The 114,126-nt window shown below is 61.2% G+C and carries 99 protein-coding genes, 1 pseudogene and 1 riboswitch (1 of these 101 cut by a window edge); of the genes and pseudogenes, 52 read left to right on the top strand and 48 right to left on the bottom strand.

Translation table 11 applies throughout. The annotated features are described in order from the left end of the window. The 13 genes from ACGSLL_RS06155 to madM all read left to right on the top strand — a co-directional run. On the top strand, positions 1–1,119 hold the 3' portion of the coding sequence (locus tag ACGSLL_RS06155) for a methyl-accepting chemotaxis protein (protein ID WP_394504122.1). 930 nt of this gene lie to the left of the window's left edge; the window shows 1,119 of its 2,049 coding nt (coding positions 931–2,049); its start codon lies beyond the left edge, outside the window; it ends in the stop codon at positions 1,117–1,119. 11 nt (positions 1,120–1,130) lie between these two features. Beyond that, positions 1,131–7,052, top strand: a complete 5,922-nt coding sequence (locus ACGSLL_RS06150) for an Hpt domain-containing protein (protein WP_394504120.1) — start codon at positions 1,131–1,133, stop codon at positions 7,050–7,052. Continuing rightward, entirely contained in the window at positions 7,045–7,515 is a 471-nt protein-coding gene (locus tag ACGSLL_RS06145) for a chemotaxis protein CheW (protein ID WP_203419839.1), read from the top strand. The genes ACGSLL_RS06150 and ACGSLL_RS06145 overlap by 8 nt, the downstream gene beginning before the upstream one ends. Before the next feature lie 534 nt (positions 7,516–8,049). Further along, the gene (locus ACGSLL_RS06140) at positions 8,050–8,415 is read left to right on the top strand and encodes a DUF6124 family protein (RefSeq protein WP_394504118.1); all 366 of its coding nucleotides are present in this window, start codon (positions 8,050–8,052) and stop codon (positions 8,413–8,415) included. Between the two features lie 296 nt (positions 8,416–8,711). Beyond that, positions 8,712–10,382 (top strand): malonate decarboxylase subunit alpha, encoded by a 1,671-nt coding sequence (gene mdcA, locus ACGSLL_RS06135; protein WP_394504116.1) that lies wholly within the window; start codon positions 8,712–8,714, stop codon positions 10,380–10,382. Beyond that, positions 10,382–11,239, top strand: coding sequence for a triphosphoribosyl-dephospho-CoA synthase (locus ACGSLL_RS06130; protein WP_394504114.1), 858 nt, complete (start codon positions 10,382–10,384; stop codon positions 11,237–11,239). Before mdcA ends, ACGSLL_RS06130 begins: the two co-directional genes overlap by 1 nt. Beyond that, complete coding sequence (locus tag ACGSLL_RS06125) at positions 11,239–11,538, top strand: malonate decarboxylase subunit delta (protein WP_056786420.1); 300 nt, start codon at positions 11,239–11,241, stop codon at positions 11,536–11,538. Before ACGSLL_RS06130 ends, ACGSLL_RS06125 begins: the two co-directional genes overlap by 1 nt. Then, positions 11,531–12,382: a biotin-independent malonate decarboxylase subunit beta gene (locus ACGSLL_RS06120; protein ID WP_394504111.1), complete on the top strand. Its 852-nt coding sequence runs from the start codon at positions 11,531–11,533 to the stop codon at positions 12,380–12,382. The genes ACGSLL_RS06125 and ACGSLL_RS06120 overlap by 8 nt, the downstream gene beginning before the upstream one ends. Next, entirely contained in the window at positions 12,379–13,164 is a 786-nt protein-coding gene (gene mdcE, locus ACGSLL_RS06115; protein ID WP_394504109.1) for a biotin-independent malonate decarboxylase subunit gamma, read from the top strand. Before ACGSLL_RS06120 ends, mdcE begins: the two co-directional genes overlap by 4 nt. After that, entirely contained in the window at positions 13,158–13,778 is a 621-nt protein-coding gene (locus tag ACGSLL_RS06110; protein WP_394504107.1) for a malonate decarboxylase holo-ACP synthase, read from the top strand. Before mdcE ends, ACGSLL_RS06110 begins: the two co-directional genes overlap by 7 nt. Further along, positions 13,775–14,695 carry a malonate decarboxylase subunit epsilon gene (gene mdcH / locus ACGSLL_RS06105; protein ID WP_394504105.1) on the top strand — a complete coding sequence of 307 codons (921 nt, stop codon included), beginning with the start codon at positions 13,775–13,777 and terminating at the stop codon, positions 14,693–14,695. The genes ACGSLL_RS06110 and mdcH overlap by 4 nt, the downstream gene beginning before the upstream one ends. Before the next feature lie 67 nt (positions 14,696–14,762). Further along, complete coding sequence (gene madL, locus ACGSLL_RS06100) at positions 14,763–15,155, top strand: malonate transporter subunit MadL (protein ID WP_093097491.1); 393 nt, start codon at positions 14,763–14,765, stop codon at positions 15,153–15,155. Positions 15,156–15,160: 5 nt separating this feature from the next. Beyond that, positions 15,161–15,925 carry a malonate transporter subunit MadM gene (gene madM / locus ACGSLL_RS06095; protein ID WP_336356888.1) on the top strand — a complete coding sequence of 255 codons (765 nt, stop codon included), beginning with the start codon at positions 15,161–15,163 and terminating at the stop codon, positions 15,923–15,925. Positions 15,926–16,039: 114 nt separating this feature from the next. Here madM and ACGSLL_RS06090 read toward each other — a convergent pair whose 3' ends face one another. Further along, complete coding sequence (locus tag ACGSLL_RS06090; RefSeq protein ID WP_394504102.1) at positions 16,040–16,960, bottom strand: LysR family transcriptional regulator; 921 nt, start codon at positions 16,958–16,960, stop codon at positions 16,040–16,042. Positions 16,961–17,100: 140 nt separating this feature from the next. Between ACGSLL_RS06090 and trhA the strand changes: the two genes are divergently transcribed. Continuing rightward, a complete protein-coding gene (trhA, locus tag ACGSLL_RS06085) occupies positions 17,101–17,718 on the top strand; it encodes a PAQR family membrane homeostasis protein TrhA (protein ID WP_007964065.1) in 618 nt (205 codons plus the stop codon). 134 nt (positions 17,719–17,852) lie between these two features. On the opposite strand, the gene ACGSLL_RS06080 is transcribed toward trhA, so the two are convergent. Both ACGSLL_RS06080 and ACGSLL_RS06075 read right to left on the bottom strand, forming a co-directional pair. Beyond that, the gene (locus tag ACGSLL_RS06080; RefSeq protein WP_394504100.1) at positions 17,853–18,572 is read right to left on the bottom strand and encodes a 16S rRNA (uracil(1498)-N(3))-methyltransferase; all 720 of its coding nucleotides are present in this window, start codon (positions 18,570–18,572) and stop codon (positions 17,853–17,855) included. A 137-nt stretch (positions 18,573–18,709) separates the two neighbouring features. Continuing rightward, complete coding sequence (locus ACGSLL_RS06075; RefSeq protein WP_394504098.1) at positions 18,710–20,116, bottom strand: adenosylmethionine--8-amino-7-oxononanoate transaminase; 1,407 nt, start codon at positions 20,114–20,116, stop codon at positions 18,710–18,712. Between the two features lie 223 nt (positions 20,117–20,339). Here ACGSLL_RS06075 and ACGSLL_RS06070 point away from each other — a divergent pair, with 223 nt between their 5' ends. The 4 genes from ACGSLL_RS06070 to ACGSLL_RS06055 all read left to right on the top strand — a co-directional run bounded on the left by ACGSLL_RS06070 (position 20,340) and on the right by ACGSLL_RS06055 (position 23,800). Beyond that, on the top strand, positions 20,340–22,109 hold the full coding sequence (locus ACGSLL_RS06070) for a flavin monoamine oxidase family protein (protein ID WP_394504096.1): 1,770 nt from the start codon (positions 20,340–20,342) through the stop codon (positions 22,107–22,109). A gap of 179 nt (positions 22,110–22,288) precedes the next feature. Then, positions 22,289–22,447 carry a hypothetical protein gene (locus tag ACGSLL_RS06065; protein WP_394504094.1) on the top strand — a complete coding sequence of 53 codons (159 nt, stop codon included), beginning with the start codon at positions 22,289–22,291 and terminating at the stop codon, positions 22,445–22,447. A gap of 191 nt (positions 22,448–22,638) precedes the next feature. Next, positions 22,639–23,190, top strand: coding sequence for a cytochrome b (locus ACGSLL_RS06060; RefSeq protein ID WP_394504092.1), 552 nt, complete (start codon positions 22,639–22,641; stop codon positions 23,188–23,190). A 31-nt stretch (positions 23,191–23,221) separates the two neighbouring features. Further along, positions 23,222–23,800: a YceI family protein gene (locus tag ACGSLL_RS06055; RefSeq protein WP_042606592.1), complete on the top strand. Its 579-nt coding sequence runs from the start codon at positions 23,222–23,224 to the stop codon at positions 23,798–23,800. 256 nt (positions 23,801–24,056) lie between these two features. Here the strand turns inward: ACGSLL_RS06055 and ACGSLL_RS06050 are convergent, their stop codons facing one another. The 4 genes from ACGSLL_RS06050 to ahcY all read right to left on the bottom strand — a co-directional run bounded on the left by ACGSLL_RS06050 (position 24,057) and on the right by ahcY (position 29,548). Beyond that, complete coding sequence (locus tag ACGSLL_RS06050) at positions 24,057–25,931, bottom strand: DEAD/DEAH box helicase (RefSeq protein ID WP_394504089.1); 1,875 nt, start codon at positions 25,929–25,931, stop codon at positions 24,057–24,059. A gap of 222 nt (positions 25,932–26,153) precedes the next feature. Then, complete coding sequence (locus ACGSLL_RS06045) at positions 26,154–26,966, bottom strand: substrate-binding periplasmic protein (RefSeq protein ID WP_394504087.1); 813 nt, start codon at positions 26,964–26,966, stop codon at positions 26,154–26,156. 170 nt (positions 26,967–27,136) lie between these two features. Then, positions 27,137–27,982 (bottom strand): methylenetetrahydrofolate reductase [NAD(P)H], encoded by an 846-nt coding sequence (gene metF / locus ACGSLL_RS06040; protein ID WP_203419823.1) that lies wholly within the window; start codon positions 27,980–27,982, stop codon positions 27,137–27,139. Positions 27,983–28,138: 156 nt separating this feature from the next. Next, complete coding sequence (gene ahcY / locus ACGSLL_RS06035; RefSeq protein ID WP_203419822.1) at positions 28,139–29,548, bottom strand: adenosylhomocysteinase; 1,410 nt, start codon at positions 29,546–29,548, stop codon at positions 28,139–28,141. A 23-nt stretch (positions 29,549–29,571) separates the two neighbouring features. Next, a riboswitch (S-adenosyl-L-homocysteine riboswitch) is annotated at positions 29,572–29,671 on the bottom strand. 198 nt (positions 29,672–29,869) lie between these two features. On the opposite strand from ahcY, the gene ACGSLL_RS06030 reads away from it, so the two are divergent. Both ACGSLL_RS06030 and ACGSLL_RS06025 read left to right on the top strand, forming a co-directional pair. Further along, positions 29,870–30,274: an acyl-CoA thioesterase gene (locus ACGSLL_RS06030; protein WP_042561508.1), complete on the top strand. Its 405-nt coding sequence runs from the start codon at positions 29,870–29,872 to the stop codon at positions 30,272–30,274. A gap of 175 nt (positions 30,275–30,449) precedes the next feature. After that, positions 30,450–31,337 (top strand): formate/nitrite transporter family protein, encoded by an 888-nt coding sequence (locus ACGSLL_RS06025; protein WP_394504084.1) that lies wholly within the window; start codon positions 30,450–30,452, stop codon positions 31,335–31,337. Here the strand turns inward: ACGSLL_RS06025 and ACGSLL_RS06020 are convergent, their stop codons facing one another. Both ACGSLL_RS06020 and ACGSLL_RS06015 read right to left on the bottom strand, forming a co-directional pair. Further along, complete coding sequence (locus ACGSLL_RS06020) at positions 31,338–32,603, bottom strand: cation:proton antiporter (RefSeq protein WP_394504082.1); 1,266 nt, start codon at positions 32,601–32,603, stop codon at positions 31,338–31,340. Positions 32,604–32,913: 310 nt separating this feature from the next. Continuing rightward, positions 32,914–34,083 (bottom strand): MFS transporter, encoded by a 1,170-nt coding sequence (locus ACGSLL_RS06015; protein WP_394504080.1) that lies wholly within the window; start codon positions 34,081–34,083, stop codon positions 32,914–32,916. A gap of 428 nt (positions 34,084–34,511) precedes the next feature. Here ACGSLL_RS06015 and ACGSLL_RS06010 point away from each other — a divergent pair, with 428 nt between their 5' ends. Beyond that, positions 34,512–34,895 (top strand): MAPEG family protein, encoded by a 384-nt coding sequence (locus ACGSLL_RS06010; protein WP_332764599.1) that lies wholly within the window; start codon positions 34,512–34,514, stop codon positions 34,893–34,895. A 115-nt stretch (positions 34,896–35,010) separates the two neighbouring features. On the opposite strand, the gene mltA is transcribed toward ACGSLL_RS06010, so the two are convergent. Then, positions 35,011–36,195 carry a murein transglycosylase A gene (gene mltA, locus ACGSLL_RS06005; protein WP_394504077.1) on the bottom strand — a complete coding sequence of 395 codons (1,185 nt, stop codon included), beginning with the start codon at positions 36,193–36,195 and terminating at the stop codon, positions 35,011–35,013. Between the two features lie 127 nt (positions 36,196–36,322). On the opposite strand from mltA, the gene ACGSLL_RS06000 reads away from it, so the two are divergent. Further along, positions 36,323–36,772, top strand: a complete 450-nt coding sequence (locus ACGSLL_RS06000; protein ID WP_394504075.1) for a c-type cytochrome — start codon at positions 36,323–36,325, stop codon at positions 36,770–36,772. 72 nt (positions 36,773–36,844) lie between these two features. On the opposite strand, the gene ACGSLL_RS05995 is transcribed toward ACGSLL_RS06000, so the two are convergent. The 4 genes from ACGSLL_RS05995 to ACGSLL_RS05980 all read right to left on the bottom strand — a co-directional run bounded on the left by ACGSLL_RS05995 (position 36,845) and on the right by ACGSLL_RS05980 (position 41,503). Beyond that, positions 36,845–37,240 carry a DUF1090 domain-containing protein gene (locus ACGSLL_RS05995; RefSeq protein ID WP_208939439.1) on the bottom strand — a complete coding sequence of 132 codons (396 nt, stop codon included), beginning with the start codon at positions 37,238–37,240 and terminating at the stop codon, positions 36,845–36,847. Between the two features lie 96 nt (positions 37,241–37,336). Next, a complete protein-coding gene (gene ligB, locus ACGSLL_RS05990) occupies positions 37,337–39,013 on the bottom strand; it encodes an NAD-dependent DNA ligase LigB (RefSeq protein WP_394504072.1) in 1,677 nt (558 codons plus the stop codon). A 285-nt stretch (positions 39,014–39,298) separates the two neighbouring features. After that, positions 39,299–40,489, bottom strand: coding sequence for a methionine adenosyltransferase (gene metK / locus ACGSLL_RS05985; RefSeq protein WP_024014624.1), 1,191 nt, complete (start codon positions 40,487–40,489; stop codon positions 39,299–39,301). An 18-nt stretch (positions 40,490–40,507) separates the two neighbouring features. Beyond that, positions 40,508–41,503 (bottom strand): ArsR/SmtB family transcription factor, encoded by a 996-nt coding sequence (locus ACGSLL_RS05980; protein WP_203419812.1) that lies wholly within the window; start codon positions 41,501–41,503, stop codon positions 40,508–40,510. A 259-nt stretch (positions 41,504–41,762) separates the two neighbouring features. Here ACGSLL_RS05980 and tkt point away from each other — a divergent pair, with 259 nt between their 5' ends. The 6 genes from tkt (at position 41,763) to fba (ending at position 48,109) form a co-directional block, all read left to right on the top strand. Next, positions 41,763–43,760, top strand: a complete 1,998-nt coding sequence (tkt, locus tag ACGSLL_RS05975) for a transketolase (protein ID WP_203419811.1) — start codon at positions 41,763–41,765, stop codon at positions 43,758–43,760. A 150-nt stretch (positions 43,761–43,910) separates the two neighbouring features. After that, positions 43,911–44,978 carry an erythrose-4-phosphate dehydrogenase gene (epd, locus tag ACGSLL_RS05970; protein ID WP_394504068.1) on the top strand — a complete coding sequence of 356 codons (1,068 nt, stop codon included), beginning with the start codon at positions 43,911–43,913 and terminating at the stop codon, positions 44,976–44,978. Further along, the gene (locus ACGSLL_RS05965; protein WP_090287056.1) at positions 44,975–46,138 is read left to right on the top strand and encodes a phosphoglycerate kinase; all 1,164 of its coding nucleotides are present in this window, start codon (positions 44,975–44,977) and stop codon (positions 46,136–46,138) included. The genes epd and ACGSLL_RS05965 overlap by 4 nt, the downstream gene beginning before the upstream one ends. A gap of 34 nt (positions 46,139–46,172) precedes the next feature. After that, positions 46,173–46,394 carry a hypothetical protein gene (locus tag ACGSLL_RS05960; protein WP_394504066.1) on the top strand — a complete coding sequence of 74 codons (222 nt, stop codon included), beginning with the start codon at positions 46,173–46,175 and terminating at the stop codon, positions 46,392–46,394. A 56-nt stretch (positions 46,395–46,450) separates the two neighbouring features. After that, complete coding sequence (locus tag ACGSLL_RS05955; protein WP_093097536.1) at positions 46,451–46,783, top strand: MliC family protein; 333 nt, start codon at positions 46,451–46,453, stop codon at positions 46,781–46,783. Between the two features lie 261 nt (positions 46,784–47,044). Beyond that, on the top strand, positions 47,045–48,109 hold the full coding sequence (gene fba, locus ACGSLL_RS05950) for a class II fructose-bisphosphate aldolase (RefSeq protein ID WP_008081027.1): 1,065 nt from the start codon (positions 47,045–47,047) through the stop codon (positions 48,107–48,109). Between the two features lie 89 nt (positions 48,110–48,198). Here fba and ACGSLL_RS05945 read toward each other — a convergent pair whose 3' ends face one another. The 3 genes and pseudogenes from ACGSLL_RS05945 to ACGSLL_RS05935 form a co-directional block, all read right to left on the bottom strand. Continuing rightward, on the bottom strand, positions 48,199–48,450 hold the full coding sequence (locus ACGSLL_RS05945; RefSeq protein WP_394504063.1) for a helix-turn-helix transcriptional regulator: 252 nt from the start codon (positions 48,448–48,450) through the stop codon (positions 48,199–48,201). A 99-nt stretch (positions 48,451–48,549) separates the two neighbouring features. Further along, positions 48,550–48,911, bottom strand: a pseudogene (locus ACGSLL_RS05940) (DUF6124 family protein). A 364-nt stretch (positions 48,912–49,275) separates the two neighbouring features. Continuing rightward, positions 49,276–49,944 carry a polysaccharide lyase family 7 protein gene (locus tag ACGSLL_RS05935; protein WP_090287046.1) on the bottom strand — a complete coding sequence of 223 codons (669 nt, stop codon included), beginning with the start codon at positions 49,942–49,944 and terminating at the stop codon, positions 49,276–49,278. Positions 49,945–50,255: 311 nt separating this feature from the next. Here ACGSLL_RS05935 and ACGSLL_RS05930 point away from each other — a divergent pair, with 311 nt between their 5' ends. From ACGSLL_RS05930 to ACGSLL_RS05920, 3 genes are read left to right on the top strand one after another with little or no spacing between them, the layout of a single operon-like run. Then, positions 50,256–52,379, top strand: coding sequence for a putative bifunctional diguanylate cyclase/phosphodiesterase (locus ACGSLL_RS05930; RefSeq protein ID WP_394504060.1), 2,124 nt, complete (start codon positions 50,256–50,258; stop codon positions 52,377–52,379). A gap of 45 nt (positions 52,380–52,424) precedes the next feature. Further along, positions 52,425–52,919 (top strand): M48 metallopeptidase family protein, encoded by a 495-nt coding sequence (locus ACGSLL_RS05925; RefSeq protein WP_090287041.1) that lies wholly within the window; start codon positions 52,425–52,427, stop codon positions 52,917–52,919. Between the two features lie 21 nt (positions 52,920–52,940). Then, positions 52,941–53,237 carry a winged helix-turn-helix domain-containing protein gene (locus ACGSLL_RS05920; RefSeq protein ID WP_394504058.1) on the top strand — a complete coding sequence of 99 codons (297 nt, stop codon included), beginning with the start codon at positions 52,941–52,943 and terminating at the stop codon, positions 53,235–53,237. A 123-nt stretch (positions 53,238–53,360) separates the two neighbouring features. Here ACGSLL_RS05920 and ACGSLL_RS05915 read toward each other — a convergent pair whose 3' ends face one another. Continuing rightward, positions 53,361–53,813, bottom strand: coding sequence for a GNAT family N-acetyltransferase (locus ACGSLL_RS05915; protein WP_394504056.1), 453 nt, complete (start codon positions 53,811–53,813; stop codon positions 53,361–53,363). Between the two features lie 254 nt (positions 53,814–54,067). Between ACGSLL_RS05915 and ACGSLL_RS05910 the strand changes: the two genes are divergently transcribed. Then, the gene (locus ACGSLL_RS05910; protein WP_394504054.1) at positions 54,068–54,805 is read left to right on the top strand and encodes a substrate-binding periplasmic protein; all 738 of its coding nucleotides are present in this window, start codon (positions 54,068–54,070) and stop codon (positions 54,803–54,805) included. A 118-nt stretch (positions 54,806–54,923) separates the two neighbouring features. On the opposite strand, the gene yccS is transcribed toward ACGSLL_RS05910, so the two are convergent. The 9 genes from yccS to betI form a co-directional block, all read right to left on the bottom strand. Further along, complete coding sequence (yccS, locus tag ACGSLL_RS05905; RefSeq protein WP_394504052.1) at positions 54,924–57,116, bottom strand: YccS family putative transporter; 2,193 nt, start codon at positions 57,114–57,116, stop codon at positions 54,924–54,926. Positions 57,117–57,353: 237 nt separating this feature from the next. Continuing rightward, on the bottom strand, positions 57,354–58,532 hold the full coding sequence (locus ACGSLL_RS05900) for a BaiN/RdsA family NAD(P)/FAD-dependent oxidoreductase (RefSeq protein ID WP_394504050.1): 1,179 nt from the start codon (positions 58,530–58,532) through the stop codon (positions 57,354–57,356). Positions 58,533–58,721: 189 nt separating this feature from the next. Further along, on the bottom strand, positions 58,722–60,107 hold the full coding sequence (gene dbpA / locus ACGSLL_RS05895; RefSeq protein WP_090287027.1) for an ATP-dependent RNA helicase DbpA: 1,386 nt from the start codon (positions 60,105–60,107) through the stop codon (positions 58,722–58,724). Positions 60,108–60,187: 80 nt separating this feature from the next. Next, positions 60,188–61,615: a multidrug transporter subunit MdtD gene (gene mdtD / locus ACGSLL_RS05890; RefSeq protein ID WP_090287025.1), complete on the bottom strand. Its 1,428-nt coding sequence runs from the start codon at positions 61,613–61,615 to the stop codon at positions 60,188–60,190. Between the two features lie 163 nt (positions 61,616–61,778). After that, positions 61,779–63,116 carry a TldD/PmbA family protein gene (locus ACGSLL_RS05885; protein WP_394504047.1) on the bottom strand — a complete coding sequence of 446 codons (1,338 nt, stop codon included), beginning with the start codon at positions 63,114–63,116 and terminating at the stop codon, positions 61,779–61,781. Beyond that, complete coding sequence (locus tag ACGSLL_RS05880) at positions 63,116–64,558, bottom strand: TldD/PmbA family protein (RefSeq protein WP_394504045.1); 1,443 nt, start codon at positions 64,556–64,558, stop codon at positions 63,116–63,118. Before ACGSLL_RS05880 ends, ACGSLL_RS05885 begins: the two co-directional genes overlap by 1 nt. A gap of 261 nt (positions 64,559–64,819) precedes the next feature. After that, positions 64,820–66,523 carry a choline dehydrogenase gene (gene betA / locus ACGSLL_RS05875; protein WP_394504043.1) on the bottom strand — a complete coding sequence of 568 codons (1,704 nt, stop codon included), beginning with the start codon at positions 66,521–66,523 and terminating at the stop codon, positions 64,820–64,822. A 180-nt stretch (positions 66,524–66,703) separates the two neighbouring features. Next, the gene (betB, locus tag ACGSLL_RS05870; protein WP_093097563.1) at positions 66,704–68,176 is read right to left on the bottom strand and encodes a betaine-aldehyde dehydrogenase; all 1,473 of its coding nucleotides are present in this window, start codon (positions 68,174–68,176) and stop codon (positions 66,704–66,706) included. A gap of 61 nt (positions 68,177–68,237) precedes the next feature. Next, positions 68,238–68,858: a transcriptional regulator BetI gene (gene betI, locus ACGSLL_RS05865; RefSeq protein ID WP_394504040.1), complete on the bottom strand. Its 621-nt coding sequence runs from the start codon at positions 68,856–68,858 to the stop codon at positions 68,238–68,240. Between the two features lie 429 nt (positions 68,859–69,287). On the opposite strand from betI, the gene betT reads away from it, so the two are divergent. Next, the gene (betT, locus tag ACGSLL_RS05860) at positions 69,288–71,285 is read left to right on the top strand and encodes a choline BCCT transporter BetT (protein WP_394504038.1); all 1,998 of its coding nucleotides are present in this window, start codon (positions 69,288–69,290) and stop codon (positions 71,283–71,285) included. Between the two features lie 282 nt (positions 71,286–71,567). On the opposite strand, the gene choV is transcribed toward betT, so the two are convergent. The 3 genes from choV to ACGSLL_RS05845 form a co-directional block, all read right to left on the bottom strand. Next, positions 71,568–72,746: a choline ABC transporter ATP-binding protein gene (gene choV / locus ACGSLL_RS05855; RefSeq protein WP_034153601.1), complete on the bottom strand. Its 1,179-nt coding sequence runs from the start codon at positions 72,744–72,746 to the stop codon at positions 71,568–71,570. Further along, positions 72,743–73,588 carry a choline ABC transporter permease subunit gene (gene choW, locus ACGSLL_RS05850; protein ID WP_016772805.1) on the bottom strand — a complete coding sequence of 282 codons (846 nt, stop codon included), beginning with the start codon at positions 73,586–73,588 and terminating at the stop codon, positions 72,743–72,745. The genes choV and choW overlap by 4 nt, the downstream gene beginning before the upstream one ends. A gap of 77 nt (positions 73,589–73,665) precedes the next feature. Continuing rightward, positions 73,666–74,613, bottom strand: a complete 948-nt coding sequence (locus tag ACGSLL_RS05845) for a choline ABC transporter substrate-binding protein (protein WP_090287010.1) — start codon at positions 74,611–74,613, stop codon at positions 73,666–73,668. A 436-nt stretch (positions 74,614–75,049) separates the two neighbouring features. Between ACGSLL_RS05845 and ACGSLL_RS05840 the strand changes: the two genes are divergently transcribed. Both ACGSLL_RS05840 and gbdR read left to right on the top strand, forming a co-directional pair. Further along, on the top strand, positions 75,050–76,426 hold the full coding sequence (locus ACGSLL_RS05840) for an L-serine ammonia-lyase (RefSeq protein WP_394504034.1): 1,377 nt from the start codon (positions 75,050–75,052) through the stop codon (positions 76,424–76,426). Positions 76,427–76,974: 548 nt separating this feature from the next. After that, the gene (gbdR, locus tag ACGSLL_RS05835; protein WP_090287006.1) at positions 76,975–78,078 is read left to right on the top strand and encodes a choline metabolism transcriptional regulator GbdR; all 1,104 of its coding nucleotides are present in this window, start codon (positions 76,975–76,977) and stop codon (positions 78,076–78,078) included. A gap of 87 nt (positions 78,079–78,165) precedes the next feature. Here the strand turns inward: gbdR and ACGSLL_RS05830 are convergent, their stop codons facing one another. The 6 genes from ACGSLL_RS05830 to ACGSLL_RS05805 form a co-directional block, all read right to left on the bottom strand. After that, a complete protein-coding gene (locus ACGSLL_RS05830; protein WP_016772808.1) occupies positions 78,166–78,429 on the bottom strand; it encodes a hypothetical protein in 264 nt (87 codons plus the stop codon). A 363-nt stretch (positions 78,430–78,792) separates the two neighbouring features. After that, on the bottom strand, positions 78,793–79,956 hold the full coding sequence (locus ACGSLL_RS05825) for a gamma-butyrobetaine dioxygenase (protein ID WP_394504031.1): 1,164 nt from the start codon (positions 79,954–79,956) through the stop codon (positions 78,793–78,795). 24 nt (positions 79,957–79,980) lie between these two features. After that, entirely contained in the window at positions 79,981–80,457 is a 477-nt protein-coding gene (locus ACGSLL_RS05820) for a thioesterase family protein (protein ID WP_394504029.1), read from the bottom strand. Between the two features lie 134 nt (positions 80,458–80,591). Further along, positions 80,592–81,557 carry an L-carnitine dehydrogenase gene (locus ACGSLL_RS05815; RefSeq protein WP_394504027.1) on the bottom strand — a complete coding sequence of 322 codons (966 nt, stop codon included), beginning with the start codon at positions 81,555–81,557 and terminating at the stop codon, positions 80,592–80,594. A 141-nt stretch (positions 81,558–81,698) separates the two neighbouring features. Continuing rightward, a complete protein-coding gene (locus ACGSLL_RS05810; protein ID WP_093097582.1) occupies positions 81,699–82,586 on the bottom strand; it encodes a beta-keto acid cleavage family enzyme in 888 nt (295 codons plus the stop codon). 134 nt (positions 82,587–82,720) lie between these two features. Beyond that, the gene (locus ACGSLL_RS05805; protein ID WP_394504025.1) at positions 82,721–83,665 is read right to left on the bottom strand and encodes a choline ABC transporter substrate-binding protein; all 945 of its coding nucleotides are present in this window, start codon (positions 83,663–83,665) and stop codon (positions 82,721–82,723) included. A 190-nt stretch (positions 83,666–83,855) separates the two neighbouring features. Here ACGSLL_RS05805 and ACGSLL_RS05800 point away from each other — a divergent pair, with 190 nt between their 5' ends. Continuing rightward, positions 83,856–84,800 carry a GlxA family transcriptional regulator gene (locus ACGSLL_RS05800; RefSeq protein WP_208939467.1) on the top strand — a complete coding sequence of 315 codons (945 nt, stop codon included), beginning with the start codon at positions 83,856–83,858 and terminating at the stop codon, positions 84,798–84,800. A gap of 140 nt (positions 84,801–84,940) precedes the next feature. Here ACGSLL_RS05800 and ACGSLL_RS05795 read toward each other — a convergent pair whose 3' ends face one another. From ACGSLL_RS05795 to ACGSLL_RS05780, 4 genes are all read right to left on the bottom strand, one after another. Next, positions 84,941–85,357: a DUF3010 family protein gene (locus ACGSLL_RS05795; RefSeq protein WP_394504022.1), complete on the bottom strand. Its 417-nt coding sequence runs from the start codon at positions 85,355–85,357 to the stop codon at positions 84,941–84,943. A gap of 26 nt (positions 85,358–85,383) precedes the next feature. After that, on the bottom strand, positions 85,384–85,707 hold the full coding sequence (locus tag ACGSLL_RS05790) for a helix-turn-helix domain-containing protein (RefSeq protein WP_394504020.1): 324 nt from the start codon (positions 85,705–85,707) through the stop codon (positions 85,384–85,386). Beyond that, a complete protein-coding gene (locus ACGSLL_RS05785) occupies positions 85,691–85,945 on the bottom strand; it encodes a type II toxin-antitoxin system RelE family toxin (protein ID WP_122699694.1) in 255 nt (84 codons plus the stop codon). The genes ACGSLL_RS05790 and ACGSLL_RS05785 overlap by 17 nt, the downstream gene beginning before the upstream one ends. A 193-nt stretch (positions 85,946–86,138) precedes the next feature. Beyond that, a complete protein-coding gene (locus tag ACGSLL_RS05780; RefSeq protein ID WP_073476459.1) occupies positions 86,139–86,540 on the bottom strand; it encodes a lysozyme inhibitor LprI family protein in 402 nt (133 codons plus the stop codon). Between the two features lie 231 nt (positions 86,541–86,771). Here ACGSLL_RS05780 and ACGSLL_RS05775 point away from each other — a divergent pair, with 231 nt between their 5' ends. From ACGSLL_RS05775 to etfB, 6 genes are all read left to right on the top strand, one after another. Next, positions 86,772–87,749 carry a dipeptidase gene (locus ACGSLL_RS05775; protein WP_007962626.1) on the top strand — a complete coding sequence of 326 codons (978 nt, stop codon included), beginning with the start codon at positions 86,772–86,774 and terminating at the stop codon, positions 87,747–87,749. 214 nt (positions 87,750–87,963) lie between these two features. Continuing rightward, positions 87,964–88,494 carry a DUF5943 domain-containing protein gene (locus ACGSLL_RS05770; RefSeq protein ID WP_005792152.1) on the top strand — a complete coding sequence of 177 codons (531 nt, stop codon included), beginning with the start codon at positions 87,964–87,966 and terminating at the stop codon, positions 88,492–88,494. A gap of 15 nt (positions 88,495–88,509) precedes the next feature. Continuing rightward, positions 88,510–90,570 (top strand): dimethylglycine demethylation protein DgcA, encoded by a 2,061-nt coding sequence (dgcA, locus tag ACGSLL_RS05765; RefSeq protein ID WP_394504016.1) that lies wholly within the window; start codon positions 88,510–88,512, stop codon positions 90,568–90,570. 153 nt (positions 90,571–90,723) lie between these two features. Further along, entirely contained in the window at positions 90,724–92,673 is a 1,950-nt protein-coding gene (gene dgcB / locus ACGSLL_RS05760; protein WP_394504014.1) for a dimethylglycine demethylation protein DgcB, read from the top strand. Further along, the gene (gene etfA / locus ACGSLL_RS05755; protein ID WP_394504012.1) at positions 92,673–93,893 is read left to right on the top strand and encodes an electron transfer flavoprotein subunit alpha; all 1,221 of its coding nucleotides are present in this window, start codon (positions 92,673–92,675) and stop codon (positions 93,891–93,893) included. The genes dgcB and etfA overlap by 1 nt, the downstream gene beginning before the upstream one ends. Positions 93,894–93,902: 9 nt before the next feature. Beyond that, positions 93,903–94,673, top strand: coding sequence for an electron transfer flavoprotein subunit beta (gene etfB / locus ACGSLL_RS05750; protein ID WP_394504010.1), 771 nt, complete (start codon positions 93,903–93,905; stop codon positions 94,671–94,673). Between the two features lie 875 nt (positions 94,674–95,548). On the opposite strand, the gene gbcA is transcribed toward etfB, so the two are convergent. Further along, positions 95,549–96,844 carry a glycine-betaine demethylase subunit GbcA gene (gene gbcA / locus ACGSLL_RS05745; protein WP_016772823.1) on the bottom strand — a complete coding sequence of 432 codons (1,296 nt, stop codon included), beginning with the start codon at positions 96,842–96,844 and terminating at the stop codon, positions 95,549–95,551. Between the two features lie 296 nt (positions 96,845–97,140). Between gbcA and gbcB the strand changes: the two genes are divergently transcribed. Next, positions 97,141–98,241, top strand: a complete 1,101-nt coding sequence (gene gbcB, locus ACGSLL_RS05740; protein ID WP_208939476.1) for a glycine-betaine demethylase subunit GbcB — start codon at positions 97,141–97,143, stop codon at positions 98,239–98,241. A gap of 58 nt (positions 98,242–98,299) precedes the next feature. Here the strand turns inward: gbcB and ACGSLL_RS05735 are convergent, their stop codons facing one another. Both ACGSLL_RS05735 and ACGSLL_RS05730 read right to left on the bottom strand, forming a co-directional pair. Further along, the gene (locus tag ACGSLL_RS05735; protein WP_394504007.1) at positions 98,300–98,833 is read right to left on the bottom strand and encodes an REP-associated tyrosine transposase; all 534 of its coding nucleotides are present in this window, start codon (positions 98,831–98,833) and stop codon (positions 98,300–98,302) included. 314 nt (positions 98,834–99,147) lie between these two features. Next, positions 99,148–100,188 carry a threonine aldolase family protein gene (locus ACGSLL_RS05730; RefSeq protein WP_090286977.1) on the bottom strand — a complete coding sequence of 347 codons (1,041 nt, stop codon included), beginning with the start codon at positions 100,186–100,188 and terminating at the stop codon, positions 99,148–99,150. A gap of 126 nt (positions 100,189–100,314) precedes the next feature. Here ACGSLL_RS05730 and ACGSLL_RS05725 point away from each other — a divergent pair, with 126 nt between their 5' ends. From ACGSLL_RS05725 to fdhA, 8 genes are all read left to right on the top strand, one after another. Beyond that, positions 100,315–101,025 carry a TraX family protein gene (locus ACGSLL_RS05725; protein WP_394504005.1) on the top strand — a complete coding sequence of 237 codons (711 nt, stop codon included), beginning with the start codon at positions 100,315–100,317 and terminating at the stop codon, positions 101,023–101,025. 285 nt (positions 101,026–101,310) lie between these two features. Next, on the top strand, positions 101,311–102,564 hold the full coding sequence (glyA, locus tag ACGSLL_RS05720) for a serine hydroxymethyltransferase (RefSeq protein WP_024014589.1): 1,254 nt from the start codon (positions 101,311–101,313) through the stop codon (positions 102,562–102,564). A gap of 20 nt (positions 102,565–102,584) precedes the next feature. Then, positions 102,585–103,835 carry a sarcosine oxidase subunit beta gene (locus tag ACGSLL_RS05715; protein WP_003177603.1) on the top strand — a complete coding sequence of 417 codons (1,251 nt, stop codon included), beginning with the start codon at positions 102,585–102,587 and terminating at the stop codon, positions 103,833–103,835. Between the two features lie 14 nt (positions 103,836–103,849). Beyond that, positions 103,850–104,179 (top strand): sarcosine oxidase subunit delta, encoded by a 330-nt coding sequence (locus tag ACGSLL_RS05710; RefSeq protein WP_016772830.1) that lies wholly within the window; start codon positions 103,850–103,852, stop codon positions 104,177–104,179. Continuing rightward, complete coding sequence (locus tag ACGSLL_RS05705; RefSeq protein ID WP_394504002.1) at positions 104,176–107,193, top strand: sarcosine oxidase subunit alpha; 3,018 nt, start codon at positions 104,176–104,178, stop codon at positions 107,191–107,193. Before ACGSLL_RS05710 ends, ACGSLL_RS05705 begins: the two co-directional genes overlap by 4 nt. 142 nt (positions 107,194–107,335) lie before the next feature. After that, positions 107,336–107,968, top strand: a complete 633-nt coding sequence (locus tag ACGSLL_RS05700; RefSeq protein WP_332764704.1) for a sarcosine oxidase subunit gamma — start codon at positions 107,336–107,338, stop codon at positions 107,966–107,968. A 123-nt stretch (positions 107,969–108,091) separates the two neighbouring features. Next, on the top strand, positions 108,092–108,949 hold the full coding sequence (purU, locus tag ACGSLL_RS05695) for a formyltetrahydrofolate deformylase (protein WP_208939479.1): 858 nt from the start codon (positions 108,092–108,094) through the stop codon (positions 108,947–108,949). Between the two features lie 125 nt (positions 108,950–109,074). Beyond that, positions 109,075–110,274 carry a formaldehyde dehydrogenase, glutathione-independent gene (gene fdhA, locus ACGSLL_RS05690; RefSeq protein WP_090286964.1) on the top strand — a complete coding sequence of 400 codons (1,200 nt, stop codon included), beginning with the start codon at positions 109,075–109,077 and terminating at the stop codon, positions 110,272–110,274. 58 nt (positions 110,275–110,332) lie between these two features. Here fdhA and ACGSLL_RS05685 read toward each other — a convergent pair whose 3' ends face one another. The 4 genes from ACGSLL_RS05685 to ACGSLL_RS05670 all read right to left on the bottom strand — a co-directional run bounded on the left by ACGSLL_RS05685 (position 110,333) and on the right by ACGSLL_RS05670 (position 112,266). After that, positions 110,333–110,545 carry a cold-shock protein gene (locus ACGSLL_RS05685; protein WP_394503998.1) on the bottom strand — a complete coding sequence of 71 codons (213 nt, stop codon included), beginning with the start codon at positions 110,543–110,545 and terminating at the stop codon, positions 110,333–110,335. A gap of 50 nt (positions 110,546–110,595) precedes the next feature. Next, the gene (locus tag ACGSLL_RS05680) at positions 110,596–110,802 is read right to left on the bottom strand and encodes a hypothetical protein (RefSeq protein WP_394503996.1); all 207 of its coding nucleotides are present in this window, start codon (positions 110,800–110,802) and stop codon (positions 110,596–110,598) included. A gap of 157 nt (positions 110,803–110,959) precedes the next feature. Further along, the gene (locus tag ACGSLL_RS05675) at positions 110,960–111,634 is read right to left on the bottom strand and encodes an anti-sigma factor (RefSeq protein WP_394503994.1); all 675 of its coding nucleotides are present in this window, start codon (positions 111,632–111,634) and stop codon (positions 110,960–110,962) included. Continuing rightward, positions 111,631–112,266: a sigma-70 family RNA polymerase sigma factor gene (locus ACGSLL_RS05670; protein ID WP_394504994.1), complete on the bottom strand. Its 636-nt coding sequence runs from the start codon at positions 112,264–112,266 to the stop codon at positions 111,631–111,633. Before ACGSLL_RS05670 ends, ACGSLL_RS05675 begins: the two co-directional genes overlap by 4 nt. Before the next feature lie 149 nt (positions 112,267–112,415). Here ACGSLL_RS05670 and ACGSLL_RS05665 point away from each other — a divergent pair, with 149 nt between their 5' ends. Next, a complete protein-coding gene (locus ACGSLL_RS05665) occupies positions 112,416–112,973 on the top strand; it encodes a DUF2780 domain-containing protein (protein WP_208939483.1) in 558 nt (185 codons plus the stop codon). 1 nt (position 112,974) lies between these two features. On the opposite strand, the gene ACGSLL_RS05660 is transcribed toward ACGSLL_RS05665, so the two are convergent. Next, the gene (locus ACGSLL_RS05660; RefSeq protein WP_394503992.1) at positions 112,975–113,862 is read right to left on the bottom strand and encodes an acyltransferase; all 888 of its coding nucleotides are present in this window, start codon (positions 113,860–113,862) and stop codon (positions 112,975–112,977) included. Positions 113,863–114,126: the final 264 nt, after the last annotated feature.

Below are 114,126 nucleotides of genomic sequence, written 5' to 3'. Positions count from 1 at the left end.
ATCGGCGGTTACGTGCTCGGCTTGCTGGCGCTGGCCTCGATCATCCTCATCGGCCTGGTCATGGTCCGCGAAACCAACCGGCAGCTGCGCGAGACCGCCGAGAAGAACGAGCGTAATCAGAACGCGATCATGCGCCTGCTCGATGAAATCGAAGACCTCGCCGACGGCGACCTCACCGTCACTGCTTCGGTGACCGAAGACTTCACCGGGACCATCGCCGACTCGATCAATTATTCCGTCGACCAGTTGCGCGATCTGGTCGCGACCATCAACCTCACCGCCGGCCAGGTCGCCGCCGCCGTGCAGGAAACCCAGGCCACCGCCATGCACCTGGCCCAGGCCTCGGAGCAGCAGGCCCAGCAGATTTCCGAGGCCTCGACCGCGATCAGTGACATGGCGCAATCGATCGATCAGGTCTCGGCCAACGCCGCGGAGTCGTCGGCGGTTGCCGAGCGCTCGGTGGAAATCGCCAACAAGGGCAACGAGGTGGTGCACAACACCATCCACGGCATGGACAACATCCGCGAACAGATTCAGGACACCGCCAAACGCATCAAGCGGCTGGGCGAGTCGTCCCAGGAAATCGGCGACATCGTCAGCCTGATCGACGACATCGCCGACCAGACCAACATTCTCGCGCTCAACGCGGCGATTCAGGCGTCGATGGCCGGTGATGCCGGGCGCGGTTTTGCTGTGGTCGCCGATGAAGTGCAGCGCCTGGCCGAGCGCTCGTCCGCCGCAACCCGGCAGATCGAAACCCTGGTGCGGGCGATTCAGACTGACACCAACGAAGCCGTGATCTCGATGGAACAGACCACCACCGAAGTGGTGCGCGGCGCGCGACTGGCGCAGGATGCCGGGGTGGCCCTGGAAGAAATCGAGGGCGTGTCGAAAACCCTTGCAGCGCTGATCCAGAGCATTTCCAACGCGGCGCAACAGCAGACGTCTTCGGCCGGGCAGATCTCGCTGACGATGAACGTGATCCAGCAGATCACCTCGCAGACCTCGTCTGGTTCCACCGCCACCGCCGAGAGCATCGGCAACCTGACGAAAATGGCCAGCCAGCTGCGCCGCTCGGTGTCCGGATTCACCTTGCCGGCGGCGACAGACAAAGCGTGAGTGGAGTGGTTATGGGTGCCCGGCACGACTATGTGGCCCTCGAATGGGTCAAAGGCGCGATCGCCGATACGCTGAAGCAGGCGCATCAGGCGATTGAAGCGGTGCTGGATGATCCGCAGGCTTTTCCTGGACTGGACGAGTGCCTGGATTACGTCCATCAGGTGCACGGCAGTTTGCAGATCATCGAGTTCTACGGCGCTGCGCTGCTCGCCGAAGAAATGGAGCATTTGGTCGAAGCCCTGCAACACGACCGCGTCAATCATCGCGACGAAGCCCTGCATCTGTTGCTGCAAGCCCTCGGGCAGTTGCCGATCTACCTCGACCGCGTGCAGAACGCGCGGCGTGACCTGCCGTTGGTGGTGCTGCCGCTGATCAATGATCTGCGCAGTGCCCGTGGCGAGGGTCTGCTGTCGGAAACCAGCCTGTTCAGCCCGCAATTGCCCGAACTGGCGCCGCTCAGCGCGGCGGCGCTGGCGCAACTGCAACCGGCTGACCTGCCGAACGTGCTGCGCAAGCTGCTGCAAACGCTGCAAATGGCCCTGGTCGGCCTGCTGCGCGAGCAGGATGACCCGACTCACCTCGGTTATCTGGGCAAAGTCTTCGCCCGCCTCGAAGCGCTGAGCGGCGAGTCGCCGCTGAGCCCGTTGTGGCAGGTCGCTGCAGCGCTGGTCGAAGGCATGCGCGACGGCGTCATCGCCAACAGTCCGGCGCTGCGCAGTCTGTTCAAGGATGCCGACAAGGAGCTCAAGCGCTTGCTCGAACAAGGTATGGCCGGGCTCAACCAGCCCGCGCCACCGGAGCTGCTGAAAAGCCTGTTGTTCTATATTGCCAAAGCCGAACATCCCACCGGGCAGATGCTGACCATGAAAGATCACTACTCCCTGGACGACGCGCTGCCCGACAGCGCAATGGTCGATGAAGAACGCGCACGCCTGGCCGGGCCCGATCGCGACGCGATGCGCTCGGTGCTCACGGCGCTGTGCGAAGAACTGGTGCGGGTCAAGGAACGCCTCGACCTGTTCGTGCGCAGCGACCGTCAGCACGCAGCAGATCTGGACAGCCTGCTCGCGCCGCTGCGGCAGATTGCCGACACCCTCGCGGTGCTTGGTTTCGGCCAGCCGCGCAAGGTCATCATCGACCAACTGGCAGTGGTGCTCAGCCTCGCGCAGGGCCAGCGCGAACCGAACGATGCGATCCTGATGGACGTCGCCGGCGCCTTGCTCTACGTCGAAGCGACCCTGGCGGGAATGGTCGGCACTGTCGAAACAGAAAGCGCGGAAGACGCGCAACTGCCGACCACCGACCTGACGCAGATTCACCAGATCGTGATCAAGGAAGCACGCATCTGCCTGCAGCAGGCCAAGGACATGATCGTCGACTACATCGACGCTGATTGGGATCGCCAGCAACTGCAAGCATTGCCCGCGCTGCTGACGCAGGTACGCGGTGCGCTGGCGATGATTGCCTTGAGCCGGGCGGCAAGTCTGGTCGAGGCGTGCAGCGGTTTTATCCGTGAACATCTTCTGCTCGATCCGCACGAGCCGGGTTGGCAGCAACTTGACGCGCTCGCCGACGTGATCAGCAGCCTTGAATATTATCTGGAGCGCTGGGGCGACGACCCGCTGGCGCCGGGCGAGCAACTGCTGGACGTGGCGCAGAAGCGCCTCGCCAGCCTCGGTTTCTTTCCCGACGATCACGCCAACGAGGCGCTCGGCGAGAAACAGGTGCCGGTGCTCGACGAGGTGCTCAGCCCCGGCGAAGCGCTGGTGATGCAGGACTTGCAGACGCTGGACGACCCGGATGTTGTGCAATCGCTGGCCGACGTCCTCGCCAGTCCGGTTTCGGCGGTCAATCCGCCGGCGCGCAGCACCCCGGGTAGCCTGCTGCCGCCGCCCGCCGATGAAGAACCGGTCGATGACGAGCTGCGCGAGGTGTTTCTCGAAGAGACCGACGAAGTGCTCGCCGTCCTGCATGAATACCTGCCGCGCTGGAGCGCCGATGCGCAGGACCGCGAAGCGTTGAGCGAACTGCGCCGGGCCTTTCACACGCTCAAGGGCAGCGGGCGCATGGTCCGCGCGCTGATCCTCGGTGAACTGGCGTGGGCCGTGGAGAACCTGCTCAACCGCGTGCTCGAACAAAGCGTCGAGCCCGGTTCGGTAGTGCCGCGCTTGCTTACCGATACCGTTTTGCTGCTGCCCGAGCTGATCAGCGAATTCGCCACGCAGCGCCAGCGCCAGCGCAACGATGTCGATCAACTGGCCGCGCGCGCCCACGCCCTGGCCAAGGGCGATGAGCCGCTGGCCGCCGAAGACGTCGACGATGTCGCCGCGCTCGATCCGTTGCTGCTGGAGATTTTCCGTAAAGAAGCCGAAACCCACCTCGCCAGCCTCAACCGCTTCCTCGACCAGGCGGCCGAGCATGTGCCGCTGCCGGCCAGCGATGAATTGCAACGCGCCTTGCACACGCTCAAGGGCAGCGCGTCGATGGCCGGCGTGGTGCCGATTGCCGAACTCGCCGCGCCACTCGATCAACTGGCCCGCGAATTCAAGGCGCACCAGTTGCCGCTGGACCTCGACGAGGTCGAGTTGCTGCTGGAAGCCGAAGGCCTGTTGCGCGTTGGCCTGCGCCAGCTCAAGCACGATCCGCTAGCGCCGATTGTCGGTGCGCAGTCGCTGATCAAGCGTGCGCAAACGCTGCTCGCCGAGCGACTGGCGTCGATCCTCGATGCGCCGGACACCGGCCTGCGGGTCAAGCGCGATCCGCAGTTGATCAACAGCTTTCTCGCTCAGGGCATGGATATCCTGCTCGACGCCGAAAGCCTGTTGCAGCGCTGGCAGCAGCACCCCGGCGAACGCCAGGAACTGAGCGCCTTGCTCGACGAACTGACGACCCTCGGCGAAGGCGCGCATCTGGCCGATCTGCTGTCGGTCGACGTGCTCTGCGAGGCGTTGCTCGACCTTTACGGCGCCGTCGAAGAAAGCAGTCTGGCGGTCAGCGAGCGGTTTTTCCACGAAGCGCAGCAGGCCCACGAAGCGCTGATCAACATGCTCGACGAACTGGCCGCCGGCCAGGAAATCACCCCGCAACCGGAGCGGGTACGTGCCCTGCACGAACTGCTCGATGAAAGCCTCGATCCTTCGTCCATGGGCCTGATCCGCAGCGACGGCAGCCGTACCCTGAGCATCCGCGAGCTGGGCAGCGCTACCGCCGAATTGCAGCAATCGGCCGAGCCGCTGGCGGCGGACGACGAAATCGTCGAGATCTTTATCGAAGAGGCCGTCGACATTCTCGACAGCGCCGGCCAAGCCCTGCAGCGCTGGCTCAGCGAACCGGACAACGGTGCGCCGCTGTCGTCGTTGCAGCGCGACCTGCACACTCTCAAGGGCGGTGCGCGGATGGCCGAGGTCGAGGCGATCGGCGACCTCGCGCAAGAACTGGAAAACCTTTACGAAGGCCTGGCTGATCGGCGTTTCAGCCACAGCAGCGCGCTGGCGCAGTTGCTGCTCAACGGCCATGAACGCCTGGCGTTGCTGGTCGAGCAACTGCGAACCCGGCAAGCGCTGGAGCCGGCGCACGCGTTGATCGAAGCGCTGCGCCAGGCGCGCCATGGCGCGAGCGCCAGCGAAACGCCGACGGCCCACGCCGACCCAGACAACGCAGGTCACGATCCGGAGTTGCTGGAGATCTTCCTCGAAGAGGGTTTCGACATCATCGAAAACTCCGGCGCCGCGCTGCTGCGCTGGCAAGCCGAGCCGGGCAATCGCCAGGAAGTGGAAACCCTGTTGCGCGACCTGCACACCCTCAAGGGCGGCGCGCGGATGGTCGAGATCGGCCCGATCGGCGACCTCGCCCACGAACTCGAATACCTCTACGAAAGCTTGTCTTCCGGCGCCTTGCAGCCGTCGGCAGAGTTGTTCGCTCTGGTGCAGCGCGGTCATGACCGGTTGGCGCAAATGCTCGACGGTGTGCGCGCCGGGCAACCGTGCCCACCGGCGGACCGCTTGATCAATGCGATCCAGAATTTCAGCCATCCGCTGAGTGCCGAAGTGCCGCCAGCGCCGCCATTGCCGGCGAAATCCGAGCCGACGCCAGCGCCCGTCGAGGCCGGCGCGGACATGGTCAAGGTCTCCGCCGAACTGCTCGATGAGCTGGTCAATCTGGCCGGGGAGACCTCGATCTTTCGAGGCCGTATCGAGCAGCAGGTCAACGACGCCCAAGTCGCGCTGAACGAGATGGAAACCACCATCGAGCGCATGCGCGATCAATTGCGCCGCCTCGACACCGAAACCCAGGGGCGGATTCTCAGCCGCCAGCAAGTCGACGGCGAACGCCTTGGCTACGAAGAATTCGATCCGCTGGAAATGGATCGCCATTCACAGTTGCAGCAACTGTCGCGGGCCTTGTTCGAATCGGCTTCAGACCTGCTCGACCTCAAGGAAACCCTCGACCGGCGCAACCACGACGCGGAAAACCTGTTGCAGCAACAGGGGCGCGTCAACACCGAGTTGCAGGAAGGCCTGATGCGCACGCGCATGGTGCCGTTCGAACGCATGCTGCCGCGGCTCAAGCGTATCGTCCGCCAGGTCGCTGAAGAGCTGAACAAGGATGTCGCCTTCGTCGTCGGCAACGCCGAAGGCGAGATGGATCGCAACGTGCTGGAACGCATGGCCGCGCCGCTGGAACACATGCTGCGCAACGCCGTCGACCATGGTCTGGAGTCCGCCGAAGTGCGGCTCGCGGCAGGCAAACCGGCGCAGGGGCGGATCACCCTCGACCTGTCCCGAGAAGGCGGCGACATCGTGTTCGATATTCGCGATGACGGCGCCGGTGTGCCGTTGGAAGCGGTGCGGCGCAAGGCGATCAAACGCGGGCTGCTCGCACCGGATGCGGAGATCAGCGACCGCGATGTGTTGCAGTTCATCTTGCAGCCGGGATTCTCCACGGCGGAAAAGATCACCCAGATTTCCGGACGCGGCGTCGGCATGGACGTGGTCCACGAAGAAGTGCGCCAGCTGGGCGGCAGCATGAGCATCGATTCGGTGCCGGGGCAGGGCGTGCATTTCCGTATCCGGCTGCCGTTCACCGTGTCGGTCAACCGTGCACTGATGGTGCAGTGCGGCGAGGATCAATACGCGATTCCGCTGCACACCATCGAAGGCATCGTGCGCGTGTTACCGAATGATCTGGACGGGCACTTTCGTCAGGACCCGCCGCGCTATCACTACGCCGGGCAGACCTATGAACTGTGCTACCTCGGCGAGCTGCTGAAAACCGCGCCACGGCCGAAACTGCTCGGGCAGAATCTGCCGCTGCCGGTGCTGCTGGTGCACTGCAACGACCGGCGCATCGCCGTGCTGGTCGACGCCATGGCCGGTACCCGGGAAATCGTGGTGAAGAGCCTCGGCCCGCAGTTTGCCGCGTTGCAGGGCGTGTCCGGCGCGACGATTCTCGGCGATGGCCGGGTGGTGCTGATCCTTGATCTGCTCGCACCGATCCGCGCGATGCAGGCGCGGGTGGCGCAGCCGCAGGCACTGAGCGACCTCGACAGCGAACCACAGAAACCGCTGCTGGTGATGGTGGTCGACGACTCGGTGACGGTGCGCAAGGTCACCAGCCGTTTGCTCGAACGCCACGGCATGAACGTGCTGACCGCCAAGGACGGCGTCGACGCCATGCTGCTGCTCGAAGAACACCTGCCTGACGTGATGCTGCTCGACATCGAAATGCCGCGCATGGACGGTTTCGAAGTCGCCACGCAAGTGCGCAACGACGAACGCCTGCAGCACCTGCCGATCATCATGATCACCTCGCGCACCGGCCAGAAACACCGCGACCGCGCCATGGCCATTGGCGTCAACGACTACCTCGGCAAGCCGTATCAGGAATCGGTGCTGCTCGAAAGCATTGCCCATTGGAGCAACAGACATGCATGAACACGGGCACTCGCTACGCAGCAGTCAACTCACCGGCCTGTTGTTGCCACTGGCGGACCGCAATCTGATCCTGCCCAACGTCGCCGTCGCCGAACTGATCGACTACCAGGCCAGCGCCTTCGACCTCGACACACCACCGTGGTATTTGGGGCGAGTGACCTGGCGCGAGCGGCAGATCCCGCTGATCAGTTTCGAATCGGCGTGCGGGCAGAAAATCGTCATTGGCGAGCGGGTGCGGATTGTGATCCTGAATGCGCTGGGCGGGTTGCCGGAGCTCAGGTTCATCGCATTGCTGGTGCAGGGCATCCCGCGCTCGTACAAGCTCGACAGCCAGTTGAGTTACGTCGACGTGCCGCTGTGCGGGCTGGAGCGAGCGGCGGTGCAGGTCGGCGAACAGGTGGCGAAGGTGCCGGATCTGTTGGCGTTGGAGCAGTTGTTGGTGGAGGCGGGGCTGGTCCATTGATCCAGGATTTTCATTGGCCTGACTGGCCTCTTCGCGAGCAGGCTCGCTCCCACAGTTGATCTTCAGTGATCCCGGATTTCACGTACGACACAGACCTCCTGTGGGAGCGAGCCTGCTCGCGAAAGCGCCAGTCGCAGCGCTGAATTCCGACAGACAAATCATCAATCTCTGTGCGCAGTAAACACCCTTTAACCCAGCTGTTTAAAGACACCCAGTGTTACGGCTCACCAGCCTACAAAACCTTGCGCCGCTGCCTACGCATGCACCAGAATCCGCCGGCTTGTGCGCCTTGGGCATGCTGCGTAACTTGATTCCGTCGCTGATTTCCAGTGATCGGGTTTAGTAGCCCGTCATATTTGGGGCGTATAGCTCATCAGACAGTCAGGTACTCCATACCTGCACTTTATGGTGGTTGTGCGCAGGGCGCCTTCGGGCGCGCCGGTTTCCCAGATCCCCGGTCTACTAACCTGCGCACAGCTGCCTCCACTTCTTTTAGTAGGGAAGCGGTGGCTAGCCCGAATGAGGATCTGGTAAATGTTCAAAGTAACGCCAAACCCGCCGGTCACCGACTCCGCATCCCCCTACGAATCCCCCGACTCGAAGAAATTCCACGAAGCCGCCGAGCGCGCGCTCGACCATTACCTCGGCCCGACCAACGCCGACCTTATGGCCACGCCCTACACCCCCAACACGCTGTACATGGCCAACCCTAATGCCGAAACCGAATCCCTGCTGGCCGATGCCAGCGAAACCCTCGGCTCGGCCACCGTCATGCTCAACAACCACGCGGCCATGGTTGAAGGCACGCACCGCAAGACTGTGCAGGGTATTGCTCAGGTGGTTATGGTGGCGGAGATGGCTGTGAATCGTGTGTTGGACAGGTTGGTGCCGACGGAGTAGCGAAAAAAGCCGACCCTCACCCCAGCCCTCTCCCGAAGGGAGAGGGAGCCTACCGAGGTGTCTGGCGCTGAACATCGACCTGAAGTACCCAGTCGATTATGGATTCGGTAAAGCACGATCAGGTCGGCGTATCCCTTGAGCATCCCCCAATCGGTCCCCTCTCCCTCCGGGAGAGGGCTAGGGTGAGGGTGCTCTTGATCGTTACCCTGAGCGTAACGATCCACCACCGTGCTTGATTGATGCCCTCACCACACACGCCTACCTTGGCTCCACGACAGCGAACCCGTGGAGTGAGCATGACAACAATAATTTCCCCCGACTCGCGCTGGACGCGGCGGCGCGATGAGAAGCAGCGCCGGCTCGACAAGGTGCGCGGGCTGGCCGATGGTGCGGTGTTGCCCAGCGACAAGATCGTCGCCGCGCTCGAAGCGCTGATCCATCCCGGCGACCGTGTGGTGCTGGAGGGCAACAACCAGAAGCAAGCGGATTTTCTTTCGCGTTCCCTGGCCAAGGCTGATCCGGCGAAGCTTCACGACCTGCACATGATCATGCCCAGCGTCGGCCGCTCCGAGCACCTTGATCTCTTCGAACGCGGCATCGCCCGCAAGCTCGATTTCTCTTTCGCTGGTACCCAGAGCCTGCGCATCAGCCAGTTGCTTGAAGACGGCTTGCTCGAAGTCGGCGCGATCCACACCTACATCGAACTCTATGCACGGCTGGTGGTGGACCTGATCCCCAACGTCGTGCTCTCGGCCGGGTTCATGGCCGACCGCGCCGGCAACATCTACACCGGCCCAAGCACCGAAGACACCCCGGCACTGATCGAACCAGCCGCGTTCAGCGACGGCATCGTCATCGTTCAGGTCAACCAGCTGGTCGACGACGTCAGCGAACTGCCGCGCGTGGACATTCCCGCTTCATGGGTCGATTTCGTCGTGGTGGCCGACAAGCCGTTCTACATCGAACCGCTGTTCACCCGCGACCCGCGCCACATCAAGCCTGTGCACGTGTTGATGGCGATGATGGCGATCCGCGGGATTTACGAAAAACACAACGTGCAGTCGCTCAACCACGGCATCGGTTTCAACACCGCCGCCATCGAGCTGATCCTGCCAACCTACGGCGAATCCCTCGGCCTCAAAGGCAAGATCTGCCGCAACTGGACCCTCAACCCGCACCCGACGCTGATCCCGGCGATCGAAAGCGGCTGGGTCGAAAGCGTGCATTGTTTCGGTACCGAGCTGGGCATGGAAAATTACATCGCCGCCCGGCCAGACGTGTTCTTCACCGGCCGCGACGGCTCGCTGCGTTCCAACCGTATGGTCTGCCAACTCGCCGGGCAGTACGCGGTGGACCTGTTTATCGGCGCGACGTTGCAGGTCGATGGCGACGGGCATTCCTCGACCGTCACCCGTGGGCGTCTGGCCGGTTTCGGTGGCGCGCCGAACATGGGCCACGACCCGCGTGGTCGCCGTCACGGCACTCCGGCGTGGCTGGACATGCGTCACGACGATGCGCCGCAACCGATGCTCGAACGCGGCAAGAAACTCGTGGTGCAAATGGTCGAGACGTTCCAGGAGGGCGGCAAACCGACGTTCGTCGAAACCCTCGACGCGGTCGAAGTGGCGAAGAAAAGCGGCATGCCACTGGCGCCGATCATGATCTACGGCGACGACGTTACCCACCTGCTGACTGAAGAAGGCATCGCCTACCTGTACAAGGCGCGCTCGCTGGAAGAGCGCCAGGCGATGATCGCCGCCGTAGCCGGCGTCACCGCGATTGGCCTGCGCCACAACCCGAAAGACACCGAACGCATGCGCCGCGAAGGCTTGATCGCCTTGCCCGAAGACCTCGGCATTCGCCGCACCGACGCCACCCGTGAACTGCTCGCGGCGAAAAGCGTGGCGGATCTGGTCGAGTGGTCCGGTGGCCTGTACAACCCGCCCGCCAAATTCAGGAGCTGGTAATGCACGCATTCAACCTGCAAGCACACCCGCTGTCGCTGGCTGATCGCTTGGCCGATCTGGCGGTGGACGCATTGATTGACGAAGCCGACCTGTCGCCGAAACCGGCGCTGGTCGACCGTCGTGGCAACGGCGCGCACACCGATCTGCACCTGGGCTTGATGCACGCTTCGGCGTTGGCGTTGTGGCCGGCGTTCAAGGAAATGGCCGAGGCCGCGCGGCACATCGGCGAAGTCGGTCTGCCGTTGCGCGAAGCGATTGGCCGGATCGGTCGCGAAGGTGAGCAGGCGATGCTCGCGACCACTAACGGCGTTAATACACATCGTGGCGCGATCTGGGCGCTGGGTCTGCTGGTCACCGCCGCCGCGCTGCAGCCGAACTCCATCGCTCTTTGTGCCGCACGTCTGGCACTGCTCGACGACCGCTACGCACCGAAGCCGCTCAGCCACGGCGCGCAAGTCGCCCAGCGTTACGGCGCACGCGGTGCTCGCGAGGAAGCGCAACTCGGCTTCCCCTCGGTGCTGCAACGCGGCCTGCCGCAATTGCACAACGGCCGCGCCAACGGCGTCGGCGAACAGAACGCCCGGCTCGACGCCTTGCTGGCGATCATGACCGAACTGGCCGACACCTGCGTGCTCTACCGCGCTGGAGAACAAGGCCTGCACGCCATGCAAAGCGGCGCGCAAGCGGTGCTCGATGCTGGCGGCAGCGCCAGCCTCAGCGGCCGCCGTCGCCTGCACGAACTGGATCAACAACTCATCGCATTGAATGCCTCGCCCGGTGGCGCCGCCGACTTGCTCGCCGCCACGCTGCTGCTCGATCGAATCGAGCGCGACGGCCTCTCTCAGGGAGCGTTTTGATGGAAAGCCTATCGTTTGAATTTCCCGCCGGGCAGCCGCCACGCGGGCGTGCGCTGGTCGGTTGTGTCGGCTCGGGCGATCTGGAAGTGCTGATCGAACCGGGCCTGGCCGGCAAGTTGACGATCAACGTGCAGACCTCGGTCAACGGCGCGCAACAGCGCTGGCAGCATCTGTTTGCGCGGATGTTCGACGGCACCACGCCGCCGGCGATGGCCATCGACATTCACGATTTCGGCGCGACGCCGGGGGTGGTGCGCTTGCGTCTGGAACAGGGTTTCGAGGAGATCGGCCATGACTGACAGCGCCGCGTTGCTCAACAAACACAGCTTCGTCGAACTCGGCGCGCGGCAACGGGCGAAAGCCTTGCTCGACGCCGGGACCTTTCGTGAACTGCTCGACCCGTTTCAACGGGTGATGTCGCCGTGGCTGGAACGCCAGGGCGTGGTGCCGCAGGCCGACGACGGCGTGATCATCGCCAAGGGCAGCCTCGACGGTTTGCCGGTGGTGGTTGCCGCGATCGAAGGCGCGTTTCAGGGCGGCAGTCTTGGTGAGGTCGGTGGGGCGAAGATTGCCGGCGCGTTGGAACTGGCCGCCGAGGACAACCGCAAAGGCATCCCGACCCGCGCGGTGCTGCTGCTGGAAACCGGTGGCGTGCGTTTGCAGGAAGCCAATCTTGGTCTCGCGGCGATTGCCGATATTCACGCAGCGATTGTTGATTTGCAGCAATACCAACCGGTGGTCGGCGTGGTCGCCGGCAGCGTCGGTTGCTTCGGCGGCATGTCGATTGCCGCGGCGCTGTGCAGCTATCTGCTGGTGACCCAGGAAGCACGTCTTGGCCTGAACGGCCCGCAAGTCATCGAGCAGGAAGCCGGGATCGAGGAATACGACTCCCGCGACCGGCCGTTCATCTGGAGCCTGACCGGGGGCGAGCAGCGCTTCAACAGCGGTCTGGTGGATCGTTACGTTGGCGATGACGTGGCGCAGATTCGTCAGCAGGTCGGCGAATTGCTCCAGCAAGGTTTGCCGGCTCAGCCACGCAGCCAAAGCGCCGAGTGGTTCCTGCAACGTCTGAGCGGTCTGAACACTGATCAGCAAATCGAACCCTCGGTGGTTCGCGATCTGTATCAAGGAGAGCGCTCATGAGCGGTTATTCTCTGCGCGGTTTGCACTGGTTCAACGCCTTGAGCGCGGGCGCTGAAAGCGTCGAAGGACTGCCGCCGTCGTTGAAAGTGGCTGACGGTGAACTCGGGCGTTTTATCGCCGTGGTCGCTGACCCGGACAACCGTTTCCCACGCGCTCGCAACGGCGAAGTCGGTTTGCTCGAAGGCTGGGGGCTGGCCAAGGCTGTAGACGATGCAATCGCAGCCGACCGCGACAAAACACAGAAACGCCCGATCATCGCCATCGTCGATGTGCCGAGCCAGGCCTACGGTCGGCGCGAAGAAGCGCTAGGCATCCATCAGGCGCTGGCCGGCGCGGCGGGCAGTTATGCCCGTGCACGGCTGGCCGGGCATCCGGTGATTGCCTTGCTGGTCGGCAAGGCCATGTCCGGAGCGTTTCTGGCGCACGGTTATCAGGCCAATCGCCTGATCGCCCTGCGCGATCCCGGGGTGATGGTCCACGCGATGGGCAAGGCCTCGGCAGCGCGGGTAACGTTGCGCAGCGTGGAAGAACTGGAAGCGCTGGCCGCCAGCGTACCGCCGATGGCCTATGACATCGACAGCTACGCCAGCCTCGGTCTGCTCTGGGAAACGCTCTCGGTGCAGCAGATCGAACAGCCGACGGCGGAGGATCTGGCGCGGGTCAGCGAATGCCTCAAGCAAGCCATTGGTGATATCACCGGCACCGACCTGAGCAATCGCCTCGGCGCCAGCAATCGCGCGGCGTCGAGCAAGGTCCGCGAACTGTTGAGGGCGCAGTGGTGAACCTGCCACTGGCCCACGATCTGCTCTGGGGCATGACCCCGGCGCAGTTGCCGGCGGATGCGCCGCAGTGGGCGATCGAGTCGCTGGCCGCCGGGCAACCGGTGGTGGTGCGGCGCGCGGTGAGTGATGAAGGTCTGATCGCGGTGGGAGTGCGCGGGCTGCTGCGCGAGCAGCGGCTGGCGACGTTCATGCGGCTTGATTCGATTGCCTGCCGGGTCAGCCCGGAAGCGTTGTGTCATGCCGAAAGCGCACGTGATCTGCCGGTCACGCGGGCGCTCAGGCAATTGCGGCAGATGCTCGATGACTGCGGTTGGGTCTGGGGTGTCAGCGGCAGTGTCGGCTTTGAGCTGGCCAGCGGTTTTGCCGCGATGCACGCGGCCAGCGATCTCGATCTGATCCTGCGCACACCGCATTTGATAACGCGCCATCAGGCACGCGAACTGGTCGCGCTTTTTGACCAAGCCGCATGCCGGGTCGACATGCAGTTGCAAACGCCATTCGGCGCGGTGGCGTTGCGCGAATGGGCCAGTGCTTCGGCGCGGGTGCTGCTGAAAAATGCGCAACAGGCGCAACTGGTGATTGATCCATGGAACCCGCAGGAGCGGGCAGCGTGAGCAGTCTGCTGGTGTTCCCCGGCCAGGGCGCGCAGCAAGCCGGCATGCTTCAGCGCTTGCCCGGGGAAACGTTGACCGAGGCCAGCGGTGTGCTCGGTGAAGATGTCTCGCGGCTCGATTCTGCCGAAGCGTTGCGCACGACCCGGGCGGTTCAGCTGTGCCTGCTGATCGCTGGTGTCGCGGCCTCACGGCAGTTGTTGCAGAACGGGCTGACGGCGGATTACGTCGCCGGTCTGTCCATCGGTGCTTATCCGGCTGCGGTGGTCGCCGGGGCTTTGAGCTTCAGTGACGCGTTGCATCTGGTCAGCCTGCGCGGTGAGCTGATGCAGCAGGCTTATCCACAGGGCTACGGCATGACCGCGATCATCGGCCTGCAATTATCCACAGTCGAAACGCTGCTGGCGCAGGTGCACAACGAGGATTCGCCGGTGTATCTGGCGAATATCAATGCCGATAATCAGGTGGTCATCGCTGGCAGTGACCGCGGCATGCAAGCGGTGGCCGAACTGGCGCGCAATCGTGGCGCCGGTCTGGCAAAACGTCTGGCGGTGAGTGTGCCGTCGCACTGTCCGCTGCTGGACGAACCGGCGCAAACCCTCGCCGAAGCCTTTGCCAGGGTTGAATTGAGAACCCCGAAAATCGCTTACCTGAGCGGTAGCCGTGCGCGGCCTGTGACCAAGGTAGATGCGCTGCGCGACGACCTCGCCTTCAACATGTGCCGCGTGGTGGACTGGCGCGGCACCGTGCAAAGCGCCTACGAGCGCGGCGTGCGTCTACAGATCGAACTGCCGCCCGGTGCGGTGCTGACCGGGCTGGCGCGCCGGGTGTTCGAGCAAGGCACCGTCACGGCTTTCGACGGCGCCCGCCTCGACACCCTGCAAGCGCTGTTGCGCGAGGAGGGTGGCCGCCAACTCTAAAACCGCCGCGACTCAAGCTTCGAACAACAAAAACAACATTCGACGATGCACTTTGAGGACTACAACAATGATTATTTACGGTGTGGCGTTTCTCGCCTTTTGTACGCTGGTCGGTATCTGGATCGGTGAATTGCTCGGCAAGCTGATCGGCGTGCCGGCCAACGTCGGCGGTGTCGGCATTGCGATGCTCCTGCTGATCGGCCTCGGCAGTTATCTCTACAAAAGCGGCTGGCTCAAGGGCAAGACCGAGCAGGGCGTGGAGTTCTGGAGCGCGATCTACATTCCCATTGTGGTCGCCATGGCGGCGCAGCAGAACGTCTACGGCGCGCTGAAGGGCGGGCCGATGGCAATCCTCGCCGGCACGCTGGCCGTGGTGATCGCCTTTGCTCTGGTGCCGGTGCTGACGCGCATGGGCAACAAGCAACAGACGCCGATTGCTCCAGCCAAGACTGCGGGGTAAGCGCCATGTACGAATCAATGATGAAAGTGATCACCGGCTACGGCCTGATCAGCGGCTTCTTGATTGTCGGCCTGACCATGTGGGTGTCCTACTGGATGTCCAACACCTTCACCAAGGGCCGCTTGCACGGCTCAGCGATTGCGATTCTGCTCGGCCTGCTGCTGTCGTATGTCGGCGGCGCGCTGACCGGCGGACAGAAGGGCGTGGTGGATATTCCGTTGTTGTCGGGTATCGGCCTGCTCGGCGGCGCGATGCTGCGTGATTTCGCGATTGTCGCCACCGCGTTTGGCGTGAGTGTCGACGAGCTCAAACGCGCCGGGTTTGTCGGCGTGCTGGCGCTGTTTGTCGGCGTCGGCACCTCGTTTGTGGCGGGTGTGGGTGTGGCGATGGCGTTCGGTTACACCGATGCGGTCAGCCTGACCACGATTGGCGCGGGCGCCGTGACGTATATCGTCGGCCCGGTGACAGGCGCGGCGATCGGTGCCAGTTCCGAGGTGATGGCACTGTCGATCGCGGCGGGGTTGATCAAGGCGATTCTGGTGATGGTGATGACACCGTTCGTGGCGCCGATGATCGGCCTGAACAACCCGCGCAGCGCGGTGATTTTCGGCGGGTTGATGGGCACTTCCAGTGGCGTGGCTGGCGGGTTGGCGGCGACGGATCCGAAGCTGGTGCCTTATGGTTGCCTGACGGCGGCGTTTTATACCGCGCTTGGCTGCTTGCTTGGGCCTTCGCTGTTGTTTCTGGCGATGCGAGGCTTGATGGGGTAGGGCGATGACTGATCGTTCCCACGCTCTGCGTGGGAATGCAGCCCGGGACGCTCCGCGTCCCAAAGCGGACGCAGAGCGTCCATTGAGGCATTCCTTTGCTGCGCGTGGGAACGATCAAACCCCGGCCTGGCGATTGGCATACATCCGACACTCCGCCAGCAACGCCAGCAGATTCGGGTCTCTCTCCTTGGCCTTCAGAAACACCACCCCGATGTGCTGCTGCAACCGATACTTTTCCTGCAACGGAATCAGCTTCACCCGATTCTCGTACACCGCTGCAATCCGCCCCGGCAACAACGCATAACCGACCCCGGAACTGACCATGCTCAGCAGGGTGAAAATGTCATTCACCTGCATCGCCACTTTCGGCTCGAACCCCGCCTGCTTGAACACCCGATTGCCATCCTGATGCGTGGCGAAGCCCTGGGTCAGGGTGATGAAGGTTTCATCGCGCACCTCGGCCAGATCGACTTCACTGCGTTGGGCAAACTTCGAATCTGCCGGGGTGGCGAGGAATATGTCATCGGAAAACAATGCGATCTGCTCGCAGTCCGGGTCGTTGATGCTGTCGTCGAGTGACACCAGGATCGCGTCGACCTCCATGTTTTTCAGCTTGTAGAGCAGGTCGATGTTCGAGCCGAGGATCAGGTCGATGTTGAGTTCGCTGCGGCGGATTTTCAGGCCCATGATCAGTTGCGGCACGGTCTTCACCGTCAGCGAATAGAGCGAGCCGAGCTTGAAGCGCTCGGCCGAGAACCCGGCGGCTTCGCGGGTCAGGCGCACGCTGTCGACCACGTCGTTGATCAGCTTTTGCGCGCGCTCTTCCAGCACGTAAGCACTTTCCAGCGGCGTCAGGTTGCGCCCTTCGTGTTTGAACAGCGGACAACGTAGCGCGCTTTCCAGCGAGTGAATCGCGCGGTGCACGCTGACGTTGCTGGTCTGCAGTTCGGCGGCGGCGCGGGCGAGGTTGCCGGTGCGCATGAAGGCGAGGAACACCTCGAGTTTTTTCAGGGTCAATTCTTCGTCGATCAGCATGGCGCGGACTCTTTTTGGTATCGACCGATTGTGCCCAATTCCGGCGAGCCGCGCAGGCGAGGTTGAACAGAAACATTGCGCTTTTACGCTCAAGGCCCGAGCCTTGCGCGCTGCGGTCATGAAGACGAGGTGTGAAGCACATGTATCACGGGGAAAAACTCAACGCCTGGACCCACCTGGTCGGAGCGGTGGCGGCGTTTATCGGCGGGGTGTGGATGCTGGTGATCGCCAGTCTCGACGGCAGTCCATGGAAGATTGTCAGCGTGGCGATCTACGCGTTCACCCTGCTGGTGCTCTACAGCGCATCGACCGTGTACCACAGCGTGCGCGGGCGCAAGAAAGCGATCATGAAGAAGGTCGACCACTTTTCGATCTATCTACTGATCGCTGGCAGCTACACACCGTTTTGTCTGGTAACCCTGCGCGGGCCATGGGGCTGGACGCTGTTCGGGATCGTCTGGGGGCTGGCGCTGATCGGCATCCTGCAGGAAATCAAACCGCGCTCGGAAGCGCGGATTCTGTCGATCGTGATTTACGCGGTGATGGGCTGGATCGTGCTGGTGGCGGTCAAGCCGTTGATTGCCGCGCTGGGCACGGCGGGGTTTGCCTGGCTGGCGTCGGGCGGGGTGTTGTATACGGTGGGGATTATCTTTTTTGCCCTCGATCACCGGTTGCGGCATGCCCATGGGATCTGGCATCTGTTCGTGATCGCCGGGAGCTTGCTGCACTTTGTCGCAATACTTTTTTATGTCTTGTAACCCCGCTGACTGATCGTTCCCACGCTCTGCGTGGTAACGCCTCCTGTGACGCTCTGCGTCACGCCATTTGGGACGCGGAGCGTCCCGGGCTGCTTCCCACGCAGAGCGTGGGAACGATCAAGGTCTAGAGCGAGTCAGATATCACCCCAAAGCTGCTGTGCCACCGCCAACGCCACTACCGGCGCGGTCTCGGTGCGCAGCACGCGCGGGCCGAGGCGGGCGGCGTGGAAGCCGTTGCCTTTGGCCTGCTCGACTTCGGCATCGGACAGGCCACCTTCCGGGCCGATCAGGAACGCCAGCGTCGCCGGTCGGGCGTGGCTGACCAGCGGCTCGGCCACCGGATGCAGGACCAGTTTCAACTCGGCTTCAGTCTGCTTGATCCAGTCCACCAGCAGCACCGGCGGATGAATCACCGGCACTCGCGAGCGCCCGCACTGCTCACACGCGCTGATCGCTACCTGACGCCAATGCAGCAGGCGTTTGTCGGCGCGTTCATCCTTGAGACGGACTTCGCAGCGGTCGCTGAAGATCGGCGTGATTTCATTCACGCCCAGTTCGGTGGCTTTCTGAATCGCCCAATCCATGCGCTCGCCCCGGGACAAGCCTTGGCCGAGGTGAATGTGCAACGGCGATTCGACCTGCCCGGGCAATTGCTCGTCGATCTGCACGACGACGCGCTTCTTGCCAACTTCCACCAGCGATCCGCGAAACTCATGGCCGGAGCCGTCGAACAACTGCAGCGCATCGCCTGCGGCCATGCGCAGCACGCGGCTGATGTAATGCGCCTGGGCTTCCGGCAGTTCGTGTTCGCCGGTGCTCAGCGGGGCGTCGATAAAGAAGCGGGACAGTCTCATGCGGGGTCTCTTTAAATTGATCGTTCCCACGCTCTGCGTGGGAATGCCTCACCGGACGCTCTGCGTCCGCTGTTGGGACGCGGAGCGTCCCGGGCTGCGTTCCCACGCGGAGCGTGGGAACGAGCGAGTAAACCGAATCAGCCCGGATCGCGGAAGCCGGGATGAAAGTCCTTCGGCACCGCCACGCTGACACTCTCACGCGTGGCGATATCAATACCTTCACTCGCCACCTCGGCCAGGAAATCGATCTGCTCCGGGGTAATCACATACGGCGGCAGGAAATACACCACGCTGCCCAGCGGCCGCAGTAATGCGCCGCGCTCCAGTGCATGCTGGAACACCTTCAAGCCGCGGCGTTCCTGCCAAGGGTAGGCCTCTTTGCTGGCTTTATCCTTGACCATCTCGATCGCCAGAACCATGCCGGTCTGGCGCACTTCGGCGACGTTCGGGTGATCGACCAGGTGCGCGGTCGCCGAGGCCATGCGCTGAGCCAGCGCCTGGTTGTTCTCAATGACGTTGTCCTGCTCGAAGATGTCCAGGGTCGCCAGTGCCGCCGCACAAGCGAGCGGGTTGCCGGTGTAGCTGTGCGAATGCAGGAAGGCGCGCAGAGTCGGGTAGTCGTCGTAGAACGCGCTGTAGACGTCGTCGGTAGTCAGGCACGCGGCCAGCGGCAGATAGCCGCCGGTCAGGGCTTTCGAGAGGCAGAGGAAGTCCGGGCGGATGCCGGCCTGTTCGCAGGCGAACATCGTCCCGGTGCGGCCGAAGCCGACGGCGATTTCGTCGTGGATCAGGTGCACGCCATAGCGGTCGCAGGCCTCGCGCAACAGCTTAAGGTACACCGGGTGATACATGCGCATGCCGCCGGCGCCCTGAATCAACGGCTCGACGATCACTGCCGCGACGCTGTCATGATTCTCGGCCAGCGTCTGTTCCATGGCGGCGAACATGTTGCGCGAGTGTTCTTCCCAGCTCATGCCGTCGGGGCGCAGATAGCAATCCGGGCTCGGCACCTTGATGGTGTCCATCAGCAGCGCTTTGTAGGTTTCGGTGAACAGCGGCACGTCGCCAACCGCCATCGCTGCCATGGTTTCGCCGTGGTAGCTGTTGGTCAGGGTGACGAAGCGCTTCTTGTTCGGCTGGCCGCGATTGAGCCAGTAGTGAAAGCTCATCTTCAGCGCGACTTCGATGCACGACGAGCCGTTGTCGGCGTAGAACACCCGGTTCAGGCCTTCCGGTGTCATCTTCACCAGACGCTCGGACAGCTCGATCACCGGCTGATGGCTGAAGCCGGCGAGAATCACGTGCTCGAGTTGATCGACCTGGTCCTTGATGCGCTGGTTGATCCGCGGGTTGGCGTGGCCGAACACGTTGACCCACCAGGAGCTGACCGCGTCGAGGTAGCGCTTGCCTTCGAAGTCTTCGAGCCAGACGCCTTCGCCGCGCTTGATCGGGATCAGCGGCAGCTGTTCGTGGTCTTTCATCTGGGTGCAGGGATGCCACAACACCGCAAGATCGCGTTGCATCCACTGGTTATTCAGGCCCATTTACAGTCTCCTCGAGGCGGCTCGCGGCAGGCGCGGGCAAACAATCGCGCAAGCCTATGCAATGCGTCGCGCGGGGACAACCCATTGTGTCGATTGAGCTACTTTGTCTGAGCCGATAGACGTCGCTGGCGGCGTTTTGATGGCTAACGTATTCTTCGCGGTTCTTTGAGTCGTCTGACTCGCCAAACTGCTTTTTCCCACATGTTTTTCCGGAGTTCGCTGAATGTCTGTCGGTTGGCTGCGCGCCTGTGCGCTGGTGATGTTGGGGCTGTTCAGCGTTACAGCGCTGGCCAAGGATAAAACTGCAATCGTGATCGGCGGTGGCCTGTCGGGTTTGACCGCCGCTTATGAGCTGCAAAACAAGGGCTGGCAGGTCACCCTGCTCGAAGCCAAACCGAGCCTGGGCGGTCGCTCGGGCATGGCCACCAGTGAGTGGATCGGCAACGACAAAACCCAGCCGGTGCTGAACAAGTACGTGTCGACCTTCAAGCTCGGCACCACCCCGGCACCGGAATTCGTCCGCACGCCAAGCTATCTGATCGACGGCGACTATTATTCCGCCGCGGATCTGGCCACCAAGCAACCGGCCACTGCCGATGCGCTCAAGCGCTACCAGAAAACCCTCGATGATCTGGCGCGCTCGATCGACGATCCGCAAAACCCGGCCGCGACCGCCACCCTGCATGCACTGGACCAGATCACCGTATCGAGCTGGCTCGACAAGCAGAACCTGCCGGCAACGGCGCGTCAGTTGATCAATCAGGACATCCGCACCCATTACGACGAGCCTTCGCGGCTGTCGCTGCTGTATTTCGCCCAGCAGAACCGCGTCTATCGCGGCGTTTCCGACCGTGACCTGCGCGCCTCGCGTCTGGTCGGCGGCAGCCAGGTGCTGGCCCAGGCGTTCGTCAAACAGATCAAGACCATCAAGACCAACTCGCCAGTTTCGGCGATCACCCAGGACAAGGACGGCGTGACCGTCAAGGTCGGCAGTGTCGGCTATCAGGCTGACTACGTGGTGCTAGCCGTGCCATTGCGTGCACTGAACAAGATTGCCCTGACCCCGGCACTTGATGCCCAGCATCTGGCGGCGATCAAAGGCACCAACTACGGCTGGCGCGACCAGATCATGCTGAAGTTCAAGACGCCAGTGTGGGAAAGCAAGGCGCGCATGTCCGGCGAGATCTACAGCAACACCGGCCTCGGCATGCTCTGGATCGAACCTGCCCTGAAGGGTGGCGCCAATGTGGTGATCAACCTGTCCGGCGATAACGCCCGCGTGATGCAGGCGTTTGGCGACAAGCAGATGGTCGATCAGGTGCTGATCCGTCTGCACGCGTTTTATCCACAGGCCCGTGGTTCGTTCACCGGTTATGAAATCCGTCGCTACAGCACCGACCCGTCGATGGGCGGCGCCTACCTGGCTTACGGCCCGGGGCAAATCAGCAAATTCTGGCGCCTCTGGGAACGTCCGCTGCAACGCGTAGCGTTTGCTGGCGAACACACCGACACCCTGTACCCGGGCACCCTGGAAGGCGCACTGCGCACCGGCCAGCGCGCCGCCAGCCAGGTTGAAGATCTGGCGGCCGGCAAGTCGTTTGAACCGGTCAAAGTGGTGCCGGCTGCCGCAGCGGCAGGCGCGGCGGGTGCCGTGGCGGCGAAGAAGGGCAACTTCTTCAGCAACCTGTTTGGCGGTTCGGATGACGAGAAGAAGCCTGAGCCTGTGAAGGCGCCTGAGCCGGCTCCTGCCCCGGTTGCTCCAGCGCCTGCGCCGTCCCCGGCACCTGCGCCAGCTCCGGTGGAAGCACCGAAGCCAGCCGCCCCGGTGAAAACCGAGCCGGCGAAGAAAGCCGCGGCCAAGCCAGCGGCGAAGAAGCCCGCGGCGAAAACCGAAACGAAAAAGCCAGCAGCCAAACCGGCAGCGAAAAAGGCCGAACCGGCGAAGAAGCCAGCGGCCAAGCCCACGGCAACCACCGAGACTAAAGCCCAGTAAGGCTTTGCTTCCACGAAAAACGCGGCCCTCGGGTCGCGTTTTTTTTGCCTGGTTTTTTCTTTCGCAGTCTGGTCAAGCAGCTTACCGGCGTACCGGAGGCTTCCCACAACCCGCTCGGAATGAGGCGATAGCGGCTACCAGACCGGCAGTTTTAAGCTGGGAAAAACCGGAGGCTCTGGATGAAAACGCTCACGCTCATGCTTTTACTGATGGCTCTTCCCGGCTGCACCAACGGGCATTTCTTTCCCGGCGGTTACAGCTCTGAACTGGCGCACAAGTGCAAGATTGATCCGTACAGTGCCGATTGCCTGCAATCTCCGTCGGTATTGCATAACTAGCGTCTACGATATCTGGCACAACACCGATCATCCATTCAAGCGCCCCTCGCCGAAATCGCCTTTAATCCTTTCTTAACACCTCTCTTACAGACTCTTGATCGTATTTCTCGATATTTCAAAGCGAAATTTTCCGCTTTAATTCGATAGATAACTCGCTAGTCTTGGTTCGCAGTTCTCACAGGATTTGGGCAATGCAGCTACGTAACTCTTCTTCGCGCTATGGTTGGGTCAGCATCTTCATGCACTGGGGCGTGGCGCTGGCGGTCTTCGGGCTGTTTGCGCTGGGCTTGTGGATGGTTGGGCTGGATTACTACAGCACCTGGCGCAAAGACGCGCCGGACCTGCACAAGAGTATCGGCTTGGTATTGCTGGGTGTGATGGTGTTGCGGGTGCTGTGGCGCTTTATCAGCCCACCGCCGTCGACGCTGCAAAGCTACAGCCGCATGACCCGCCTTGGCGCTAAATTCGGCCACGGGTTTCTGTATCTGGCGCTGTTCGCTGTGATGATTGCCGGTTACCTGATTTCCACCGCAGACGGTGTCGGGATCCCGGTGTTTGGCCTGTTTGAAGTTCCTGCACTGCTCTCCGGGCTACCGGATCAGGCAGATACCGCTGGGGTGATTCATCTCTGGCTGGCGTGGGCGCTGGTAATTTTCTCCGGCCTTCATGCGTTGGCAGCATTGAAGCACCACTTTATCGATCGTGATGCGACCCTCACCCGAATGCTCGGTCGCAAAGCCTGAAATTCAACCTCGACTCAAAGGAAAAGAAAGCATGTTGAAAAAGACTCTGGCCGCTCTGGCAATCGGTTCTGCCGTGCTGTCCGCCAACGTAATGGCCGCTGACTACGTAGTCGACAAAGAAGGCCAGCACGCCTTCGTTGATTTCAAGATCAGCCACCTGGGCTACAGCTTCATCACCGGTACTTTCAAGGACATCGACGGCAAGTTCAGCTTCGACGCTGCCAAGCCTGAAGACAGCAAGATCGAATTCAACGTCAACACCGCCAGCGTGTTCACCAACCACGCTGAACGCGACAAACACATCGCCAGCGCTGATTTCCTCAACGCCAGCAAATTCGGCAAGGCCACCTTCGTTTCCACCAGCGTCAAATCCACCGGTGCCAACACCGCTGACGTGACCGGCGACCTGACCCTGCTGGGCGTGACCAAGCCTGTCGTGGTGAAAGCGACCTTCCTGGGTGAAGGCAAGGATCCATGGGGCGGCTACCGTGCCGGCTTCGAAGGCACCACCACCATCAAGCGTTCCGATTTCGGCAAGCAGAAAGACCTCGGGCCGAAGTCCGATGCGGTCGAGCTGTATGTTTCGTTTGAAGGTGTGAAAGCGAAGTAATTTTCGCCGCCATATAAAAAACGCCCCCGGTCGAAAGGCCGGGGGCGTTTTTTATTGCCCGCTACACACATCCCCCTGTGGGAGCGAGCCAGCTCGCGAAGGCGGCGGGTCAGTCAGCAATGATGTTGGCTGAATGACCGCTTTCGCGAGCAGGCTCGCTCCCACAGGTGATATGCAGTGATTCAGGGGCATTTGTTGCGGCATAAAAAATGCCCCGGCTCTTTCGAACCGGGGCGTTTTTCATTGCGGCGTCAACTCAGCGATTGCGGGTCAGCAGTGCTGGTTTTTCGCCACGCGGGCGGCTTGGCAGTTGATCGAGCTGCTCAGGCGTCGGGAAGCGGTCGGCTTTCGATTCCTTGTGCATGATCTTCGGCCCGGTGCTGCGCGGGTTCTGCACGGCTGGCTCGCTACGTGGCTGATCGTCACGGGCTGGACGGCGGTTGCGCGAGGACGATGAAGACTCGTCACGACGGCCCTGACCGTCACGCGGTGCACCGTTGCGCGGGCCGCTGCGTTTGGCCGGTGGGGTGCCGGTGCTCGAACCGTTGCTGTTGCGCGGGCCGTTCTGGCGACCTTGCGACTGGCCGCCGCGTGGTGCGCCGGCACCTGCGCCTTGGGCCGGTGCGCCCGGACGACGACCACGGCCGCCAGCCGGTGCGGCTTTCGGCACGTAGTCGACGCGGTTACCGAAGTTATCGATATCGTCGTCGAGGAACTCGTCGGGCGCACGATCAGATGCTGCGCGTGGTGGCTGGCTCGGACGTTGTTCGCGGCTCGGCGTACCTTCGCGCGGCTTCTGCTGGCGGGCAGGGCGCTCGCCACGTTCACCGGCCGGTTTTTCCTTGCCCTTGTCCTTGCCCTTGTCTTTACGACCGCCGCCGCCACCGCCGCCATTCGGGCCGTCGCCGCGCGGGCCGCGAGGGTTACGTGGATTGCGAATGTCCGGACGCTCGCGGGCTTCCGGCTTCTCGGCTTCGATGGTGCTGGAGTCGAAGCCCATCAGGTCGCCGTCGGCGATCTTCTGCTTGGTCATGCGCTCGATGCTTTTCAGCAGTTTTTCTTCGTCCGGCGCGACCAGCGAGATCGCCTCGCCCGAACGACCGGCACGGCCGGTACGGCCGATCCGGTGCACGTAGTCTTCATCGACGTTCGGCAGCTCGAAGTTGACCACGTGTGGCAACTGGTCGATGTCCAGGCCCCGAGCAGCGATGTCGGTGGCAACCAGAATGCGAACCTGGTTGGCCTTGAAGTCAGCCAGCGCTTTGGTGCGGGCGTTCTGGCTCTTGTTACCGTGGATCGCCACAGCCGGCAGGCCATGTTTGTCCAGATACTCGGCCAGACGGTTGGCGCCGTGCTTGGTGCGGGTGAACACCAGCACCTGTTCCCACGCGCCGGCGGTGATCAGGTGCGCCAGCAGCGCACGCTTGTGGCTGGCCGGCAGGCGGAACACGCGTTGTTCGATGCGCTCGACCGTGGTGTTCGGCGGCGTCACTTCGATGCGTTCCGGGTTGTGCAGCAGCTTGCCGGCGAGGTCGGTGATGTCCTTGGAGAAGGTCGCCGAGAACAGCAGGTTCTGACGCTTGGACGGCAGGCGCGCGAGGACTTTCTTCACGTCGTGCACGAAACCCATGTCGAGCATGCGGTCGGCTTCGTCGAGGACGAGGATTTCAACGTGAGACAGGTCAACGCTGCCCTGGCCGCAGAGGTCGAGTAGACGACCCGGGCAGGCGACGAGCACGTCGACACCACGAGACATGGCCTGAACCTGCGGGTTCATGCCGACGCCGCCGAAGATGCAGGCGCTGACGAATTTCAGGTCACGGGCGTAGATCTTGAAGCTCTCGTGCACCTGGGCCGCGAGTTCGCGGGTCGGGGTCAGGACCAGGACGCGCGGTTGGCGCGGGCCGTGACGCTGGGATTTGTCCGGGTGACCGTTGGGAAACAACCGCTCCAGGATCGGAAGGGCGAAACCGCCGGTTTTACCGGTACCTGTCTGTGCCGCAACCATCAGGTCGCGACCTTGCAACACGGCGGGAATGGCCCGCTGTTGCACCGGAGTAGGCTCGGTATAGCCCGCATCTTCGATGGCGCGGACTAAAGCCTCGGAGAGACCGAGGGAAGCAAAGGACATGAGTAATCCTGTTTTAGTTAGGGCTTGGCCCAATGGGAGTCTTGCCTGGCGCGAATGGCGTTTAAGAGGACGCAATCCCGTCCGGTCCTGCTGCGGTTCCGAAGGCACGTCGGGAGCGCTCGCGCGGGCTGTAAAGCTGCGCTGTAGCGGGTCGGGAGGCCTGTTACGGTTCCGGGCGTCCGGGCGTGAGCCTGGCGGGAACGCCGGAGTATAACAGAGCAATCACCGCGCGCCGCTTTCCTGCTGCTCAACGGTTTTGCCGCTGACCGTCGCCGACTTCAACAAAACACTGCCAACGGGCGCGGCACCGTAGCGTGCGCTCAGCTCGGCGTAGGCAGGTTCGCGCTTGAAACGCTTTAGTTCGGCACCGAATCGCTGCGCCAGCAGATCCATGCCGGCATTGCGCCGAACCGCCAGAAACTGGCTCTGGCGACTAATAACCGTGGGGTTTTCGGTGATCAGGCTGCGTATATTCAATTCATCGAGCAAATGCTGACCGACGCGGCGATCGGTAATCAGCAGGTCGATGCGCCCACGCACCAGTTTGCCAAAATTGGCTTCATGGGTCGGCGCCGGTTCTCGGGTAAACAGCTGCGACTGGCTGAAATCTTCACTATATAAATAGCCCGGCGAGGTGCCGATGGTCAGGCCCTTGAGTTCTTCGAGCCGACTGAACGGGTGCGGCCGGTCGTTGGCGTAGAACATCACGAACTCGACGTCCGACAGTGGTTCGCTCGGATAGAGCAGGGTGGCGTCGCGCTCGGCGCTATGAAAGATGTCCAGCGCGCCGTCGGCCTGACCGGTTTCAAGCATCGACAGGCAGCGTTTCCACGGCAGGAACTGCCATTCGACTTCGATGCCCAGACGCTGGAATACGATGGCCGTGGTTTCGTAGTCGAGGCCGAGATTCTTACCGCCGTCTTCATACACGTACGGCGCCCACGGCTCGGTGACAATACGCAACTTCTCGCCCCGAGCAGCGAAGCTCAGGCAAGCAAATACCAGCACGGCGAACAACTGTGTGATCAAAGGCATGGCTGGAGATTACGACGAGAATCGCCAAAGAGCCAGAAAGCGGCTGCAGAAGCTCTGTTTCGCGGCTTCAAACGCAAAAAATCACAGCATGACAACCCGACGAAGGCGTTGCCAAACACTGCGATCTCTTGTTCTTGCTTGTAGCTTTCAGCTCGAAGCCTGCTGCTGCTTCAGCGCGGCAACTTCAGGTTGTTCCAGATCGCCAGGCTAGGCTCGGCCTGGTTCATTGAATAGAAGTGCAGCCCCGGCGCGCCGCCCTGCAACAGGCGTTCGCACATCTCGCTGACGACTTGCTCACCGAAGCGCTGAATGCTTTGCGCGTCATCGCCGTAGGCTTCCAGTTGCTTGCGGATCCAGCGCGGAATTTCCGCACCGCAGGCATCGGAGAAGCGCGCGAGTTTGCTGTAGTTGGTGATCGGCATGATACCCGGCACAATCGGCAGATCCACACCCTGTGCCTGCAAACGCTCGACGAAGTAGAAGTAGCTGTCGGCGTTGAAGAAGTACTGGGTGATCGCGCTGTCGGCACCGGCACGGGCCTTGCGCACGAAGTTGGCGAGATCGTCTTCGTAGTTGCGCGCCTGCGGATGCATCTCCGGGTAGGCGGCGACTTCGATGTGGAAATGGTCGCCGGTCTCTTCACGAATGAATTCGACCAGTTCGTTGGCGTGACGCAGCTCTCCGCTGGTCATGCCCATGCCGGACGGCAGGTCGCCGCGCAGGGCGACGATGCGCTTGATGCCGGCAGCCTTGTACTCGTTCAGCAGGCCGCGCAGGTCGTCCTTGCTGTCGCCGACGCACGACAGGTGCGGTGCGGCCGGTACTTTGACTTCGCTTTCCAGCTGCAGCACGGTGTTGAGCGTACGGTCACGGGTCGAACCGCCGGCGCCATAGGTGCAGGAAAAGAAGTCGGGATTGTAGGTGGCCAACTGACGGGCAGTGGCGAGCAGTTTTTCATGCCCAGCATCGGTCTTGGTCGGGAAGAACTCGAAGCTGTAGCGACGGTCTTGGGACATGGTCATACCCTTGGAAACAAGAACCTTCGAGGCGCTGCAATCCCTTGTGGGAGCGAGCCTGCTCGCGAAAACGGTGGGTCAGACAACCTTGATGTTGAATGATCAATTGCATTCGCGAGCAGGCTCGCTCCCACAGGGAGAGCGAGCAAGCGCCTGTTAGTAGCGGTAAGCGTGCGGCTTGAACGGGCCTTCGACGGTGACGCCGATGTAGTCAGCCTGTTGCTTGGTCAGTTGGGTGACCACGCCGCCGAAACCGCGGACCATTTCCAGAGCTACTTCTTCGTCGAGTTTCTTCGGCAGTACTTCAACGGTCAGACGCTCGGCTTTCTGCGCTGGCGACAGGTCGGCGTACTTCTGGCCGAACAGGAAGATCTGCGCCAGTACCTGGTTGGCGAACGAACCGTCCATGATGCGGCTCGGGTGACCGGTGGCGTTGCCCAGGTTCACCAGACGGCCTTCGGCCAGCAGGATCAGGTAGTCGTCGTTCTGTGGGTCGAAGCTGCCGGCACCGGTGCGGTGAACCTTGTGCACCTGTGGCTTCACTTCTTCCCATGCCCAGTTCTTGCGCATGAAAGCAGTGTCGATTTCGTTGTCGAAGTGACCGATGTTGCAGACCACAGCGCGCTTCTTAAGGGCTTTGAGCATGTTCGCGTCGCAAACATTGACGTTACCGGTGGTGGTCACGATCAGGTCGATCTTGCCCAGCAGCGCTTTGTCGATGCTCGCTTCGGAACCGTCGTTGATACCGTCGATGAACGGCGATACCAGTTCGAAACCGTCCATGCAGGCTTGCATGGCGCAGATCGGGTCGACTTCGGAAACCTTGACGATCATGCCTTCCTGACGCAGGGACTGGGCCGAGCCCTTGCCCACGTCACCGTAACCGATGACCAGCGCTTGCTTGCCGGACAGCAGGTGGTCGGTACCACGCTTGATCGCATCGTTGAGGCTGTGACGGCAGCCGTACTTGTTGTCGTTCTTGGACTTGGTCACCGAGTCGTTGACGTTGATGGCCGGGATTTTCAGCTCGCCCTTGGCCAGCATGTCCAGCAGACGGTGTACGCCGGTGGTGGTTTCTTCGGTCACGCCGTGAACGCGATCCAGCACCTGCGGGTATTTCTTGTGCAGCAGCTCGGTCAGGTCGCCGCCGTCGTCGAGGATCATGTTGGCGTCCCATGGCTGGCCATCCTTGAGGATGGTCTGCTCCAGGCACCACTCGTACTCTTCTTCAGTTTCGCCTTTCCAGGCGAACACCGGGATACCGGCAGCAGCGATAGCGGCAGCGGCCTGGTCCTGGGTGGAGAAAATGTTGCACGACGACCAGCGAACTTCGGCGCCCAGGGCAACCAGGGTTTCGATCAGCACGGCGGTCTGAATGGTCATGTGGATGCAGCCAAGGATCTTCGCGCCTTTGAGCGGCTGCTCGCTGGCGTACTTGCGACGCAGACCCATCAGGGCCGGCATTTCCGATTCGGCGATGATGGTTTCGCGACGGCCCCAGGCGGCCAGGGACATGTCGGCGACTTTGTAATCGGTAAAATCTGCAGGCGTGATAACAGCGCTCATGAAGAGCCTCCATTCGTAATGTATGCGAATGGGCGCCGTTGTGCGTTTAGTGTCCAGCCTGCGGCCGGTCAACGCCCCATCCGAGCCTGACAGGTCGAACCTGCTGCAGCGCCCCTCGGACAGGTGGCGGGAAAACGGTAACAAGTGATCATTACCGTTTTGAAACGGTGGCGATTATAGCCGTCTAGACTGATCTTCCAAAGGGTTTCTGTCGGCTGGATGAAGATCGTTAATGGCGACCATAGTCGAAGCCGCATGGAGGATGACCGCCCGGTCTGCCAAGATGGCGCCATCATTCGGCAAGAGACTCAAGGAGTGCAGATGAATTTCCACACCCGCAAATGGGTAAAACCCGAAGACCTCAACCCCAACGGCACCCTGTTCGGCGGCAGTCTGCTGCGCTGGATCGACGAAGAAGCGGCGATCTACGCGATCGTCCAGTTGGGCAACCAGCGCGTGGTGACCAAGTACATTTCCGAGATCAATTTCGTCAGCGCCTCGCGCCAGGGCGACATCATCGAACTGGGCATCACCGCCACCGAGTTCGGCCGCACTTCGATCACCCTGACGTGCGAAGTGCGCAACAAGATCACCCGCAAGAGCATTCTGACCGTTGAGAAGATGGTTTTTGTGAATCTGGGCGAGGACGGCTTGCCGGCGCCGCACGGGCGGACCGAGATCCGGTATGTGAAAGATCAGTTCAAGGATGACGAGGCCGTTCAGTAAATTCGGCGGTGTTTTCTTCGCGAGCAGGCTCGCTCCCACTGGTACAGCGTGATCACTGTGGGAGCGAGCCTGCTCGCGAAAGCGGTTGCCGTGGCTGCGAAGATTCAACTGGCCACTGAACAGCCATGAAGCGCAACGGTCGTAGCTAAATCGCCCCCCCCACGGTTGCCACGCCATGACCACGCCCACCAGCGACAAAACCCCCGACCTCTCGGCCAAAGAGCAGCACGAAGTCGAGAAAAGCCAGCCGCCCCGCGCGGCCGTCCTGCATGAAATCATCCGCACCCAAGGCGATCAGGAACTGGAACGCAGCATTGCCGCGCTCTGGTGGTCGGCGCTGGCGGCCGGGTTGACCATGGGTTTGTCGCTGATGGGCATGGGCCTGCTCAACTCGCGCCTGCCCGACGGTGACGAGTTCAAGGTGATCGCCAGCTTCGGTTATTGCGCAGGTTTTCTCGCGGTGATTCTGGCGCGCCAGCAACTGTTCACCGAAAACACCCTGACCGCCGTGCTGCCGGTGATGACCAAGCCGACGCTGAAGAATTTCCTGCGACTGATCCGTCTGTGGGCAGTTGTACTGGTCGGCAACCTCTGCGGCACCCTTCTGGTCGCCTACGTCATGCTCGAATTGCCGATCTTCGACAGCAAGACGGACCATGCCTTTCTCGAAATCGGCCGCAAGGTCATGGAAAACCATGCCAGCCAGATGTTCGCCAAGGGCATCATTTCCGGCTGGATGATTGCCACAATGGTCTGGATGATCCCGTCCATGGAGAACGCGAAGATGTGGATCATCGTCCTCATCACCTACTTCATGGCCTTAGGCGACTTCACCCACATTGTGGTCGGTTCGGCAGAAGTGTCGTATCTGGTGTTTGCCGGCGAACTGCCGTGGAGTGATTTCTGGATGGTGTTCGCCGGGCCGACGCTGGCGGGGAATATCATCGGTGGCAGCTTCATCTTTGCGCTGATCAGCCATGCGCAGATCCGCAGCGAGAGCGGGGTGCCGAAGGAACCTGCGGATCAGGCGAAAGAAACCGATCCGCAGTCGACCAGAAAATGATCAGTGGTGCGCTGGCTCAGGCACGGTGGCCGGCTCGTTGCGCGTTGCATGCTTGACCAGTTTGCCGATGCTCAGGCCCTGGAGAAGGATCGATGACAGCACCACGATGTAGGTGATGCTCAGCAGCAGATCGCGCTCCGGGCCCAGCGGCAGGGCTAGCGCCAGGGCTACCGAGACGCCACCGCGCAAACCGCCCCAGGTGAGGATGCGGATGGTGCCGGCCGGCACGCTGCGCCAGCGCCGCAGCAAAAGGATCGCCGGGGCCACGGTGAGCAGGCGCGACAGCAGAATCGCCACCGCAAGCAAACCTGCTGCGGCCATGTGCAGCCAGTTGAACGGCAGCAGCAACAACTCCATGCCGATCAGTGCAAACAGCAGTGCGTTGAGCATGTCATCGAGCAATTCCCAGAAACCGTCGAGGTAGCGGCGGGTCATGTCGTTCATCGCCAGGTTGCGGCCCAGGTTGCCGATGATCAGCCCGGCCACCACCATCGCGATCGGCGCCGAGACGTGCAGTTCGGTGGACATCGCCGAACCACCGATCACCAGCGCCAAGGTCAGCATCACCGTGATCTGGTGCTGCTCGACGCTTTTGATCATGCGATAGACCAGATAACCGATCAGCCCGCCGAACAGCACACCGCCCAGCGCCTCGTGCGCAAACAGCATGGCCGTGGCGCTAATGGTCGGGGTTTCGCCCAGTTGTGCGATGCCCAGCAGCACGGTGAACACCACGACCGCGGTGCCATCGTTGAACAGAGATTCGCCGACGATGGTAGTTTTCAGTGGTTTCGAGGCATTGGCGGTGCGCAATACGCCGAGCACCGCAATCGGGTCGGTGGGCGAGATCAGCGCGCCGAACAGCAGGCAGTAAAGGAAACTCACGTGCCAGCCGAACAGGGCAAAAATGTAATAGGCGAGGCTGCCGATTACCGCAGTGGCAATCAATACACCGAAGGTCGCCAGCAGGCCGATGGGCCAGCGGTAGCTGCGCAAGTCATTCAGATTGACGTGCAGGGCGCCGGCGAACAGCAGGAACGACAGCATCCAGTTCATCAACAGATCGCCAAAGTCGATCTGGCCGATCAGTTGCTGCACACGGTCTTCGAGGCCGGGGAAGCCGAGCACGCTGAGGCCTTGCAGGATCAGTGAAAACATCAAGGCAGTGACCATCACGCCGATGGTCGGCGGCAGGCCGATGAAGCGGAAATTGACGAAGGTGAGCAGGGTGGTCAAACAGATGAAAGCGGCGACAAGTTCAAGCATCCGGGGTCCTTTGGATGAAAAGTGAATGGAGCGCGACCGGAGTTTTGGGCGCAGGGGTTTGATGGGGTGGGGGTGGCTGAGGGCACATTCGGATTCGGCGTTGCGCTCAACAGCCCCTCACCCCAGCCCTCTCCCGAGGGAGAGGGAGCCGAATGGGGGAAGCTCAAGAGATACGCGGACTACGTAGTTCTTCCGCGAATCCATAGTCGGCACGGTGTTTCAGGTCGATGTATCAAGCAAGACAACTCGGTCAGTTCCCTCTCCCCCTGGGAGAGGGCTAGGGTGAGGGCTGTTCTCTGACACACCGTAATCACCCAGACACATTGACCCCGGCACACCGCCGACGTTGCAGATAAATAAACCACAACGCCGCCAGCACTGTCAGCACACCGACCAGCGCCCCGGTCCACGGCAGGTCCGCCAGATCGGCGCCACTGGCCACCACCAGCCCGCCAATCCACGCGCCCGCGGCATTGCCCAGATTGAAAGCGCTCTGGTTCAGCGTCGAGCCAAGGTTTGGTGCTTCATGGGCCTGATCGATGATCAGCAGTTGCAGGATCGGGCACAGCGCAAAAGCGAAAATCCCCCACAACACCAGCGTGATCGCTGCTGGCACCACCGAGCGACTGGTCTGGCTGAACGCCGCCAGAATCACCACCACCGCCAAAGCCACGCCGACCAGCGACGGCAGCAAACGGCTGTCGGCCAGACGCCCGCCGAGCATGCTGCCACCCGTCAGGCCGACGCCAAACAGCAGCAACATCACCGTGACGCCGTGGGGGCTGACGCCGGTGATGTCTTGCAGGATCGGTGCGATGTAGGTGAACACGCTGAACAGACTGGTCGAGGCCAGCACGCTCATGCCCAGCGCCAGCAGCACATTGACCTTGCCCAGCACTTTGAACTCGCTGGCGAGGTTGGCCTTGTCCATCGCAATGTGTTTTGGCAACCACAGCCATTGCGCGAGTGCCGCGATCACACCGATCACCGACACCGCCCAGAACGTCGAGCGCCAACCGGCGTATTGGCCGAGCGCAGTGCCCAGCGGAACGCCGAGTACGTTGGCCAGGGTCAGGCCGGTGAACACCATGGCAATGGCCTGGGCGCGCTTGTTCGGCGCGACGAGTCCGGCGGCGACCACCGAACCGATGCCGAAGAACGCTCCGTGGCACAGGGCGGTGACCACGCGCGCGGCCATCAGCGTGGCGTAATTCGGCGCGAGGGCGCACAGCACGTTGCCGAGGATGAACATCAGCGTCATCCCCAGCAAAGTCGCTTTGCGCGGCATGTTCGCGGTGCCGATCGCCAGAATCGGTGCGCCGAACACCACGCCCAATGCATAACCGGTGATCAACAGACCCGCGTGAGGAATGCTCACGGCAAGGTCGCGAGCGACGTCGGGCAACAGCCCCATTATCACGAATTCAGTGGTGCCAATGCCGAAGGCGGCAACGGCGAGGGCAAGCAAGGCGAGTGGCATGCGCAAGGTCTCGTTAATAGTCTTGACGCTTTGATCAGGCATACGCGGGCCGACGACCGATCTCGAGCGAGAGCAGCGCAGGCAGCCATTATTGGTATTTTTCTGTGCGCAACTGAGTGCGGCGTGGTCGCGCGCAGTATAAACAGCCATGGACACATCGCGAATCAATAATCTGACTGATTGGGTCAACATCAGACGCGGGGGCGAGCATGGCGACAGCTCTGGCGGCGTTGCTGCATGCAGCGTGGAATGTCCGGTTGTCAGCTACGCTCTGGTGCTGTGGTTGATGCAGTCGGGCTCAGTGTGATCCGTGTGGTTTGTCGGTATGCGTTACCTCAAGAACCTTTCGGCCGCGGGCGGCTCTTAGCCTTGGGCTGGCGATGTCTTTCTGCCTGCCCGCGAATTCCAAAATCAAAAAGGATGGTGTTATGACGGTAGCTCTGTGGTGTGTGTTGATCGCGATTTTCCTGCCGTACGTGTGCACGATCGTGGCGAAAGCGTCAGGCGGTTTCCGGCTGAAGGACAATTACGATCCGCGGGATTTTCTCGACAGCGTCGGCGGTGTGGCCCGACGTGCGCATGCCGCGCAACTGAACAGTTTTGAAGTGACCCCGGCATTTGCCGCAGCAGTGCTCGTTGCGCACCTGGTCGGTACGGCGCAGCTGGTAACGGTCAACGTGCTGGCGGTGCTGTTCATCACCAGTCGCCTGCTGTACATCATTTGCTATCTGGCCGACTGGGCGGCGTTGCGCTCGGTGGTGTGGTTTGTGGGGATGGGCTTGATTGCTTCGTTCTTCTTTGTTTCTGTCTGACTTATTCGGCGCTGCGGATGGCCCCTTCGCGAGCAGGCTCGCTCCCACATGGAAACGCATTGCAAATGTGGGAGCGAGCCTGCTCGCGAAGAGGATGGTGCAGGCGCTGCAGAACTTAAGATTTATCCTTCGGTGTATCCGCCACCTGCGGCACTTGCGGCAACGGCGCGCCTTTGGGCCAGAGCATCCAGATCTGCCCCTGCTGTTTCATGTCCCCGGCCAGTTGCCCGGCGGCATCACCGGTGCCCCAGAACAGGTCCGCGCGAACCTCGCCGGCAATCGCGCCGCCGGTATCCTGCGCGGCCACCGGGCGCACCAGCGGCGTGCCATCCGGGCGCGTGGTCGACAGCCACAACAGACTGCCCAGCGGAATCACCTTGCGGTCCACCGCCGCGCTGTAACCGGCAGTCAACGGCACGTTCAGCGAACCGCGCGGGCCTTCATTACTGTCCGGGTTGCGGGTGAAGAATACGTAGCTCGGGTTGCTTGCCAGCAGTTCGGGAATCCGTGACGGATTGGCCTTGGCCCAGTTGCTGATGGCGCTCATGGTGACTTCTTCTTTCTTCAACTCGCCCTGCTCGACCAGCCAGCGCCCGATCGGCCGGTAGGGATGGCCGTTCTGATCGGCGTAGGCGATGCGCAGCTGTTTGCCGTCCTCTGTCTGAATCCTTCCCGAACCCTGGATCTGCAGGAATTGCAGGTTCATCGGGTCGGTCAGGTAGGCCACCACCGGCGCTTTCACGCCTTTGGTTTCGATGGTGGCGGCGTCGTCATAAGGCTTGAGCACCCGCCCTTCGAGCCGACCGCGTAGACGTTTGCCTTTGAGCTCCGGATAAATGCTGTCGAGGGAGACGATGATCATGTCTTCCGGCACGCCATACACCGGCACGTTGGCCGCCTCAGTGGGCGTCAGACTGCCGGGGTAGACCGGCTCGTAATAGCCGGTGATCAGGCCGTTGGGATTGTCGTTTTCCGCACGCAAGCCATACACATCGAGGTTCTGCTTCAGGAAAGCGCGGATCTCGCTGGCGCTCTGCGGCACATTGGCGGCAGCCGCGCAGGTCGGGCCCCAGACCGCATCGGCTTTCAGTCGGGTACAGGCGCTGCGCCATGAGCCGAAACCGGCGACCAGATCGCTGTCGGATACGGCGGGCAGGGCTTCCCAGGTGGCACTTGAATACGTGGCCAGCGCATGGGTTTTCGGCTTGTCGCTGTCACCGCCGGTGCAGCCGGCGAGTGCGGCCAGCAGTGGAAGTGTGACGAAGAATGGGCGGCGCCAGGCCTGGAAACGGCGATTCATGGAGTGATTCCTGTGCCGGTTGCCAAGTGCTCCATGCGCTCAAGCAACCCGTATTTTTAATAGGGCTATTGGTGTTTGAGGGTGACGCGAGGATACTGGCCGCCGATTTCCGCGACCTGAAGCCGCCATGACTCTCAAACGAATTGCTGTTGGATTGCTGGCCTGTGTGGCCCTGTCCGCCTGTGGCGGTGTCGATCCAAACTCCCCGTTGGGCCAGCGCAAGGCCATCTTCAAACAGATGCTCAAGACCAGCGAAGACCTCGGCGGCATGTTGCGTGGGCGCATCCCGTTCGACGGGCCGAAATTTACTGAAGGAGCGGTCAGGCTCGATGCCTTGTCCCACGAGCCGTGGCAGCATTTCCCGCAGGTTCGCGAAGAAGACCACACCAGCGCCAAGAATGATGTCTGGCAGAAGCAGGCACAGTTTCAGCAAATGGCTCGAGACCTCGAAGCGGCTACCGGTGAACTGGTCATTGCCAGCAAGGTACAGCCGTACAAGGCCAGCAACCTCGGGCCGGCCGTGCAGAAAGTTGAAGATGCCTGCAGTGCTTGCCATAAGCAGTTTCGGGATCATTAAGCGGTGTCGTCTGAGCTGCCTTCGCGAGCCTGCTCGCGAAAGCGGTTTGCCATTCGCCACTAAGCCAAAGTCTTACTTGTCGATCTCGTCCAGCGCTTCCTGCAATTCCTTGCGCGACTCGGCCAGCTTTTCCTTGCGCTTGTTGATCTTCTCCGGGTCGCCCTTCTTCATGGCCTTGTCGAGGTCGGCCTGACGCTGGCTGACTTCATGCTTGGCCTCAAGCACCTTGTTCTCGCGCTCTTTTTTTAGTCCGGCATCGGTGCAGTGTTCACTGACTTCACGCAGGGCTGTTTCCAGACCGGCCTGCTGCTCCATGTTGCCGCGCGACTTGGCCTGTTCAATCTGGTTGATGATGCCCTGCTTCTTCGCAGCGCAACCGGTCAGGCCCGGGCCTTCTTCTTCCGCCATCGCCGGGACGGCCAGGACGCCGCACAGGGTGAACAGGGCGAGCGGTGCGAGAAATTTCATAAAAGCTCCATGTGCATAAACAATCGGGTTGGAGGGCACTGCGCTGTTGGAGCGCCGGGCCGGCCATTGGGTTCCCGTCGAGCGGGGAAGGCATGTTCAGAAGCCGTCGATCCCGGCGGCCCGCAAGGTCTCGCTCAAGGCTAACACTTGCGGGTCGCGAAAGAAGGCGCTCAATTGCGCCGCACGGCCGGGGCCGATTCCGGGTTCTGCCTGCCATTGTTCGGTGTCACGTTGTGCCAGCGCCTGCCAGGAGTCAGACAGTTGTGCCTGACCCGTCGGCGGCAGGCCCAAGGCTTTGAGCCACTGCGCGAATGGTCGTTGGCGAGCGCTGTGAAAACTGTGGATCAGGCGGGCGCTGCTGCGTTCGCCGAAGCCGGCGATGTTAGCAAGCTCTGGCTCGTCGAGGGTCAACCAATCCAGCAGGTTGTTCAGACGGCCTGTTTCGAAAAGTTTCTCCCAGGTGCCGCGACCGACATGCGCCATCGCCAGCCCCTGCTTGCCACTGAGCCAGGCCAGGCGCGCGAGAAACTGGCTTTCGCAGCCTGTGGTGGGTTGCCAACAGCTCAGGGCATGGAAGTCCTGCGCATTTGGAACGGATAGCTCTGCGCGCTCGGCAGCACGCACAACCACGCTGTCGAGTCGCGGGATGGTCAGTCCGGCGAGGCTGATCGCCACTTGATCACCGGGGCGGATATCCATCTGCTGCCAGCGCTTCAATGAGCTGACGCTGACCCGCTTGATCTCGCGGTCGTCGAGCATCGTCGGGGTGAGCTCCAACACCGGTGTGATGCGCCCGGTGCGACCGATCTTGAAATTGACCTTGCGTACGTCGGCCAAGGCCTGTGCTAACGGATATTTCCAGGCGATTGCCCAGTACGGGGCGCGGGCCTGCCAGCGCTCGGCGGGTGGGCGCTGACTCTGGCGCAGGACCACGCCATCAGTGGCAAACGGCAGAGGGGAGCGATACCAGTGCTCGCGCCAGTTTTGCGCCTCGGTGAAATCGGTGACGGCGTGGCTGTAAGGTTCGGTGGTGGCGAAGCCCAGTGTCGTCAGCAGGGTTATTCGCTCGTATAAATCCACGGGGCCATGCGGCCAGTCCCACACGAACAGACCGATCCCGGCGGCTTGTGGCGCATCCAGCGATTTGCGCCCCATCAATCCGGCCACGGTGGCGCGGGCGTTGACGCTGCCGGCGCGGGCTTGCACGTGATCTTTCAGGCGCCAGTAGAGTTCGCCCTGCACCAGCAGATCCTGCGGTTGGGCCAGACGTTGCGGGATCGCCGGGATCTGCCGCGCCGAGGCTGTCCAGTCTTGCCCCGAGAGGCCGTCGCCACGGCTGATGGCTTGCTGCAACAGGCCTTGGCGGTAAATCAGGGTGACCGCTACGCCGTCGATTTTTGGTTGAATCCAGACATTCTTGCGCGACCGCAGCCAGCGTTCGACGTCTTCGGCTTGATGAAGCTTGTCCAGGCCAGTGTGAGCGACGGGATGCTGGAAGGGGCCGCTGGCGCTGCGCAACGGTATGGGCGGCGAGGGCAGTAGGAAGCATTGTCGCCATGTCTCCAGGCGCAGGCGTGACTGGTCGTAGAGTTCGTCGCTGATCAGCGAGCGGCCCTGGCGGTGGTAGGCGTCGTCCCATTGATCGATCTGGGTTTGCAGGGCGGTGATTTCGCGTTGGGCTTTGGTGGGTGGCCAGTCTGGGCAGTCGGCGTGGGCGTTGAGAGTGATGAGTAACAGCAGGAAAATCGACAGCAGGGGCAGGGTGAAGGGCATGTGAGCTTCCTTGCTCGGGGGTGATGTTTGAAGCGTAGGTGGGGATATTGGCACTGGTGCGTGGGTGTTTTGCTGCATATTTCTGCATGGACCCAAAAGCCTCTCACCCTAGCCCTCTCCCGGAGGGAGAGGGGACTGACCAGGTGGTTCTTTCGAAGTGCGCCGACCTGAACCGGCGCGGTGAATTCAGGCTTGCAAGCAGAGCAGCTGGAGATATTTCAAGGCATGAAAAAAGCCCCGCACGGCGTCAACCGTGCGGGGCTTTTTGTGTAGCCGGGGAAGGGCTTACAGGCCGGCAGCGGAACGCAGGGCGTCGGCGCGGTCGGTTTTTTCCCAGGTGAACGTGGTGAAGCTGTCTTCGCCAACGGTCTTGGTCTGCGGCGCGCGGCCGAAGTGGCCGTAGGCTGCGGTTTCCTGGTACATCGGGTGCAGCAGGTCGAGCATGGTGGTGATCGCGTATGGACGCAGGTCGAACACTTCACGCACCAGTTTGATGATCTTGTCATCGCTGATCTTGCCGGTGCCGAAGGTGTTCAGCGAGATCGAAGTAGGCTGGGCCACACCGATCGCGTAGGACACCTGAATCTCGCAACGCTCGGCCAGGCCGGCCGCGACGATGTTCTTGGCCACATAACGGCCAGCGTAGGCCGCCGAACGGTCAACCTTCGATGGATCCTTGCCGGAGAACGCGCCACCGCCGTGACGGGCCATGCCGCCGTAGCTGTCGACGATGATCTTGCGACCGGTCAGGCCGCAGTCACCTACCGGGCCGCCAATGATGAACTGGCCGGTCGGGTTGATGTGGAACTGGGTGTCCTTGCTCAGCAGTTCGGCAGGCAGTACGTGCTTGACGATCAGCTCCATCACGCCTTCGCGCAGGTCTTTGTACGACACTTCAGGGTTGTGCTGGGTCGACAGAACCACGGCGTCGATACCGACTACCTTGCCGCCTTCGTAACGGCAGGTCACTTGCGACTTGGCGTCCGGACGCAGCCAAGGCAGCAGGCCCGATTTGCGCGCTTCGGCCTGACGCTGCACCAGTTGGTGCGAGAAGGTGATCGGCGCTGGCATCAATACGTCGGTTTCGTTGCTGGCGTAGCCGAACATCAGGCCCTGGTCGCCGGCGCCCTGATCTTCAGGCTTGGCACGGTCAACGCCCTGGTTGATGTCGGGGGACTGCTTGCCGATGATGTTCATCACGCCGCAGGTCGCGCCGTCGAAGCCGACTTCGGAGCTGGTGTAGCCGATGTCGCAGATCACGTCACGAACGATCTGCTCCAGGTCGACCCAGGCGCTGGTGGTCACTTCACCGGCAACGATGGCCACGCCGGTCTTGACCAGCGTTTCCACTGCTACGCGAGCGTGTTTGTCCTGGGCAATAATGGCGTCCAGCACCGCATCGGAAATCTGGTCGGCGATTTTGTCCGGATGCCCTTCGGACACGGACTCGGAGGTGAAGAGGGAGTATTCGCTCATCTCGATGTTTTCCTGAATTTACCGATGGTGAGTGTCGCCAGCCGGTCGCTGAAAATGGCGAACCTGGATCTGGAAACCATTACGTAAGCCTACATAGAGGCTTTCCCCGGGAACGAGTCCCGCAGCGGTGGCCCAACGGGCCAGATCGTCCTGTTCAAACCCCAACCAGAGATCACCGCAGGCCTCCCTGGCCCAACTCTGGTTGTGGCTACATAACTCTGTCACGAGCAGGCTACCGCCCGGTTGCAGCAGGTCGGCCATGTGCCTGAGCGCATCGGCCGGCGCGGCGAAATGGTGCAACACCATGTTCAACACCACGCAATCGGCCTGAACGCTGCTGCCGTTCAATGCATCGGCCAATTGCAGGCTGACGTTAGCCAGCTGTTCACGTTCGCAGACCTGACGCGCCAGTTCGAGCATCGCCGGGCTGTTGTCCAGAGCGGTCACGCTGGCAAAACGACGCGCCAGTTCCGGCAGAAAAGCCCCGTCGCCGGGGCCGACTTCGATGGCCGTGGCGGCACCATTGAAGTTCAGCTTGTCGAGCAGGGCCAGCACGCTGTCGCGGTACTGCGGCAGGCCGGCGATTAAATCCTGCTGGGCGCGAAATTTCTCCGCGACCCGGGCGAAAAAGTCCTGACTGGCGGCGGCGCGTTGTCCGTGGACCTGTTCGATCCGCGTTTGCACGTCGTCCGGCAGCGCCAGATCGTCGACTTCTTCCAGTAATGCCGCGTGCAGCTTGCCGCCGAGCAATTCGGTGTGAGGCAGGGCGCGACGATAGAAAATCGCGTTGCCTTCACGGCGGGTCGCCACCAGATCGGCCTGCGCCAGCACTTTAAGGTGGTGGCTCATGCCCGACTGGCCGATGCCGAAAATCTGCGCCAGCTCCAGCACACCGAACGAATCGTTGGCCAGCGCGCGCAAGACATTCAGCCGCAACGGATCGCCGCCGGCCTTGCACAGGGCCGCCAGCTCGTCGCAATCGTCATGGCGAATGGAAGGCACGCGTAGGTTCATAGGGCTGGCAGTCTAGAGACGGGGGCAAGGCACCGCAAGGTCAATATCAAAAAGTTTTGATATTGCTCGATAAATGGCACTTCTCATCAGACGGTGGTCTCTACAAAACAACAGCGGAAAGGTTTCACCAGCAGAAACCGACGCTATCGATTGGAAAAACGCCTCCGGATCACTATCTGTCATTGCCCCGAGGCGCATGGGTGAGGGAAAATGCCCTCCTTTTTTCCGTTTCAATCTATTCACACCCAGGAGATCAGCGATGCCTAGCCGTCGTGAGCGTGCCAACGCCATTCGTGCCCTCAGCATGGATGCCGTGCAAAAAGCCAACAGCGGCCATCCCGGTGCCCCCATGGGTATGGCAGATATTGCCGAAGTGCTGTGGCGCGACTACCTCAAGCACAACCCGAGCAACCCGTCGTTCGCCGACCGTGACCGTTTCGTGCTGTCCAACGGCCACGGCTCGATGTTGATCTATTCGCTGCTGCACCTGACCGGTTACGACCTGTCGATCGACGACCTCAAGCAGTTCCGTCAACTGCACAGCCGCACCCCGGGCCACCCGGAATTCGGTTACACCCCGGGTGTTGAAACCACCACCGGCCCGCTGGGTCAGGGCCTGGCCAACGCTGTCGGTTTCGCGCTGGCAGAAAAGGTTCTGGGCGCGCAGTTCAACCGTCCTGGCCACGACATCGTCGACCACCACACCTACGTGTTCCTCGGTGATGGCTGCATGATGGAAGGCATCTCCCACGAAGTCGCGTCCCTGGCCGGTACCTTGGGTCTGGGCAAGCTGATCGCCTTCTACGATGACAACGGTATCTCCATCGACGGCGAAGTCGAAGGCTGGTTCACCGATGACACGCCAAAGCGTTTCGAATCCTACAACTGGCAAGTGATCCGCAACGTTGACGGTCATGACCCGGAAGAGATCAAGACTGCAATCGACACTGCGCGCAAGAGCCCGCTGCCGACGCTGATCTGCTGCAAGACCACCATCGGTTTCGGTTCGCCGAACAAGCAAGGCAAGGAAGACTGCCACGGCGCCCCGCTGGGTGACGCTGAAATCGCCCTGACCCGTCAGGCGCTGAACTGGAACTACGGTCCTTTCGAAATCCCGGCTGACATCTATGCCGAGTGGGATGCCAAGGAAAAAGGCCGCGCCGCCGAAGCCGAGTGGGACCAGCGTTTCGCGGCTTACTCCGCAGCGTTCCCGACCGAAGCCAACGAGCTGATCCGTCGCCTGAGCGGCGAGCTGCCAGCCGACTTCTCGGAAAAAGCCTCGGCCTACATCGCCGAAGTCGCGGCCAAGGGCGAAACCATTGCCAGCCGCAAAGCCAGCCAGAACACCCTGAACGCCTTCGGCCCGCTGCTGCCGGAACTGCTTGGCGGTTCGGCTGACCTGGCCGGTTCCAACCTGACCCTGTGGAAAGGTTGCAAGGGCGTCAACGCTGAAGATGCCAGCGGCAACTACATGTACTACGGCGTGCGCGAATTCGGCATGACCGCGATCATGAACGGCGTGACCCTGCACGGCGGCCTGGTGCCGTACGGCGCGACCTTCCTGATGTTCATGGAATACGCGCGCAACGCGGTGCGCATGTCGGCGCTGATGAAGAAGCGTGTGATCCACGTCTACACCCACGACTCCATCGGTCTGGGCGAAGACGGCCCGACGCACCAGCCGATCGAGCAACTGACCAGCCTGCGCACCACGCCGAACCTCGACACCTGGCGTCCAGCCGATGCCGTGGAATCGGCAGTCGCGTGGAAAAACGCGCTGGAGCGCAAGGACGGCCCATCGGCGCTGATCTTCTCGCGTCAGAACCTGCAACATCAGGAGCGCGATGCCGGCCAGATTGCCGATATCAGCCGCGGCGGCTACGTGTTGAAGGACTGCGCCGGCGAGCCTGAGCTGATCCTGATCGCCACTGGTTCGGAAGTCGGTCTGGCTGTTCAGGCCTTCGACAAGCTGACCGAACAGGGCCGCAAGGTCCGCGTGGTATCGATGCCGTGCACCAGCGTGTTCGATGCGCAGGACGCCAGCTACAAGCAATCGGTGCTGCCGTTGCAGGTGGGCGCGCGTATCGCCATCGAAGCGGCCCACGCCGACTTCTGGTTCAAGTATGTCGGTCTGGAAGGTCGCGTGATCGGCATGACCACCTACGGCGAATCGGCTCCGGCTTCGGCACTGTTCGAAGAGTTCGGCTTCACCCTGGAAAACATCCTGGGTCAGGCTGAGGAACTGCTGGAAGACTGATCCAGAAAAGATGTCGTCTGAGCTGACGCCTTCGCGAGCAGGCTCGCTCCCACAGGGAAATGCATTCCAATGTGGGAGCGAGCCTGCTCGCGAAAGCGTTGGTTCGGGCAACATCGCACTGCCTGATTCACCACGGTAATCGAGAACCCCATGCCTCAACCGCGTCCCTACAAAGTTGCACTCAACGGCTACGGCCGCATTGGTCGTTGCGTGTTGCGTGCGCTGTTTGAGCGAGGCGAGAAAGCCGGGTTTGAAATTGTCGCGATCAACGATCTGGCCGACATGGCCAGCATCGAATACCTGACACGCTTTGACTCTACCCACGGCCGTTTTCCCGGCGAAGTGCGAGTAGAAGGCGATTGTCTGCATATTAATGGCGACTGCGTGAAGGTCTTGCGCAGCGCCACTCCCGAGGGCATCGATTGGGCGTCGCTAGGCGTCGATCTGGTGCTCGAATGCTCCGGTGCCTATAACACCCGTGAAGACGGTCAGCGCTTTCTCGACGCCGGCGCGCCACGCGTGTTGTTCTCGCAGCCGATGGCCAGCGAGGCGGATGTCGATGCCACCATCGTTTACGGGGTCAATCAGGATTGCCTGACCGGTGACGAACGGCTGGTGTCCAACGCGTCCTGCACCACCAACTGCGGCGTGCCGTTGTTGCGTCTGCTCGACAAGGCGATCGGCCTCGATTACGTGTCGATCACCACGATTCACTCGGCGATGAACGATCAGCCGGTGATCGACGCCTATCACCACGAAGACCTGCGCCGCACCCGTTCGGCGTTCCAGTCGGTGATCCCGGTGTCCACTGGTCTGGCGCGCGGTATCGAGCGCCTGCTGCCGGAACTTGCCGGACGAATTCAGGCCAAAGCCGTACGCGTGCCGACGGTCAACGTGTCCTGCCTCGATATCACGATGCAGACCGCCACGGCGACCGACGCCAACGAGATCAACCGGATCCTGCGCGAGGCCGCCACCAGCGGCCCGCTCAAGGGGCTTCTGGCCTATACCGAGTTGCCGCACGCCAGTTGTGATTTCAACCATGACCCACATTCGGCCATCGTCGATGCCAGTCAGACCCGTGTTTCCGGCCCAAGGCTGGTAAACATCCTGGCCTGGTTCGACAACGAGTGGGGTTTTGCCAACCGAATGCTGGACGTTGCAGACCACTATCTGCAAACAGCAACTTCAAAAAACCGTAGGAAGTGCGACCCATGACCGTGTTGAAGATGTCCGACCTCGATCTGCAAGGCAAGCGCGTATTGATCCGCGAAGACCTCAACGTCCCCGTCAAGGACGGTGTGGTCACCAGCGACGCGCGAATCCTGGCTTCGCTGCCGACCATCAAGCTGGCCCTGGAAAAAGGCGCGGCCGTGATGGTCTGCTCGCACCTGGGCCGTCCGACCGAAGGCGAGTTCTCCGCCGAGAACAGCCTCAAGCCTGTCGCCGACTACCTGAGCAAGGCCCTGGGCCGCGAAGTGCCGCTGGTGGCCGATTATCTGGGCGGCGTTGACGTCAAGGCCGGCGATATCGTGCTGTTCGAAAACGTGCGCTTCAACAAGGGCGAGAAAAAGAACGCCGACGAACTGGCCCAGCAATACGCGGCCCTGTGCGACGTGTTCGTGATGGACGCCTTCGGCACCGCTCACCGCGCCGAGGGTTCGACCCACGGCGTAGCTAAATTCGCCAAAGTGGCAGCCGCTGGCCCGTTGCTCGCCGCTGAACTGGACGCACTGGGCAAAGCCCTCGGCGCGCCGGCCAAGCCCATGGCGGCCATCGTTGCCGGTTCCAAGGTTTCGACCAAACTCGATGTGCTGAACAGCCTGAGCCAGATCTGCGATCAACTGATCGTCGGCGGCGGCATCGCCAACACCTTCCTCGCGGCGGCCGGTCACCCGGTTGGCAAGTCGCTGTACGAACCGGATCTGCTCGACACCGCGCGCGCCATCGCCGCCAAGGTCAGCGTGCCGCTGCCGGTCGACGTGGTGGTTGCCAAGGAATTCGCCGAAACCGCCGAAGCCACGGTCAAACTGATCGCTGACGTCGCGGCTGACGACATGATTCTGGACATCGGCCCGCAAACCGCGGCCAACTTCGCTGAACTGCTGAAATCGTCGAAAACCATTCTATGGAACGGCCCGGTCGGCGTGTTCGAATTCGACCAGTTCGGCAACGGCACCAAAGTGCTGGCTCAAGCCATCGCCGAAAGCTCGGCGTTCTCCATCGCTGGCGGTGGCGACACCCTGGCGGCGATCGATAAATATGGCGTGGCTGAACAGATCTCCTACATTTCTACCGGTGGTGGCGCGTTCCTCGAATTTGTCGAGGGCAAGGTGCTGCCGGCCGTTGAAGTCCTGGAAAGCCGGGCCAAGGCCTGAGGCCGCCCGTTTGGCCAGGCAAAGGAGTGTTCACATGGTCAAGTCGTTAGCGCTGTTGCTGCTGACCGCTACGCTGGCAGCCTGCGGGAGCAATCCCAAGGCCGAAGCCACGCCGGCACCGAGCGAGCTGCAGAAAGGCTGTTACCAGGCCGACTGGCAGGCCGAAACCAACCCGGTGCTGAACAAGCGATCCGGGCCGGACGGTCTGGAGAAATACGAGACGCAAACCCCGGCCAAGGAACATGGTTGTCCTTGACGGGTCTGACTCTTAACTCAGGGCTGGCGGCGTGCGCCGTCAGTCGAGGAACACGGATGAAAGGCTTGATCGCCATTGCGGCGTTGGCATTGTTGGGCGGTTGCGCGCAGTTGAACCTGTTTCAGTCGTCCGCCCCGGCGGACAACTGGACCACCTGGACCTGCGACAGCCAGGCCAAAGTGCTGTGGCGCTACGCCGACGCCGGCCAGAAGGAAGTCGACGTTCGCCTCGGCGGCGGTGATCAGGTCTATCGCCTGAAAGAAGAACCGGGCGCCTCGGGCACGCTGTACAGCGATGGCATGCTGGCGTTTCACGTCAAGGGTGATGAAGGCCTGGTGTACTGGGTCGCCACCAATGACCTGATTGGCCGCGGCTGCAAGGCCGAGTAACACGATTGAATTGATGTACGGGGATCCAAATATGGGAGCGAGCCTGCTCGCGAAAGCAATCTTGCCGTCGATGATGCAGTGTCTGTCAGACCGCTTTCGCGAGCAGGCTCGCTCCCACAAGGGTTCTCTGTTGTTCACAGGATTTTGGTAACACCGAATCACCAGATCGGGTTTAACCCCGATCTGCAAGCACTTGAATAGCCGCCGCCGCTCCGGCAGGCTGGCACGATCAACGACCCTCAACCGGGAGAGACACACACAATGGCACTTATCAGCATGCGCCAGATGCTGGACCACGCAGCCGAATTCGGCTACGGCGTTCCAGCCTTCAACGTCAACAACCTTGAGCAGATGCGCGCCATCATGGAAGCCGCTGACAAGACTGACTCCCCGGTGATCGTTCAGGCTTCGGCCGGCGCCCGCAAATACGCCGGCGCGCCTTTCCTGCGTCACCTGATCCTGGCGGCGATCGAAGAATTCCCGCACATCCCGGTGTGCATGCACCAGGACCACGGCACCAGCCCTGACGTCTGCCAGCGTTCGATTCAACTGGGCTTCAGCTCGGTGATGATGGACGGCTCGCTGGGCGAAGACGGCAAGACCCCGACCGACTACGACTACAACGTCCGTGTCACCCAACAAACCGTGGCCATGGCCCACGCCTGCGGCGTTTCGGTAGAAGGCGAGCTGGGCTGCCTGGGTTCGCTGGAAACCGGCATGGCCGGTGAAGAAGACGGCATCGGCGCCGAAGGCGTTCTGGATCACAGCCAGATGCTGACCGACCCGGAAGAAGCCGCTGACTTCGTCAAGCGCACCCAGGTCGATGCCCTGGCCATCGCTATCGGCACCAGCCACGGCGCCTACAAGTTCACCAAGCCACCCACCGGTGACGTGCTGGCGATCGACCGCATCAAGGAAATCCACAAACGCATCCCGAACACCCACCTGGTGATGCACGGCTCGTCCTCGGTGCCACAAGAGTGGCTGGCGATCATCAACCAGTACGGCGGCGACATCAAAGAAACCTACGGCGTACCGGTTGAAGAAATCGTCGAAGGCATCAAGCACGGCGTGCGCAAGGTCAACATCGACACCGACCTGCGCCTGGCCTCCACCGGTGCGATGCGTCGCCTGATGGCCACCAACCCGAGCGAATTCGACCCACGTAAATTCTTCGGCGCCACCGTGACCGCGATGCGTGATGTGTGCATCGCGCGTTATGAAGCGTTTGGTACTGCCGGTAATGCTTCGAAGATCAAGCCTATCTCGCTGGAAGCGATGTACCAGCGTTATCTGAAGGGTGAGTTGAACGCTAAGGTTAACTGAGCCTGAGTGTTGAGCTGATTTAAAAGAAACCCGCCGTGAGGCGGGTTTTTTTGTGAACGGGATTTTCTTGCGCTAAGTAACAGAGGTTTTCATTCAAATAAATCTCCGACCTCTTCAAGGGTCGGCATCGTCGCTGGAACAACCGAGAGCTCACAGTCCAGAGCAGCCAAAACGCGCGCATAAGCGATCATGCCGACAGAAAGGGTACCTTTCTCCACCGCGATAACTTTGTAACGTGTCAGTCCCGCCAGCTCGGCAAGCTGCGCCTGTGTCAGGCCTCGATTCAGACGTTTCTCGCGTAATTTCACGCCGAGGCGGCTGACCAAAAATGAATAGTCCATGTTGCGCTACCGAAACATTGTTGGACCAATGTCGCGTATAGGGAACATTAAATCCATTTGGATCACGAACCCGCCGTTAAGCGGGTTTTTGTGCGGTTGTTATTCTTTCAACTCAACGTGATCCAGCGCCTGATTCACCGCCAACTCACCGAGCATGACAACCTGCGCGATACCCAGCGCAGTCTTGCGGTGCGAAGTGTCGAGCGTGGCGGCAAAGTTATGCAGCATTTCGCTGGCCGAACCCAGGGTTTCGCTGGCGTTGGCCAGCAGGGATTCGGTGTTGTACTTCGGGTTGGCGAGGTACATGGCCTCGGGTTCATGGGCGCACGTCATGATGTGTGCGGCGGGGCTGAGGTAGTGGTCGAGGGCGCGTTCGGCGGCGTCGTTGAGTTTTTTTGAGTCGAGGGATTCGTACGGGGATGCGGGATCTTTTCTGGCGGGTGCGGCGTTGATCTGAGCATGTTTCGTCTCCGGTAAAAGGAGCCGACACCGGATCGCTACTAAACGAAGAGGGTGGCAGCTGAACGCAGGTTAGTAGACCGGGGAGACGCGACCGGCGCACCCGAAGGCGCCCTGCGTACAGCTACCATCAAGCGCAGGCGTAGAAATACCTGACTGAACGGATGCACATACGCTTCGCGTAACCACGAGCTACTAAACCCGATCACTGAAAATCAGTGACGCGAATCAAGTTACCGATGGCCCGCCAAGCGCACAAGCCGGCGGATTCTGGCGCAGTGGTAGGCAACGGCGCAAGCTGTTGTAGGCATCTGAAAGTAACTATTGATGGTCTTAAACAGCAACGTTTAAGCAACCGAAAAAGGCTTATTTATCGTGATCAATATCCAGCTTCGAAAACGTCACCTGCCCACCCTCACTCGTATACCCGGTGTTGTCCTGCACATACACCCCAGCCTTGAAGTACAACGGCTTGTCGCGCCACGTCGCGCTGATCTGTGAGTCCCACTGATAACCCGCCGCGCTCACACCCAGCGCGCCGCCGGGGCTGAGGTGGATGAGGTAGTTGAATTCGCGGTCGAGCTTGATCCCGGTGGCGAGTGTGATAACGCGGCTTTCGGCGTCGTCGGGGCGCATGCGAACCTTGATTACCAGGTTGCCGGTTTCGGTTTTGGTCTTGTACTGGTATTCGAGTTTGACCATTGGTCGCTGGCTTTCATAAGCGTGAATCTGGCCGATGACGATTTTGCCGGAGCTCGGCACTTTGTTCACGGTGAGGGTCGCACGCAACAGGTTGTCGGCGTCCGGGTAGTACCAGTTGCGCAGGGTGCCGTTGCTGAAGGTTTCACGCAGTTCGGTGCGTGGATAGATGGCGTTTTCGGTTTTCGAGCCGGTCACTGGAGACCAGAAAAACAGGGTGCCGGTGTCGGAATGGAAGTACTGATCCTTGAAGCCATCCACCAGTTTCGAGGTTTCGACGGTGTACGGCGGGCTGCCAACAGGAACGCTGAGGTTCCAGGTTGCGAGATCGATCATGACGGTTCTTCCACTCAATTCATCCGGAACGTCGGTGCCAGAAGCTCTAGCCCGCGCGTTTTCGGGCGTCTTTATAAGCGTAGCGGCGATTTTTGTTAATGCCCGCCCGGCGATTACTTGACGTCAAAGTCCTGTCGAAATGCCATCCCGCCCGGTTTTCGGGGGCTGTAGCGGTGACCGTTAGTCGGCTGGATTGAGCATTGTCTGGATGATGGCGGGATGACAGCTTCTGCTTTCACCGATCCGCGTCTAGAGTGAAGGCTCAGTACGTCTACGTTTTTGCCGGCAACGGTCCCGAAAAGAGAAGCAGCATGGAATGCGCGCAACCCCAGCCAGGTGAAGGCAGCTCTGTCCTTTTGATCGTCGATGATTACCCTGAAAACCTGATCAGCATGCGCGCGTTGCTGCAGCGCCAGGATTGGCACGTGATCACCGCCGCCTCCGGTTTCGAGGCGCTGAATATCCTGCTCGAACAAGACGTCGATCTGGTGCTGCTGGATGTGCAGATGCCGGGCATGGACGGCTTCGAAGTGGCGCGGTTGATGCGCGGCAGCCAACGGACACGGCTGACGCCGATCATCTTCCTCACCGCCAACGAACAATCCCAGGACGCCGTGATCAAGGGCTACGCCAGTGGCGCGGTGGATTATCTGTTCAAACCCTTCGATCCGCAGATCCTCAAGCCCAAAGTGCAGGCGTTGCTGGAGCACCAGCGCAACCGCCGTGCGTTGCAGCGGCTGAGTCATGATCTGGAATTGGCCCGAGCCTTCAACGCCTCGGTGCTGGACAACGCGGCCGAGGGCATTCTGGTGCTCGGCGAGGACGGTTTGATCCGCTTTGCCAACCCGGCGATTTCGCGCTTGCTCAACGCGCCGGTGAAGGAGTTGGAGGGCAAGGAATTTCTCGATTATTTGCAGAAACCGCATATTCCTTTGTGGGCCGATTCAGAGTTCTATGCCGGCTATAAACGTGGGGAGACCTTGAGACTGCACGACGCCTTGCTGCGCACGGCGCCGGGCCAGCAAGTGCCGGTGGCGTTGTCCTGCGCCGCGCTGCCGACCGAGCAGCATGCGATGGTGGTGACCGTGCTCGACATGTCGGTGGTGCGGCACCTGCATCAGCAGCTGGAGTTTCAGGCAGTTACCGATCCGTTGACGGGACTGCTCAACCGTCGCGGTTTCTACCAGACCGTGGAAAACCTGCTGTTGCGCGGCGAGCGCAGTGACAGCAGTTGGGTGCTGCTGTATCTGGATCTCGACGGCTTCAAACGGGTCAACGACTCCCTTGGGCATGATGCCGGCGACCGGGTGTTGCGCTGGGTTTCCGAACAATTGAAAGCCTGCCTGCGGCCGTTCGACATTCTGGCGCGCATGGGTGGCGATGAATTCACCGCGCTGCTTGATCTTGAGTTTCCCGAGCAGGCGGCGAAGATCGCGGAAAAGCTCATCGAACGCGTATCGATCTGTCAGCAGATTGAAGGGTTGGACATCGTTCTTGGCGCCAGCATCGGCATTGCCACGTATCCGGACTGCGGCTCGAACCTCGACGGCTTGCTGCGCGCTTCCGATATTGCAATGTATGAAGCCAAGCGCGCCGGGCGTCAGCAATATCGCTTCTACGATCATGAAATGAACGGCCGCGCGCGTTCGCGGCTGATGCTTGAGGAAAGCGTGCGCGCCGCCATCGAAAACCGTGATTTCAACCTGGTCTATCAGCCACAAGTGGCGATCGGCAGTGGCCAGATCCGCGGTTTTGAGGCGTTGCTGCGCTGGCAACATCCAAGTGTCGGCGATGTACCGCCGGGGCTGTTTCTGCCGCTGCTGGAAGAGGCGCGGCTGATCAGCCGTCTCGGCAGCTGGATTTACCATCGCGGTGCCGGGCAGCGCAAAGCCTGGGAAAACCTGTTTGCCGATGATCTGGTGTTGGGCGTCAGTTTGAGCAACACCCAGTTCAGCCTGCCGAATCTGGTTACCGAATTGCGTCAGGTCATGGAGCGCCACGCCTTGCAGCCGCGGCAGCTGGAGGTCGAGGTCACCGAAGAAGCCTTGATGCAGAACCCCGATGAAACCCGAAAGCAGTTGCGCTTGTTGCGCAATCTTGGCGTGCGCGTGGCGCTCGATGACTTTGGTTCCGGGCCGTGCTCGTTGGCGCATTTGCGCGATCTGGAGCTGGATACGCTCAAGCTCGATCGCCATTTGATCGCTCGTTTGCCTGATTCGCCCCGCGACGCCTCGCTGGTCAGTACGGTGATCAGTCTGTGCAAGCAATACGGTTTGCTGGTGATCGCCGAAGGGGTGGAAACCGTCGAGCAATACCAGTGGCTGCAAGCCCATGGCTGCGAGTATGTGCAGGGTTTCCTGGTGGCGCGGCCGTTGATCGCCGAGGACGCGGCCAGCTTCGCCGAGCCGTTTGACTGGGGCGCGCTGGCCGGTTGAATTCGCTACACTGGCGCACCTTTTTGCCAACCGTGTTGCCCGTCGATGACTGCGTTGAAATACCTCCAGGCCTATCCCGAACGTTTGCAGGATCAGGTACGCCAGTTGATCGCCGAAGGGCGGCTGGGCGAATACCTTGATCAACGCTATTCGGGCCGGCACGATGTGCAGAGCGACAAGGCGTTGTACAGCTATGCGCTGGAGCTCAAGCAGGAATACCTGCGCAATGCGCCGGCCATCGACAAAGTGCTGTTCGACAACCGCCTCGACCTTACCCACCGCGCGCTCGGCCTGCACAGCACGGTGTCGCGGGTGCAGGGCGGCAAGCTCAAGGCCAAGAAAGAGATTCGCATCGCCTCGTTGTTCAAGGACGCCGCGCCGGACTTTCTGAAAATGATCGTCGTGCACGAACTGGCGCACTTCAAAGAGTCGGACCACAACAAGGCGTTTTATAAATTGTGCGAGCACATGCTGCCGGGGTATCACCAGGTCGAGTTCGACCTGCGCGTATACCTGACCTGGCGCGACATGCAGGCTTGATCAGCTATCAGGAAGAGGTGGATGGACGTCAGCAAGACCAAAAGCAGTTTCTACCGCCGCCTGTTCGTGGCGTACCTGATCGACAGCGGTCTGGCACCGAGCGTGCCGGCACTGACCGAAGTCACCGGCATGCCCCGCCGCACAGCGCAGGATACGATCGCGGCGCTGGCGGATCTGGATATCATCTGCGAATTCGAGCAGGAAGAGGGCGCGCGCAATCACGCCGGGCGCTATCGGATTCGCGATTGGGGAGCGATTGATCGAGGCTGGATCGAGCGCAATCTGCGCCAGATCAAGATTGTACTGGAGTATCCCTGAATCCTGAGTGGATTGGGCTGGCGCCATCGCTGGCAAGCCAGCTCCCACAGGTTTTTCTGGTGTTCCCACAAGTTGTGAACGGCGCAATTCCTTGTGGGAGCTGGCTTGCCAGCGATGGGGCCTTCAGGCGCGCCGCATACCGATATGTGGAATGTCATCCTCAAGATATTCCTCACCCGCCACAACAAACCCGTACTGGCCGTAATACCCCTGCAGGTGCGCCTGCGCCGACAGGTAGATCGGCACCTGCGGCCAATGCTTCTCGGCCTGTTTCAGCGCCTGCTCCATCATCTTGTGCCCCAGCCCTTTACCACGACCGGCCGGTGCCGTGACAACGCGACCGATCACCACGTCACCGCCCTGAGACTGCGGATCCAGCAAGCGCAGGTAGGCGACCAGTTGATCATTCTCCCAGCCCATCAGGTGATGGGTGTCGCCGTCGAGGTCCTGGCCGTCCAGATCGGGGTAGGCGCATTTCTGTTCGACGACGAAGACGTCCGAGCGCAGTTTCAAAAGCGCGTACAGCTGTTCCTTGCCCAGATCGCTGTGATGTTTGCAGATCCACTCGATGGTCATTTGCCGATTCCTTGTTCGTGTCGCCCGATACTAAGCGCACGCGACGCAGATGTCTTTATGGCGTAACAGACTGTGATAAAGGTCAAAATGCCATCATTCCTTTCGCGCAGCCGTGCCGACTTTGTGTAATCTGCTCAAGAGCGCTGTGCACTGGTTGTAATGAGCTAATGTTAGGGCCTGGGTTTTGCCGGTAAGGGGTCTTGGTTTTTTGCCGTGAGACGCGTCGGGCCGCTGCCCGCTGAGGATGTTCAAGCATGCCGCGATTGCTTCAAGCCGTTGCTTTGATCGGACTGCTGTTGCTGGGCCAGGATGCGACAGCGCAGAAGCTGCGACTGGTATTCGATCATTGGCCACCCTTTACCGATGACACGCTGGTCAAGGGCGGGCTCGCCACCGATATCGTCAGCACTGCGCTGGCCCGGGCCGGTTACGCCAGCAGTTATGAACAGGTGCCATGGGCGCGCGCCCTGCTCGGCATCGACGAGGGCCGTTACGACGTGCTGGTCAACGCTTGGTACAACGAAGATCGCACCCGCTACGGGCAATTCTCCGGCGAATACCTGACCAACCGAATTCGCTTCCTCAAGCGCAAAGACGCGCCAATCGATTACAGCAATCTGCAGGAACTGCACACCTATCCAATCGCAGTGGTGCGCGGCTACGCCTATTCGGCGGTATTCGATGCCGACACGGCGATGCAGAAAGTCCCGGTGCATAACTTCGCCATGGGCGTGCGCATGCTCGCGGCGGATCGGGTCAAATTGACCCTTGAAGACGAATACGTGGCCAAGTATTACCTGGCGCGCGAGTCAGCCAAGGTGCGCAACTCGGTGGAATTCCTGCCCAAGCCGCTGAGTGAGAACAGCCTGCACATTTTGGTCAGCCTGGAGAATCCGCAGCATGAACAGATTATTGCGGGGTTCGACAAGGCGATTGCAGCGATGAAGGCGGATGGCAGTTATGAAAAGCTGCTGCGCGAGCATGGGATGTGAGGGCTGATCCAGATTTTTGGTGCGGCTGATGGCCTCTTCGCGAGCAGGCTCGCTCCCACAGGGGGCCTTCGTCGTGCACATATTCACTGTGGGAGCGAGCCTGCTCGCGAAGAGGCCATCAGCCAGCGCTAATCTCACTGGTGTCTTTGATCAGGTGCGCCGCCAACGTGCGCAACGGCCCCAACTGCCGGCAGATCAACGCCAGCTGCGTCTGCACCAGCCGCTGCCCTTCATCAATCTCGTCGGCCATTTGCTCCAGCTCATTGGCCAGTGCTTCTTCCTCATCGCTCTGAATCGCAATCGGCTGTTTGTTCGCCAGCCCTTGGGCGATTTCGTCGATGCTCGCCGCCAGCTTCACCCCGGCGCCATCGATCAGATGCTCACGGACATCCGCCGGCAATTGCGTTTCGCGGTGTGCGCCCAGCCCCGACAGATAACTGAGCAACGTGTGCGACAGCACCAGAAAGCGGAAGCCGACATCCGCTTCCTTACGGAAATGCCCCGGCTCCATGAGCATGTTCGCCAGCGTCGTCGACAGCGCCGCGTCGGCGTTGTGCGCGTTGCGCCGGGCCAGGCGATAGGCGAGGTCGTCGCTCTTGCCAGCGGCGTATTGCTGCATGATCTGGCGCAGATAGATGCTGTTGCAAGTCAGCGTGTTGGCTAGCACTTTGTTCAGGCGCCGGCCCTGCCAATCCGGCAGGAACAGGAACACCGCCAGCCCGGCGATCAGGCTGCCGAGCAAGGTATCGAACAGGCGCGGCAGGAACAGCCCGTAGCCATCGCCGACCTGGTTGAAGCAGAACAGCACCATGATGGTGATCGCCGCTGTCGCCAGGGTGTAGCGCGTGGTGCGGTTGATAAAGAACACCACCCCGGCGGCGATGGCGAAGCACGACTGCACCAGCGGGTTGGGGAACAGGTCGAACAACGCCCACGCCACGGTCAGGCCGATCGCTGTGCCGAGTATCCGCTGACCAAGTTTGCGCCGCGTCGCGCCGTAGTTCGGCTGGCAGACGAACAGGGTGGTGAGGATGATCCAGTAACCTTGCGACGGGTGAATCAAGTGCACCATGCCGTAACCGATACTCAGTGCCAGTGGCAGACGCAGGGCATGACGGAACAGCAGCGAGGTTGGCGTCAGTTGTGTGCGCAGGCGAACCCACACGTCTTTGAGATTGCGCGGCGAGCGGTCGAGCAGGCTGCTGTCGGTCGCGTCAGCGAGGGCATCCGGGTTGCTCGCGTCACTGAGCAAACGGTCGAGGGTGCCAAGGTTGGCCGCCAGTGCGCGCAGCGAGCGGAGCAAGCCGCGCCACGCCGGGTTGCTCTGGATGCGCAGGTGTTCGAGGGAGGCGTGCAGATCGCCGAGGGCTTCGGCGAAGCTCGCATCATAAACGAAGGGCTGGCGCATCTGGATCGATTCGGCCAGGGCGCGGCAGGCCTTGCCTTGCTGGCGCAACAGACGCTGGCAGCGGAACAGCACGTCGCTGTGAAAGAACGCCTCGGCGAGGGCGTTGTACGGATAGTGCGAAGAACTGGCGCGTTCGTGGATGTCCTGCGCGAGGAAGTACAGTTTCAGGTAACGGCTGACTTTCGACCCGGGGCGACCGTTGCCGACCCGGTGCAGAATGATTTCCTTGGCGGTGTTGAGCGCGGCGACCACACGGCCATTCTGCTGCGCCAGTTCCAGACGCCGGGCTTCGACGTCCATCTGCCGGATCGGCTCGAACAGCGACGACTTCAGCTTCAGGTAAAAACCCAGCTCACGAAACAACCGCGCCAGACTTTGCTGCACTGGCTGGTTGGAGAACAGCGCCTGCCACAGCACCGAGAGCAAGCCGTACCACGCCGCACCGGCAACCAGCAGCATCGGCTCATGCCAGAAATCGGTAACCGCGCCGCCACGCTGATCGACGCCGATCATGGTGTACACGGAAAGAATCAGCGTTGCCGAGGCAATCGCCCCATAGCGCTCGCCGAGTGCACCGAGCATGGTCAGGCTAAAACTGGCCAGCGCCAGGGCCACGGCGAACATGATCGGGTAGGGGAACAGCAATTCCACCGACAGCGCGGCGATGCTGAAACACACCAGCGTCACCGCGAGGGCATTGAGGCGGCCCTGCCAACTGTCGTCGGTTTCGGCCAGGGCGCTGGCGATGATGCCGAGGAACAACGGGATCAGCAGGCCCATTTCATCCTGATACCAACACAGCGCCATGCTGCCGGTCAGGGCGATGAACACCCGCACGCTATAACTGAATTTATCAAGCGCCCACAGGCGCCGCAAAGACTGACGAAACGAGGTCGAGGACATGAAGTGCGAAGGCCTTCCGAGGCGATGCCGCTAAATTGAGCCAGTAATGACGCCGACGCAATGGCGCCGAGCACATCTGACAGCAAAAAGTGTTCCTTACTGCATCACGCGGAGCAAATGTGGGAGCGAGCCTGCTCGCGAAAGCGATGTGTCAGTCAGCACAACGTTGACTGCAAGACCGCTTTCGCGAGCAGGCTCGCTCCCACAGGGTGGGCATTTCAAGTTTGAGAATGTCGATCAGGCGTATTGCGCAGCCGCGTAGCCGGACGCCCACGCCCACTGAAAGTTGAACCCGCCCAGATGCCCGGTGACGTCGAGCACTTCACCAATGAAATACAGGCCGGGGCTTTTCAGCGATTCCATGGTTTTCGACGAGACTTCACGGGTATCCACGCCACCCAGCGTCACCTCGGCCGTGCGATAGCCTTCGGTGCCCGCCGGCACGACTTTCCAGCTGCTGAGCTTGTCGGCGATCTCGGCCAGTTCGGCGTGGGTGTACTGCTTCATCGGTTTGGAGACGAACCAGTTGTCCGCGAGCAGGTTGGCCATTTTCTTGGTGAAGATCTCGCCGAGCAGCGTCTTCAGCTCGCTGTTCGGCCGTTCCGCCACTTGCTGCTGCAGCCAGCTTGCGGCCTCGTAATCCGGCAGCAGATTGATTTCCACCGTGTCGCCGGATTCCCAGAACGAGGAAATCTGCAGAATCGCCGGGCCGCTGAGGCCACGGTGAGTGAACAGGATGTTTTCGCGAAAACTCTGCTCGTTGCAGCTGACCAGGCAATCCACCGAAGTGCCGGACAGCTCGGTGCACAGTTCCTTGAGCTGATCGGTGATGGTGAACGGCACCAGCCCGGCGCGGGTCGGCAGCAGTTCATGGCCGAACTGTTTCGCTACCTGATAGCCGAAACCGGTGGCGCCCAGCGTCGGGATCGACAAGCCGCCGGTGGCGATCACCAGGGAATGGCACTGCACTTGGCCGAGCGTTGTGTCGAGCAGGTAACCGCTGTCGACTTTCTCGATGGTCTGGATCGATGTGTCCAGATGCAACTCGACGCCGGCCTGATCACATTCATCGAGGAGCATTTCGAGGATGTCGCTGGATTTGTTATCGCAGAACAGCTGGCCGAGTTTTTTCTCGTGGTACGGCACACCGTGTTTGCCGACCATGCCGATGAAATCCCACTGGGTGTAACGCGCCAACGCCGATTTGCAGAAATGCGGATTCTGCGAAAGGAAATTGCCCGGCTCGGTGTACATGTTGGTGAAATTGCAGCGGCCACCGCCCGACATGAGGATTTTCTTGCCGGCCTTGTTCGCGTGATCGAGAAGCAACACCTGACGCCCGCGCCCGGCAGCGGTCAGTGCACACATCAACCCAGCGGCGCCAGCGCCAATGATCACGACTTCGGTAGAGCGCAAAACGGTGTCCTCACACAAATGATCGTTCCCACGCTCTGCGTGGGAATGCCGCCATGGACGCTCTGCGTCCGCTTTCAAACCATTGTGGGAGCGAGCCTGCTCGCGAAAGCGGTGTGTCATCCAACATCATTGTCGACTGACCAATTGCATTCGCGAGCAGGCTCGCTCCCACAGGGGGGTACGTAATCCTTAGAGGATGCGTACGCGCAACGAGCGGCCCTTGATCTTGCCGTCGTTCAGACGCTGCAAGGCCTGCATGGCCACGGTGCGTTCCACGGCCACATACGCCTGGAAATCGAAGATCGCAATCTTGCCCACCTGCGCACCGGGAATCCCGGCTTCGCCGGTCAACGCGCCAAGAATGTCGCCTGGGCGCACCTTGTCTTTACGCCCGGCACCGATGCACAGGGTAGTCATCGGCGGCTGCAAGGGTGCCAGTCCCTGGGACTTGAGGTTGTCGATCTGGTCCCAGTTCAACGGTGATTTCTGCAGTTGTTCGATGGCTTGCGCGCGGTGCGCTTCGCCCGGTGCGACCAGGCTGATGGCGATGCCTTTTTCGCCCGCGCGGCCGGTACGGCCAACCCGGTGAATGTGGATTTCCGAATCGCGGGCCAGCTCGACGTTGATCACCATGTCCAGCGCATCGATGTCCAGGCCGCGGGCGGCGACGTCGGTGGCGACCAGCACCGAGGTGCTGCGGTTGGCAAACATTGCCAGCACCTGATCGCGATCACGCTGTTCCAGATCGCCGTGCAGGCCGACCGCGGAAATGCCTTTGGCGGTCAGGTGATCGACGGTTTCCTGCACCTGCTGCTTGGTGAAGCAGAACGCCACGCACGAAGCAGGGCGGAAGTGATGCAGGACCTTGGTCACTGCGCTCATGCGATCTTCCGGGGAGATCTCGTAGAAGCGCTGCTCGATCTGCGTGTCATCGTGGAACGCTTCGGCTTTCACCGTTTGCGGATCGCGCATGAATTTCGACGCCAACTGCTTGATGCCCACCGGGTAGGTGGCCGAGAACAGCAGGGTCTGACGGCGCTCCGGGGTCTTGACGATGATGTCTTCGATGGCGTCGTAAAAACCCATGTCGAGCATGCGGTCGGCTTCGTCGAGGATCAGCGTGTTCAGGCCATCGAGCACCAGCGAACCCTTGCGCAGGTGCTGCTGAATGCGCCCCGGGGTGCCGACGATGATGTGCGCGCCGTGCTCCAGCGAAGCGATCTGCGGGCCGAACGACACGCCGCCGCACAGGGTCAGGACCTTGATGTTGTCTTCGGCGCGGGCCAGACGGCGCACTTCCTTGGCGACCTGGTCGGCCAGCTCACGCGTCGGGCAGATCACCAGCGCCTGGCAGCCGAAGTAGCGCGGGTTGATCGGATTGAGCAGGCCGATACCGAACGCGGCGGTCTTGCCGCTGCCGGTCTTGGCCTGGGCGATCAGGTCCATCCCCTTGAGGATCACCGGCAAGCTCTGCGCCTGGATCGGCGTCATCTGGGCATAACCGAGTGATTCGAGGTTAGCCAGCATGGCGGCGGACAGGGGCAGAGTATTAAAAGCGGTGGCGATGGTGGTCACGGGACGGGCCTGCAAAACAAAATGTCGCGCAGTGTAGCAGCCCCGTGCCACTTTCTTCGAAAGTTCTGGACGAACAGCGATCAATGTTCGATGTGCTGTTCCGGACGTTTTGGCCGGCGGCCGTCTTCCTTCGACAGCTGCGAGAAAATCGTCGCGGCGAGCATCGCCATTACGCCAACCGTGACGAAGGTCAACTGGAACGCACCGAGCACGGTGTCCACGCCGTCGTTGCCGATCTGCGCGGTAAAGCCGCCGAGCAGCGCACCGGCGCAGGCCACGCCGAGGCTCAACGACAACTGCGCGACCACCGACAACAGGCTGTTGCCGCTGCTGGCGCTGGCGTCGTCGAGGTCAATCAGCGTCACCGTGTTCATCGCCGTGAACTGCAACGAGTTGATCGCGCCGAGCACCGCCAGCAGGCACAGCAGCAGCCAGTACGGCGTCTGTTCGCTGACCAGTGCCATGCTCGCCAGCATGATCCCCAGCGCCAGGGTGTTGCCGGTCAGCACGATGCGATAACCGAGGCGCTCGATCAGCGGCCGCGCCACCCACTTGGCGACCATCGCCGCCGCCGCCAGCGGCAGCATGCTCATCCCCGCTTGCGAGGGCGAATAACCCAGCGCCACTTGCAGCAGCAACGGCACCAGAAACGGCAGGGCGCCGCTGCCCAGACGGGCGAACAGGTTGCCGAGAATGCCGACGGCAAAGGTGCGGGTCTTGAACAGCGACGGTGCGAACAAGGGATTGTCGATGTGTCCGGCGCGTAACCAGTACGCTGCCAGACAGGCCATGCCGGCGAACAGCAGCAACATCACCCGCAGGTGCGGCAGGTGCAGTTCGCCCAGACCCTCCATGGCGATGGTGATAAGGATCATCGCCGCGCCGAACAGCAAAAACCCCAGGCTGTCGAAGCGCGTGCGTTCGCTGCCGCGTAGATCGGGGATGAACTTCCAAACGGCGTAGCAACCGATCAACCCGACCGGCAGGTTGATCAGGAAGATCCAGTGCCACGTCAGGTACTCGACCATCCAGCCGCCCATGGTCGGGCCGATCAAGGGGCCGAGCAATCCGGGAATGGTGATGAAGCCCATGATCCGCACCAGCTCCGAGCGCGGGTAGGCGCGCAGTACCACCAGCCGCCCGACCGGTAGCATCAGCGCACCGCCAAGGCCCTGGATCACCCGCGCACCAATCAGCATGCTCAGGCTGCTCGACAAGGCGCAGAGCAGCGAGCCGAAACTGAACAGCAGAATCGCCCCGAAGAAGATTTTCTTGGTGCCGAAACGGTCGGCGATCCACCCCGAGGCCGGGATCAGCAAGGCCACGGTGAGCATGTAGGCAATGATCACGCCCTGCATGCGCAACGGGTCTTCGGCCAGGTCGCGGGCCATTGCCGGCAGGGCGGTATTGAGGATGGTCCCGTCGAGGGACTGCATGAAAAACGCAATGGCGACGACCCACGGCAACCAGCGGGCAGTGATGGCGTCGAGAGGCGGGCGGTTGGGCATGGAACCTCGTGTGGTCAGTGCATATTCAAGGTCGAGCGCGGTCAGTGTGGGAGCGAGCCTGCTCGCGAAAGCGTCAGCACAGTCGACATCAATGTTGCCTGATCTGGCCTCTTCGCGAGCAGGCTCGCTCCCACAGGTGTTGCGGTGTTGCGGGGTTGCGGTGTCAGAGGGTCAGGGTCAGTCGGCTGACCAGCGCCCCCGGTAGCAGCGATGACGAGGTGTTGCGCTGGCTATAAGTGCTCGCCGACAGCAGCAACTCACGCTCGACGGTCAACGCTTCCAGCTGCGAGCCGAGCAGGTTGTAGGCGCTGTCGTCGAAACGCATGGTGCTGACCGGTGCCTGGATCTCGCCGTTCTCGACCCAGAAGGTCGCGAAACGGGTCATGCCGGTCATGCGCGCGGCGGGTTGATCCGAGTAGTTCAGGTACCACAGGTTGCTGATGTACAGCCCGGTGCCCAACTGCTGGAGGATCTGTTCCTGCGACAAGTCACCGGCGGCCATGTTCAACGCACTGGGCATTTCACCGCCGCCCGCGCCGTTCGCCGCCAGGCCATATTCGGCGGCACTGCGCGAGCCGACCAGTTGATCGCCAGCCTTGCCCTCGACAATCAGGCGCAAATCGCTGCGCGGATAACCTTCACCGGAAAACGCCGGGCTCAGCGAAGTGCTGACTTTCTCGTCCAGCGACACCAGTGGGCTGAACGTTTGATCGCCTACATACAACTTCTGCAGCGGGCTGCTTTTGCTCGCAATCGACTGTGCCGAAAACCCGCCCCAACTGAGCATGCCCATGATTTCTTCCAGCGCCGCCGGTGCCAGGTAGGCGCGGTACTGTCCCGGTGCCAACGTGCGTAACGGTCGACCGAGAAACTCAAGCTGCTCGCGCGCCTGAGCGAAGCGTTTGGCGAAACCTTCGCTGCTCCAGTCGTGCCCGGCGTAGCTGGCCTTCACCGCTTCGCCGTTGTCATGGAACAGGCTGAAATCGAAATTGAAGCTGTTCGCCTGATGCCAGCCGAACGCCCCCGCTGAGCTGGCGAAGCCACGGCTGATCGGCCCGGCGGCGTAGAAACCGACCAGGTCCAGACCTTCGGCGGCAGCACAGATTTCATCCACAACCTGCTCGGTGTCCGGCAGCGGATGGTCTTGCACATTCTTGCTCTGCCAGCCGTTGTGGTTAAGCAGCAGGTACGGGTCCTGCGGCAGCAGCGGCAGGGTTTCGCGCAATTGTTGCAGACCTTCGCCGAGCCTGCGCAGATCGCCTTCCTGATCACCTGACAGAGTCACTTGCAAGTCGGCGTGGCGACCGTCATTGATCAGCTTCAGGACGATGTTGGCCTGTTGCACTTGCCCGGCCTGACGCACCTTAGCGTGATTGAAGCGCACGAACGCCGAGGCTTCGGCGGCGTAGCTGAGGGTGAACTGTTCCGGCTCGCGCACGCTGTCGCGCAGCCAATCGACCATGACCTTGAAGGCGTCGGACGGATTCTTCGAAGTGCTCATCAGGCGTCTCCCCCAAACACATCAATATTGCTGAACACGCAGGCCGGCGAAGCGTGGCCGACGCGGATCACCTGGTTCGGTTCGCCCTTGCCGCAGTTCGGCGTACCGAGCACCTTGACGGTGTCGGCGTTGCCCACGGCGCGCAGGCTTTTCCAGAAGTGCGCGGAAATCGCCCGGTAGTTGGGATTTTTCACCACGCCTTTAAGTTCACCGTTCTCGATCAACTGGCCCCATTCGCAACCGAACTGGAATTTGTTGCGCGCATCGTCAATCGACCATGAGCGGTTGGTACTCATCAGAATGCCGTGCTCGATGCCTTCGATGAGCTGGCTCAGCGGCTGGTCGCCCGGCTCGATATTGAGGTTGGCCATGCGGTCGATCGGCGCGCGGTTCCAGCTGCAGGCGCGGCTGTTGGCGACGCCGTCGAGACCGGCGCGGTACTGCGACAGCGCGCCGCCCAATGGGCGCAGCAACAGGCCGTCGCGGATCAGGAATTGTTTGCTCGCCTGACTGCCGTCGTCGTCATGCCCGTAACTGGCGAGTTCTTCGGGAATGCCCGGATCGAAGGTCACGTTGAGCAGCTTCGAACCGTATTGCAGGCTGCCGAAGTCGCTGGTCTTGACGAAACTGGTGCCGGCGTAATTGCGCTCGTCGCCGAGGATCCGGTCAAGTTCCAGCGGGTGGCCGATCGATTCGTGGATTTGCAGCATCATCTGATCGGGCATCAACAGCAGATCGCGCGGGCCTTGCGGGGTGTTCGGTGCGAGCAGCAATTGCAGTGCCTGATCGGCGACTTGCGGGCCGGCGCCGACCAGGCCGCAGCGGCTGATGACATCGGCGCCGCCCTGCTGGCCGAAATTCTCGCGGCCGAGGCTGCGGGTCTGGCTGTCATTGCCGTCGTAGGCGGTGACGTCGAGGCTCGGGTACACGAAGCGCTGGGCCTGGCGCAATTCGGCGCCGGCGCTGCTCAGGTAGATCTGCTCGACGTGGGTAATGCCGATGCTCACTTGCCAGTTCACCAGGCGCTCATCCTTGGGCACCGAGGCAGATTCCGCGCCGAGCAATTCATAGCATTCGCTCAGCGACGGGAAGGGTTGTTCGAGGTTGGGCGAAAAATAGTCAGCCCGATCGCTGCTCAACGGCTGATCGCGCAGGTCGAGCAAAGCGTGCGGCTTGAGCCGGCGGGCTTGCTGTTCGGCGCGCCCGAGCGCGGTTTGCAGGCCTTGCTGCGAAAGGTCGTTGGTCGCGGCATAAGCTTCGACGCCGTTGACGCGCACGGTGAGCATCGCCCCCTCATCGCGGCTCAGGCTCGGCGGTTCGGCGACGTTCTTGCGCACCGACAGGTACTGCCCGGACTCGCGGACATAGCGCAGGGAAAAAAACTCGGCGCCCGTGCGCAAGGCAGCGAAGCGCTGCTTGAGCTGGGGGTGGAAATCGAACATTCGGAAACCTCCTTGTAGGGGCAAGCGGCACAGCAACGGCGGGGAGGGGTGAAACGGTTGCGCGAGGTCTAGAGTAGGCCTGCGTGGGGGTAGGATCAAGTGAAGAGGGGATGTAGGAGGTTTTACTATGCAGCGGGGAGATTTGCGCTGAATCTGAGGGCCCCTTCGCGAGCAGGCTCGCTCCCACCTTGGATCTGTGTCGTTCACAAATCCTCTGTGGGAGCGAGCCTGCTCGCGAAGGCCGCGCCTCGGTACGACGTCTTACTGAGCAGCTGGGGTGATATCACGCATCGGCTTGCCTTTGACCGGCGCACCATTGGCCACGTAGTAAGCAGCATTGCTGCGCGGCAGTGGCTTGCGGCCGCGGATCCTGTCGGCGATTTTCTCGGCCATCATGATCGTCGGTGCGTTGAGGTTGCCGGTGGTGATGATCGGCATGATCGAGGCGTCGACCACACGCAGGCTCTGCATGCCGTGCACGCGACCTTCGCCATCGACCACGGCCATCTCGTCCGTGCCCATCTTGCACGAGCAGGACGGGTGGAACGCGGTTTCGGCGTGTTCGCGAATGAACTTGTCCAGTTGCTCATCGGTTTGCACGTCGATGCCCGGGCTGATTTCGCGACCCCGGAACGCATCCAGTGCCGGCTGCTGCATGATTTCCCGGGTCAGGCGGATGCCGTCGCGGAATTCCTGCCAGTCCTGGTCGGTGGCCATGTAGTTGAACAGGATGCTCGGGTGCTGGCGCGGGTCCTTGGATTTGACCTGGATGCGGCCCCGGCTCGGCGAACGCATGGAACCCATGTGCGCCTGGAAACCGTGTTCTTTGACACCGTTGCTGCCGTTGTAGTTAATCGCCACCGGCAGGAAGTGGTACTGAATGTTCGGCCATTCGAATTCCGGACGCGAACGAATGAAACCGCCGGCCTCGAACTGGTTGCTGGCGCCGATGCCGGTGCCGTTGAACAGCCACTCGGCACCGATGGCTGGCTGGTTGTACCAGAGCAGCGACGGGTACAGCGAGACCGGTTGGGTGCAGGCGTATTGCAGGTACAGCTCGAGGTGATCCTGAAGGTTTTCACCGACGCCCGGCAGGTCGTGGACCACCGGAATGTCGAGGCTTTCCAGCAGTTTCGCCGGGCCGACACCGGAGCGCTGCAGAATCTGCGGCGAAGCGATGGCGCCGGAGCACAGCAGGACTTCCTTGCGCGCCTTGGCTTCAACACGTTCTTCAGCGTCACCGATCAGGTAACGCACGCCGACCGCACGCTTGCCTTCAAACAGAATCTTGTCGGTCAGGGCGTGAGTGACGATGGTCAGGGTCGAGCGCTTTTTGGCGACGTCGAGGTAACCACGGGCGGTGGAAGCACGACGGCCATTCGGCGTCACGGTGCGGTCCATCGGGCCGAAGCCTTCCTGCTGGTAACCGTTGAGGTCCTCGGTGCGCGGGTAACCGGCCTGCACGCCCGCTTCAACCATGGCGTGGAACAGCGGGTTGTTGCCGGCTTTCGGCGTGGTCACGCTGACCGGGCCGTCGCCACCGTGGTAATCGTTCGGGCCAATGTCACGGGTTTCCGCCTTGCGGAAGTACGGCAGGCAATCGAGGTACGACCAGTCTTCCAGGCCCGGCAGTTTCGCCCAGCCGTCGTAGTCCATGGCGTTGCCGCGGATGTAGCACATGCCGTTGATCAGCGACGAACCGCCCAAGCCCTTGCCGCGACCGCATTCCATCCGGCGACCGTCCATGTGTGGCTCTGGATCGGTTTCGTAGGCCCAGTTGTAGCGACGTCCCTGCAGCGGGAACGCCAGCGCGGCCGGCATTTGCGTGCGGAAGTCGAGGCGGTAGTCGGGGCCACCGGCTTCGAGCAGCAGAACGGTGACGCCTGCGTCTTCAGTCAGACGGGTCGCCAGTGTGTTACCGGCCGAGCCGGCACCGATGATGATGTAATCGAATTCTTGGGACATTGAATGCACCCTCTTTGATAGTGGTCAGGTCTGACCTCGGCGAGTGCTGCGCACTCGAATCGCGAGCAGGCTCGCTCCCACAGGGGATTGGGGATGCCACAGATCTGGTGCATGACACCAATCCTGTGGGAGCGAGCCTGCTCGCGAAGAGGCCCTCGCGAGCAGGACAAATCCCGGGTCTTAGAACACCGAGACGTAATCGCCCAGCTCGACCTGTACCGATTTGATGCGGGTGAAGTTGTTCAGCGAGCTGATGCCGTTCTCACGGCCCACGCCCGACTGCTTGTAACCGCCAACCGGCATTTTCGCGTCGGACTCGCCCCAGGCGTTGATCCAGCAGATACCGGCTTCGAGTTGATGAATCACGCGGTGGGCGCGGTTCAGGTCGCGGGTGACGATACCGGCGGCGAGGCCGAAGTCGGTGTCGTTGGCGCGGCGGATCACTTCTTCTTCGGTTTCGTAGGAGAGGATCGCCATGACCGGACCGAAGATTTCTTCGCGGACGATGGTCATGTCGTCGGTGCAATCGGTGAACACGGTCGGTGCCACGAACGCGCCTTTGGCGAATTCGCCGTCGGTCAGACGACCGCCGCCGCACAGTACGCGCGCGCCTTGTTCCTTACCTTTCTCGATGTACGCCAGCACGCTTTCCATGTGGGCGAAGCTGACCAGCGGGCCGAAGTTGGTGTTTTCGTCTTCCGGGTTGCCGACGCGGATGCGCGCAACGCGCTCGACGATCTTGGCTTCGAACGCGGCTTTCAGGTGCGCCGGTACGAACACGCGGGTGCCGTTGGTGCAAACCTGACCGGAGCTGTAGAAGTTGGCCATCATCGCGGTGTCGGCGGCGCGATCCAGGTCGGCGTCGTCGCAGATGATCAGCGGCGACTTGCCGCCCAGTTCCATGGTCACGTCTTTGAGCGACGAAGCCGAAGCGCTGGCCATGACCTTCTTGCCGGTGTCGGTGCCGCCGGTGAAGGAAATTTTCTCGATGCGTGGGTGCTCGGTCAGCCAGGTGCCGACTTCGCGGCCGCTGCCGGTCAGCACGTTGAACACGCCGTTCGGTACGCCGGCTTCGGTGTAGATCTCGGCCAGTTTCAGGGTGGTCAGCGAGGTGACTTCGCTTGGCTTGAAGATCATCGCGTTACCGGCCGCAAGGGCTGGAGCGGATTTCCACAAAGCGATCTGGATCGGGTAGTTCCACGCGCCGATACCAGCGACCACGCCCAGCGGCTCGCGACGGGTGTAGACGAAAGAGGTGTCACGCAGCGGGATCTGCTCGCCCTCGATGGCCGGCACCAGGCCTGCGTAGTATTCCAGCACGTCGGCACCGGTGACGATGTCGACGTACTTGGTTTCGGAGAAGGATTTACCGGTGTCCAGGGTTTCCAGTGCGGCCAGTTCATCGTTGCGCTCGCGCAGGATGTCGACGGCGCGACGCAGGATGCGCGAACGCTCCATGGCGGTCATCGCGGCCCAGATTTTCTGACCCTTTTCGGCGCTGACCACAGCGCGCTCGACGTCTTCCTTGGTCGCGCGTTGCACTTGGGCGAGGACTTCACCGTTCGCCGGGTTGATGGCTTCGAAGGTGGCATCGCTGCCAGCGTCGGTGTACGCGCCATCGATGTAGAGTTTTTGCAGTTCGAAACGGGCCATAGTGTCCTCGCAAGTGCATTGGTTGTTGGCCTTGGCCACCGCGATGACGCTACGGTGGGGTTCAGGTGTCGAGCGGTTTCTGTGTGCTCTGACCTGCCTGCTTGGCCAATTGGAAATCCATGTATTCGTAAGCGATCCGTTGCGCCTGCGCCGTGTCGAAAGCGTCTCCCGACAGCGCGCCGCGCAACCACAAACCGTCAATCAACGCTGCCAGGCCTCGCGCGGCATTGCGCGCTTCTTCGAGCGGCAACACCCGGCGGAACTCGCAGCACAGGTTGGAATACAGACGGTGATCGTTGATCCGCTGCAACCTGTGCAAAGACGGCTGGTGCATGCTGGTGGCCCAGAAGGCCAACCAGGTTTTCATTGCCGGGCCATTGACCTGGCTGGCGTCGAAGTTGCCTTCGATGATCACCTGCAGATGCGCCCGTGGGCTGTCATCTGTCAGCGCCTGACGGCGCGCGGTGACGTTCTCGCTGAGGACGCTCATCAGGTACCGCATCGTGGCGGCGATCAGGCCGTTCTTGTCCTGAAAGTAGTGACTGATGATGCCATTCGAGACACCGGCCAAACGGGCGATCAGCGCAATGCTGGCGTCCCCCATTCCGACCTGATCGACCGCTTGCAGCGTGGCTTCGATCAGTTGTTGACGGCGGATGGGTTGCATACCGACCTTGGGCATCTTGCACATCTCCTTAGGCCTTCCGAGGGGCGAATGACGCCGATCGGATTGAGGGCCAGTCTATTTTGTTTTGATTGAACGTTCAATCAACAAAGAATAAGATCTGCGACAATTCGTCGCTGCCTACAGCTTTTTCCTACGTGTGATGACGATAAAAACCGACACCTGAAACGGCTCGAAACCTGCGTGGGGCATGGCGCGGTTCGCGATTCGATGGACGTGTTGAAAGGGCAAGACGCTCGGGGCCAGGTTTCGGATGAACGTCCGTCACCTCTGGCCACGAAAGCGAATACGCAACGCCATTTCGGCAGGTTCGGGCTTTTTTCGGAGTGTCTTTATATCACCCGCCGGTCGGCTGCCAACTAACCGATTGGTCGGGTTCCGTGATGCCTTGTGTTCTTCTCTCGCACTGCCTGGAGCATTTGTGCCATGAGTTCTGCCTCGCTAATAAAGACCCCGCCCGAGAAGGTGACGGTCAACGGTTGGGTGTTCTACACCTCGACCGCGTTGATTCTGTTGTTGACCGCCATTCTGATCATCGCCCCGCAAGAGGCCGGCAGAGTGTTGGGTATCGCTCAGGCCTGGTTGTCGCGCAGCTTCGGCTGGTATTACATGGTGGTGATCGCCGCGTACCTGGTGTTCGTGGTCGGTCTGGCGTTTTCCTCGTACGGCAAACTCAAACTGGGCAGCAAGGACGACACCCCGGATTTCAGTTACGGCGCCTGGGCGGGGATGCTGTTCTCGTCGGGTATCGGCATTTCGCTGTTGTACTTCGGCGCGTCCGAGCCACTGGATCACTACTTCAATCCGCCGGAAGGCACGTCGGCCAGTAATCTGGCGGCGCGTCAGGCGGTGCAGCTGACCTTCCTGCATTGGGGCCTGCATGGCTGGGCGATCTACGCACTGGTCGGTCTGGCCGTGGCGTATTTTGCTTATCGGCATAATCAGCCGCTGGCGCTGCGTTCGGCGCTGTATCCGCTGGTGGGCGAGCGTTGGGTCAAAGGCGCGGCAGGGCACGCGGTGGACGGCTTCGGCATGTTCGTGACGCTGCTGGGTCTGGTGACCAACCTGGGCATCGGTTCGCTGCAAGTGTCGTCGGGTCTGGAAAATCTGTTCGGCATGGAGCACAGCAACACCAACCTGCTGATCGTGATCATCGTCATGAGCACCGTGGCGACCATCGCTGCCGTGTCCGGCGTGGAAAACGGCATCCGGCGTCTGTCCAATCTGAACATTGTTTTGTTCAGCGGTTTGCTGATCTTCGTGCTGCTGTTCGGCCCGACGCTGCACTTGCTCAACGGTTTCGTGCAGAACATCGGTGATTACCTGAACGGCGTGGTGCTGAAGACATTCGACCTGTACGTCTATGAAGGCGACAACGCCAAGTCCGATCGCTGGCTGGGCCTGTGGACGCTGTTCTACTGGGCCTGGTGGATTTCCTGGGCGCCATTCGTGGGCATGTTCATCGCGCGGATTTCCCGTGGTCGCACCGTGCGTGAACTGGTTGCCGGCGTACTGCTGATTCCGCTGGGTTTCACCCTGGCGTGGCTGTCGATCTTCGGCAACTCGGCACTGGATCTGGTGATGAACCAAGGCGCGGTGGAGCTGGGCAAGACGGCGCTGGAACAGCCGTCGATGGCGATCTATCAATTGCTTGAGCACTACCCGGCGTCGAAAGTCGTGATCGGTGTGTCGATCTTCGTCGGCTTCGTGCTGTTCCTGACCCCGGCCGACTCCGGCGCGGTGATGATGGCGAATCTTTCCTGTAAGGGCGGCAACGTCGACGAAGATGCGCCGCACTGGCTGCGGATTTTCTGGTCGGTGGTGATTACGCTGGTGACCATCGGTTTGTTGTTCGCCGGTAACTTCGAGGCCATGCAAACCATGGTGGTGCTGGCCGGTTTGCCGTTCTCGGTGGTGCTGGTGTGCTTCATGTTCGGCCTGCACAAGGCGATGCGTCAGGACGTGCAGATCGAACAGGAGCAGGCGCAACTGGCCGAGCGTGGGCGTCGTGGTTTCAGCGAGCGGCTGACCCAGCTGGATCTGCAACCGAGCCAATCGGTGGTTCAGCGTTTCATGGACAAGCATGTGACACCGGCGCTGGAAGATGCAGCGGCGCAATTGCGCAATCAGGGTATAGAAGTGCAGACGCTGTTAGGTAAAGCCAAGCGTTGCATGGGCGTGCGGGTCGAGATGGAAGAGGGCAATCCTTTCGTTTACGAGGTGAGCCTGGAGGGTTATCTGGCGACTCCGACTGAATCAGCGCAATCGGATGAAGCGCGTCAGCGTTATTACCGGGCTGAGGTGTATCTGCACAACGGCAGTCAGGATTACGACTTGATGGGCTTTACGCCAGAGCAGATTACCCGGGATGTGCTGGATCAGTTTGAGAGTCATCGGCAGTTGTTGGGGCGGGTGTACAGCTAAAGTCAAAAGCCCCCTCACCCCAGCCCTCTCCCCAAGGGAGAGGGGGAAAGGGAGCAGATCGGGGGCTTTTCAAGACTTGAGTTCGACTCGGTTCATCAGGTCGGCGTAGCTTTGATCGTTCCCACGCTCTGCGTGGGAATGCATCAATGGATGCTCTGCGTCCGCGGTTGTGGGACGCGGAGCGTCCCGGGCTGCATTCCCACGCGGAGCGTGGGAACGATCAGGGATCCTGATAAACAAAAACGCCGCGATAGTCTCGCGGCGTTTTCGTGTCTGCAGGGTTTACCCCAGATTCTTGCCCAGCAACGCGTGATACAACTCGCTGTCGCCCAGAATCCCCACCACATGATTGTCATCGTGCAGCACCAGCTTGTTGCCGGTCTGATAACGAATCTGCAGCGCATCGCGCATGCCGATGTTGGAGTCCACCAGCGTCGGCTTGCGCTCGAGGCCTTCCACCGCTTGCCCTGGGGCCCAGTTCTGCAGGTTCAGCACCGAACCGTTCTGCCGCGCGCCTTTGATGGTGTTGCCTTCGGCCAAGTCCAGCCACGAATCGCCGCCCGGGTCGAGGCACACCGAGCCGTTGATGCGTTTGCACTTGTCCAGCGTGCGCATCAGGCTGCGGCCGCAAAGCACGTTGAGCGGGTTGGTGTGGGCGACGAAGGTGCGCACATAGTCATCCGCCGGGTTAAGGACGATTTCTTCCGGCACGCTGTACTGAATGATCCGCCCGTCCTTCATGATCGCGATGCGGCTACCCAGTTTCAGGGCTTCATCAAGGTCGTGGCTGACAAACACGATGGTCTTGCTCAGCTTGCGTTGCAGCTCCAGCAGTTCATCCTGCAGGCCCTGACGGATCAGCGGGTCGAGAGCCGAGAACGGTTCGTCCATCAGCAGAATGTCGGCGTCCATCGCCAGCGCACGGGCGAGGCCGACGCGCTGTTGCATGCCGCCGGAAAGTTCGTCCGGTTTCTTGTTACGCCATTGGGTCAGGCCGACCAGTTCGAGTTTTTCGTCGACGAGTTTCTTGCGTTCCTTCTCCGGTCGACCCTGCATTTCCAGACCGAAACTGATGTTTTCGCGCACCGTCAGCCAGGGCATCAGGGCGAACTTCTGGAAGACCATGGCGATGCGTTTGGTGCGCATCATTTTCAGTTCCGCCGGGGTGCACGAGGCGATGTCGATCTGGCGGTTTTCATGCTCAACGAACAGCTTGCCGCGGCTCACGGTGTTGAGGCCGTTGATGCAGCGCAGCAGGCTCGACTTGCCCGAACCGGACAGGCCCATCAGCACGCAGATCTCGCCCTTGTTGATGTCCAGCGTGGCTTTTTCCACGCCAACGATCTGCCCGGTTTTCTTCAGGATCTCGTTGCGGGTCATGCCCTGGTCGAGCAGCTTGAGTGCCTCGCGCGGATCTTTCGAGAAGATTACGTCAACGTCTTCGAAGCGAATAATGCTCATGCGTCACCCCCTACTTTGGCGTCGGGTTGTTTGCAGATACGGTCGAGCATGATCGCCAGCAGTACGATTGCCAGGCCTGCTTCGAAGCCCAGCGCAATATCAGCAGTGTTCAGTGCGTTGACCACCGGTTTGCCGAGTCCGTCGGCGCCGACCAGTGCCGCGATCACCACCATCGACAGCGACAGCATGATGCACTGGGTGATGCCGGCGGCGATGCTCGGCATGGCGTGGGGCAGTTCGATCCGTGAGAGTAGCTGGCGACGCGAGCAGCCGAAGGCCTTGCCGGCGTCCATCAGTTCTTGCGGGACATCGCGGATGCCCAGGTAGGTCAGGCGGATCGGCGCCGCGATGGCGAAGACCACCGTGGAGATCAGGCCCGGAACCACACCCAGCCCGAAGAGGGTCAGGGTAGGAATGAGGTAAACGAAGGTCGGTACGGTCTGCATCAGATCGAGCACCGGCCGCATCATGGTATAGAACATCGGTTTGTGCGCGGCGACGATGCCCAGCGGCACGCCGATCAACACGCAGACCAGGGTGGCGAACAGCACCTGGGCGAGGGTTTCCATGGTTTCCTGCCAGTATCCCAGATTGAGAATCAGCAGGAACGAGGCGACCACGAACGCGGTCAGCCCCCACTTGCGTTGAATCAGATGGGCGATGATTGCGATCAAGCCAATCAAGACCAGTGGGTTGAACCAGGTCAGCGCAAACGTCACGCCGTGGATCATCGTTTCCAGTGTCACGGCGATCGCGTCGAAGGTGTTGGCGCCGTGTTGCGTCAACCATTCGACGAAGCCCGCGATGTACTGGCCTAAAGGTATTTTCTGATCAATCAGCATGGTAGTGAACGTCCGCATGCAAGGAAATTAACAGCCCGGACAGGCACGCCTGCCCGGCATAAGCGATGCCCCTCGGATCAAGGCGCGAGCTTGGCTTTCACGGCCTCCAGGCCTGGTTTTCCGTCAATGGTGGTCACGCCAGCGAGCCAGGTATCGAGCACCTGTGGATTCTTTTTCAGCCAGGCCTTGGCGGCCGCGTCAGGCTTCATCTTGTCGTCGAGGATGTTGCCCATCAGTTCACTTTCCATGTCGACGGTGAACTCCAGGTTCTTCAGCAACTGACCGACATTGCTGCATTCTTCGGCGTAACCCTTGCGGGTGTTGGTGGCCACGGTGGCGGCACCGAAGTCGGGGCCGAAGAAATCATCGCCGCCGGTCAGGTATTGAATCTTGAAGCGCTTGTTCATCGGGTGCGGCGCCCAGCCGAGGAACACCACCGCGGTGTCGCGCTTCTGCGCACGGTCGACCTGCGAGAGCATGCCGGCTTCCGATGATTCGACCATTTTGAAACCGGCGGTTTTCAAGCCGAAGGCGTCTTTGTCGATCATGCTCTGGATCAACCTGTTGCCGTCGTTGCCCGGCTCGATGCCGTAGATCTTGCCGTCGAGCTCTTTCTTGAATTTGGCAATGTCGGCGAAGTCATGCAGGCCTTTGTCATACAAGGCTTGCGGTACGGCGAGGGTGTACTTGGCGCCCTTGAGGTTGGTGCGCACGGTGTCCACGGTGCCGGCATCGCGATACGGCTTGATGTCGTTTTCCATGGTCGGCATCCAGTTGCCGAGAAACACGTCCATGTTCTTGCCGTCGGCCAGCGACTTGTAGGTCACGGGCACGGAGATCATCGTGGTCTTGGTCTTGTAGCCGAGGGCGTTGAGGACAACGGAAGTGGTAGCGGTGGTGGCGGTGATGTCGGTCCAGCCGACATCGGAGAAGTTAACGAGGCTGCACTGTGCCGGTTCTGCGGCTTGCGCCAGTAGCGGCAGACTCAGCAGGGCGGCCAACAACAACGACGGGGAACCTTTCATGGATGGACTCCTTGGTGTTTTTTTTGGCAGTGTTCCGACTGTGGACCACCGCACTTATGGGTTGCGGTTGGGTGGCGTTCTGAAGACAGCTCTACCGCAGCGCCTGGCAATCGAGTCATCCCGATCATGTACCAGTGAAAATCTGACGCCTACAGGGAGGGTCGTATCCAGTACAGGGATGGTCGCTTCCAGTGTCGGTGACGTCGCTTACAGCTTTTTTCCGCCCTCGATGACCTTCTGATCTGCATAAAAACGGCGCATTTGCGGGGCGAAAACGTAACGGCGCTGCTGGACATGAGTGCGTCGGTGTCAGACGCCGTGCGCGCCGACAAAAGCCCGATGATGCCGGCATTCGGCGGATCGCAGCTTGAGCGTAGCAGCTCCGCCAGCGGGCGCTTTTGCCGCCCGGACCGGTACTCTCAGGAGCTCTGCAGCAATGGCAATCAGCGTTTTCGACCTGTTCAAAATCGGCATCGGCCCTTCCAGTTCGCACACCGTGGGGCCAATGCGCGCCGCGGCATTGTTCGTCGAGGCGTTGCGCGACAAGCACCAGCTGGAGCAGGTGCGCCGGATCGAGGTGCAACTGTTCGGTTCGCTGTCGGCCACCGGCATCGGCCATGGCAGCGACAACGCGGTGGTCATGGGCCTGATGGGCGAGTGGCCGGACGCCATTGACCCGGCGCAAATCGGCCCGCGTATTCAGGCACTGCGCGAAACTCACACGCTTTTATTGGATGGCCGCCTGGCGGTGCCGTTTGTCTGGGCGCGCGACATGCGCCTGATCGATGAAAACCTGCCGTTCCATCCCAATGCCATGACCCTCGTTGCCGAGGGCGATCACGGTGAATTGCATCGCGACACCTACTATTCGGTCGGCGGCGGTTTTGTTGTTGATGAGGCACAGGCCAACAGCGGGGTGGTCGATCTCGACCGCACCGAATTGCCCTACGACTTCTCCAGTGCGGTCGAACTGCTCGAACTGTGCAAGAAGCACAACCTGCGGGTTGCCGAACTGATGATGGCCAACGAAAAGGTCTGGCGCAGTGAAGAAGAAATCCGCGCCGGGCTGATGAAGCTGTGGCGGGCGATGCAGGATTGCGTCGAGCAGGGCCTCAAGCACGAAGGCATTCTGCCCGGCGGCTTGAATGTGCGCCGGCGCGCGGCGAAGTTGCACCGCAGTCTGCAGGAGCTGAACAAGCCCAATGTCATCGGCTCGACGCTGAGCGCGATGGAATGGGTGAATCTGTTCGCCCTGGCGGTCAACGAAGAGAACGCCGCCGGCGGGCGTATGGTCACGGCGCCGACCAACGGTGCGGCGGGGATTATCCCGGCGGTGTTGCACTACTTTATGAAGTTCAGCGAAGCAGTGACGGACGCCAATGTCGTCGACTACTTCCTCGGTGCGGCGGCGGTCGGAATCTTGTGCAAAAAGAATGCTTCGATCTCTGGTGCTGAAGTCGGGTGCCAGGGTGAAGTCGGTTCGGCCTGCGCGATGGCTGCGGCGGGGTTGGCGGAGATTCTCGGCGCCACGCCTGAGCAATTGTGCAACGCGGCGGAAATTGGTCTGGAGCACAACCTCGGCCTGACCTGCGACCCGGTCGGCGGCCTGGTGCAAGTGCCGTGCATTGAGCGCAATGCGATCGCGGCAGTGAAAGCCATTAACGCAGCGCAAATGGCGTTGCGGGGCGACGGCCAGCACTTTATCTCGCTGGACCGGGTGATCCGCACCATGCGTGATACTGGCGCGGATATGCATGACAAATATAAAGAGACTTCGCGCGGTGGATTGGCGGTCAGCGCAGTTGAGTGTTGAGCCAGTTACATTGAGGTGAATTCTTCGCGAGCAGGCTCGCTCCCACCTTGGAACCTTAAGTTCACAAATTTTGTGTTCACTGGAGATCTACTGTGGGAGCGAGCCTGCTCGCGAAAGGGCCAGACCAGTCAAAACTGCTCAGCAAACGAACACCACAATTCAACCGCGCCACCTTTTGGCGCGTCGCAATCAGATAAGAGCGGTTGTCAGTCGTGACCGTCGAGTCGCTAATCGACCGTCCATCGCCCGTGCTTGCGGTGACACTCTTTGCAAAACCTCTGCAGCCCTGTTCCCACAAGTGCTACCGATCTGCTCACAGACAGCGGGGCAGGGCCCTGTCGGCGCTTGATGGCACTTCGAAATGCCGCGTTCGCAGGTCTCGAATAGACACGTCGGCAGGTCGTTTTCAGGAGTTATTGAATGGCCGTCCAATTTTAGGCATGGCAATTGCTCTGTCATAACAAAGCCTGCTTCTCTCGTGAGAACGTCGGCAATAACAAGAGCCTCCGCCTGAGGCCATCACCCGCTTTGTGTGAGGAGATACCGCGATGACGTCGTTCAACTCCGGGGCCCAACCCCAGAACCGTGCGCCTCAATCCATCGGCTTTCTGCTGCTGGACAATTTCACGCTGATTTCTCTGGCGTCCGCAGTTGAACCGCTGCGCATGGCCAATCAGTTGTCCGGTCGCGAGCTGTATCGCTGGAGCACCCTCACCGTCGACGGCGGCCAGGTCTGGGCCAGTGATGGTCTGCAAATCACCCCCGACGCGTCCATGCACAAAGCCCCGCCACTGGACATTGTTATCGTCTGCGGCGGCGTCGGCATTCAACGCACCGTGACCCGTGAACATGTGTCCTGGCTGCAAAGCCAGGCGCGGCAGTCCAAGCGCCTCGGCGCGGTGTGCACCGGCAGTTGGGCGCTGGCCTGCGCCGGCCTGCTCGACGGCTTCGATTGCAGCGTGCACTGGGAATGTCTGGCGGCGATGCAGGAAGCGTTTCCGCGAGTGGCGATGAGCACACGCCTGTTCACCCTCGACCGTAACCGTTTCACCAGCTCTGGCGGCACCGCGCCGCTGGACATGATGCTGCACCTGATCAGTCGTGATCACGGCCGCGAGCTGTCGGCGGCGATTTCGGAAATGTTCGTCTACGAGCGCATCCGTAACGAACAGGATCACCAGCGCGTGCCGCTCAAGCACATGCTCGGCACCAACCAGCCGAAGCTGCAGGAAATCGTCGCGCTGATGGAAGCCAACCTGGAAGAGCCGATTGATCTGGATGAACTGGCGGTGTATGTCGCGGTGTCCCGTCGGCAGCTGGAGCGACTATTCCAGAAATACCTGCACTGCTCGCCGTCGCGCTATTACCTGAAGCTGCGGCTGATCCGCGCCCGGCAACTGCTCAAGCAGACGCCGATGTCGATCATCGAAGTGGCGTCGGTGTGTGGTTTCGTCTCGACCCCGCACTTCTCCAAGTGCTACCGCGAGTACTTCGGCATTCCGCCGCGTGACGAGCGTGTCGGCTCCAACACCACCCAGCAAGTGGCGATGCTGCCGCTGCCGCAGGCGATTGTGATGTCGCCGCTGTCGGGGCCGATGTCGGCGTTGAGTCAGGCGCGCAATGAATCGACGTTTGCCAGCGTAAGGCTGTAGACCGAGTTATCGTTCTTCGCGAGCAGGCTCGCTCCCACCGTCGGAATGCATTCCAGGGTGGGAGCGAGCCTGCTCGCGAATAGGTTTTCAGGCGCTGTGGGACTGTTGGTAATCCGAGAGGGCGGGCAGCAACTGTTTGTCGATCGCCTGACGCACCGCCGGCTGAATGCTCGCGCCGCTGGTGTACATGTCCTTGACCATCTTGCGCAGTTCAAAGGCGCGCACGTTGTCCAGCCCGCGCACCGCGCACTCGCAGGCCTGTTCGGCGGTGGTGCCGCTCGGCACCTGGATACCCAGCGCCTTGAGCTGGCCCAACAGGTCTTCCTGATCAATCAAATCGGCGTACATCATCACGCAAATCCTTCTGTGGCAACGGAGGTCTGGCTCGATTCTGGTGGCCCCGACCGGGGGCGGCAAGGGCGTTTTGTCGCAGTGGCCGGGACGACTATGAACAGGTCGTTTTCGGCTAACCGACGCCATTGTCGACTAGGCACACTGGCCTCAGTTCGCTTCACGAAGGTTTGGTCACCCTCGCCTGGCAGCTCCTCGACAGTACCCTCCTCAGCTCCGATCCAGTCACGGCTTGATCGGGGTTTTTTTTGTCTGTGAACTGGTTGTTTGTCTGATCTACCGTCTTCGCGAGCAGGCTCGCTCCCACAGGTACAGCGTGATCCCGGTGGGAGCGAGCCTGCTCGCGAAGAACGATGACGCGGACTAGCGCTGCAACACCAGTATCCGCGACAACAACTCATCCCGGTCGACATAGCAGCCCTGAAAATGCCGCGCTCCGGTCGCTGGATCAAAGGCATTGCGCGCATGCAACGTGCGCCGGTTATCGAAGCACCACAGCTCACCTGGATTGAGCCGCTGCATCAGTCGAAACCGTGGCTCGCGGGTCATGGCGATAAACCGCCGATAGGCGCGATACAGCAACGGCATCTGCTCAACTGAAGTCTCAAATGCCCCGCGCAAGAAGTTCGCCATGCGAATCTCCGCGACCCGCCCCAGCGCATCCAGAGCAATGATCGGCGCCAGGCGGCGATAGTCGCTGTGACGGTCCTTGTTGCGAAACTCCACGGGGATGTCACACAGCGCCTGAAACAGCGGCGGATCTTCCTGACGCAACGTGTCGGCAATCGCGAAGCCGTCGACAAAGATACTTTCGCCGCCCTCAGCGTCATTCACCAGACAATGCAGAAATTGCAGCCCCGGTTGCAGCTCGCGGGTGGGCAGGTCGGTGTGCAGCGGCAAGTTGAAAGCGGTGTAGGCGTTGCTGTCGGCGTCGGCTTTGGATTGCACGTTGAACAGCACGCCGAAATTGCTTTCGCGGATAAACGAGATCCGCTGGGCAATGAGTTTCAGCGAACCGGGCTCGGTGGGCACGCCTTGCACCTGCGTCAGGCCGATGTCGCGCACGGCGAGCAACCACTGCAGCAGGGCGGCGTTGTCGTTCATCAGCGCTGAATATTCGAACACCGGCAACTGCAGGTCGCTGTGCCAAAGAAAAGGCTTGGGTTTCGCGGCGAGTCGTTCAGCGCGGGACTCATCGTCGTAGGCATGGGCGCGCAACCAGCCTGGATCGAAACGGCTGAGGTGGCCGTCCTGCCAATCGATGCGCAGGCAGCCTTCGGTGTCAACGTAGGCGGCGCTCGGTTGCAGTTCGTCAGACGCATCGACAATCTCGAAGACCTGCTCGCGGGTAACGCTGTAAACGCACTGCTGGCAAGGGCAGTTGTCCCGCAGCCAGAGATGGTGAAACGGGCTGACGCGGCCGTCGGCCCATTTGATGACAACGCGATCCGCCAGACCCTGCACGCCACTCAGCGCGCTGATCAACGGATAAGTACGAAAATCGGCAACAGCGGCAGCGGTGTTCATGGCGGCTCCTGATGATCGAGGGATTTACCGGGCGGGTGGCAGCGCAATAACGCGGCCGATATAAGCGGGAGCGGGCAGGTCCCGCTGCTCGGCGACGATGCTTTGCAAATGGCTCAAGGTCTCGGCACTGAACGGCGCCGAACGCGGCCCGGCGAGGTCGACGTGCAGCAGCATCTGTTCGTTGCCGGCCAGTTCCTGTGCATCACCGACCTTGTGCAGGCTGTGGTAGAGGTGCAGGCGTTTGTTGTCGTGGCCGATGATTTGTGTGCGCACTTCGACCTCGGTATCGAGCTTCACTTCGTGCAGGTAATTGAGGTGCAGCTCGAGGGTGAACAGCGAATGGCCGCTGGCTTCGCGGTTGTTGCTGTCCATGCCGAGACGGTCCATCAGCGCGTCGGTGGCGTAGCTGAAGATCAGCAGGTAGAAGGCATCGCGCAGGTGGCCGTTGTAGTCGACCCAGTCGGGGGTGATTCTGGTTTGGTAGGTGGTGAGGTGGGGCATGGTTTCTCCTGGCGGTGATCGTTCCCACGCTCTGCGTGGGAACGCCTCCTGTGACGCTCTGCGTCACGCTTCTGGGACGCGGAGCGTCCCGGGCTGCATTCCCACGCAGAGCGTGGGAACGATCAGGTCGCGCATTACTCGCTGAACGTCATCCCGTGCTTTTCCTTGGTGGTCTTGACCGCCTCAAGCACCGCCAGCAAACAATCATCACGATAACGCTCCAGCGCCGAAATGCTGTGCCGGCCCAGTTGATCTGTGGTGCCATCGACCACATCATCGATCAGCTTGTCAGTCAGCTCCGGTGCCTGCAGATAAGTCCACGGCAACTGCAACGCCGGGCCGAACTGCGACATGAAGTGACGCATGCCAGCATCCCCACCGGCCAGGGTGTAAGTCAGAAACGTACCCATGAACGACCAGCGCAACCCGGCGCCAAAGCGGATCGCATCGTCGATCTCCCCGGTGGTTGCCACGCCGTCGTTGACCAGGTGCAACGCTTCGCGCCACAGCGCTTCGAGCAAACGGTCGGCGATGAACCCCGGCACTTCCTTGCGCACATGCAATGGACGCATGCCGAGGGATTCGTAGACTTGCATCGCCGCCTGAACAGCCTCGGGCGCGGTGTTCTTGCCGCCCACCACTTCTACCAATGGCAGCAGATACACCGGGTTGAACGGATGCCCGACCACGCAACGCTCCGGGTGCGTCGAACTCTCGTAGAACTCGCTCGGCAACAGGCCCGAGGTACTTGAACCGATCAGCGCATCGGGTTTGGCCGCTGCGCTGATCTTGCTGTGCAGATCGAGTTTCAGTTCCAGCCGCTCGGGGGCGCTTTCCTGGATGAAGTCAGCGTCGCGCACGCATTCTTCGATGGTCGCGACAAAGCGCACGCGATCCTGCGAAGCGCCCGGCGCCAGGCCGTTTTTCTCCAGCGCACCCCAGGCATTGGCCACGCGTTTGCGCAGCGCGGCTTCGGCACCTGGTGCCGGGTCCCAGGCCACTACGTCGAGACCGTGGGCGAGGGCGCGGGCAACCCAGCCACTGCCGATGACACCGCTGCCGAGGGCGGCGAAAGTTTTGATTTCGGTGATAAAGCGCATGAGCGGTCCTTGAATGTTGGGTGATCCCATGTGGGAGCGAGCCTGCTCGCGAAGGGGCTGGCACTGCTGATGAAGATGCGACGGATGTACCGGCCTCTTCGCGAGCAGGCTTGCTCCCACAAGGGTTGAGGTGAGTTCGGTTCAGCCGCGCTGGGTCAGGCCCATCTTTTTGCGACCTTCGGCCGGCGTAAGCACGCGAGCACCGAGGCGGCTGAGGATCTCGCTGGCGCGCTCGACCAGTTGACCATTGGTCGCCAGCACGCCCTTGTCCAGCCACAGGTTGTCTTCGAGGCCGACCCGCACGTTGCCGCCGAGCAGCACCGCTTGCGCCGCCATCGGCATCTGCATGCGGCCGATGCCGAACCCGGCCCAGACCGCGTCGGCCGGCAGGTTGTCGACCATGGCTTTCATGGTGGTGGTGTCGGCCGGCGCGCCCCACGGGATGCCCAGGCACAGCTGGAACAACGGGTTGTCGAGCAAGCCTTCCTTGATCAGTTGCTTGGCGAACCACAGGTGGCCGGTGTCGAAAATCTCCAGTTCGGCCTTCACGCCCAGTTCAGTGATGCGCTTGGCCCCGGCCCTTAGTTGCGCCGGGGTGGACACGTAAATGGTGTCGCCATCGCCGAAGTTCAGGGTGCCGCAATCGAGGGTACAGATTTCCGGCAGCAGTTCTTCAACATGGGCCAGACGGGTCAGCGGGCCGACCAGATCGGTGTTCGGGCCGAACTCCATCGGGTTTTCGCCGGCACCGATTTCCAGGTCACCGCCCATGCCGGCGGTGAGGTTGACAATGATGTCTACGTCCGCCTCGCGGATGCGCTCCATCACTTCGCGGTATAGCGCCACGTCACGGCTGAACTTGCCGGTCTGCGGGTCGCGCACATGGCAGTGCACGACGGTGGCGCCGGCCTTGGCGGCTTCGACGGCGGCGGCAGCGATCTGTTTCGGGGTGACCGGCACGTGCGGGCTCTTGGCGGTCGTGTCGCCAGCACCGGTGAGTGCGCAGGTGATGATGACGTCGTGGTTCATGGTGCGGTTTCCTTGGGGCGTGATAGGTCTGTCCGCAGCCCTGTTCGGGGCTGCGTAGCGTCGTTAAATCCCCTCTCCCTACGGGCGGTCCGACGTTTCGGGAGGGTCAGGGTGAGGGGCTTTTCAAATGAGGGTTATTTGCTGGTCAGCTGAAGATTCTCAGCGGCCGGTTTGCCATCGAAGGTAGTCACCCCTTCGAGCCAGCGCTGCTTGTCTTCAGGGTGATCCTTGAGCCATTGCTTCGCCGATTCGAAGGCGTCCTTGTGATCGAGCAGCGGCTGCATCATCCGGCTCTCGTCTTCGGCGGTGAAGGTCAGGTTGGTCAGCAGGCGGCCGATGTTCGGGCACTGCTCGGGGTATTTCGGCGCGGTCACTGTCCATACCGTGGCCATGCCTTCGTTCGGGCCGAGGGCGTCTTCGCTGCCGGTCAGATAAGTCATCTGAATGTTGACGTTCATCGGGTGCGGCGCCCAGCCGAAGAACACCACGGCTTCCTTGCGGCGCACCGCGCGATCGACGGCGGCGAGCATGCCGGCCTCGCTCGATTCCACCAGCTGGAACTTGCCGAGGCCGAACTGGTTCTTGGCGATCATTGCCTTGATCTGCGTATTGGCGCCCGAGCCCGGCTCGATGCCGTAGATCTTGCCGCCCAGCTCCTTCTGGAACTTGGCGATGTCGGCAAAGGTTTTCAGGCCCTTGTCCGCCAGATAGGTCGGCACCGCGAGGGTCGCGCGGGCGTCTTTCAGGCTTGGCGCCTCAAGCACCTTGACCTGATTGGCCTCGACGAACGGGGTGATGGTCTGGGTCATCAGCGGGTTCCAGTAACCGAGGAACAGGTCCAGGCGCTGATCGCGAATCCCGGCGAAGATGATCTGCTGGGAGGCGCTGGTCTGTTTGGTGCTGTAGCCGAGGCCGTCGAGCAGTACCTGGGTCATGGCACTGGTGGCGATCACATCGGTCCAGTTGACCACGCCCATGCGCACGTTCTTGCAGGACGCCGGTTCGGCCGCCATGACGCCGGTGCTCAAAAAAGCGGTACCGCTGAGTGCAAGAACGCAGCTGCTGATCAGTCGTTTCATGTCGGGTTCCTCGGCAGTTCGATTGTTGTGGTTTCCGGCATCTGCGCGCCGGTGAGGCCAAGTTACGCAGCAATGGCCCGGTGAAAGCGCACTGCGGCGACTGGCAATTGCACTGTAGCGACCTGCACGCTTGAATGCCGTCGGCAAACGGCGTATCAACGTTCCACGCGTCCGCCAACCGAGTGCGCCCATGTCCCAGGATTTCTACTTTTTGCTGATGCCGGGGTTCTCCGCCATTGGCTTTATCTCCGCGATCGAACCGCTGCGCGTGGCCAACCGCTTTCGTGGCGAGCTGTATCGCTGGCATGTACTCAGCGCCGATGGCGGGCCGGTACTGGCCAGCAACGGCATGTCTGTCAACGCCGATGCCGCGCTGGAATCGCTGAAGAAAGGCGCGACCTTGCTGGTGGTGGCCGGGTTCGAACCGCTGAAGTTCATCACGCCGACGCTGGAGCACTGGTTGCGCCGCCTGGACAACGACGGTGTGACGCTCGGTGGTATCGACACCGGCAGTTTCGTCCTCGCCGAAGCTGGCCTGCTCGACGGGCATCGCCTGACGCTGCACTGGGAGGCGATCGATGCTTTCAAGGAATCTTATCCCCAGCTCAGCGTGACCCAGGAGCTGTTCGAGATCGACCGGCGGCGGATCACTTCGGCGGGTGGTACGGCGTCGATTGATTTGATGCTCGACCTGATCGCCCAGGCTCACGGCCCACAACTGGCGATTCAGGTCAGCGAGCAATTCGTGCTGGGGCGCATCCGCCCGCGCAAAGACCACCAGCGCATGGAAGTCGCCACGCGCTATGGCATCAGCAACAAGAAACTGGTGCAGGTGATCGGCGAGATGGAACAGCACAGCGAACCACCGCTGACCACGCTGCAACTGGCGGAATCGATCAAGGTCACCCGGCGGCAGCTGGAGCGCTTGTTCCGGCTGCATCTGAACGATACGCCGAGCAATTTCTATCTGCGCCTGCGCCTGGAGAAGGCGCGGCAACTGCTGCGCCAGACCGACATGAGCGTGCTCGAAGTGAGCATTGCCTGCGGTTTTGAATCACCATCGTATTTCACCCGCAGCTATCGCGCAAAATTTGCCCGCTGCCCGCGCGAAGACCGGCGTACCGCGCAGGCCTGAATAGGCTTGCATGAAAGCAATGTGGGAGCGAGCCTGCTCGCGAAAGCGGTCTGTCATCCAACACTGATGTTGCCTGACACATTGCATTCGCGAGCAGGCTCGCTCCCACATTTAATTTTCGGAGTCTGAGAGAGGCTTACTTACTTCTTCACCAACGCCGAGCAGGCGGCTTTGTAAGCCTCATGCTGATACTTGTTCAACGTCCCTGGCAGTTCGAAATTGTGCTTCTTCGCCTGCGCATTGATCGTCTGCGGCGACAATAGCGTCACCTCACACCCGTCCAGCAGCTGAAACACACCTTCAATCTTGAACGTCGTCGGCCCACCGGCAAACTCACCCTTCTTGCTGCGCTTCTTGATCGCAATCCGGTCCACCGAGTTCTCCCGCACAAACGACGCCACCTGTGCTGCGAACAGCTTCACGTTGGCCGCTTCGTCATCGTCATCGAGGGCAATTTTTTTCGTGGCGAGAGGGACGTGGCTCAGAGTCGAACCGTCGAGCGCAGCCACGGCGATGATCGCTTCGCTGCCTTTGATTTCGATGCCGCAGATGTTCATGGGAATTCCTTTGAATAGAGGGCAGCCTACAGCTCAAGCTGACTGGCTGTGATGCCGAACGCGGCGGCGATTTTCTCGCGGGTGGCCTTGCGCGGCTTGGCGACTGTTTCCTGTTGAGCAAACGCCGGTTGCGAAATGCCCATGCGCTTGGCGACTTCTTCCTGAGTCAGATTGAGATGTTCGCGCCAGGCGCGGATGGGTGTCGCGCCGTCAACCATTCGACTGACAACCTCATGGGGAATCAGATCGGGCTGTATTTTCTGCGCGACATATTGAGCGTAGGGGATAACCACGAACGCAGGGTTACCTTCCGCGTCATTGATTATTTGAACGTCAGTAGGTGCGTTCATCACGTTTTTTTACCTCTTGAATACTGACCACTTTAATTGCGCCATCCCAGTCGAACATGACTCGATAATTGCCGACACGCAGCCGGTAAGCGTAGTCATGACCAACCAATGCTTTTACGTTGCCAACATCGGGCATGTCGGCAAGCGCCGTTACGGCGTCGCGAACCTTCCCTTGGTGCACGGAATGCAATTTCAAAAGCTGCTTAACAGCTTTGCGAGTCCAATGGATGCTGTTCATAGAAGAATATAAGTCTTTTATAAGATTCGCGAATCTTTGCTTATATTTTTCCAGCGACCAATAAACAAGGCGTGTCGGCATGTTGCGTGGGCGCGTCACTCTTGGCTATCAAAGCAAAGCGTGACGGCCTGATCGAAATGGTTAAGGAGGGAGTTCGGTCGATGAAGCCCGCGGTAGCCTTCTAAAAATCCGATCACTCCTGCCCGATCGACTCCAAAAACTCCGACCGTTCATCACTCATCCGCGCCACGCAATCATTCTGCGCAATGGTGAACGCTTTGCTGCCCGCGGTCGCCGGGAACGCTTCCACTGCGCAATCGGCATCACGGGTCTTCAACCATTGCTGCTGTGCGGTCTTCAACTTGGCGGTGATGTCGGCCAGTTGCGTCGGGTTCTTGCCGTACGCCGTCTGCATGCGTTCGTTGAGGCTGGCGTAGTTGTCCTTGAGCAGGTCTTCGGCGGTGCTGCGGCTGTAGGCCGAGCATTCCAGGGTCTGGATGTCGTTTTCCACCGCGTCGCACGGGTTGTTCTCGGATTCTTCGGCGGCGTGGGCGCCGGTCGCAATCAGTGCCAGGGCGAGGAAGATCGATTTCATTGGGGTCGCTCTAATCCGTTGGTATGTGCAGGCTGCGGCAGATTCTGGCGCAAGCGCGCGGGCTTGAACAGCCAGCCGAGGAGGGCGGCGCACGACCCTTTGTCGCGGATTGACGCTTTCGGCAATTCCCCTGTCGTTTTTGCACCCGGTCGCCCCGACACCTAGGCATATGCTGGCCCCAAAGCGCCGGCAGACGATTCGGCGCATGAATCGCCAACAAGGGGACGCCTGATGAGCCCAGCCGAATTACACGCCGACAGCATCGTTATCGACGGTCTGATCATTGCCAAATGGAACCGCGAGCTGTTCGAAGACATGCGCAAGGGCGGTCTGACGGCGGCCAACTGCACTGTGTCGGTGTGGGAAGGCTTTCAGGCGACCGTGAACAACATTGCCGCCAGCCAAAAGCTGATCCGCGAGAACAGCGACCTGGTGATGCCGGTGCGCACCACTGCCGACATCCGGCGCGCCAAGGAGCAGGGCAAGACCGGCATCCTCTTCGGCTTCCAGAACGCCCACGCCTTCGAAGACCAGATCGGCTATGTCGAGGTGTTCAAGCAGCTCGGGGTCGGCATCGTGCAGATGTGCTACAACACCCAGAACCTGGTCGGCACCGGTTGCTACGAGCGTGACGGCGGGCTGTCGGGCTTCGGTCGCGAGATCGTCGCCGAGATGAACCGCGTCGGCGTCATGTGCGACCTGTCCCACGTCGGTTCGAAGACCTCAGAAGAAGTCATCCTTGAATCGAAAAAACCGGTGTGCTACTCGCACTGCCTGCCGTCAGGGCTCAAAGAGCACCCGCGCAACAAATCCGATGCAGAGCTGAAGTTCATCGCTGACCACGGCGGTTTCGTCGGCGTGACCATGTTTGCGCCGTTCCTCGCCAAGGGCATCGATTCGACCATCGACGACTACGCCGAAGCGATCGAATACACCATGAACATCGTCGGCGAAGACGCCATCGGCATCGGCACCGATTTCACTCAGGGGCACGGCCAGGACTTCTTCGAATACCTGACCCACGACAAGGGCTACGCCCGCCGTCTGACCAGCTTCGGCAAGATCATCAACCCGCTGGGCATTCGCACCGTCGGCGAATTCCCCAACCTCACCGAAACCCTGCTCAAACGCGGCCATTCCGAGCGCGTGGTGCGCAAGATCATGGGCGAGAACTGGGTGAACGTCCTCAAGGACGTCTGGGGCGAGTGAATAACTCTGGAGCCTACTCCGCTCGCCGATAGCTGCGTCAGGTCCTCGCGCCAAGCTCGCCGTACGTCCCGTACTGTCTCGCTTGTCGCTCCGGTCCTTCCTTGCTCTCGACGTGCTCGCTACGGCTCCAAAGTCATTCACACGGCTTGTTTATAAAAGCAAAGCAAAAGCTTTGCTGAGTACCGACCACGAATTTTTCTGGAGTTAAGTTTCCATGGCCAAGATCGCCCCGCAATTGCCAATCGAAGTCGACAGCGAGACCGGTGTCTGGACCTCCGACGCCCTGCCGATGCTCTACGTGCCGCGTCACTTTTTCGTGAATAACCACATGGGCATCGAAGAAGTATTGGGCGCTGATGCCTACGCCGAAATCCTCTACAAGGCCGGCTACAAGTCCGCCTGGCACTGGTGCGAAAAAGAGGCCGAATGCCACGGTCTGGAAGGCGTTGCGGTGTTCGAACACTACATGAAGCGCCTGTCGCAACGCGGCTGGGGTCTGTTCAAGATTCAGGACATCGACCTCGACAAAGGCACCGCCAGCGTCAAGCTCGAGCATTCGGCGTTTGTCTACGTCTATGGCAAGGTCGGACGCAAGGTCGATTACATGTTCACCGGCTGGTTTGCCGGCGCCATGGACCAGATCCTCGAAGCCCGTGGCAGCAAGATTCGCACTGTCGCCGAACAAGTCTACGGAGGCTCCGAAGAGGGCCACGATGACGGCTTGTTCACCGTCAAGCCGTTGTAAGCCGAGGACCGTGCCATGGCTTTCGAAGCAATGTTCCAGCCGATCCAGATCGGCAAACTGACCATCCGCAACCGCGTGCTCAGCACCGCGCACGCCGAGGTCTACGCGACTGACGGTGGCATGACCACCGACCGCTACGTCAAATACTACGAAGAGAAAGCCAAGGGCGGCATCGGCCTGGCCATCTGCGGCGGTTCGTCCGTGGTGGCGATCGACAGCCCGCAGGAATGGTGGAGCTCGGTCAACCTGTCCACCGACCGGATCATTCCGCACTTCCAGAATCTGGCCGACGCCATGCACAAGCATGGCGCCAAGATCATGATTCAGATTACCCACATGGGCCGCCGCTCGCGCTGGGACGGTTTCAACTGGCCGACCCTGATGTCGCCATCGGGCATCCGTGAACCAGTGCACCGCGCCACCTGCAAGACCATCGAGCCGGAAGAAATCTGGCGAGTGATCGGCAACTACGCCCAGGCTGCGCGCCGGGCCAAGGCCGGTGGCCTCGATGGCGTCGAACTGTCGGCCGTGCACCAGCACATGATCGACCAGTTCTGGAGCCCGCGCGTCAACAAGCGTACCGACGAATGGGGCGGCAGCTTCGAAGGGCGGATGAAGTTCGGTCTGGAAGTGCTCAAGGCCGTACGCGCCGAGGTCGGTGACGACTTCTGCGTGGGCATGCGCCTGTGCGGTGACGAGTTCCACCCGGACGGTTTGTCCCACGAGGACATGAAGCAGATCGCCAAGTATTACGACGACACCGGCATGCTCGATTTCATCGGCGTGGTCGGCTCGGGTTGCGACACCCACAACACCCTGGCCAACGTCATTCCGAACATGAGCTATCCACCGGAGCCGTTCCTGCACCTGGCTGCCGGGATCAAGGAAGTGGTCAAGGTGCCGGTTCTGCACGCGCAGAACATCAAAGACCCGAACCAGGCCACGCGCATCCTTGAAGGCGGTTACGTCGACATGGTCGGCATGACCCGCGCGCACATCGCTGACCCGCACCTGATCGCCAAGATCAAGATGGGCCAGATCGACCAGATCAAACAGTGCGTTGGTGCCAACTACTGCATCGACCGCCAGTATCAGGGCCTCGATGTGCTTTGCATCCAGAACGCCGCGACTTCCCGCGAGTACATGGGCGTGCCGCACATCATCGAGAAATCCACCGGGCCGAAACGCAAAGTGGTGATCGTCGGTGCCGGCCCGGCCGGGATGGAAGCCGCACGCGTGGCTGCCGAGCGTGGCCATGATGTGACCCTCTTCGAGAAGAAAGAATTTATCGGCGGGCAGATCACTACCGCATCGAAAGCACCACAGCGCGACCAGATCGCCGGTATCACCCGCTGGTTCCAGCTGGAACTGGCGCGACTGAAAGTCGATCTGCGCCTGGGCACGGCCGCGGATGCCGACACCATCATGGACCTGCGTCCAGACGTGGTGGTGCTGGCAGTCGGCGGCCATCCGTACCTGGAGCAGAACGAGCACTGGGGCGCCGCCGAAGGGCTGGTGGTCAGCAGCTGGGACGTGCTCGACGGCAAGGTCGCGCCGGGCAAGAACGTGCTGGTCTACGACACCATTTGCGAGTTCACCGGGATGTCGGTCGCCGACTTCCTCGCCGACAAGGGCAGCCAGGTCGAGATCGTCACCGACGACATCAAACCGGGCGTGGCCATTGGCGGTACGTCGTTCCCGACCTACTACCGCAGCATGTACCCGAAAGAAGTGATCATGACCGGCGACATGATGCTGGAGAAGGTCTACCGCGAAGGCGACAAGCTGGTGGCGGTGCTGGAGAACGAGTACACCGGCGCGAAAGAGGAGCGGGTGGTCGATCAGGTGGTCGTCGAAAACGGCGTGCGCCCGGACGAAGAAATCTACTACGCCCTCAAGGACGGCTCGCGCAACAAGGGCCAGATCGACGTCGAAGCGCTGTTCGCGATCCAGCCGCAACCTTCGCTGAGCGAAGCGGGCGACGGCTACTTGCTGTTCCGCATCGGCGACTGCGTGGCGCAGCGTAATACACACGCCGCGATCTATGACGCCCTGCGGCTGTGCAAGGATTTCTAAGGACTTGCACCAAACCCTGTGGGAGCGAGCCTGCTCGCGAATGCAATCTGTCAGTGAAAGATGAGCTGACTGATTCACCGCTTTCGCGAGCAGGCTCGCTCCCACAGTAAAGCGGATCGTGTTTCTCCAGGCTGTCTGGTGGGAGCTGCACCTATGTTGAACACCCTTCTTCCAATCCTGTTGTTCGCAGCCCTGGGCCTTGCGGTCCTCGGCGCGCTGCGGCGGATGAACATGTGGCGCCGGGGGCGGGCGGCGAAGGTCGATCTGCTCGGCGGTCTGCTGGCCATGCCCAAGCGCTACATGGTCGATCTGCACCACGTCGTGGCGCGGGACAAATACATCGCCAACACCCACGTCGCCACGGCGGGCGGTGCAGTGGCGTCGATCGTGCTGGCGATTCTGGTGCACGGTTTTGGCCTGCACAACCGCATCCTCGGCTACGCCTTGCTGCTGATGTCGGCGGTGATGTTCGTCGGCGCGATCTTCATGTACCTGCGTCGGCGCAACCCGCCAGCTCGCCTGTCGAAAGGCCCGTGGATGCGCCTGCCGAAAAGCCTGCTGGCGTTTTCCGCGTCGTTCTTTCTGGTGACCTTGCCGGTGGCCGGGATCCTGCCGGAGAACTTCGGTGGTTGGGTGCTGGCGGCCATTCTCGGTGTTGGCGTGCTGTGGGGCGTGTCGGAACTGTTCTTCGGCATGACCTGGGGCGGGCCGATGAAGCACGCCTTCGCCGGTGCCCTGCACCTGGCCTGGCACCGTCGCCCGGAACGTTTCGGCGGCGGTCGCTCGACCGGTTTGAAGCCGCTGGACCTGAACAACCCCGATGCGCCGCTGGGCGTGGAAAAACCCAAGGATTTCACCTGGAACCAGTTGCTCGGTTTCGATGCCTGCGTGCAGTGCGGCAAATGTGAAGCCGCGTGCCCGGCGTTCGCCGCCGGCCAGCCGCTGAACCCGAAAAAACTGATTCAGGACATGGTCGTCGGTCTCGCCGGTGGCACCGATGCCAAATTCGCGGGTAGTCCGTATCCGGGCAAGCCCGTGGGCGAACACGGCGGCAATCCGCATCAGCCGATCGTCAACGGTCTGGTCGATGCCGAAACCCTGTGGTCATGCACCACTTGCCGTGCCTGCGTCGAGGAATGCCCGATGATGATCGAGCACGTCGATGCCATCGTCGACATGCGCCGTCATCTGACCCTGGAAAAAGGTGCGACGCCGAACAAGGGCGCCGAAGTCCTCGAAAACCTCATCGCCACCGACAACCCAGGCGGGTTCGCACCGGGCGGGCGGATGAACTGGGCAGCGGATCTGAGCCTCAATCTGCTCAGCGAGAAGAAAACCACCGACGTGCTGTTCTGGGTCGGCGACGGCGCTTTCGACATGCGCAATCAGCGCACCTTGCGTGCCTTCGTCAAAGTGCTGAAAGCGGCGAAAATCGACTTCGCGGTGCTCGGCCTTGAGGAACGCGACAGCGGTGATGTGGCACGGCGTCTTGGCGACGAAGCGACGTTCCAGTTGCTCGCCAAGCGCAATATCCAGACCCTGGCCAAATACAGCTTCAACCGCATCGTCACCTGCGATCCGCACAGTTTCCATGTGCTGAAAAACGAGTACGGCGCGTTCGATGGCAACTATCTGGTGCAGCACCACAGCACCTACATGGCTGAAATCATCCAGGCTGGCGCGCTGAACCTCGGTCAGCACAAAGGCAACAGCGTGACCTATCACGATCCGTGCTACCTGGGCCGCTACAACGGCGAGTACGAAGCGCCGCGCGAAGTGCTGCGTGCCCTCGGCATCGAAGTCAAAGAGATGCAACGTTCCGGCTTCCGATCGCGCTGCTGCGGCGGTGGTGGCGGCGCGCCGATCACTGACATTCCGGGCAAGCAGCGTATTCCCGACATGCGCATGGACGACATCCGCGAGACCGGCGCCGAACTGGTGGCCGTGGGTTGTCCACAGTGCACGGCGATGCTCGAAGGCGTGGTCGAACCGCGTCCGCTGATCAAGGACATTGCCGAACTGGTGGCCGATGCGTTGCTCGAAGACGCCGCGCCGAGCAAACCGGCGATACCGGCCAAACGTGAACCTGCGGAGGTGCATTGATGAGCGACATTATCCGCCGCGACCCGCGCGCCGAATGGATCGCGCGCAACCGCCTGCATCCGTTGCACGCGGCGATGCAGCCGGCTCAACACAGCTGGATGGGCCCGAATGGCGTTATCCGCAAGAATCTGCACGGTATCGGTTTCATCGGCCCCAACGGCATCAAGCGCATTGACCGCAGCGGCGCGCAACAGGGCGGGGCGGTCAAGCGTTCGGCCGCGGTTGAGGTGCAATTGCCGTTGCATCAGGTGCCGGCCCCGGCGTTTTACATCAGCGTGGTGCCGGACATGGTCGGCGGCCGCCTGAGCAGCCACGACCGCGACCTGCTCGGTCTTGCCCATCAACTGGCCGGTACGGACGGCGCGGTGTTGGCGGTGGTGTTTGGCGAGCACAAGGAAAGCACTTTCGAAACCGCCGGCGTCGATCGCTTGCTGATACTTGAAGGCGACGAGTTCAGCGGTTATGCACCGGAACAACGGGTGCAAGGGCTGCGGGCTGTGGATAACCAGTTCAACCCGCGCCACTGGTTGCTGCCGGACAGTCGTAGCGGTGGCGGCGAACTCGGCCGACGCTTTGCTGCAGCGCTGGGCGAACGCCCGGCAACACGCGTTTGGCAAGTGAAGGACCAGGAATGCATCGGCCGTGCCGGTGCCGGGTTGCAGGATCTGGCCCGTCCGGTTGCGCGGTTGATTCTGGCGGCGGCCGAATGCGCCGAACCAGTCAGCGAAACCCGTCACGAAGCACTGCCGGTAGAGTTATCCACAAGCGTCGCGCGCAGCCTGTCGCGAATCGAAGACCTCGGTGCGGTGGCGGTGGACCCGGGCGCGATTCCGATGGCCGAAGCCGAATTCATTTTCTCCGGTGGCAACGGCGTGAAGGACTGGGCGCTGTTCCACGAAACCGCCGCAGCACTTGGCGCCACCGAGGGTGCTTCGCGCGTGGCGGTGGACGATGGTTTCATGGCCCGTGATCGCCAGGTCGGCGCGTCCGGCACCTGGGTCACCGCGCGGGTCTATGTGGCTGTGGGTATCTCTGGCGCGATCCAGCATCTGCAAGGTATCGGCGCCTGCGACAAGGTGGTGGCGATCAACCTCGATCCAGGCTGCGACATGATCAAGCGTGCCGACCTCTCGGTGATCGGCGAAAGCGCAGGGATTCTGCAAGCATTGATCGAAGCGGTCGCCGCTTACCGCAACGAAGCCAAGCGCGATGCGGCTTAAGGAAACCCTATGAACACGAACGTTATCAGTCTGGTCTCGATTGGCGCCCACCCGACCTCCGGCCGGCCACGGCGCGCCGAACAGGATGCCCGCGCGGTCGAACTGGGCCTGCAACTGGCTGGGGATAACCTGCAAGTGCTGCACGCTGGCGACATCGCCGAACCGGCACTGCGCGCCTATCTGGGCATGGGTCTTGAGCAGATGCACGTGCTGGAACAACCGGCTGGCGCCGACGCGTTGCCGGCGCTGACGGCGTACCTGCGTGACGCGGGTGCGCAAGTGGTATTGACCGGCAGCCAGGCGGAAACCGGCGAAGGTTCGGGGATGTTGCCGTTTCTGCTGGCCGAAGGGCTGGGCTGGCCGCTGGTGGTCGGGCTGGCGCAGGTCGAGTCGATCAACGACGGTTCGGCGCTGGTGCTGCAAGCGTTGCCGCGCGGGCAGCGGCGACGCTTGAAGGTGAAGCTGCCGTTTCTGGCGACTGTGGATAACGCTGCGCCGAAGCCTCGGCAGAGTGCTTATGGGCCGGCGCGACGGGGCGTGTTGCAGGCTGATGAAGTCGAGGTGGTGGACGACCAGCTTCTGGCCGTCGCCACGCTGCAACCGGCCAAGCCACGGCCCAAGCGCTTGAAAGTGATCAAGGCCAAGAGCGGGGCTGACCGGATGAAGGCAGCCACGGCGAAGGCCAGTGGTGGCGGTGGGCAGGTTTTGAAAGGTGTAACCGCGCAGGCTGGCGCCGAAGCCATCCTCAAGTTGCTGATCGAAGAGGGTGTCGTGCGCTAGCAAGGCTTTTCCAGGCACTGAACAACCCCTGTGGGAGCGAGCCTGCTCGCGAAAGCGGACGGTCAGTTGATACATGTGTCGACTGATCTACCGCATTCGCGAGCAGGCTCGCTCCCACAATTGCATTCATTCGCAGCCAGTTTCGTGTTGTTTACCCACAATCCCTGTTGGCGGATCTGTGGATAACGTGTTCGCCCCTCCCTGCACGCCACGCCAATCAAGCCTTCCAGCCCGATGATCAGAAAGTAATCAGCGTAACTTACGGATTTTAAGAAGTTTTTCTACAAGACTCTGCAAAAACTTGCCCCCAATCTCTGTTGGCGCTTCTGTGGACAAGATGTTCGCTTTCCTCTACACGCCTTATGGAACAAGGCTTGCAAGGGTGTGATCATATTTTGATCAAACGAGGTCTTTTTCCAATCAAAGCCGCATGGACGAGGTCTTTTCCCCAAGCCGGCGCGCTTTTCCACAGAACAAGCAAAGTTACCCCCGATCTCTGTTGGCGCTTCTGTGGATAACGTGTTTGCTACCCGCTACAGGCCTTTAAATTCGCGACCTGTAGAGGGTTGATCAAAAAGCGATCAATCATTTCCAGAAACCGTGGTTTTGAATAAGTCACGATTTTTCTTTGCAAATCAGCAGGATATTTTCCGTTTCATCCACAGTTACCCCCAATTGCTGTGGGTGGGTATGTGGATAACTTGTTTGCGGAAGGCTGGGGGGCTTGCTGGATATGGCTGGCGGGGTGGTTGATCAGAAATTGTGCAATCAGAGTTTGAGGATGGGGTGACTGTGCAATAGCTATCGCGAGCAGGCTCACTCCAGGGGAGCGCATTCCAAACTAGGCGTGAGCCTGCTCGCGATGCTTTTGCTTATTAGCCCTGAACCGGTACACCTTTGAGGTACGGCGCTGGCTCAGCCCCGAGGTTGTTCAACATCCGCTCGCTGTACCAGTCAACAAAGTTGACCACGCCAAACTCATAGGTCTTCGAGTAAGGCCCCGGCTGGTACGCGGTGGAGTTGATTCCGCGCTGGTTCTCCTCCGCCAGACGTCGGTCCTGATCGTTGGTCGCATCCCACACCTGACGCATGCGCTCGACGTCGTAATCGACGCCTTCAACGGCATCTTTGTGCACCAGCCATTTGGTGGTGACCATGGTTTCCTGGGCGCTGATTGGCCAAACGGTGAAGACGATGATGTGGTCGCCCATGCAGTGGTTCCACGAATGCGGCAGGTGCAGGATGCGCATCGAGCCGAGGTCCGGGTTCTTGATCCGGCCCATCAGTTTCGCGCAGCCCTGTTTACCGTCGAGCGTCATCGACACAGTGCCCTTGAGCAGCGGCATGCGCACGATGCGGTTGCGCAGGCCAAAACTGGCGTGAGCGTACGGAATCTTCTCGGCTTCCCAGGCAGCGGCGGAGGCGGCAACGTGGTCCTTGAATGCCTGATCGGCGCGCGGGTCGGTGACGTCGTCCCATTCCAGCAGGGTTTTCAACAGTTCCGGGTGCGACGCGTTGCAGTGGTAGCACTCGCGGTTGTTTTCCAACACCAGTTTCCAGTTGGCCTTTTCCATTAAGGTGGTGGTGATCGCCACCTTGGTGTTCTCCATGTCGTACGGTTCCATGTAATGGTTGAGCGTCGACAAAAAGTCATCGATGGCCGGCGGGTTTTCCGCCAGGCTGATGAAGATGTAGCCGCCGGCAGTTTTCACATTCACCGGTTTGAGACCGTACTGCTTCATGTCGAAGTCAGCGCCCATCTCGGTGCCGGCGAACAATAAACGACCGTCCAGCTCGTAAGTCCACTGGTGGTAATGGCAGACCAGTTTGGCGACCTTGCCTTTTTCACTGGTGCACAGGCGCGAGCCACGGTGGCGGCAGACGTTATGGAATGCGTGCACCACACCTTCGGCGCCGCGAATGACGATGATCGGGTTTTTGCCGACCTGCAGGGTCAGGTAGTTGCCCTTGGCGGGGATTTCGCAGGTCATGCCAGCGATCAACCACTCTTTCTGAAAGATCTCCTGCATGTCGATATCGAACAGGCGCTCGTCGCTGTAGAACGGCTGCGGCAGGGAAAAGGTCCGCTCGCGTTCCTGGAGCATTTGTGCGGTGGCCTTGCGTGCGGGTTCCAGCGGATCGCCCAGGCTGATTTTTGCGGTGACGTCCATCGATGTAATCCTCATGGCCCTCTGCGTGGCCGGCGAAAGTGGCTGATCAGGTGTGCTGCAAAACGGTTGCTACGCAAGGTGTAAAGAAGTCGTCTTGTGTTGGGGCGAGTGTGGGGCCGGCGCTGCCCCGAACCTTATCCATGGGCGACATGGTGCAATCTGTTCCCGACGCGCAAGCCCCGGTGTTCAAGGGCTGGTCGCGATAAGTATGTCAATGTCGCGGATAGGTAAACGCGCGGTCCGCGCTATACGCAGAATCGCCGACATGAGGCCGACAGTCGGCCGTGGAGAACAGCATGTCCAACAGCTTCCTGAATCCGGTCACCACCCAGACCTGGGCCAATGGCCGACACATTGTCCGTTGCGTCAAAGTCATCCAGGAAACCTGGGATGTGCGCACCTTCTGCTTCATGGCCGATCAACCGATCATGTTCTTTTTCAAGCCGGGGCAGTTCGTCACCCTGGAGCTGGAAATCGAAGGCCAGCCGGTCATGCGCTCGTACACCATTTCCAGCTCGCCGTCGGTGCCGTACAGCTTTTCGGTAACGATCAAGCGCGTGCCGGGCGGCAAGGTGTCCAACTGGCTGCACGACACGCTGCATGAAGGGCAAGAGTTGGCAGTGCACGGGCCGGTCGGGTTGTTCAATGCCATCGATTTCCCGAGCCCGAAAGTTCTGTATCTGAGCGGCGGCGTCGGTATCACCCCGTGCATGTCGATGGCGCGCTGGTTCTACGACACCAACGCCAACGTCGACATGACCTTTATCCACAGTGCGCGCTCGCCAAAAGACATCATTTATCACCGCGAGCTGGAACACATGGCGTCGCGGATCGACAACTTCAGCCTGCACTTGATCTGCGAGAAACATGGCCTCGGTGAGCCCTGGGCCGGTTATCGCGGCTACCTCAACCACAAGATGCTTGAACTGATGGTGCCGGACTTCCTCGAGCGCGAAGTGTTCTGCTGCGGCCCGACGCCCTACATGACCGCGGTCAAGCGCCTGCTGGAAAACGCCGGCTACGACATGTCGCGTTATCACGAGGAATCGTTCGGCGCCACGCCACCGGAAGCGCGTGCCGACGCGGTGGAGCAAGCCGAGCAGGCAGCCGATGCGCCGGAAATCGACGCAGCGGATCTGCATCAGGTCGAATTCACCGCCTCCGGCAAGAGCATCCGTGTGGCACCGGGCGAAACCGTGCACGCGGCGGCGGCCAAACTGGGCCTGATGATCCCGAAAGCCTGCGGCATGGGCATTTGCGGAACGTGCAAGGTGATGAAGCTCGGCGGCGAAGTGGAGATGGAGCACAACGGCGGGATTACCGAGGATGACGAGGCCGAGGGTTTCATCCTGTCTTGCTGCAGTGTGCCTAAAGGTGATGTGCGGATTGAGTTCTGAATATGATCGTTCCCACGCTCTGCGTGGGAACGCAGCCCGGGACGCTCCGCGTCCCATTTCAATACCAGCGCTGAACCCCGATAAGCCCCGCAATGCCCGCGTAGTCTCTGGCACTCGAATACCGCCAATGCTCCGGTAAATCCACGTAACCGCGTTTCACCGGGTTGTTGTGGATATATTCAAGTTTCTGGCGCATCACTGATTCGCTGTAGACCATCTCTGCGTGCGCGCCTTCTTGCCACAGTTGATAAACCCGATCCTGCTTATGCGCGCGTTTGCTGAAGCGCAGACGCTGCAGGGCTTTGTCGGCGCCTTTGGTTTGCAAGTCATTGATGATCTGTCGCGCGGTGAATGATTTGAACTGGCTGAGGCATTTGCTCAGATCGGGTGCTTGAGCGACGAAGTGCAGGTGGTTTTCCAGGATCACGTAGCCATACAGCTTCAAGTCGTGATGAGTTTGTTGATAGCGCCAGCAATCAAGCACGTGGTCGACAATGTATGGGCGGATGAACAACGGTAGCCATTCCATCACCGTGCAGGTGAGGAAATGCGGTTTGTCGGTTTCGGTAACCAAATAGCGGCTGCGGCCCATGGGATTCGATCCTTGAATCTTGCGGTGCGTGGAGGGTGGAACGCGGAGCGTCCCTGGATGCATTAACACGCGGAGCGTGGGAACGATCAGGGTGAAGCGGGCGGGATGATGACGCTAGAAGAGAAGTCTGGTCTTACGGTGGGAAAAGTCAGTCCCGACCCAAGATCGTTCCCACGCTCTGCGTGGGAATGCAGCCACTGACGCTCTGCGTCATAGCGGTGTTCAATGTGGCGAAGGTGGTGGGGCTGGAACGCGGAGCGTCCCGGGAGGCATTCCCACGCGGAGCGTGGGAACGATCAGTGTGGCGAGGGGGATCAGGCCGACATCACTTCGCGGATGTCACGCGCCAATTCGCGCACGCGCTCTTCTTCGGTGTCCCACGAGCACATGAAGCGCGCGCCGCCCTTGCCGATGAAGGTGTAGAAACGCCAGTTCTTCGCAGTCAGCGCGGCGATGGCCGGTTCCGACAGTTGCAGGAACACGCCGTTGGCCTGGACCGGGAACATCAGCTCGACGCCGGGAATGTCGCTGACCAGTTCGGCCAGCAGTTGCGCGCAGTGGTTGGCGTGGCGGGCGTATTTGAGCCAGGCGCCGTTTTCCAGAATGCCGACCCAGGGCGCCGACAGGAAGCGCATTTTCGACGCCAGCTGCCCGGCCTGTTTGCAGCGATAATCGAAGTCTTCGGCCAGTTTGTGGTTGAAGAACAGGATCGCCTCGCCCACCGCCATGCCGTTTTTCGTGCCGCCGAAGCACAGCACATCGACGCCGGCCTTCCAGGTCAGGTCAGCGGGCGAGCAGCCGAGGAATGCGCAGGCGTTGGAAAACCGCGCGCCGTCCATGTGCAGGTGCAGGCCCAGTTCCTTGCAGGTTGCGCTGATCGCGCGGACTTCTTCCGGGGTGTAGACGCTGCCGACTTCAGTGGCCTGGGTCAGGGTCACCACGCGCGGTTTCGGGTAGTGAATGTCCTGGCGCTTGAGCGCGACCTCGCGGATTGACTGCGGGGTTATCTTGCCGTTTTCGGTGCCGGCGATCAGCAGTTTCGAACCGTTGGAGAAAAATTCCGGGGCGCCGCACTCATCGGTTTCGACGTGGGCGGTTTCCGAGCAGATCACGCTGTGGTAACTCTGGCACAGCGACGACAGGGCCAGCGAGTTGGCGGCGGTGCCGTTGAAGGCGAAGAACACTTCGCAGTCGGTTTCGAACAGGTTGCGGAAATGATCGGCCGCGCGGGCGGTCCATTCATCGTCGCCATAGGCGCGCTGGTGGCCGTGGTTGGCCTGTTCCATGGCAGCCCAGGCTTCCGGGCAGATACCGGAATAGTTGTCGCTGGCGAATTGTTGGCTCTTGTCGGTCATGGCCGGCTTCCGTAATCGAGACTCTTGTGAAGGCTCGTGGTCAATGAAGATGCGCACTTTACCGAAGATCTTCCGGGGAGCACATGCGATGTCGGGTGCAGGAAATTACCAGTTTATGGGCCGATTATGCACCTGAGCCGACGCGACGGCGCGCTGGATCTGCTCAAATGGCTGGCGTTATTGAGCATGGTCCTCGATCACCTGCGATATGTCGGCTATTCCGCCGATTGGCTATACGTGCCGGGGCGACTGGCGTTTCCGTGGTTTTGCCTGGCGATGGCGGCTAATCTGGCTCGCGACGGTTCGCGGAGAATGGAGTGGCGCTATCTGGGCTGGCTGTTGCTGTTCAGCGCCGTCAGTGAGATTCCGTATCGCTTGTACATTCCTGATCCTGACACGTTGAACGTGATGCCGACGCTGGCGCTGGGGTTGTTGGTGGCGCGCGGTTGGCAGGGTTCAGCATCGGTGCCGCGATTGCTCGCGCTGATCGCGCTGGTGGTTGCGGCGGTTTTTTCAGAACGACTGATGTTCGGTTTTTTCGGCGTTCTGCTGCCCTTGGCGATGCTGCTGGTCTTCCGTCGCCCTTGGTATTTCGGTCTGCTGCCGGGCCTGATCTGTCTCGCTGCCAATCAATGGCAGGTGTTGCTCGAATCGGCGCGGTTCGGCAACAGCGTGGCGATTGTCGGTCTGGCGATGTGTCTGTTTGCGCCAATGCTGGGAATGTTCCTGTTGCGACATCTGCGACATGTCCGGCCTGCACCGATGCGCCGGTGGGCGTATGCGCTGTATCCGGCGCATTTCCTGCTGCTGCTCGCCGTCCGCGCGGCATACACCTGACCCCTGTGGGAGCGAGCCTGCTCGCGAAAGCGGTCTGTCAGCCAACTTCCATGTCGGATGTGCCTGCCTCTTCGCGAGCAGGCTCGCTCCCACAGGGGATCTCCGCGGGTTAGAGAGATACGTTCGACCAGTCATTTCCAGCCATGTCGTAAACGCACCTTTGCGTGGCGCGCGCAGGCATTTGAGCTGTCTGTGCCGGTCATACCATCGCATCAAAGGGCACCGCTGCGATTGCTGGTGCCTTACCGAGACGAATGGCGCACAGATGCCGCTGGGAGAGACGCGATGTTCAGCAAGCAAGACCAGATCCAGGGTTACGACGATGCACTGCTGGCGGCGATGAATGCCGAGGAGCAACGTCAGGAAGATCACATCGAGCTGATCGCGTCGGAGAACTACACCAGCAAGCGCGTCATGCAGGCGCAAGGCAGTGGCCTGACCAACAAATACGCCGAAGGCTATCCGGGCAAGCGCTACTACGGCGGCTGCGAGCACGTCGATAAAGTCGAAGCGCTGGCGATCGAACGCGCCAAGCAACTGTTCGGCGCCGATTACGCCAACGTCCAGCCGCACTCCGGTTCTTCGGCCAACAGCGCGGTGTACCTGGCGCTTATCCAGCCGGGCGACACCATTCTCGGCATGAGCCTGGCCCACGGCGGCCACCTGACCCACGGCGCGAAAGTGTCGTCCTCGGGCAAGCTCTACAACGCCGTACAGTACGGCATCAACACCGACACCGGGCTGATCGACTACGACGAAGTCGAGCGTCTGGCCGTCGAGTGCAAGCCAAAAATGATCGTCGCCGGTTTCTCCGCTTACTCAAAGACTCTGGACTTCCCGCGCTTCCGCCAGATCGCCGACAAGGTTGGTGCGCTGCTGTTCGTCGACATGGCCCACGTCGCCGGTCTGGTCGCTGCTGGCCTGTATCCGAACCCGCTGCCGTACGCTGACGTCGTCACCACCACCACCCACAAAACCCTGCGCGGTCCGCGTGGCGGGCTGATTCTGGCCAAGTCCAACGAAGAGATCGAAAAGAAGCTCAACGCCGCCGTATTTCCCGGCGCCCAGGGCGGTCCGCTGATGCACGTCATTGCTGGTAAGGCGGTGTGCTTCAAGGAAGCGCTGGAGCCAGGCTTCAAGGCCTATCAGCAACAAGTGATCGACAACGCTCAGGCGATGGCCAGCGTGTTCATCAAACGTGGCTACGATGTAGTGTCCGGCGGCACCGATAACCATTTGTTCCTGGTCAGCCTGATCCGTCAGGGCCTGACCGGCAAGGACGCCGATGCCGCCCTCGGCCGTGCCCACATCACCGTGAACAAGAACGCTGTGCCGAACGACCCGCAGTCGCCGTTCGTGACCTCGGGCCTGCGCATCGGCACCCCGGCCGTCACCACTCGTGGCTTCAAGGTCAGCCAGTGCGAAACCCTCGCCGGCTGGATCTGCGACATCCTCGACAACCTCGGTGACGCCGATGTCGAGGCCAATGTCGCCCAACAGGTGTCGGCCCTGTGCGCAGACTTCCCGGTTTATCGCTGAGCGTTCTGGAGTAAATGACTATGCAACGCTATTCGGGCTTCGGCCTCTTCAAACACTCGCTCAGCCACCACGAAAACTGGCAGCGCATGTGGCGCACGCCCACGCCGAAAAAAGTTTACGACGTGGTCATCGTCGGCGGCGGCGGGCACGGTCTGGCGACTGCCTATTACCTGGCGAAAGAACACGGCATCACCAACGTCGCGGTGGTCGAGAAGGGCTGGCTGGGCGGCGGTAACACCGCGCGCAACACCACCATCGTGCGCTCCAACTACCTGTGGGACGAGTCGGCGCACCTCTACGAGCATGCGATGAAATTGTGGGAAGGCCTGTCGCAGGACCTCAACTACAACGTGATGTTCTCCCAGCGTGGCGTCTACAACCTGTGCCACACCCTGCAGGACATCCGTGATTCCGAGCGTCGGGTCAGCGCCAACCGCCTCAACGGCGTCGACGGCGAACTGCTCAACGCCAAGCAAGTGGCAGACGAGATTCCGTACCTCGACTGCTCGAAGAACACCCGTTACCCAGTGATGGGCGCTACCGTGCAGCGTCGCGGCGGCGTCGCCCGTCACGATGCCGTGGCCTGGGGCTTTGCCCGTGCCGCCGATGCCTTGGGCGTGGACCTGATCCAGCAGACCGAAGTAATCGGCTTCCGCAAGGAAAACGGCGTGTGCATCGGCGTCGAAACCAACAAGGGTTTCATCGGCGCCAAGCGCGTCGGCGTGGTCACTGCCGGTAACTCCGGGCACATGGCCAAGCTGGCCGGTTTCCGTCTGCCGATCGAATCCCACCCGCTGCAAGCGCTGGTGTCCGAGCCGATCAAACCGATTATCGACAGCGTGATCATGTCCAACGCCGTGCACGGTTACATCAGCCAGTCCGACAAGGGCGACCTGGTGATCGGCGCCGGTATCGACGGCTACAACGGTTACGGCCAGCGCGGTTCGTACCCGGTGATCGAGCACACCGTGCAAGCGATCGTCGAGATGTTCCCGGTGCTCTCCCGCGTGCGCATGAACCGCCAGTGGGGCGGCATCGTCGACACCACTCCGGACGCCTGCCCGATCATTTCGAAAACCCCGGTACCGAACATGTTCTTCAACTGCGGTTGGGGCACCGGTGGCTTCAAGGCCACACCTGGCTCGGGCAACGTGTTTGCCGCGAGCCTGGCCAAGGGTGAAATGCACCCATTGGCTGCACCGTTTTCCATCGACCGTTTCCACAACGGCGCCCTCATCGACGAACACGGCGCTGCTGCCGTCGCCCACTAACAGGAGAAATCCCCATGTTGCATATCTTCTGTCCTCACTGCGGCGAACTGCGCTCCGAAGAGGAATTCCACGCATCCGGCCAGGCGCACATCCCGCGCCCACTGGACCCGAACGCCTGCACCGACGAGGAGTGGGGCGACTACATGTTCTTCCGCGATAACCCGCGCGGTCTGCACCACGAACTGTGGGACCACGTCGCCGGTTGCCGGCAGTACTTCAACGTCACCCGCGACACCGTGACCTACGAGATTCTCGAAAGCTACAAGATCGGCGAGAAACCACAATTCACCGACAAGGCTGGCACTGCGAAAACCGCCACGACGGCGCTGGGAGAGAAGGTATGAGCCAGACCAATCGCCTGTCCAACGGTGGACGGATCGACCGCAACAAAGTCCTGAGCTTCACCTTCAACGGCCAGACCTACAAAGGTTTCGAGGGTGACACCCTGGCCGCTGCGCTGATTGCCAACGGCGTCGACATCATCGGCCGTAGCTTCAAGTATTCGCGTCCGCGCGGCATCTTCGCCGCCGGTGCCGAAGAGCCGAACGCGATTCTGCAGATCGGCGCCACCGAAGCCACGCAGATTCCCAACGTGCGCGCCACGCAACAGGCGTTGTACCAAGGTCTGGTCGCGACCAGCACCAACGGCTGGCCGAGCGTCAACAACGACATGATGGGCATTCTCGGCAAGGTCGGCGGCAAGCTGATGCCGCCGGGTTTCTACTACAAAACTTTCATGTACCCGCAATCGTTCTGGATGACTTACGAGAAGTACATTCGTAAGGCTGCCGGGCTCGGCCGTTCGCCGACCGAGAACGATCCGGACACCTATGACTACATGAACCAGCACTGCGACGTGCTGATCGTCGGCGCTGGCCCGGCCGGTCTCGCTGCAGCGCTGGCCGCTGCGCGCAGCGGTGCCCGGGTGATTCTGGCCGATGAGCAGGAAGAGTTCGGCGGCAGCCTGCTCGACTCGCGTGAAAGCCTCGACGGCAAACCGGCGATGGAGTGGGTCGCCAGCGTCCTCGCCGAGCTGAAGAACACCCCGGACGTGCTGCTGTTGCCGCGCGCCACGGTCAACGGTTACCACGACCACAACTTCCTGACCATTCACGAACGCCTCACCGATCACCTCGGTGACCGCGCGCCGATCGGCCAGGTGCGTCAGCGCATTCACCGTGTGCGCGCCAAGCGTGTGGTGCTGGCGACCGGCGCGCACGAGCGTCCGCTGGTCTACGGCAACAACGACGTGCCAGGCAACATGCTTGCCGGTGCGGTGTCGACTTACGTGCGTCGTTACGGCGTCGCACCGGGCAAAAAGCTTGTCCTCAGCACCAACAACGATCACGCCTATCGCGTCGCGCTGGACTGGCTTGATGCGAGTCTGCAAGTGGTGGCGATCGCCGATGCACGCAGCAACCCGCGCGGGGCACTGGTCGAAGAGGCGCGTGCCAAAGGCATTCGTATCCTGACTGGCAGTGCGGTGATCGAAGTGCGTGGCAGCAAACGCGTCACCGCTGCCCGCGTTGCGGCGATTGATGTAAAAGCACACGCCGTGACCAGCCCGGGCGAATGGCTCGACTGCGATCTGGTCGCCAGCTCCGGTGGTTACAGCCCGGTGGTGCACCTGGCTTCGCACCTGGGCGGCAAGCCGATCTGGCGTGAAGACATCCTCGGTTTCGTGCCGGGCGAAGCACCGCAGAAACGCGTGTGCGTGGGTGGCGTCAACGGCGTTTATGCGCTGGGCGATTCTCTGGCTGACGGTTTCGAAGGTGGCGTGCGCGCTGCGGCTGAAGCCGGTTTCCAGACTGTCGAAGGCGTACTGCCGAAAGCCTTGAGCCGCGTCGAAGAACCGACGCTGGCGCTGTTCCAGGTGCCCCACGAGAAGAACTCGGCACGTGCGCCGAAGCAATTCGTCGACCTGCAGAACGACGTCACCGCCGGTGGCATCGAACTGGCGACCCGTGAAGGCTTCGAGTCGGTCGAGCACGTCAAGCGCTACACCGCGCTGGGCTTCGGCACCGATCAGGGCAAGCTCGGCAACGTCAACGGGCTGGCGATTGCCGCGCGTTCACTGAACGTGACCATCCCGCAGATGGGCACCACCATGTTCCGCCCGAACTACACGCCAGTGACCTTCGGCGCCGTGGCCGGTCGTCACTGTGGGCACATTTTTGAACCGGTGCGCTACACCGCGCTGCATGCCTGGCATGTGAAGAGCGGCGCCGAGTTCGAAGACGTCGGGCAGTGGAAGCGTCCATGGTACTTCCCGAAAAACGGCGAAGACCTGCACGCCGCGGTCAAGCGCGAATGCAAGGCTGTGCGCGACAGCGTCGGCCTGCTCGATGCCTCGACCCTCGGCAAGATCGACATTCAAGGCCCGGATGCCCGCGAATTCCTCAACCGCGTGTACACCAACGCTTGGACCAAGCTCGACGTGGGCAAGGCGCGTTACGGTTTGATGTGCAAGGAAGACGGCATGGTCTTCGACGACGGTGTCACGGCGTGTCTGGCCGACAACCATTTCGTCATGACCACCACCACCGGTGGCGCTGCCCGCGTGCTGCAGTGGCTGGAGCTGTACCACCAGACCGAATGGCCAGAGATGAAGGTGTACTTCACCTCGGTCACCGACCACTGGGCGACCATGACCCTGTCCGGGCCGAACAGCCGCAAGCTGCTCAGCGCCGTGACCGACATCGATCTGAGCAACGAAGCGTTCCCGTTCATGACCTGGAAAGAAGGTCTGGTGGGTGACGTGCCGGCGCGGGTGTTCCGCATCTCGTTCACTGGTGAGCTGTCGTACGAAGTCAACGTCCAGGCCGACTATGCGATGGGCGTGCTGGAGAAAATCGTCGAGGCCGGCAAGCAGTACAACCTGACGCCGTACGGCACTGAAACCATGCACGTGCTGCGTGCGGAAAAGGGTTTCATCATCGTCGGCCAGGACACGGACGGCTCGATGACCCCGGACGACCTGAACATGGGCTGGTGCGTCGGTCGCACCAAACCGTTCTCGTGGATCGGCCAGCGCGGCATGAACCGTGAAGATTGCGTGCGTGATCAGCGCAAACAGTTGGTCGGCCTGAAGCCGATCGACCCGACCAAATGGCTGCCGGAAGGTGCGCAGCTGGTGTTCAACACCAAGCAGGCGATCCCGATGAGCATGGTCGGCCACGTGACTTCCAGCTACGCGCACAACTCCCTCGGTTATTCATTTGCCATGGGTGTGGTCAAGGGTGGTCTCAAGCGCATGGGCGAGCGGGTGTTCGCACCGCTGGCCGATGGCAGCGTGATCGAGGCGGAAATCGTTTCTTCGGTGTTCTTCGATCCGAAGGGTGAGCGGCAGAACATCTGACAACCTCGGGAGCGGTGGGCGGGCGGCTATTCGCGAGCAGGCTCGCTCCCACATTCGATCGCGTTTCCCTGTGGGAGCGAGCCTGCTCGCGAAGGCGGCGGCACAGCCACCACAGGAACCAACAGAATTCAGAAGGTGCTTTATGACCACAGCCAATGTTTACCAGCAACGCCCGACCACCGGCGCCCGCGCCGAGTCGTCGCTGCACCATGCCGACCTCGCCAGCCTGGTCGGCAAGGGCCGCAAGAACGCCGGCGTGATCGTGCGTGAGAAAAAACTCCTCGGCCACCTGACCATCCGCGGAGATGGCCACGATGCGGCCTTCGCCGCCGGTGTGCACAAGGCGCTGGGCATTGAACTGCCCGGCGCCCTCAGCGTCATCGTCAAAGGTGAAACCAGCCTGCAATGGATGGGCCCGGACGAATGGTTGCTGATCGTGCCCAGCGGTGAAGAATTCGCCGCCGAGCAGAAACTGCGCGAAGCGCTGGGCGATTTGCACATCGCAATCGTCAACGTCAGCGGCGGCCAGCAACTGCTCGAACTGAGCGGGCCGAACGTGCGTCAGGTGCTGATGAAGTCGACCAGCTACGACGTGCACCCGAACAACTTCCCGGTCGGCAAAGCGGTGGGCACGGTGTTCGCCAAGTCGCAATTGATGATTCGCCACACGGCTGAAGACACCTGGGAACTGCTGATCCGTCGCAGCTTCTCGGATTACTGGTGGTTGTGGTTGCAGGATGCTTCGGCCGAGTACGGCCTTAGCGTTCAGGCCTGATGATGATCGTTCCCACGCTCCGCGTGGGAATGCATCCCGGGACGCTCCGCGTCCCAAGAGCGGACGCAGAGCGTCCATGGCGGCATTCCCACGCAGAGCGTGGGAACGATCAGAGGAAAAAATATGAGCCGCGCCCCAGACACATGGATTCTGACCGCCGACTGCCCCAGCGTCCTCGGCACCGTGGACGCGGTCACGCGTTTTCTGTTCGAGCAGGGCTGCTACGTCACTGAGCACCATTCGTTCGACGACCGTCTCTCCGGGCGCTTTTTCATTCGCGTGGAATTCCGCCAGCCCGACGGCTTCGACGAACAATCCTTCCGCGCCGGCCTGGCCGAGCGCGGGCAGGCTTTTGGCATGCTGTTCGAGCTGACCGCGCCGAACTACCGGCCGAAAGTGGTGATCATGGTGTCCAAGGCCGATCACTGCCTCAACGATTTGCTCTACCGCCAGCGCATCGGCCAGCTGTCGATGGACGTGGCGGCGGTGGTGTCCAACCATCCGGATCTCAAGCCGTTGGCCGACTGGCACCAGATTCCCTACTACCATTTCCCGCTCGATCCCAACGACAAACCGGCGCAGGAGCGGCAGGTCTGGCAGGTGATCGAAGAGTCCGGCGCCGAACTGGTGATCCTCGCCCGCTACATGCAGGTGCTGTCGCCGGAGCTGTGCCGCAAGCTCGATGGCAAAGCGATCAACATTCACCACTCGCTGCTGCCGGGCTTCAAGGGCGCCAAGCCGTATCACCAGGCCTACAACAAGGGCGTGAAGCTGGTTGGCGCGACGGCGCATTACATCAACAACGATCTGGATGAAGGGCCGATCATTGCCCAGGGCGTCGAGGCGGTGGATCACAGTCATTACCCGGAGGATCTGATTGCCAAGGGGCGCGATATCGAAGGCCTGACGCTGGCGCGGGCGGTTGGGTATCACATTGAGCGCAGAGTGTTTCTCAATGCCAATAGAACCGTCGTTCTTTAACAACAGCTTCAAGTTGCAAGCTTCAAGCCGCAAGACAAAGCGGTCAGCACACTTCTTGCGGCTTGTAGCTTGCCGCTTGAAGCTCAATCCACTCTCTACCCAACAACAAATATAGAGGTGATGGCATGTCTGGCAATCGTGGTGTGGTGTATCTCGGCGCTGGCAAGGTCGAAGTACAGAAAATCGACTATCCGAAAATGCAGGACCCGCGCGGCAGGAAGATCGAACACGGTGTGATCCTGCGTGTGGTTTCCACCAACATCTGCGGCTCCGACCAGCACATGGTGCGCGGCCGGACCACGGCGCAGACCGGTCTGGTGCTGGGTCACGAAATCACTGGCGAGGTCATCGAAAAAGGCTCCGACGTCGAAAACCTGAAGATCGGCGACCTCGTCTCCGTACCGTTCAACGTGGCTTGCGGGCGCTGCCGTTCCTGCAAAGAGCAGCACACCGGCGTCTGCCTGACCGTCAACCCGGCCCGTGCCGGTGGCGCTTACGGTTACGTCGACATGGGCGACTGGACCGGCGGCCAGGCCGAATACGTACTGGTGCCGTACGCCGACTTCAACCTGCTGAAACTGCCGGACCGCGACAAGGCCATGGAGAAGATCCGCGACCTGACCTGCCTCTCCGACATCCTCCCGACCGGTTACCACGGCGCCGTCACTGCCGGCGTGGGGCCGGGCAGCACCGTGTACATTGCCGGCGCCGGCCCGGTCGGTCTGGCCGCTGCCGCCTCTGCGCGTCTGCTTGGTGCGGCGGTGGTGATCATCGGCGACGTCAACACCATCCGCCTGGCCCACGCCAAGGCTCAGGGTTTTGAGATCGTCGACCTGTCCAAAGACACCCCACTGCACGAGCAGATCGCTGCACTGCTCGGCGAGCCGGAAGTCGACTGCGCAGTCGACTGCGTCGGCTTCGAAGCCCGCGGCCACGGCCACGACGGCGTCAAGGCCGAAGCCCCGGCCACCGTACTCAACTCACTGATGGGCGTGGTGCGCGTAGCCGGCAAGATCGGTATCCCGGGCCTGTACGTCACCGAAGATCCGGGTGCCGTGGACGCCGCCGCGAAAATGGGCAGCCTGAGCATTCGCTTCGGTCTGGGCTGGGCCAAGTCCCACAGCTTCCACACCGGCCAGACTCCGGTGATGAAGTACAACCGCCAGTTGATGCAGGCAATCATGTGGGATCGCATCAACATTGCCGAAGTGGTGGGCGTGCAGGTCATCAGCCTCGACCAGGCGCCGGAAGGGTATGGCGAATTCGATGCGGGTGTACCGAAGAAGTTTGTGATTGATCCGCATAAGTTGTTTAGTGCGGCGTAGTTTTATTAAGGGAACAGAGGCGGCGACTGCAGAGTCGCCGCTTTTTTTGGGTTACTCATTACTCAGGGCGAACTTCCGCTGCTTGGTCCCCTTTCTGTCCTTTCTCCCTTACAAAGGAAACTGTCTGTCCTTCTTTTAAGCTTTTAAAACCATCGGACTCTATTGCTTTAAAGTGAACGAAAAGATCCCCGCTGCCTTTTTGAGCTGTAATGAATCCATAGCCCTTTTCATCGTTAAACCATTTGACCGTACCAGTCTCTCTATCTGACATTTCCGTATTTCCTGCTTCGTTGGTTAACCGGTTACAAAACTGCAAAGACTTTAGGACGTTTTTGGTTTGCGCTCGTCCAGAGCGAATTTGATGTCCACAGCGTAGTACTGACCGCTATCCCCGCGCACAAGGTCATAAGTAACCTTCTGTCCCGCTTTGATAAGTTTGATGATTGGATCGTCCGGGCTGATGCAAAAGATGATCGGCGGGACATCTGATTCGAGCAGCTCATCGCGCGACCGGCATGGCTTTTCCATCTCTTTATCTCCCGATTAGTGACCGTAAGTAGCACCTCGCTTTCTTCTAACTTTAGCGTATTCGATGCCACATATCGGCACACCTGTCAGATCTGACAGGTGTTTAGTATGTTTGGGAATAGCGGTGTGAAAGCTAAGAAATCAACGGTCTAAATAATCAGAGAGCAACCAATGCCCCTTGATAAAGAACAGGTCCGGTTGGTTTACCAGTCGGCGACCCACCTTTAGGCTCAAGCGTTACCGCCAACGTAATCGGCTTGCCGATCAACCCTTTCTGCGCCTCGCTCAACTCGACCTTGCCCTTGCCCCCGACCGGAACCACACCCAGCGAGATCGGCGTGCCATCGTCGGGAATCGCCCACAATTCGAGGCGTCGATCCGCCTCCACCGCTGCAAGTATCAGCGGTTCGACCTGCAGATAATCCGCATGCGCTTCGACCTTCAACGCCGGTTTTGCATCCGTGCTTAACAGCGTGGCGCTGTAGCGGGCGTCGTCACGGTTGTACAGCGAGCCGACGAACACCAGCGCGACGATGGAGCACGCTGCCACCGTGAGCCGCAGCCAATTCCAGAACGGCCGTTTCTCGGGTACGTGCAGCACTTGCGGTTCGATGCGCGCGGTAATGCTGTGCCAGACGCGGTCCGGCACGGGGCGTTCCGGCAGTGCTTCGGTGAGAGAGGCGAGGGTTTCCTGCCAGTGCGCCAGCTCGCGGCGCAGTGCCGCGTCATCCACAAGCAACTGTTCAAAGCGCCGCCGCGCCGGCGCTGGCATCAAGCCGATTGCATAATCGGCAGCGAGGGCGCGGCGCAGGGCAGGGGTCTGGTAGTTCATGCTTCAAGGCACCGGCGCAGGCGTTCCAGGCCTCGGCGAATCCACGATTTGACGGTTCCCAGGGGCGTGGCCAGATGTTCGGCAAGTTCGCTACAGGACAACCCCTGAAAGTACGCCACACTGATCGATTGGCGCTGCATGCCGTCGAGGGTTTCCAGGCAGCGCTTGAGCGCGTGGGCTTCGCGGGCGCTGTTCAGTTGTTCGTGCGCCGAGGGGCTTTCATCCGACAGCGCGTCTTGCTCAACCTCGCTCAGCGGCCGCTCGCGCCGCTTGCGCAATTGATCGATGGCTTGATTGCGGGTGATGTTGATCATCCAGGTCAGCGGCGCCGACAAGTGCGCCTCGTAGCGCGAGGCGTTGTGCCAGATGCGCACGAAGCTTTCCTGCAGCACCTCTTCGGCCAGATCGGCGCGGCCCATGAAGCGCAGCGCTACGCCGTGCAGGCGCGGGCTGACGCTGCGGTACAGCGTTTCAAAAGCGCGCCGATCCCCTAGCGAGCACTGGGCGAGGAGCTGGCGCAACTGATCGGTGTCGGCGATGGATATGACCATTCTCCAGACAAGCGTGAGCGCACGACGGCGAGGCTCGAACTGTTCACAGGCTAGTTCAGCGACAGGGCTTGTGCCATTCATCATGTCGGCGTCCGGATTTCACGTTTTATATACGCAGGCCAGATGAAAATGGATGCGCCGCGCCGGAACATGCGCCTGGATACCCGGTCAAACCGGCAGTTTTACTGCCCGTCGACCGGGTGGTTTTCACAGCTCGAGAGGATGTCTGAATGAAGATTTCACGCGGTTTTGCCCTGGCATCGCTCCTGACCCTGGCCGCCGGGCCGGTGTTTGCTGGTTTCAGCCTGAATGACGTGGCCGGTGCGGTCTCGGGCATGCAGGGTGGCGACAAGGCCGCTGCGGCGGCGCCGACCTCGGAAACCGCTGGTTTGCTCAGCGCCCTGAGTGCGCTGGACGTGACGCCGGAGCAAGCGGTGGGCGGCACCAGCGCAATGCTGGGCCTGGCGAAGAACCAGTTGAGCAGCACCGACTATTCGCAATTGGCCAAGGAAGTGCCGGGAATCGACAAGTTGTCCGGTGGCAGCGGCAATCTGGCGGCGCTGGGCGCGTTGCTTGGTTCGTCGGGCAAATCTGCCGGGCTGGAAAATGCGCTGGGCAACGTCAAGGACACCAACGACCTGAACAACGCGTTCAGCGCGCTGGGCATGGACAGCGGCATGATCGGCCAGTTTGCCCCGGTGCTCCTGCAATACCTCGGTCAGCAGGGTGTGGGCGGTTCGCTGCTGAGCAGCCTGGGCAATATCTGGGGCACCGGCAGCGGTAGCTGAGTCAGCGGCGCTCGTTGCGCAATTCGGCGATGCGCTGATCCTTCTCGGTCCAGAGCTGGTTGACCCAGTTCTGGACACGCTCGCGAAACACCGGGTCCTTTTCGTAATCGCCCTGCCACAGCGCCGGGTCGAGTTCGCGGGTCTTGATGTCGATGATGACCCGCGGAACGCTGCCACAGATCAGATCCCAAAACCCAGGAATCTTCTCTTGCGGGTAGACCACCGTCACATCGAGCATGGCATCGAGTTGTTCGCCCATCGCCGCCAATACAAACGCCACGCCACCGGCCTTGGGTTTGAGCAGGTGATTGAACGGTGATGTCTGCTGTGTGCTTTTCGCCAAGGTGTAGCGCGTGCCTTCCAGATAATTCACCACGGTCACCGGCTGACGTTTGAACAGCTCGCAGGCGGCTTTGGTGATCTCCAGATCCTTGCCTGCCAGTTCCGGGTTCTTCGCCAGAAAGGCCTTGGTGTAGCGCTTCATGAACGGGTAATCCAGCGCCCACCACGCCAGCCCAAGGAACGGCACCCAGATCAGCTCTTTCTTGAGAAAGAACTTGAAGAACGGCGTGCGCCGGTTGAGGGTCTGGATCAGCGCGGGAATGTCGACCCACGATTGATGATTGCTGACCACCAGATAAGAGGTGTCGCGACGCAAATCGTCGCCGCCGCGAATGTCCCATTGCGTGGGGATGCACAGCTGGAAGATCAGCTTGTCGATCTCGGCCCAGGTCTCGGCAATCCACATCACCGCCGCGGACGCATAATCGCGCCAGCGCCCCGGTGCGACCAGTTTGAGCAAGGCAAACACCATCAACGGCCCGATCAGGATCAGGGTGTTGAGCAACAGCAGCAGGGTGACGAAACAGCCGGTGAGCAGGCGGCGCATAGGCAACTCTTGGAAGTGTCAGGGGCGGGCCATGATAAGCAGCTTCGCGCGACAGGCCAAATCGGTGGTGACGAATGTTTCACTTTTTGGTCGGTATGCTTGGCTCAAGAGTCGTGTTGAAGCTGCCGGCCTCTTCGCGAGCAGGCTCGCTCCCACAGGGGAATGCATTTCAATGTGGGAGCGAGCCTGCTCGCGAAGCGGTCCGAGAAGCGAACGAATGACTCAACGGGTGTCTAAAATCCAAGCCTGCCGCCCTTCAATTTC

The sequence above is a fragment of the Pseudomonas retamae genome (assembly GCF_043496865.1).
Lineage (GTDB): Bacteria > Pseudomonadota > Gammaproteobacteria > Pseudomonadales > Pseudomonadaceae > Aquipseudomonas > Aquipseudomonas retamae.
This window is presented reverse-complemented; position numbering and strand designations above follow the sequence as displayed.

Excerpts from the sequence above, each read along its gene's own strand:
- ACGSLL_RS06125 (WP_056786420.1), top strand. The coding sequence starts at position 11,239 with ATGGAAAGCCTATCGTTTGAATTTCCCGCCGGGCAGCCGCCACGCGGG.
- epd (WP_394504068.1), top strand. The coding sequence starts at position 43,911 with ATGCCTCAACCGCGTCCCTACAAAGTTGCACTCAACGGCTACGGCCGC.
- madM (WP_336356888.1), top strand. The coding sequence starts at position 15,161 with ATGTACGAATCAATGATGAAAGTGATCACCGGCTACGGCCTGATCAGC.
- ACGSLL_RS05810 (WP_093097582.1), bottom strand. The coding sequence starts at position 82,586 with ATGAACCACGACGTCATCATCACCTGCGCACTCACCGGTGCTGGCGAC.
- ACGSLL_RS05815 (WP_394504027.1), bottom strand. The coding sequence starts at position 81,557 with ATGCGCTTTATCACCGAAATCAAAACTTTCGCCGCCCTCGGCAGCGGT.
- mltA (WP_394504077.1), bottom strand. The coding sequence starts at position 36,195 with ATGAATCGCCGTTTCCAGGCCTGGCGCCGCCCATTCTTCGTCACACTT.
- ACGSLL_RS06020 (WP_394504082.1), bottom strand. The coding sequence starts at position 32,603 with ATGCTTGAACTTGTCGCCGCTTTCATCTGTTTGACCACCCTGCTCACC.
- ACGSLL_RS05805 (WP_394504025.1), bottom strand. The coding sequence starts at position 83,665 with ATGAAACGACTGATCAGCAGCTGCGTTCTTGCACTCAGCGGTACCGCT.
- ACGSLL_RS05730 (WP_090286977.1), bottom strand. The coding sequence starts at position 100,188 with ATGACCGACAAGAGCCAACAATTCGCCAGCGACAACTATTCCGGTATC.
- ACGSLL_RS05790 (WP_394504020.1), bottom strand. The coding sequence starts at position 85,707 with ATGAACGCACCTACTGACGTTCAAATAATCAATGACGCGGAAGGTAAC.
- dgcB (WP_394504014.1), top strand. The coding sequence starts at position 90,724 with ATGTTGAACACCCTTCTTCCAATCCTGTTGTTCGCAGCCCTGGGCCTT.
- ACGSLL_RS06060 (WP_394504092.1), top strand. The coding sequence starts at position 22,639 with ATGCAGCTACGTAACTCTTCTTCGCGCTATGGTTGGGTCAGCATCTTC.
- purU (WP_208939479.1), top strand. The coding sequence starts at position 108,092 with ATGAGCCGCGCCCCAGACACATGGATTCTGACCGCCGACTGCCCCAGC.
- choV (WP_034153601.1), bottom strand. The coding sequence starts at position 72,746 with ATGAGCATTATTCGCTTCGAAGACGTTGACGTAATCTTCTCGAAAGAT.
- ACGSLL_RS06065 (WP_394504094.1), top strand. The coding sequence starts at position 22,289 with ATGAAAACGCTCACGCTCATGCTTTTACTGATGGCTCTTCCCGGCTGC.
- ACGSLL_RS06045 (WP_394504087.1), bottom strand. The coding sequence starts at position 26,966 with ATGCCTTTGATCACACAGTTGTTCGCCGTGCTGGTATTTGCTTGCCTG.
- ACGSLL_RS06055 (WP_042606592.1), top strand. The coding sequence starts at position 23,222 with ATGTTGAAAAAGACTCTGGCCGCTCTGGCAATCGGTTCTGCCGTGCTG.
- ACGSLL_RS05935 (WP_090287046.1), bottom strand. The coding sequence starts at position 49,944 with ATGATCGATCTCGCAACCTGGAACCTCAGCGTTCCTGTTGGCAGCCCG.
- mdcE (WP_394504109.1), top strand. The coding sequence starts at position 12,379 with ATGAGCGGTTATTCTCTGCGCGGTTTGCACTGGTTCAACGCCTTGAGC.
- ACGSLL_RS05800 (WP_208939467.1), top strand. The coding sequence starts at position 83,856 with ATGTCCCAGGATTTCTACTTTTTGCTGATGCCGGGGTTCTCCGCCATT.
- ACGSLL_RS05820 (WP_394504029.1), bottom strand. The coding sequence starts at position 80,457 with ATGCCCCACCTCACCACCTACCAAACCAGAATCACCCCCGACTGGGTC.
- ACGSLL_RS05965 (WP_090287056.1), top strand. The coding sequence starts at position 44,975 with ATGACCGTGTTGAAGATGTCCGACCTCGATCTGCAAGGCAAGCGCGTA.
- mdtD (WP_090287025.1), bottom strand. The coding sequence starts at position 61,615 with ATGCCCAACCGCCCGCCTCTCGACGCCATCACTGCCCGCTGGTTGCCG.
- ACGSLL_RS06075 (WP_394504098.1), bottom strand. The coding sequence starts at position 20,116 with ATGGGCCTGAATAACCAGTGGATGCAACGCGATCTTGCGGTGTTGTGG.
- ACGSLL_RS06010 (WP_332764599.1), top strand. The coding sequence starts at position 34,512 with ATGACGGTAGCTCTGTGGTGTGTGTTGATCGCGATTTTCCTGCCGTAC.
- madL (WP_093097491.1), top strand. The coding sequence starts at position 14,763 with ATGATTATTTACGGTGTGGCGTTTCTCGCCTTTTGTACGCTGGTCGGT.
- tkt (WP_203419811.1), top strand. The coding sequence starts at position 41,763 with ATGCCTAGCCGTCGTGAGCGTGCCAACGCCATTCGTGCCCTCAGCATG.
- ACGSLL_RS05685 (WP_394503998.1), bottom strand. The coding sequence starts at position 110,545 with ATGTCAGATAGAGAGACTGGTACGGTCAAATGGTTTAACGATGAAAAG.
- ACGSLL_RS06070 (WP_394504096.1), top strand. The coding sequence starts at position 20,340 with ATGTCTGTCGGTTGGCTGCGCGCCTGTGCGCTGGTGATGTTGGGGCTG.
- ACGSLL_RS05770 (WP_005792152.1), top strand. The coding sequence starts at position 87,964 with ATGGCCAAGATCGCCCCGCAATTGCCAATCGAAGTCGACAGCGAGACC.
- ACGSLL_RS05960 (WP_394504066.1), top strand. The coding sequence starts at position 46,173 with ATGGTCAAGTCGTTAGCGCTGTTGCTGCTGACCGCTACGCTGGCAGCC.
- gbdR (WP_090287006.1), top strand. The coding sequence starts at position 76,975 with ATGACGTCGTTCAACTCCGGGGCCCAACCCCAGAACCGTGCGCCTCAA.
- ACGSLL_RS05775 (WP_007962626.1), top strand. The coding sequence starts at position 86,772 with ATGAGCCCAGCCGAATTACACGCCGACAGCATCGTTATCGACGGTCTG.
- ACGSLL_RS05825 (WP_394504031.1), bottom strand. The coding sequence starts at position 79,956 with ATGAACACCGCTGCCGCTGTTGCCGATTTTCGTACTTATCCGTTGATC.
- betA (WP_394504043.1), bottom strand. The coding sequence starts at position 66,523 with ATGTCCCAAGAATTCGATTACATCATCATCGGTGCCGGCTCGGCCGGT.
- choW (WP_016772805.1), bottom strand. The coding sequence starts at position 73,588 with ATGCTGATTGATCAGAAAATACCTTTAGGCCAGTACATCGCGGGCTTC.
- ACGSLL_RS05930 (WP_394504060.1), top strand. The coding sequence starts at position 50,256 with ATGGAATGCGCGCAACCCCAGCCAGGTGAAGGCAGCTCTGTCCTTTTG.
- ACGSLL_RS06015 (WP_394504080.1), bottom strand. The coding sequence starts at position 34,083 with ATGCCACTCGCCTTGCTTGCCCTCGCCGTTGCCGCCTTCGGCATTGGC.
- ACGSLL_RS05715 (WP_003177603.1), top strand. The coding sequence starts at position 102,585 with ATGCAACGCTATTCGGGCTTCGGCCTCTTCAAACACTCGCTCAGCCAC.
- etfB (WP_394504010.1), top strand. The coding sequence starts at position 93,903 with ATGAACACGAACGTTATCAGTCTGGTCTCGATTGGCGCCCACCCGACC.
- ACGSLL_RS06145 (WP_203419839.1), top strand. The coding sequence starts at position 7,045 with ATGCATGAACACGGGCACTCGCTACGCAGCAGTCAACTCACCGGCCTG.
- gbcB (WP_208939476.1), top strand. The coding sequence starts at position 97,141 with ATGTCCAACAGCTTCCTGAATCCGGTCACCACCCAGACCTGGGCCAAT.
- betB (WP_093097563.1), bottom strand. The coding sequence starts at position 68,176 with ATGGCCCGTTTCGAACTGCAAAAACTCTACATCGATGGCGCGTACACC.
- ACGSLL_RS05705 (WP_394504002.1), top strand. The coding sequence starts at position 104,176 with ATGAGCCAGACCAATCGCCTGTCCAACGGTGGACGGATCGACCGCAAC.
- ACGSLL_RS05780 (WP_073476459.1), bottom strand. The coding sequence starts at position 86,540 with ATGAAATCGATCTTCCTCGCCCTGGCACTGATTGCGACCGGCGCCCAC.
- ACGSLL_RS05925 (WP_090287041.1), top strand. The coding sequence starts at position 52,425 with ATGACTGCGTTGAAATACCTCCAGGCCTATCCCGAACGTTTGCAGGAT.
- ACGSLL_RS05945 (WP_394504063.1), bottom strand. The coding sequence starts at position 48,450 with ATGGACTATTCATTTTTGGTCAGCCGCCTCGGCGTGAAATTACGCGAG.
- fdhA (WP_090286964.1), top strand. The coding sequence starts at position 109,075 with ATGTCTGGCAATCGTGGTGTGGTGTATCTCGGCGCTGGCAAGGTCGAA.
- ACGSLL_RS05660 (WP_394503992.1), bottom strand. The coding sequence starts at position 113,862 with ATGCGCCGCCTGCTCACCGGCTGTTTCGTCACCCTGCTGCTGTTGCTC.
- ACGSLL_RS05795 (WP_394504022.1), bottom strand. The coding sequence starts at position 85,357 with ATGAACATCTGCGGCATCGAAATCAAAGGCAGCGAAGCGATCATCGCC.
- yccS (WP_394504052.1), bottom strand. The coding sequence starts at position 57,116 with ATGTCCTCGACCTCGTTTCGTCAGTCTTTGCGGCGCCTGTGGGCGCTT.
- ACGSLL_RS06130 (WP_394504114.1), top strand. The coding sequence starts at position 10,382 with ATGCACGCATTCAACCTGCAAGCACACCCGCTGTCGCTGGCTGATCGC.
- ACGSLL_RS06120 (WP_394504111.1), top strand. The coding sequence starts at position 11,531 with ATGACTGACAGCGCCGCGTTGCTCAACAAACACAGCTTCGTCGAACTC.
- betI (WP_394504040.1), bottom strand. The coding sequence starts at position 68,858 with ATGCCCAAGGTCGGTATGCAACCCATCCGCCGTCAACAACTGATCGAA.
- mdcA (WP_394504116.1), top strand. The coding sequence starts at position 8,712 with ATGACAACAATAATTTCCCCCGACTCGCGCTGGACGCGGCGGCGCGAT.
- ACGSLL_RS05980 (WP_203419812.1), bottom strand. The coding sequence starts at position 41,503 with ATGAACCTACGCGTGCCTTCCATTCGCCATGACGATTGCGACGAGCTG.
- ACGSLL_RS05675 (WP_394503994.1), bottom strand. The coding sequence starts at position 111,634 with ATGAACTACCAGACCCCTGCCCTGCGCCGCGCCCTCGCTGCCGATTAT.
- ACGSLL_RS06140 (WP_394504118.1), top strand. The coding sequence starts at position 8,050 with ATGTTCAAAGTAACGCCAAACCCGCCGGTCACCGACTCCGCATCCCCC.
- ACGSLL_RS05710 (WP_016772830.1), top strand. The coding sequence starts at position 103,850 with ATGTTGCATATCTTCTGTCCTCACTGCGGCGAACTGCGCTCCGAAGAG.
- ACGSLL_RS05840 (WP_394504034.1), top strand. The coding sequence starts at position 75,050 with ATGGCAATCAGCGTTTTCGACCTGTTCAAAATCGGCATCGGCCCTTCC.
- ACGSLL_RS05665 (WP_208939483.1), top strand. The coding sequence starts at position 112,416 with ATGAAGATTTCACGCGGTTTTGCCCTGGCATCGCTCCTGACCCTGGCC.
- ACGSLL_RS06025 (WP_394504084.1), top strand. The coding sequence starts at position 30,450 with ATGACCACGCCCACCAGCGACAAAACCCCCGACCTCTCGGCCAAAGAG.
- ACGSLL_RS05910 (WP_394504054.1), top strand. The coding sequence starts at position 54,068 with ATGCCGCGATTGCTTCAAGCCGTTGCTTTGATCGGACTGCTGTTGCTG.
- betT (WP_394504038.1), top strand. The coding sequence starts at position 69,288 with ATGAGTTCTGCCTCGCTAATAAAGACCCCGCCCGAGAAGGTGACGGTC.
- ACGSLL_RS06150 (WP_394504120.1), top strand. The coding sequence starts at position 1,131 with ATGGGTGCCCGGCACGACTATGTGGCCCTCGAATGGGTCAAAGGCGCG.
- ligB (WP_394504072.1), bottom strand. The coding sequence starts at position 39,013 with ATGCCCTTCACCCTGCCCCTGCTGTCGATTTTCCTGCTGTTACTCATC.
- ACGSLL_RS05785 (WP_122699694.1), bottom strand. The coding sequence starts at position 85,945 with ATGAACAGCATCCATTGGACTCGCAAAGCTGTTAAGCAGCTTTTGAAA.
- ACGSLL_RS05680 (WP_394503996.1), bottom strand. The coding sequence starts at position 110,802 with ATGGAAAAGCCATGCCGGTCGCGCGATGAGCTGCTCGAATCAGATGTC.
- etfA (WP_394504012.1), top strand. The coding sequence starts at position 92,673 with ATGAGCGACATTATCCGCCGCGACCCGCGCGCCGAATGGATCGCGCGC.
- ACGSLL_RS05735 (WP_394504007.1), bottom strand. The coding sequence starts at position 98,833 with ATGGGCCGCAGCCGCTATTTGGTTACCGAAACCGACAAACCGCATTTC.
- trhA (WP_007964065.1), top strand. The coding sequence starts at position 17,101 with ATGTATCACGGGGAAAAACTCAACGCCTGGACCCACCTGGTCGGAGCG.
- ACGSLL_RS06050 (WP_394504089.1), bottom strand. The coding sequence starts at position 25,931 with ATGTCCTTTGCTTCCCTCGGTCTCTCCGAGGCTTTAGTCCGCGCCATC.
- ACGSLL_RS05700 (WP_332764704.1), top strand. The coding sequence starts at position 107,336 with ATGACCACAGCCAATGTTTACCAGCAACGCCCGACCACCGGCGCCCGC.
- ahcY (WP_203419822.1), bottom strand. The coding sequence starts at position 29,548 with ATGAGCGCTGTTATCACGCCTGCAGATTTTACCGATTACAAAGTCGCC.
- ACGSLL_RS05670 (WP_394504994.1), bottom strand. The coding sequence starts at position 112,266 with ATGAATGGCACAAGCCCTGTCGCTGAACTAGCCTGTGAACAGTTCGAG.
- ACGSLL_RS05830 (WP_016772808.1), bottom strand. The coding sequence starts at position 78,429 with ATGATGTACGCCGATTTGATTGATCAGGAAGACCTGTTGGGCCAGCTC.
- fba (WP_008081027.1), top strand. The coding sequence starts at position 47,045 with ATGGCACTTATCAGCATGCGCCAGATGCTGGACCACGCAGCCGAATTC.
- ACGSLL_RS05725 (WP_394504005.1), top strand. The coding sequence starts at position 100,315 with ATGCACCTGAGCCGACGCGACGGCGCGCTGGATCTGCTCAAATGGCTG.
- metF (WP_203419823.1), bottom strand. The coding sequence starts at position 27,982 with ATGTCCCAAGACCGTCGCTACAGCTTCGAGTTCTTCCCGACCAAGACC.
- ACGSLL_RS06030 (WP_042561508.1), top strand. The coding sequence starts at position 29,870 with ATGAATTTCCACACCCGCAAATGGGTAAAACCCGAAGACCTCAACCCC.
- gbcA (WP_016772823.1), bottom strand. The coding sequence starts at position 96,844 with ATGGACGTCACCGCAAAAATCAGCCTGGGCGATCCGCTGGAACCCGCA.
- ACGSLL_RS06080 (WP_394504100.1), bottom strand. The coding sequence starts at position 18,572 with ATGAGACTGTCCCGCTTCTTTATCGACGCCCCGCTGAGCACCGGCGAA.
- metK (WP_024014624.1), bottom strand. The coding sequence starts at position 40,489 with ATGAGCGAATACTCCCTCTTCACCTCCGAGTCCGTGTCCGAAGGGCAT.
- ACGSLL_RS05915 (WP_394504056.1), bottom strand. The coding sequence starts at position 53,813 with ATGACCATCGAGTGGATCTGCAAACATCACAGCGATCTGGGCAAGGAA.
- ACGSLL_RS05885 (WP_394504047.1), bottom strand. The coding sequence starts at position 63,116 with ATGAGCACTTCGAAGAATCCGTCCGACGCCTTCAAGGTCATGGTCGAT.
- dgcA (WP_394504016.1), top strand. The coding sequence starts at position 88,510 with ATGGCTTTCGAAGCAATGTTCCAGCCGATCCAGATCGGCAAACTGACC.
- ACGSLL_RS05995 (WP_208939439.1), bottom strand. The coding sequence starts at position 37,240 with ATGAAATTTCTCGCACCGCTCGCCCTGTTCACCCTGTGCGGCGTCCTG.
- ACGSLL_RS06090 (WP_394504102.1), bottom strand. The coding sequence starts at position 16,960 with ATGCTGATCGACGAAGAATTGACCCTGAAAAAACTCGAGGTGTTCCTC.
- ACGSLL_RS06000 (WP_394504075.1), top strand. The coding sequence starts at position 36,323 with ATGACTCTCAAACGAATTGCTGTTGGATTGCTGGCCTGTGTGGCCCTG.
- ACGSLL_RS05880 (WP_394504045.1), bottom strand. The coding sequence starts at position 64,558 with ATGTTCGATTTCCACCCCCAGCTCAAGCAGCGCTTCGCTGCCTTGCGC.
- ACGSLL_RS05920 (WP_394504058.1), top strand. The coding sequence starts at position 52,941 with ATGGACGTCAGCAAGACCAAAAGCAGTTTCTACCGCCGCCTGTTCGTG.
- ACGSLL_RS05845 (WP_090287010.1), bottom strand. The coding sequence starts at position 74,613 with ATGAAAGGTTCCCCGTCGTTGTTGTTGGCCGCCCTGCTGAGTCTGCCG.
- glyA (WP_024014589.1), top strand. The coding sequence starts at position 101,311 with ATGTTCAGCAAGCAAGACCAGATCCAGGGTTACGACGATGCACTGCTG.
- ACGSLL_RS05955 (WP_093097536.1), top strand. The coding sequence starts at position 46,451 with ATGAAAGGCTTGATCGCCATTGCGGCGTTGGCATTGTTGGGCGGTTGC.